This window comes from Achromobacter mucicolens (assembly GCF_902859725.1).
Taxonomy (GTDB): Bacteria; Pseudomonadota; Gammaproteobacteria; order Burkholderiales; family Burkholderiaceae_B; genus Achromobacter; species Achromobacter mucicolens.
Genome location: NZ_CADIJP010000015.1, coordinates 1 through 115,343, shown reverse-complemented (window position 1 = coordinate 115,343; position 115,343 = coordinate 1). Strand labels below are relative to the sequence as shown.

The 115,343-nt window shown below is 67.0% G+C and carries 95 protein-coding genes, 1 tRNA gene, 1 pseudogene and 1 riboswitch (1 of these 98 running past the window's edge); of the genes and pseudogenes, 50 read left to right on the top strand and 47 right to left on the bottom strand.

Annotated features, from left to right (window positions below; genetic code table 11):
* The 6 genes and pseudogenes from HV786_RS19360 to HV786_RS19335 all read right to left on the bottom strand — a co-directional run.
* Nucleotides 1–1,375, bottom strand: partial view of a multidrug efflux RND transporter permease subunit gene (locus tag HV786_RS19360; RefSeq protein ID WP_175211592.1) — the start only. Its footprint begins 1,739 nt before the window's first position; only the first 1,375 of its 3,114 coding nucleotides appear in the window; it begins with the start codon at nt 1,373–1,375; its stop codon lies off the left edge, out of view.
* Nucleotides 1,372–4,470 (bottom strand): MdtB/MuxB family multidrug efflux RND transporter permease subunit, encoded by a 3,099-nt coding sequence (locus tag HV786_RS19355; RefSeq protein WP_175211590.1) that lies wholly within the window; start codon nt 4,468–4,470, stop codon nt 1,372–1,374. Before HV786_RS19355 ends, HV786_RS19360 begins: the two co-directional genes overlap by 4 nt.
* Nucleotides 4,471–4,482: 12 nt before the next feature.
* Nucleotides 4,483–5,748 (bottom strand): MdtA/MuxA family multidrug efflux RND transporter periplasmic adaptor subunit, encoded by a 1,266-nt coding sequence (locus HV786_RS19350; protein ID WP_128829850.1) that lies wholly within the window; start codon nt 5,746–5,748, stop codon nt 4,483–4,485.
* A 133-nt stretch (nt 5,749–5,881) separates the two neighbouring features.
* Nucleotides 5,882–6,634 carry a cell division protein ZapD gene (gene zapD / locus HV786_RS19345; RefSeq protein ID WP_128829849.1) on the bottom strand — a complete coding sequence of 251 codons (753 nt, stop codon included), beginning with the start codon at nt 6,632–6,634 and terminating at the stop codon, nt 5,882–5,884.
* A 46-nt stretch (nt 6,635–6,680) separates the two neighbouring features.
* A pseudogene (gene coaE / locus HV786_RS19340) lies at nt 6,681–7,323 on the bottom strand (dephospho-CoA kinase); the annotation flags it as partial.
* A 10-nt stretch (nt 7,324–7,333) separates the two neighbouring features.
* Entirely contained in the window at nt 7,334–8,185 is an 852-nt protein-coding gene (locus tag HV786_RS19335; protein WP_056327498.1) for a prepilin peptidase, read from the bottom strand.
* A gap of 203 nt (nt 8,186–8,388) precedes the next feature.
* Between HV786_RS19335 and HV786_RS19330 the strand changes: the two genes are divergently transcribed.
* The gene (locus HV786_RS19330) at nt 8,389–9,171 is read left to right on the top strand and encodes a copper resistance protein NlpE N-terminal domain-containing protein (RefSeq protein WP_175211586.1); all 783 of its coding nucleotides are present in this window, start codon (nt 8,389–8,391) and stop codon (nt 9,169–9,171) included.
* Nucleotides 9,172–9,343: 172 nt separating this feature from the next.
* Here HV786_RS19330 and HV786_RS27490 read toward each other — a convergent pair whose 3' ends face one another.
* The 4 genes from HV786_RS27490 to HV786_RS19310 form a co-directional block, all read right to left on the bottom strand.
* The gene (locus HV786_RS27490; protein WP_175211584.1) at nt 9,344–9,706 is read right to left on the bottom strand and encodes a response regulator transcription factor; all 363 of its coding nucleotides are present in this window, start codon (nt 9,704–9,706) and stop codon (nt 9,344–9,346) included.
* A gap of 137 nt (nt 9,707–9,843) precedes the next feature.
* Entirely contained in the window at nt 9,844–10,698 is an 855-nt protein-coding gene (panC, locus tag HV786_RS19320) for a pantoate--beta-alanine ligase (protein WP_056327503.1), read from the bottom strand.
* Nucleotides 10,699–10,732: 34 nt separating this feature from the next.
* The gene (locus HV786_RS19315; protein WP_056327505.1) at nt 10,733–11,623 is read right to left on the bottom strand and encodes a segregation and condensation protein A; all 891 of its coding nucleotides are present in this window, start codon (nt 11,621–11,623) and stop codon (nt 10,733–10,735) included.
* Between the two features lie 16 nt (nt 11,624–11,639).
* Nucleotides 11,640–11,828, bottom strand: a complete 189-nt coding sequence (locus tag HV786_RS19310) for a DUF3460 family protein (RefSeq protein WP_063956905.1) — start codon at nt 11,826–11,828, stop codon at nt 11,640–11,642.
* 98 nt (nt 11,829–11,926) lie between these two features.
* On the opposite strand from HV786_RS19310, the gene HV786_RS19305 reads away from it, so the two are divergent.
* Both HV786_RS19305 and glpK read left to right on the top strand, forming a co-directional pair.
* On the top strand, nt 11,927–13,381 hold the full coding sequence (locus HV786_RS19305) for a DHA2 family efflux MFS transporter permease subunit (RefSeq protein WP_128829848.1): 1,455 nt from the start codon (nt 11,927–11,929) through the stop codon (nt 13,379–13,381).
* Nucleotides 13,368–14,894, top strand: a complete 1,527-nt coding sequence (glpK, locus tag HV786_RS19300; RefSeq protein ID WP_128829847.1) for a glycerol kinase GlpK — start codon at nt 13,368–13,370, stop codon at nt 14,892–14,894. Before HV786_RS19305 ends, glpK begins: the two co-directional genes overlap by 14 nt.
* Before the next feature lie 534 nt (nt 14,895–15,428).
* Here the strand turns inward: glpK and HV786_RS19295 are convergent.
* Entirely contained in the window at nt 15,429–19,043 is a 3,615-nt protein-coding gene (locus HV786_RS19295; protein WP_128829846.1) for an indolepyruvate ferredoxin oxidoreductase family protein, read from the bottom strand.
* Between the two features lie 227 nt (nt 19,044–19,270).
* Here HV786_RS19295 and mutY point away from each other — a divergent pair, with 227 nt between their 5' ends.
* Nucleotides 19,271–20,353, top strand: a complete 1,083-nt coding sequence (gene mutY / locus HV786_RS19290) for an A/G-specific adenine glycosylase (protein ID WP_175211582.1) — start codon at nt 19,271–19,273, stop codon at nt 20,351–20,353.
* A gap of 37 nt (nt 20,354–20,390) precedes the next feature.
* Here the strand turns inward: mutY and HV786_RS19285 are convergent, their stop codons facing one another.
* Nucleotides 20,391–21,215 (bottom strand): helix-turn-helix transcriptional regulator, encoded by an 825-nt coding sequence (locus HV786_RS19285; RefSeq protein ID WP_128829844.1) that lies wholly within the window; start codon nt 21,213–21,215, stop codon nt 20,391–20,393.
* Between the two features lie 90 nt (nt 21,216–21,305).
* On the opposite strand from HV786_RS19285, the gene HV786_RS19280 reads away from it, so the two are divergent.
* Nucleotides 21,306–22,076, top strand: a complete 771-nt coding sequence (locus HV786_RS19280; RefSeq protein WP_128829843.1) for a class I SAM-dependent methyltransferase — start codon at nt 21,306–21,308, stop codon at nt 22,074–22,076.
* A 37-nt stretch (nt 22,077–22,113) separates the two neighbouring features.
* Here HV786_RS19280 and HV786_RS19275 read toward each other — a convergent pair whose 3' ends face one another.
* The 4 genes from HV786_RS19275 to HV786_RS19260 are packed head-to-tail and all read right to left on the bottom strand — an operon-like array spanning nt 22,114 to nt 26,675.
* Nucleotides 22,114–23,664 (bottom strand): mannitol dehydrogenase family protein, encoded by a 1,551-nt coding sequence (locus HV786_RS19275; protein WP_175211580.1) that lies wholly within the window; start codon nt 23,662–23,664, stop codon nt 22,114–22,116.
* Nucleotides 23,652–24,863: a D-mannonate dehydratase ManD gene (manD, locus tag HV786_RS19270; RefSeq protein WP_128827060.1), complete on the bottom strand. Its 1,212-nt coding sequence runs from the start codon at nt 24,861–24,863 to the stop codon at nt 23,652–23,654. The genes HV786_RS19275 and manD overlap by 13 nt, the downstream gene beginning before the upstream one ends.
* A gap of 52 nt (nt 24,864–24,915) precedes the next feature.
* Nucleotides 24,916–25,953: an L-idonate 5-dehydrogenase gene (locus tag HV786_RS19265; protein ID WP_128827061.1), complete on the bottom strand. Its 1,038-nt coding sequence runs from the start codon at nt 25,951–25,953 to the stop codon at nt 24,916–24,918.
* Nucleotides 25,953–26,675, bottom strand: coding sequence for a FadR/GntR family transcriptional regulator (locus HV786_RS19260; RefSeq protein ID WP_175211578.1), 723 nt, complete (start codon nt 26,673–26,675; stop codon nt 25,953–25,955). The genes HV786_RS19265 and HV786_RS19260 overlap by 1 nt, the downstream gene beginning before the upstream one ends.
* A 151-nt stretch (nt 26,676–26,826) precedes the next feature.
* On the opposite strand from HV786_RS19260, the gene iaaH reads away from it, so the two are divergent.
* Entirely contained in the window at nt 26,827–28,281 is a 1,455-nt protein-coding gene (iaaH, locus tag HV786_RS19255; RefSeq protein WP_175211576.1) for an indoleacetamide hydrolase, read from the top strand.
* A gap of 43 nt (nt 28,282–28,324) precedes the next feature.
* Here the strand turns inward: iaaH and metH are convergent, their stop codons facing one another.
* Nucleotides 28,325–32,098, bottom strand: a complete 3,774-nt coding sequence (gene metH, locus HV786_RS19250; RefSeq protein WP_128827063.1) for a methionine synthase — start codon at nt 32,096–32,098, stop codon at nt 28,325–28,327.
* A gap of 455 nt (nt 32,099–32,553) precedes the next feature.
* Here metH and HV786_RS19245 point away from each other — a divergent pair, with 455 nt between their 5' ends.
* The 7 genes from HV786_RS19245 (at nt 32,554) to HV786_RS19215 (ending at nt 41,056) form a co-directional block, all read left to right on the top strand.
* Nucleotides 32,554–34,599 (top strand): TonB-dependent receptor, encoded by a 2,046-nt coding sequence (locus HV786_RS19245; RefSeq protein ID WP_128827064.1) that lies wholly within the window; start codon nt 32,554–32,556, stop codon nt 34,597–34,599.
* 193 nt (nt 34,600–34,792) lie between these two features.
* Nucleotides 34,793–35,665 (top strand): helical backbone metal receptor, encoded by an 873-nt coding sequence (locus tag HV786_RS19240; RefSeq protein ID WP_254599495.1) that lies wholly within the window; start codon nt 34,793–34,795, stop codon nt 35,663–35,665.
* A 139-nt stretch (nt 35,666–35,804) separates the two neighbouring features.
* Nucleotides 35,805–36,608, top strand: coding sequence for a thiazole synthase (locus tag HV786_RS19235; RefSeq protein WP_062840242.1), 804 nt, complete (start codon nt 35,805–35,807; stop codon nt 36,606–36,608).
* A complete protein-coding gene (thiD, locus tag HV786_RS19230) occupies nt 36,605–37,447 on the top strand; it encodes a bifunctional hydroxymethylpyrimidine kinase/phosphomethylpyrimidine kinase (RefSeq protein WP_128827065.1) in 843 nt (280 codons plus the stop codon). The genes HV786_RS19235 and thiD overlap by 4 nt, the downstream gene beginning before the upstream one ends.
* 157 nt (nt 37,448–37,604) lie before the next feature.
* Nucleotides 37,605–38,285, top strand: a complete 681-nt coding sequence (locus HV786_RS19225; protein WP_056327622.1) for a protein-L-isoaspartate O-methyltransferase family protein — start codon at nt 37,605–37,607, stop codon at nt 38,283–38,285.
* 80 nt (nt 38,286–38,365) lie between these two features.
* A complete protein-coding gene (locus HV786_RS19220; protein ID WP_128827066.1) occupies nt 38,366–39,697 on the top strand; it encodes a TolC family outer membrane protein in 1,332 nt (443 codons plus the stop codon).
* Nucleotides 39,698–40,081: 384 nt separating this feature from the next.
* The gene (locus HV786_RS19215; protein ID WP_128827067.1) at nt 40,082–41,056 is read left to right on the top strand and encodes an IS110 family RNA-guided transposase; all 975 of its coding nucleotides are present in this window, start codon (nt 40,082–40,084) and stop codon (nt 41,054–41,056) included.
* Between the two features lie 520 nt (nt 41,057–41,576).
* Here the strand turns inward: HV786_RS19215 and HV786_RS19210 are convergent.
* The 6 genes from HV786_RS19210 to ubiE form a co-directional block, all read right to left on the bottom strand.
* A complete protein-coding gene (locus HV786_RS19210; protein WP_128827068.1) occupies nt 41,577–42,065 on the bottom strand; it encodes an adenylyltransferase/cytidyltransferase family protein in 489 nt (162 codons plus the stop codon).
* Between the two features lie 19 nt (nt 42,066–42,084).
* A complete protein-coding gene (locus tag HV786_RS19205; protein ID WP_056327535.1) occupies nt 42,085–42,963 on the bottom strand; it encodes a ferritin-like domain-containing protein in 879 nt (292 codons plus the stop codon).
* Nucleotides 42,964–43,145: 182 nt separating this feature from the next.
* Complete coding sequence (gene ubiB / locus HV786_RS19200; RefSeq protein WP_128827069.1) at nt 43,146–44,699, bottom strand: ubiquinone biosynthesis regulatory protein kinase UbiB; 1,554 nt, start codon at nt 44,697–44,699, stop codon at nt 43,146–43,148.
* 3 nt (nt 44,700–44,702) lie between these two features.
* On the bottom strand, nt 44,703–45,341 hold the full coding sequence (locus HV786_RS19195; protein ID WP_128827070.1) for a ubiquinone biosynthesis accessory factor UbiJ: 639 nt from the start codon (nt 45,339–45,341) through the stop codon (nt 44,703–44,705).
* A 179-nt stretch (nt 45,342–45,520) separates the two neighbouring features.
* Nucleotides 45,521–46,531 (bottom strand): Tim44 domain-containing protein, encoded by a 1,011-nt coding sequence (locus HV786_RS19190; RefSeq protein WP_175211572.1) that lies wholly within the window; start codon nt 46,529–46,531, stop codon nt 45,521–45,523.
* A 177-nt stretch (nt 46,532–46,708) separates the two neighbouring features.
* Nucleotides 46,709–47,485: a bifunctional demethylmenaquinone methyltransferase/2-methoxy-6-polyprenyl-1,4-benzoquinol methylase UbiE gene (ubiE, locus tag HV786_RS19185; RefSeq protein ID WP_063953528.1), complete on the bottom strand. Its 777-nt coding sequence runs from the start codon at nt 47,483–47,485 to the stop codon at nt 46,709–46,711.
* A gap of 161 nt (nt 47,486–47,646) precedes the next feature.
* On the opposite strand from ubiE, the gene phoB reads away from it, so the two are divergent.
* From phoB to serA, 9 genes are all read left to right on the top strand, one after another.
* Nucleotides 47,647–48,345, top strand: coding sequence for a phosphate regulon transcriptional regulator PhoB (phoB, locus tag HV786_RS19180; RefSeq protein ID WP_006227196.1), 699 nt, complete (start codon nt 47,647–47,649; stop codon nt 48,343–48,345).
* 12 nt (nt 48,346–48,357) lie between these two features.
* On the top strand, nt 48,358–49,665 hold the full coding sequence (gene phoR / locus HV786_RS19175; RefSeq protein WP_128827134.1) for a phosphate regulon sensor histidine kinase PhoR: 1,308 nt from the start codon (nt 48,358–48,360) through the stop codon (nt 49,663–49,665).
* A gap of 52 nt (nt 49,666–49,717) precedes the next feature.
* Nucleotides 49,718–50,437 (top strand): heavy metal response regulator transcription factor, encoded by a 720-nt coding sequence (locus HV786_RS19170; protein ID WP_128827071.1) that lies wholly within the window; start codon nt 49,718–49,720, stop codon nt 50,435–50,437.
* Nucleotides 50,434–51,825 carry a heavy metal sensor histidine kinase gene (locus HV786_RS19165; protein WP_175211570.1) on the top strand — a complete coding sequence of 464 codons (1,392 nt, stop codon included), beginning with the start codon at nt 50,434–50,436 and terminating at the stop codon, nt 51,823–51,825. The genes HV786_RS19170 and HV786_RS19165 overlap by 4 nt, the downstream gene beginning before the upstream one ends.
* Nucleotides 51,826–51,898: 73 nt before the next feature.
* Nucleotides 51,899–52,384, top strand: coding sequence for a cupredoxin domain-containing protein (locus HV786_RS19160; RefSeq protein WP_420809646.1), 486 nt, complete (start codon nt 51,899–51,901; stop codon nt 52,382–52,384).
* 1 nt (nt 52,385) lies between these two features.
* Entirely contained in the window at nt 52,386–54,119 is a 1,734-nt protein-coding gene (locus tag HV786_RS19155; RefSeq protein ID WP_175211568.1) for a copper resistance system multicopper oxidase, read from the top strand.
* A gap of 3 nt (nt 54,120–54,122) precedes the next feature.
* Nucleotides 54,123–55,067, top strand: coding sequence for a copper resistance protein B (locus HV786_RS19150; protein ID WP_128827072.1), 945 nt, complete (start codon nt 54,123–54,125; stop codon nt 55,065–55,067).
* Between the two features lie 42 nt (nt 55,068–55,109).
* Entirely contained in the window at nt 55,110–55,568 is a 459-nt protein-coding gene (locus HV786_RS19145) for a DUF411 domain-containing protein (protein ID WP_128827073.1), read from the top strand.
* A gap of 108 nt (nt 55,569–55,676) precedes the next feature.
* On the top strand, nt 55,677–56,876 hold the full coding sequence (gene serA, locus HV786_RS19140; RefSeq protein ID WP_062840253.1) for a phosphoglycerate dehydrogenase: 1,200 nt from the start codon (nt 55,677–55,679) through the stop codon (nt 56,874–56,876).
* A 97-nt stretch (nt 56,877–56,973) separates the two neighbouring features.
* On the opposite strand, the gene HV786_RS19135 is transcribed toward serA, so the two are convergent.
* Entirely contained in the window at nt 56,974–57,849 is an 876-nt protein-coding gene (locus HV786_RS19135; RefSeq protein ID WP_128827135.1) for a LysR family transcriptional regulator, read from the bottom strand.
* A gap of 145 nt (nt 57,850–57,994) precedes the next feature.
* On the opposite strand from HV786_RS19135, the gene HV786_RS19130 reads away from it, so the two are divergent.
* Genes HV786_RS19130 through HV786_RS19115 form a run of 4 tightly spaced genes read left to right on the top strand, consistent with a single transcriptional unit; the run spans nt 57,995 to nt 60,954 of the window.
* Entirely contained in the window at nt 57,995–58,426 is a 432-nt protein-coding gene (locus HV786_RS19130) for a VOC family protein (RefSeq protein WP_056327555.1), read from the top strand.
* 24 nt (nt 58,427–58,450) lie between these two features.
* Nucleotides 58,451–59,185, top strand: a complete 735-nt coding sequence (gene pxpB / locus HV786_RS19125; RefSeq protein WP_128827074.1) for a 5-oxoprolinase subunit PxpB — start codon at nt 58,451–58,453, stop codon at nt 59,183–59,185.
* Nucleotides 59,182–60,174: a 5-oxoprolinase subunit C family protein gene (locus tag HV786_RS19120; protein ID WP_175211566.1), complete on the top strand. Its 993-nt coding sequence runs from the start codon at nt 59,182–59,184 to the stop codon at nt 60,172–60,174. Before pxpB ends, HV786_RS19120 begins: the two co-directional genes overlap by 4 nt.
* Nucleotides 60,175–60,186: 12 nt before the next feature.
* A complete protein-coding gene (locus tag HV786_RS19115) occupies nt 60,187–60,954 on the top strand; it encodes a LamB/YcsF family protein (RefSeq protein WP_128827075.1) in 768 nt (255 codons plus the stop codon).
* 22 nt (nt 60,955–60,976) lie between these two features.
* On the opposite strand, the gene HV786_RS19110 is transcribed toward HV786_RS19115, so the two are convergent.
* A complete protein-coding gene (locus tag HV786_RS19110) occupies nt 60,977–61,648 on the bottom strand; it encodes a GntR family transcriptional regulator (protein ID WP_056327559.1) in 672 nt (223 codons plus the stop codon).
* A 152-nt stretch (nt 61,649–61,800) separates the two neighbouring features.
* Nucleotides 61,801–62,439 (bottom strand): trimeric intracellular cation channel family protein, encoded by a 639-nt coding sequence (locus HV786_RS19105; RefSeq protein ID WP_056327560.1) that lies wholly within the window; start codon nt 62,437–62,439, stop codon nt 61,801–61,803.
* A 223-nt stretch (nt 62,440–62,662) separates the two neighbouring features.
* Here HV786_RS19105 and HV786_RS19100 point away from each other — a divergent pair, with 223 nt between their 5' ends.
* A complete protein-coding gene (locus HV786_RS19100; RefSeq protein ID WP_056327561.1) occupies nt 62,663–63,526 on the top strand; it encodes a universal stress protein in 864 nt (287 codons plus the stop codon).
* A 64-nt stretch (nt 63,527–63,590) separates the two neighbouring features.
* Here the strand turns inward: HV786_RS19100 and HV786_RS19095 are convergent, their stop codons facing one another.
* The 4 genes from HV786_RS19095 to HV786_RS19080 all read right to left on the bottom strand — a co-directional run bounded on the left by HV786_RS19095 (nt 63,591) and on the right by HV786_RS19080 (nt 67,751).
* Entirely contained in the window at nt 63,591–64,898 is a 1,308-nt protein-coding gene (locus HV786_RS19095) for a muropeptide transporter (protein WP_252869942.1), read from the bottom strand.
* Nucleotides 64,899–64,945: 47 nt separating this feature from the next.
* Nucleotides 64,946–65,560: a methionine biosynthesis protein MetW gene (gene metW, locus HV786_RS19090; protein ID WP_056327562.1), complete on the bottom strand. Its 615-nt coding sequence runs from the start codon at nt 65,558–65,560 to the stop codon at nt 64,946–64,948.
* Complete coding sequence (gene metX / locus HV786_RS19085) at nt 65,557–66,813, bottom strand: homoserine O-succinyltransferase MetX (RefSeq protein ID WP_172802147.1); 1,257 nt, start codon at nt 66,811–66,813, stop codon at nt 65,557–65,559. Before metX ends, metW begins: the two co-directional genes overlap by 4 nt.
* Nucleotides 66,803–66,884, bottom strand: a riboswitch (SAM riboswitch). (Overlaps the previous gene by 11 nt.)
* Before the next feature lie 111 nt (nt 66,885–66,995).
* A complete protein-coding gene (locus HV786_RS19080; RefSeq protein WP_128827076.1) occupies nt 66,996–67,751 on the bottom strand; it encodes a GntR family transcriptional regulator in 756 nt (251 codons plus the stop codon).
* 182 nt (nt 67,752–67,933) lie between these two features.
* Here HV786_RS19080 and HV786_RS19075 point away from each other — a divergent pair, with 182 nt between their 5' ends.
* The 5 genes from HV786_RS19075 to HV786_RS19055 all read left to right on the top strand — a co-directional run bounded on the left by HV786_RS19075 (nt 67,934) and on the right by HV786_RS19055 (nt 72,604).
* Nucleotides 67,934–68,215, top strand: a complete 282-nt coding sequence (locus HV786_RS19075) for a UxaA family hydrolase (RefSeq protein WP_056327564.1) — start codon at nt 67,934–67,936, stop codon at nt 68,213–68,215.
* 28 nt (nt 68,216–68,243) lie between these two features.
* Nucleotides 68,244–69,419, top strand: a complete 1,176-nt coding sequence (locus HV786_RS19070; protein WP_063953514.1) for a UxaA family hydrolase — start codon at nt 68,244–68,246, stop codon at nt 69,417–69,419.
* Between the two features lie 155 nt (nt 69,420–69,574).
* Complete coding sequence (locus tag HV786_RS19065) at nt 69,575–70,588, top strand: Bug family tripartite tricarboxylate transporter substrate binding protein (protein ID WP_056327566.1); 1,014 nt, start codon at nt 69,575–69,577, stop codon at nt 70,586–70,588.
* A 38-nt stretch (nt 70,589–70,626) separates the two neighbouring features.
* Nucleotides 70,627–71,562: a hydroxyacid dehydrogenase gene (locus tag HV786_RS19060; protein WP_175211564.1), complete on the top strand. Its 936-nt coding sequence runs from the start codon at nt 70,627–70,629 to the stop codon at nt 71,560–71,562.
* A gap of 34 nt (nt 71,563–71,596) precedes the next feature.
* Nucleotides 71,597–72,604 (top strand): Ldh family oxidoreductase, encoded by a 1,008-nt coding sequence (locus HV786_RS19055; protein ID WP_175211562.1) that lies wholly within the window; start codon nt 71,597–71,599, stop codon nt 72,602–72,604.
* A gap of 30 nt (nt 72,605–72,634) precedes the next feature.
* Here the strand turns inward: HV786_RS19055 and HV786_RS19050 are convergent, their stop codons facing one another.
* Entirely contained in the window at nt 72,635–73,531 is an 897-nt protein-coding gene (locus HV786_RS19050) for an AEC family transporter (RefSeq protein WP_175211560.1), read from the bottom strand.
* Between the two features lie 195 nt (nt 73,532–73,726).
* Between HV786_RS19050 and HV786_RS19045 the strand changes: the two genes are divergently transcribed.
* Complete coding sequence (locus HV786_RS19045) at nt 73,727–73,930, top strand: helix-turn-helix domain-containing protein (protein ID WP_056327570.1); 204 nt, start codon at nt 73,727–73,729, stop codon at nt 73,928–73,930.
* On the opposite strand, the gene HV786_RS19040 is transcribed toward HV786_RS19045, so the two are convergent.
* Nucleotides 73,920–74,459: a hypothetical protein gene (locus tag HV786_RS19040; protein ID WP_128827078.1), complete on the bottom strand. Its 540-nt coding sequence runs from the start codon at nt 74,457–74,459 to the stop codon at nt 73,920–73,922. The two genes, HV786_RS19045 and HV786_RS19040, sit on opposite strands and share 11 nt — an antisense overlap.
* Nucleotides 74,460–74,504: 45 nt before the next feature.
* Between HV786_RS19040 and HV786_RS19035 the strand changes: the two genes are divergently transcribed.
* The 3 genes from HV786_RS19035 (at nt 74,505) to HV786_RS19025 (ending at nt 77,665) form a co-directional block, all read left to right on the top strand.
* Nucleotides 74,505–75,455 (top strand): alpha/beta hydrolase, encoded by a 951-nt coding sequence (locus HV786_RS19035; protein ID WP_175211558.1) that lies wholly within the window; start codon nt 74,505–74,507, stop codon nt 75,453–75,455.
* Between the two features lie 32 nt (nt 75,456–75,487).
* The gene (gshA, locus tag HV786_RS19030) at nt 75,488–77,059 is read left to right on the top strand and encodes a glutamate--cysteine ligase (protein ID WP_128827079.1); all 1,572 of its coding nucleotides are present in this window, start codon (nt 75,488–75,490) and stop codon (nt 77,057–77,059) included.
* A gap of 84 nt (nt 77,060–77,143) precedes the next feature.
* On the top strand, nt 77,144–77,665 hold the full coding sequence (locus HV786_RS19025; RefSeq protein WP_128827080.1) for a lipocalin family protein: 522 nt from the start codon (nt 77,144–77,146) through the stop codon (nt 77,663–77,665).
* 39 nt (nt 77,666–77,704) lie between these two features.
* Here the strand turns inward: HV786_RS19025 and HV786_RS19020 are convergent, their stop codons facing one another.
* From HV786_RS19020 to HV786_RS18995, 6 genes are all read right to left on the bottom strand, one after another.
* Nucleotides 77,705–78,649: a M14 family metallopeptidase gene (locus HV786_RS19020; RefSeq protein WP_128827081.1), complete on the bottom strand. Its 945-nt coding sequence runs from the start codon at nt 78,647–78,649 to the stop codon at nt 77,705–77,707.
* 54 nt (nt 78,650–78,703) lie between these two features.
* Entirely contained in the window at nt 78,704–79,696 is a 993-nt protein-coding gene (locus HV786_RS19015; protein WP_175211556.1) for a Bug family tripartite tricarboxylate transporter substrate binding protein, read from the bottom strand.
* Nucleotides 79,697–79,834: 138 nt separating this feature from the next.
* Entirely contained in the window at nt 79,835–80,749 is a 915-nt protein-coding gene (locus tag HV786_RS19010) for a LysR family transcriptional regulator (RefSeq protein WP_056327576.1), read from the bottom strand.
* A gap of 27 nt (nt 80,750–80,776) precedes the next feature.
* Nucleotides 80,777–81,532 carry a GntR family transcriptional regulator gene (locus tag HV786_RS19005; protein ID WP_175211554.1) on the bottom strand — a complete coding sequence of 252 codons (756 nt, stop codon included), beginning with the start codon at nt 81,530–81,532 and terminating at the stop codon, nt 80,777–80,779.
* Between the two features lie 11 nt (nt 81,533–81,543).
* The gene (locus tag HV786_RS19000) at nt 81,544–82,455 is read right to left on the bottom strand and encodes a fumarylacetoacetate hydrolase family protein (RefSeq protein WP_062840266.1); all 912 of its coding nucleotides are present in this window, start codon (nt 82,453–82,455) and stop codon (nt 81,544–81,546) included.
* Nucleotides 82,456–82,521: 66 nt separating this feature from the next.
* The gene (locus tag HV786_RS18995) at nt 82,522–83,646 is read right to left on the bottom strand and encodes a cupin domain-containing protein (protein ID WP_128827082.1); all 1,125 of its coding nucleotides are present in this window, start codon (nt 83,644–83,646) and stop codon (nt 82,522–82,524) included.
* A 227-nt stretch (nt 83,647–83,873) separates the two neighbouring features.
* Between HV786_RS18995 and HV786_RS18990 the strand changes: the two genes are divergently transcribed.
* Nucleotides 83,874–84,119: a hypothetical protein gene (locus HV786_RS18990; RefSeq protein ID WP_128827083.1), complete on the top strand. Its 246-nt coding sequence runs from the start codon at nt 83,874–83,876 to the stop codon at nt 84,117–84,119.
* 115 nt (nt 84,120–84,234) lie between these two features.
* Here the strand turns inward: HV786_RS18990 and HV786_RS27485 are convergent, their stop codons facing one another.
* From HV786_RS27485 to HV786_RS18970, 4 genes are all read right to left on the bottom strand, one after another.
* On the bottom strand, nt 84,235–87,618 hold the full coding sequence (locus HV786_RS27485; protein ID WP_175211552.1) for an autotransporter outer membrane beta-barrel domain-containing protein: 3,384 nt from the start codon (nt 87,616–87,618) through the stop codon (nt 84,235–84,237).
* A gap of 500 nt (nt 87,619–88,118) precedes the next feature.
* Complete coding sequence (locus tag HV786_RS27480) at nt 88,119–91,424, bottom strand: autotransporter outer membrane beta-barrel domain-containing protein (RefSeq protein WP_175211550.1); 3,306 nt, start codon at nt 91,422–91,424, stop codon at nt 88,119–88,121.
* 441 nt (nt 91,425–91,865) lie between these two features.
* The gene (locus tag HV786_RS27475; RefSeq protein WP_175211548.1) at nt 91,866–95,012 is read right to left on the bottom strand and encodes an autotransporter outer membrane beta-barrel domain-containing protein; all 3,147 of its coding nucleotides are present in this window, start codon (nt 95,010–95,012) and stop codon (nt 91,866–91,868) included.
* A 501-nt stretch (nt 95,013–95,513) separates the two neighbouring features.
* Nucleotides 95,514–95,588, bottom strand: a tRNA-Arg gene (locus HV786_RS18970).
* Between the two features lie 232 nt (nt 95,589–95,820).
* On the opposite strand from HV786_RS18970, the gene HV786_RS18965 reads away from it, so the two are divergent.
* Complete coding sequence (locus tag HV786_RS18965) at nt 95,821–96,720, top strand: c-type cytochrome (protein ID WP_175211546.1); 900 nt, start codon at nt 95,821–95,823, stop codon at nt 96,718–96,720.
* Between the two features lie 165 nt (nt 96,721–96,885).
* Here the strand turns inward: HV786_RS18965 and HV786_RS18960 are convergent, their stop codons facing one another.
* From HV786_RS18960 to HV786_RS18945, 4 genes are all read right to left on the bottom strand, one after another.
* The gene (locus HV786_RS18960) at nt 96,886–98,409 is read right to left on the bottom strand and encodes a 3-hydroxyacyl-CoA dehydrogenase (RefSeq protein WP_128827085.1); all 1,524 of its coding nucleotides are present in this window, start codon (nt 98,407–98,409) and stop codon (nt 96,886–96,888) included.
* Between the two features lie 89 nt (nt 98,410–98,498).
* A complete protein-coding gene (locus HV786_RS18955) occupies nt 98,499–99,728 on the bottom strand; it encodes a CaiB/BaiF CoA transferase family protein (RefSeq protein ID WP_056327589.1) in 1,230 nt (409 codons plus the stop codon).
* Between the two features lie 177 nt (nt 99,729–99,905).
* Nucleotides 99,906–101,054: an acyl-CoA dehydrogenase family protein gene (locus tag HV786_RS18950; RefSeq protein ID WP_128827086.1), complete on the bottom strand. Its 1,149-nt coding sequence runs from the start codon at nt 101,052–101,054 to the stop codon at nt 99,906–99,908.
* A gap of 52 nt (nt 101,055–101,106) precedes the next feature.
* The gene (locus HV786_RS18945) at nt 101,107–101,730 is read right to left on the bottom strand and encodes a TetR/AcrR family transcriptional regulator (protein ID WP_128827087.1); all 624 of its coding nucleotides are present in this window, start codon (nt 101,728–101,730) and stop codon (nt 101,107–101,109) included.
* A 155-nt stretch (nt 101,731–101,885) separates the two neighbouring features.
* On the opposite strand from HV786_RS18945, the gene HV786_RS18940 reads away from it, so the two are divergent.
* Complete coding sequence (locus tag HV786_RS18940) at nt 101,886–102,857, top strand: NAD(P)H-dependent flavin oxidoreductase (protein ID WP_128827088.1); 972 nt, start codon at nt 101,886–101,888, stop codon at nt 102,855–102,857.
* Nucleotides 102,854–103,591 (top strand): enoyl-CoA hydratase-related protein, encoded by a 738-nt coding sequence (locus tag HV786_RS18935; protein WP_056327592.1) that lies wholly within the window; start codon nt 102,854–102,856, stop codon nt 103,589–103,591. The genes HV786_RS18940 and HV786_RS18935 overlap by 4 nt, the downstream gene beginning before the upstream one ends.
* Nucleotide 103,592: 1 nt before the next feature.
* Here the strand turns inward: HV786_RS18935 and HV786_RS18930 are convergent, their stop codons facing one another.
* Nucleotides 103,593–104,426 carry an enoyl-CoA hydratase/isomerase family protein gene (locus HV786_RS18930; RefSeq protein WP_056327593.1) on the bottom strand — a complete coding sequence of 278 codons (834 nt, stop codon included), beginning with the start codon at nt 104,424–104,426 and terminating at the stop codon, nt 103,593–103,595.
* Between the two features lie 117 nt (nt 104,427–104,543).
* On the opposite strand from HV786_RS18930, the gene HV786_RS18925 reads away from it, so the two are divergent.
* The 10 genes from HV786_RS18925 (at nt 104,544) to HV786_RS18880 (ending at nt 114,921) form a co-directional block, all read left to right on the top strand.
* Nucleotides 104,544–105,392: an NAD(P)H-hydrate dehydratase gene (locus tag HV786_RS18925; RefSeq protein ID WP_128827089.1), complete on the top strand. Its 849-nt coding sequence runs from the start codon at nt 104,544–104,546 to the stop codon at nt 105,390–105,392.
* A 121-nt stretch (nt 105,393–105,513) separates the two neighbouring features.
* Nucleotides 105,514–105,747: a hypothetical protein gene (locus HV786_RS18920; RefSeq protein WP_008161006.1), complete on the top strand. Its 234-nt coding sequence runs from the start codon at nt 105,514–105,516 to the stop codon at nt 105,745–105,747.
* 372 nt (nt 105,748–106,119) lie between these two features.
* Nucleotides 106,120–107,733, top strand: coding sequence for an ABC transporter substrate-binding protein (locus HV786_RS18915; RefSeq protein WP_056327595.1), 1,614 nt, complete (start codon nt 106,120–106,122; stop codon nt 107,731–107,733).
* A 135-nt stretch (nt 107,734–107,868) separates the two neighbouring features.
* Entirely contained in the window at nt 107,869–108,858 is a 990-nt protein-coding gene (locus HV786_RS18910) for a M14 family metallopeptidase (RefSeq protein WP_175211544.1), read from the top strand.
* 101 nt (nt 108,859–108,959) lie between these two features.
* Nucleotides 108,960–109,937, top strand: a complete 978-nt coding sequence (locus HV786_RS18905) for an ABC transporter permease (protein WP_062839574.1) — start codon at nt 108,960–108,962, stop codon at nt 109,935–109,937.
* Nucleotides 109,938–109,943: 6 nt separating this feature from the next.
* On the top strand, nt 109,944–110,864 hold the full coding sequence (locus HV786_RS18900; protein ID WP_063955397.1) for an ABC transporter permease: 921 nt from the start codon (nt 109,944–109,946) through the stop codon (nt 110,862–110,864).
* A complete protein-coding gene (locus HV786_RS18895; protein ID WP_056327599.1) occupies nt 110,861–111,838 on the top strand; it encodes an ABC transporter ATP-binding protein in 978 nt (325 codons plus the stop codon). Before HV786_RS18900 ends, HV786_RS18895 begins: the two co-directional genes overlap by 4 nt.
* Before the next feature lie 3 nt (nt 111,839–111,841).
* Nucleotides 111,842–112,852, top strand: coding sequence for an ABC transporter ATP-binding protein (locus tag HV786_RS18890; protein WP_128827092.1), 1,011 nt, complete (start codon nt 111,842–111,844; stop codon nt 112,850–112,852).
* Complete coding sequence (locus HV786_RS18885) at nt 112,852–113,757, top strand: hydrolase (RefSeq protein ID WP_056327601.1); 906 nt, start codon at nt 112,852–112,854, stop codon at nt 113,755–113,757. The genes HV786_RS18890 and HV786_RS18885 overlap by 1 nt, the downstream gene beginning before the upstream one ends.
* A 33-nt stretch (nt 113,758–113,790) precedes the next feature.
* Nucleotides 113,791–114,921 carry a M20 family metallopeptidase gene (locus HV786_RS18880; RefSeq protein WP_062839577.1) on the top strand — a complete coding sequence of 377 codons (1,131 nt, stop codon included), beginning with the start codon at nt 113,791–113,793 and terminating at the stop codon, nt 114,919–114,921.
* The last annotated feature ends 422 nt before the right edge of the window (nt 114,922–115,343 follow it).

Genomic DNA, 115,343 nt, shown 5'->3' with positions numbered 1-115,343 from the left:
GACGCCCGACCACGCCGCCCATCAGCAGGATCGGGATGAACACCGCCACCAGCGACAGGCTCATCGACAGCACCGTGAAGCCGACTTCGCGCGAGCCGCGCAGCGCGGCGCGCATCGGCGACATGCCGCGTTCGACGTGACGCATGATGTTCTCGAGCACCACGATCGCGTCGTCCACGACGAAGCCTGTCGCGACGATCAACGCCATCAGCGAAATGGTGTTCAGCGTGTAGCCGCACAGGTACATGATGCAGAACGTGCCGATCAGCGACACCGGCACCGCCACGCTGGGAATGATCGCCGCCCGCCAGCGCCGCAGGAACAGCAGCACCACCAGCACCACCAGGCCCACCGCGATGATGAGCGTCAGCTCGGCCTCATGCAGCGACGCCCGGATGCTGGGCGTGCGGTCCTGCGCAACCCTCATGTTGACGTCGGCGGGCATCAGCGCCTGCAACACGGGAAGCTGGGCGCGCACGGCGTCCACGGCTTCGATGATGTTGGCGTCGGCCTGCCGGCGCACGATCATCAGGATGGCGTTGCGGTCGTTGTAGAAGCCGGTCTGATAAAGGTCTTCGACGGAGTCCTCCACGCGGGCCACGTCGGACACACGCACCGGCCGGCCATCGCGCCAGGCCACGATCAGCGGCCGGTATTCTTCGGCGCGGCTGAGCTGGTCGCTGACCATGATCTGCCAGTGGTAGCGGTCGTTTTCCAGCACGCCCTTGGGCCGGTTGGCGTTGGCGTTGGCCAACGTGGCGCGCAGTTCGTCCAGCGACACGCCCTGATTGGCCAGCGCCCCGGGCAGCACGGTCACGCGCACGGCCGGCAGCGAGCTGCCGCCCACCGTGACCTCGCCCACCCCGTCCACCTGCGACAGTTTCTGCGCCACGATGGTGGACGCCAGATCGTAGAGCTGGCCCTGGCTGAGCGTATCGGAAGTCAGCGCCAGCGTCAGGATGGGCGCGTCCGACGGATTGGACTTGTGATACGTGGGATTGCTGCGCAGCCCGGTGGGCAGCAATGAACGCGCCGCGTTGATGGCGGCCTGCACGTCGCGCGCGGCGCCGTTGATGTCGCGCGACAGGTCGAACTGCAACGTGATGCGGGTAGAGCCCTGCGAGCTGCGCGAGGTCATTTCGGTGACTCCCGCGATGCTGCCCAGCGACCGCTCCAGCGGCGTGGCGACGCTGGAGGCCATGGTCTCGGGGCTGGCGCCGGGCAGGCTGGCCGACACCGAAATGGTGGGAATGTCCACCTGCGGCAGCGGCGCCACCGGCAAGAGGAAGAACGCAAGCATGCCGGCCAGCACGACCGCCAGGCTCAGCAGCGTGGTCGCCACCGGCCGGACGATGAAGGGCGCCGACAGGATCATCGGGCGGCTCCGGCCGATTGCGCGCCCGCCCCGCGCCAGCGGCGCGACATGCGGTCGAACATCAGGTAGATGACGGGCGTGGTGAACAGCGTCAGCACCTGCGACAGCAGCAGGCCCCCGACCATGACCAGACCCAGCGGCTGGCGCAGTTCAGCGCCCGTGCCGGTCGACAGCATCAGCGGCAAGGCGCCGAACAGCGCCGCCAGCGTGGTCATCAGGATGGGCCGAAAGCGCAGCAGCGCGGCCTCGTGGATGGCCTCGCGCGGCGCCAGCCCGCGCTTGCGTTCGGCGTCCAGCGCGAAGTCGATCATCATGATCGCGTTCTTCTTGACGATGCCGATCAGCAGGATGATCCCGATGATGCCGATCATGTCCAGCTCGGTGCCGCTGATGAGCAGCGCCAGCAGCGCCCCCACGCCCGCCGACGGCAGCGTGGACAGGATGGTGATGGGATGGATGTAGCTTTCGTACAGGACGCCGAGCACGATGTACATCGTGACCACGGCCGCCAGGATCAGCCACAACGTGCTGGACAGCGAATTCTGGAACGCCAGCGCCGCGCCCTGGAAGCGGGTCTCGACGCCGGCGGGCATGCCGATCTCGGCTTCGGCCGCCTTGATGTTCTCGACCGCGTCGGACAGCGAGGCGCCCGGGGCCAGGTTGAACGACACCGTCACCATCGGGAACTGGTCGAGCCGGTTCACAGCCAGCACCGTCCTGCCTTCGCTGATGTGCGCGACCGACGACAGCGGCACCTGCGCGCCCGAGGACGTGGGTACGTGAATCTGCCCGAGCGCGCTGGGCGACATCTGGAACTGCGGCAGCACCTCGAGCACCACGCGGTACTGGTTGGACTGCGTGAAGATCGTGGAGATCAGCCGCTGGCCAAAGGCGTTGTACAGCGCCTCGTCGATGATGGCGGCGGTGATGCCCAGGCGCGAGGCCGCGTCGCGGTCGATTTCCACCCAGGTCTGCAGGCCATCGTCCTGCAGGTCGTCGGCCACGTCCATCAGGCCGGGCACGGCGCGCAGGCGGTCGACCAGCTTGGGCGTCCATTCGCTCAGCACCTTCAGGTCGGGATTGGACAGCGTCATCTGATACTGCGTGCGGCTGACGCGGTCTTCGATGGTCAGGTCCTGCACCGGCTGCATGTAGACGGTCAGGCCGTCCTGCTTGTTCAGGTTTTCCTGCAGGCGCGCCATCACCGCGCGCAGATCGCCGGTGCGCTCGGCCTGGGGTTTGAGCGAAATCTGCATGCGGCCGGCGCTGAGCGTGGCGTTGCTGCCATCCACGCCGATGAAGGACGACACGGCGGCCACGTCGGGATCCTGCAGCACCAGGCGGGCGGCGGCCTGCTGGCGCTCGGACATGGCGGCAAACGAAATGGACTGCGGCGCCTGCGTGATGGCCTGGATGAGGCCGGTGTCCTGCTGCGGGAAGAACCCCTTGGGCACCACCATGTACAGCAGCACGGTCAGCGCAAAAGTGGCTACCGCCACCACCAGCGTCAGTGTCTGGTGGCGCAGCACCACCTGCAGCATGCGGTCGTACGCGGCGATGACGCGGTCGATGAATGCGCCCGTGGCCCGATGAAAGCGCCCATGCTTCGTTTCGGATTCCGAGCGCAAGAGGCGCGCGCACATCATGGGCGTGAGCGTCAGCGACACCAACAGCGAAATCAGGATGGCCACCGCCAGCGTGATCGCGAATTCCCGGAACAGCCGGCCCACGACTTCGGTCATGAAGAGCAGCGGGATCAGCACGGCGATCAGCGACAGGGTCAGCGAGATCAGCGTGAAGCCGATCTGCGACGCGCCTTTCAGCGCGGCCTGCATCGGCTTTTCACCTTCCTCGATGTGGCGGGCGATGTTCTCGATCATCACGATCGCGTCGTCCACCACGAAGCCCGTGGCGATAGTCAGCGCCATCAGCGTCAGGTTGTTGATGGAGAACCCGGACAGATACATGATGCCGAACGTGCCCACCAGCGACAGGGGCACGACGACGCTGGGAATCAGCGTGGCCGTCAGGCTGCGCAGGAACACGAACGTGACCATGACCACCAGCCCCACGGCCAGCAGCATTTCAAACTGCACGTCGGCGACCGAGTCGCGGATGGTCTGCGTGCGGTCCGACACCACCGTCACGTCCAGCGTGGCGGGCAGCGCGGCGCGCAGTTGCGGCATCAGCGCCTGGATGCGGTCGACCACGTCGATCACGTTGGCGCCGGGCTGGCGCTGGATGTTCAGCAGGATGGCGGGCTTGTCGCCGGCCCAGGCGGCCTGGCGCGTGTCTTCGGCCCCTTCGACCGCGCGCGCCACGTCGGCCAGCCGCAGCGGCGCGCCGTTCTTGTACGCGATGATCAGGCTGTTGTAGTCGGTGGGCGACTTGAGCTGGTCGTTGGCGTTGATGGTGGTGGAGCGCTGCGGGCCGTCCAGGTTGCCCTTTGGCTGATTGACGTTGGCCCCGACGATCGCGGTGCGCAGGTCGGACAGCGACAGGCCATTGGCCGCCAGCGCCTGCGGATTCACCTGGACGCGCACCGCGGGCCGCTGCCCGCCCGCCACGCTGACCAGGCCCACGCCGGGGATCTGCGACAGCTTCTGCGCCACGCGCGTATCGACCAGGTCGCGCACCTGCGGCAGCGGCATGGTGGGAGACGTGATCGCCAGCGTCAGCACGGCCGCGTCCGCGGGATTGACCTTGTTGTAGGTGGGCGGTACCGGCAGGTCGGACGGCAGCAGGTTCGAGGCGGCATTGATGGCCGCCTGCACCTGCTGCTCGGCCACGTCCAGCGGCAGCGTCAGATTGAATTGCAGCGTGATGACCGAGGCGCCGCCCGAACTGGTGGACGACATCTGGTTCAGCCCGGGCATCTGGCCGAACTGCCGCTCCAGCGGCGAGGTGACCAGCGAGGTCATGACGTCGGGGCTGGCCCCGGGGTACAGCGTCACGACCTGGATCGTGGGGTAGTCGACCTCGGGCAGCGCCGAGACGGGCAGGAAACGGTAGGCGATGAGGCCCGCGATCAGGATGGCCACCATCGACAGGGTGGTGGCCACGGGGCGCAGGATGAATAGGCGCGACGGGCTCACGGCGTTCTCTGCTTACTTGGCCGCGGGCGTGGTGCCGGCCGGCGCGCCCGCGCCGAGCGACTTGTCGCGGGCAGCGGGAATGACTTCGGCGCCACCCACGATTTCCACCTTGGCGCCGGCGCGCAGGCGGTCGGTGCCTTCGGTGACGACCCGATCCCCGGGGTTGAGACCTTCGTTGACGGCGACCATGCCGGCGTTGATGGCGCCCAGCTTCACCGGGCGCACCGCGATCGTGTTGTCGTCCTGCACCAGGAAGACGAACGCGCCGGCCGAACCCTGCTGGACCGCGGCCGTCGGAATGGCCGTCACGTCCTTGCGGGTCAGCACGTGCAGCCGCACGTTGACGAACTGGTTGGGGAAAAGCGCATCGTCGGTGTTGTCGAAGCGGGCCTTGAGCTTGAGCGTGCCCGTCGCCACGTCGATCTGGTTGTCCAGCGTCTCGAGCGTGCCCGAGGCGATGCGGCGGGTGTCGGCGCGGTCATAGGCGTCGACGGTCAGCGTCTTGCCGGCCGCCAATTCGGCGCGCACTTCCGGCAGTTGCGTTTCGGGCAGGGTGAAGACGACGGATATGGGCTGGGTCTGGGTGATGACGACCAGCCCGTTGGTGTCAGAGCTGGACACCAGATTGCCGCGGTCGACCTGGCGCAGGCCCAGGCGGCCGCTGATCGGCGCGGTGATGCGCGCGTAATCCAGTTGCAGCTTGGCATTGTCGACATTGGCCTGGTCGCTCTTGACCGTGCCTTCGTACTGGCGCACCAGCGCGGCCTGCGTGTCGACCTGCTGGCGGGCGATGGAGTCCTGCTTGAAAAGGGCCTGGTAGCGTTGCAGGTCGCGGCGGGCGTTTTCCAGCTGCGCGAGGTTCTGCATCTGCGTGCCGCGCGCCTGGTCAAGCGCGACCTGGAACGCGCGCGGGTCCACCTGGGCGAGCAGGTCGCCTGCCTTGACCTGCTGGCCTTCCTGGAAGGCGACGTCGACGAGTTCGCCGCTGACGCGGCTTCGGACAGTGACGGTGTTGTAAGCGGTGACGGTGCCCAGCGAGCGCAGGAAGATGTCGATGTCCTGCTGCGCGGCGGTGGCGATACGGACCGGGACGGGCATGTTGGCCATGGCGGCCGCGGGCGGCCTGCCGCCCGTTCGAGCCCCCGGGCCCGCCTGCTTGGCCGACGGCCGCAGCACCACCCAGGCGATCGCCGCGACGGCAAGCAGCAGCAAGACCAGACCGACGACGCGGCGGCGGCTCCAGCGGGAGGGTGGGGATACGGGACGGCTATCGGACATGGACTCGGTTCCGGCACACTCGGAAGGAAAGCCGTATTGTCTACTAGACCGTCCCGGTTTCGGCCCTGGTCGCCGTCAGCCTGAAACTACCCGCAACAGGAATCCGGGCCGCGAAACCGTACGTAACTTGCGCCTAGGAACTGCACAAGGTCATCTGGAACGCCACGTCGCGGGCCACCTGCTGAGGCTTGAACTCCCCGTCCTGCGTGGAAAAACGTATCCAGATCATGTACTTATTAGCGCTGATCTCGGGAAAGACGCCCTGGGCGGGATCCACCCAGACGCGCAGAAGCTGAAACTGCTTGCCGCCCAGCATCTGCTGATAGGCGCCCTGCTCGGCCACGATGTCGGTCTTGCGGCCGGACTCGCGCAACAGGCGCAGCGCCAGCGTCAGACCGTCGTAGAGGGGAATGAAGGGCGACACCCAGGCCTGCAGGTCCGCGCAGCGCGCGGCTTCGGGCTTGTTCTGCCAGGCATAGTAGGACGGCATGTCGACCTGCGTGGCGCTGCCGGGCATCGACAAGCGGCCGCGCAGGCTGGTCAGCCATTCGTTCTCGCGCAGCGACTGGCCGGTCTTGCCGGGTGCAGCCAGCGCACTGGCCACCTTTTCCATTTCGCGCAGCATGCTTTCCAGCGCGTCCTGAGCAACGCCAGGATGGTCGCGCAGTCCGACCAGCGCCAGGCGCTGGCGTTCAAGGTCCTGGAGAATCGCCCCCTTTACGTCGGTGCGTTCGCAGGCATCGAGCAGATCGAACAATGACGTGACGGCAACCTGATGCTGTCGTGAGTCGCCCTCGCGAGCAAAGAAGAAGAGCCTGTCGAACAGGTATTCCAGCCGCAGATAAGCACGGATGCGCTCATTGAAGGGGTATTCGTAAACGATCACGCTTTTTTACAGGCCCTATCAGTGGTTGGCCGGCGGGCCAAGAATTTTCAGGGGTGCCGGCAGCCGCTGGCTTACCGGCCCGTGGTGGTCGCCAGCGCCAGCCAGCGGTCATGCAGGGTCAACGCCCGCGCGCGCAATTGATCCGGCGTGGTCGTTGCGTCGTTGAGTATGACGTCGTCCGCGACCTCCAACCGGCGTGCCCGCGCAGCCTGTGCCGCCATGATACGCCTGATGTCCTGCTCCGTCAGCCCGCTGCGCTGCTGCACGCGGGCCACCTGCGTCTCGGGGTCGCAGTCCACCACGCAGATACGATCCACGCGATCGCGCCAACGGTCCAGGGACTCGACCAATAGGGGCACCACAAAGACCAGATACGATCCTTGGGCGGTCGCCGCCTGACGTTCCGTTTCGCGGCCGATGACCGGATGCAGCACGGCCTCCAGCCGCAGGCGGACCTGCGGATCGGCGAATGCCTGCGCGCGCATCCATGCGCGGTCCAGCGCGCCGTCGGGCGTCAAGGCCTCGCGGCCGAATTCGCGTTCGATCGCCGGCATGGCGGCGGCGCCCGCGGCGGTCAGCGCGCGCGCGATCTCGTCGGTGTCGACCAGGGCCGCGCCCCACTCGGCCAGCATGTCCGCCACGCGGGACTTGCCCGAACCGATGCCGCCCGTCAGACCAATCTTGAACATGCGCCTTTCCTCATGTGCTCATGAATTGCAATACGCCATGCTCGCCGCCCAACAGCAACATGACCAGCCCGGCCAGCGCCAGATAGGGTCCGAAGGGCAAGGGCTGGCCGCGGCGGGCGCGGCCGGTCAGCGTCAATGCGCCGCCAATCAGCACGCCCACCAGCGATGCGCTCAAGAGCAGCATCGGCAAGGCCTCGATGCCGAACCACGCGCCCAGCGCGGCCAGCAGCTTGAAGTCGCCCTGCCCCATGCCTTCGCGCCCGGTCAGCAGGCGGAACACATGAAAGATAACCCACAGGAACAGGTATCCCGCCACCGCCCCGACCACCGCCATCTGCACGCTGGCGAACGCATCGAAGAGGTTCACCAGCAGACCCGCCCACACCAGCGGCTGGGTCAGCACATCGGGCAGCAGCGTCGTTTCGAAATCGATCCAGGCCAGCGCCACCAGCGTGGCCGACAGGCCCATGGCGGCAAGCGCGATGGGCGTCGCGCCAAAGCGCAGCGCGCAGCCGGCAAAGAGCGCGCAGGTCAGCAGTTCGATAACCGGATAGCGCCAGCCGATGGGCGCATGGCAGGCGGCGCACCGGCCGCGCAGCAACAGCCAGCCGAGCAGGGGAATTCGCGCCATGCGGTCCAGGGGCGCCTCGCAGGCGGGGCAATGCGAAGCCGGCGACCACAGGCCATAGTGGCCCGGCGGCCGCGGCTTGCCGGCCGCGTCCATGCACTGCGCCTGCCACTCGCGCTCCATCATGCGCGGCAGCCGATGGGTCAGCACCGTCAGCCAGTTGCCCACGAACAAGCCGGCCAGCGCCGCCGCGCCAATGAAGACGCCCAGCGGCAGATCAAGGATTTGCCACATCGCCGTCACCGCCCTGCGTGGCCCGGACACGGCTGCCCATCCGACAGGCCGGCGATGGCGCAAGGGATGAGGGGCCGCGCGCGGCCATGTCGTAATTTGTGCATAAAGTGCGGCAGATGCCCGGGAACGGCTAAGGGGAACGTATCGAATCTTCGCATAAGTGCGTAAAATCGGAGACAGACTCAATTCACGGATAAGCTGCCATGGCCGCGCGCGTCGATATCGTTTCCCGCTCCCCCAAACTCGGCGTCATGGGGCTGCTGTTAGCGGGCGCCGTGATAGGCGCTACCGGCTGCGCCAAGCAGAAGGCCGAAGGCTACTACGACCTGCCGGCGGAAAGCACCGTGACCGACGCGCAGTATCAGGGCTCGGGCGCCGGCTACCGCAACATCATCCGTGCCCCGTCGCAAGTGCAGATCGAGCTCAAGCCCGACGCGCGCCGCCAGCAGAACCAGAACCAGCAGGCCGTTGCCGCGGGCCAGACCACCGAAGACGGCCAGCCCGTGCCCGAAGGCGCCGAAGGCGGCTCGGGCGGATCGGGCGGATCGGCGCCTGCCCCCGCCGCGGCGCCTGCCGCCGCGCCCAGCGGCATCACCCACAGCCTGGTGCCGCAGCCTCAGACCTACATGGGCACGCTGCCGTGTTTCTCGCCCGCCATGCAATGCACGGCCCAGCGCGTGACGCTGACGCTGGCCCCCAATGGCCGTTGGCGCGGCCGCACCGCCTACCTGGACAACGATCCCAAGAAGGGTCCGCCCGTGTCCGAGCAAGGCTGCTGGGACGCCACCGACGAACGTCCGCCGCGCGTCATCCTGATGGACGGCCAGGGCAACGTCCGGGTGGAATTCCTGGTTGCGGCCAACAATGTGCTGCGCGTGCGCTCGATTGGCGGCCAGACCCCCAACCTGAACTACAACCTGACCCGCCAACCGGATCTGGACCCCATCGACGAGCTGGCAAGCGCCGCCGCACCCAAGTGCCCCTGATCGCAAGGCTGTCCGCCTGCGGCGCCTGAACGCCGCCGGACACCATGCCGCCGCCCCCTTTCCGGGCCTGACGAACGCCCTGTTCGTCAGGCCCGAATTCATTGGGCGACGGCATTGGGGCAGCGCGGCAAGCGCCGCAGGCCCGACAGGCGCGACAGGCGTGGCGGCAACGTCAGGGAGGCACCGGTTTTGATGGGCATGCGCCGTAGGCGCCGGCGGGTTCGTGCAGCACCTGGGCCGGCGCGCTGGCACCGCCCGGAGGCGGCATCGGGTTGGGGCGCCACTGCGCGCCCGGGACGGGCGAGGCGCCTGACCGCCCATGCGCACACAACCGGCACGCAAGCTGCATGGCGTTGCGGGCGCCCAGTTTGGCGAAGATGCGGGCGCGATGGGCCTCGACCGTGCGCAGGGAGATGCCCAGGTCGATGGCGATGACCTTGTTGGCCCGGCCGGCCGCCACGTAATCGACGATCTGGCGTTCGCGGGCGGTCAGGGAGGACAGGACGCCGTCGAGTTCGGGGTGAGGAAAAGACATGGGGCAGCTCGCTTGCAATGTAGGATTGCAAACAGTCTGCCCCGGTGTCACAGCCGGCGTAAGCTGACAATTCTGATAGGGGGGTGACCAAAACACCCCGCATCATGCGCCCGCGGCTAGCCCGCCTTCTGCCTGCCTCAGGCGGTGTAGTCCAGTTCCAGGTTGTCGATCAGCCGCGTGGCGCCCAGCTTGGCGGCAGCCAGCACCACGACGGGTTCGCCGGCTTGCAGGTCCGCGGCCTCGGGTCGCTTCAAATCGCGCTGGCGCCGCAGGGCCACGTAATCCACCTTCCAGCCGCGCTGCGTCAGACGCTGAACGGCGTCGTTCTCCAGGGCGGCGGCGTCGCGCTCACCCCGGGCCAGGCGCCGGCCGATCTCTTGCAGTTCGGCGTACAGCGCCGGCGCTTCGGCACGTTCGGCCTCGCTCAGGTAGCGGTTGCGCGAGGACAGCGCCAGCCCGTCGTCCGCGCGCACGGTTTCATGCGCCAGCACTTCGACGGGCAGCTGGAATTGGCGGCACATGTTGCGCACCACCATCAGCTGCTGGTAGTCCTTCTTGCCGAACACGGCCACGCGCGGCTGCACGCACGAGAACAGCTTGAGCACGACCGTGCTGACCCCGGCGAAAAACCCCGGACGGAACTCGCCCTCCAGGATGTCGCCCAGGTCGTCGGGCGGCTGGATGCGGAAATTCTGCGGTTCGGGGTACATCTCGCGCTCGTTCGGCGCGAACAGCACGTAGACGTCGCGCGCCGCTTCAAGCTTTTCGATGTCGGCGGCCAGGGTGCGCGGATATTGATCGAAGTCCTCGTTCGGGCCGAATTGCAGGCGGTTCACGAAGATGCTGGCCACGACGGGATCACCGTGCTGGCGCGCCAGCTTCATGAGCGCGAGGTGGCCTTCGTGCAGGTTGCCCATGGTGGGCACGAACGATACGCGGTTCTGTCCGCGCAGGTGATCGCGCAATTCCTGGATGGTGTGTACGACTTTCAAGGGAAATCTCCGGGGGAGTGGCGCCCGGTCAGGATCAGGCCGCGACCGCTGCCACGCTGGTGTACGCCAGGCGCACGTAGATGGGAGCATAAGGCTCCGCCTGCGTGATCTCCAGCAGCGATTCGCGCGCCAGCTCGAGCATGGCGATGAAATGCACGACAACGACCGCGGCGGGCGCGCCCTCGCGGACGCGCTCCATGAACAGGTCGCCGAATTCCATGAAACGCACGTCGTTCAGGCGGCGCAGGATGTGCGTCATGTGATCGCGCACCGACAACTGCTCGCGCGTGATGTGGTGGTGCTGGTTCAGCTTGGCCCGCTTCATGATGTCGGCCCACGCCGCGCGCAAGTCGTCCACGCTGACGTCCGGCAGCGCGCGCTCGACGCTCAGGTCGGCCACGGCCTGGCTGCTGACGAAATCGCGGCCCAGTTGCGGCAGCTTGTCCAGCTTCTGGGCGGCCAGCTTCATCTGCTCGTATTCGAGCAGGCGGCGCACCAACTCGGCGCGGGGATCCTCGGGCTCTTCGCCGGTGTCGGTCTTTTTGACCGGCAGCAGCATGCGCGACTTGATCTCGATGAGCATGGCCGCCATCAAGAGATATTCGGCGGCCAGTTCGAGGTTGGTGATGCGGATCTGATCCACGTACGACAGATACTGCCGCGTGACATCCGCCATGGGGATGTCCAGAACGTTGAAGTTCTGCTTGCGGATCAGGTAAAGCAACAGGTCCAGCGGCCCTTCGAAGGCTTCAAGAAAGACTTCCAGCGCATCGGGCGGAATGTACAGATCCGTCGGCATCTGGAACAGCGGCTCGCCGTACAGACGCGCAAACGCCACGCTATCGATGGTGTCGGGCGTGCTGTCGACGGACGGTTCCACTAGCTTGGCCAGGGCGTCGCCCGGCACCGAGGGGTTCTGGACCATGTGTGCCGCAAAAGTATCAGTCGGCCTGATACACGTACGGCTTTTGCGCCACGCGGGCCGCGCGGAAGCCTTCAAGCAGTTCCTGGTCCTGCGGCTTGTCCCAGAGACGGGCGCGTCCCTCGCGCTGGCGCTCTTCCGTGCCAGGGTGGGATTTCTTGTAGTCCTTCAGGAACTGGGTGATCTCGGATTCGTAGTTGGTCGCCATGGCACCAATTTCATTAGGTTGCAGATGTCGCGAGTTTACTTCACGGCGGCCGGATCCCCGGCGTTACAATCGTCAGGCTCTCATTGCAGCCTTCCGACATGTCCGCAGAATCCGCAGCCGCAGCCAATCCCGCTCCGCCCTCAACCCCGGACGCGGTGCGCGCGGCGCGCATGATCCCCTTCATCGTGGGGTGCGCGCTCTTCATGCAGATGCTGGACGCCACCGTCGTGGCGACCGCCCTGCCCGCCATGGCCCGGGCCCTGGGGTCCACCCCCGTGCGGCTCAACGTGGCCATCACCTCCTACCTGCTGGCCGTCGCCGTCTTCGTGCCCATCAGCGGCTGGGCGGCCGACCGCTACGGCGCCCGGCGCGTCTTCATCACCGCGATCGGCCTGTTCACGCTCAGTTCCGTCGCCTGCGCCCTGTCGCAGGATCTGCAACAGCTCGTGCTGGCGCGGATCGTGCAGGGCATGGCGGGCGCCATGATGGTGCCCGTGGGGCGGATCATCCTCTTGCGCACCGTGCCCAAGCAGGATCTGCTCAAGGCCATGTCCTTCCTGTCCATTCCGGCGCTGCTGGGGCCGGTGATCGGACCGCCGCTGGGCGGGTTCATGGTCACGTACATGTCGTGGCACTGGATCTTCCTGATCAACATCCCGATCGGCATCCTGGGCATCTTCCTGGTCCTGCGTTTTGTCGCGGAAATCCGCGAAACCGGCACGCCCCGCCTGGACTGGGTCGGCTTCCTGCTCAGCTCGGTGTGCCTGGCCACGCTGGTCAGCGGCTTCGAGGCCATCGGCCGCGACGTCATGCCGCTGCCCATCCTGCTCAGCCTCATCGGGGTGGGCATCGTCTGCGGCCTGCTGTACGGCGTGCATGCGCGGCGCACCGAACATCCCATCATCGACCTGTCTTTGATGCGGATTCCCACCTTCGCCATCTCCACGCTGGGCGGCAACCTGTGCCGCTTCGCCGTCGGCGCCACGCCTTTCCTCCTGGCCATGCTGCTGCAGGTGGGCTTTGGGCTGTCGCCGTTCTCGGCCGGCCTCATCACCTTCGCCAGCGCCGCCGGCGCGCTGCTGATGAAATTCGTCGCCACGCCCATCGTGCAGCGCTTCGGCTTTCGTCGCGTGCTGACCCTGAACGCCATCCTGACCGGCGGCTTCATCATCGTCTGCGGCGCCTTCAACCCGGCCACGCCCGTCTGGCTGATGATCGCCATCCTGCTGGTGGGCGGCTTCTTCCGGTCGTTGCAGTTCACCGGGGTAAATACGCTAACCTATGCCGACATCCCGCCCTCCAAGATGAGCCGCGCCAGCAGCTTCTCGGCCATGGCGCAGCAACTGGGCATCACGCTGGGCGTCGGGGTGGCCGCGGTCACGCTGAACATCAGCATGTCGCTGCGCGGCGCCGAAACGCTGGCCATCAGCGACGTGGTCGCCGGCTTCGTCGTCATCGGCCTGCTGTGCATGGCATCGACCTTCTCCTTTAGACGCCTCGACCCGCTGGCCGGGGCACACCTGAACGGCGTGAAAAACAGTGACGACGAATGAATTTGTCCTAGCCCTGGACCAGGGCACGACCAGCTCCCGAGCCATCGTCTTTGACCGCGAAGGCGTCGTGCGCGGCGTTGGCCAACGCGAATTCCGCCAGCACTATCCACGCCCGGGCTGGGTCGAGCACGATGCCAACGAGATCTGGCACAGCCAGCTCGACGTCGCCCGCGAAGCCCTGCGCAACGCCGGCGCGGCCGCCGCCGACATCGCCGCCATCGGCATCACCAACCAGCGCGAAACCACCCTCATCTGGGAACGCGCCACCGGCCGTCCGCTTGCCCGCGCCATCGTCTGGCAAGACCGCCGCACCGCGCCCCTGTGCGACAAGCTCCGCCAGGACGGTCATGGCGACTTCCTGCAGGCGCGCACCGGCCTGGTCGTCGACGCCTACTTCTCCGGCACCAAGCTAGCCTGGCTGCTGGACCACGTGCCCGGGGCGCGCAGCATGGCCGAACGCGGCGAACTGGCTTTCGGCACTGTCGACACCTGGCTCATCTGGCAACTGACCGGCGGCGCCGTCCACAGCACAGACCCCAGCAACGCCTCGCGCACCATGCTGTTCGATCTGCACACGCAGGACTGGAACGACGACATCCTGGCGCTGCTCAACATCCCGCGCAGCGTGCTGCCCCAGATCGCGCCCAGCAGCGCCATCGTCGGCGACGCCCTGCCCGAATGGCTGGGCGGCTCCGTGCCCATCGCCGGCGTCGCGGGCGACCAGCAGGCCGCCACCTTCGGCCAGGCCTGCTTCACACCCGGCATGGCCAAGAACACCTACGGCACCGGCTGCTTCATGCTCATGAACGTCGGCGACAAACCCGTCGAATCGCGCAACAACCTCTTGTCCACCGTCGGCTGGGGCCTGCCCCAACCCGGCCATGACAAATGGAAGCCCACCTACATGCTCGAAGGCGGCGTCTTCGTGGCCGGCGCAGCCGTCCAATGGCTGCGCGACGGCCTGGGCATCATCCAGCGCTCCGAAGACATCGAATCCCTGGCCGCCAGCGTCTCCGACACCGACGACGTCTTCATGGTCCCCGCCTTCGCCGGCCTGGGCGCCCCCCACTGGGACCCCTACGCCCGCGGCACCCTGGTCGGCCTGACCCGCGGCACCACCCGAGCCCACATCGCCCGCGCCACGCTGGAATCCATCGCCCTGCAAAGCGCGGAACTACTCACCTGCATGAACGCCGACAGCGGCATCGCCCTGACGGAACTGCGCGTCGACGGCGGCGCTGCACGCAACGACCTGCTGATGCAGATGCAGGCTGACATCCTGGGCGTTCCGGTCGTGCGTCCGCGCGTTCCGGAGTCCACTGCGTTGGGCGCGGCAGGCCTTGCTGGTTTGGCTGTTGGTTTCTGGTCGAGCCAGGATGAATTTGCATCGAAGTGGCAGGCCGAACGCACGTTCAGCCCGGCGTGGCCGGAATCTGTCCGGGAAGCGCGGATGAAGCGGTGGCGGCAGGCGGTGGAATTGTCTAAAGGCTGGTCGGCTGGGGCGGGCAAGTAAGGGCGCATTGGAGAACCGGTGTCAGACACCCAGCGACACCGCGGCAAGTTGGGCCGTCATTTCAAGGGTGTCAGACACCTACGCAGAGACACCTACGCAGACACCTACGCTGCGGCAAGAACTCAAAAACCAAGCCGCCACACGCGAAGCGTCATCGCCACGACGCAAGACACCGCGTAAGTCACCGGAGGCCGCCCGCGCGGCCGAACGGTGACGGGCAGCGCAAACTGCTTCAAAACCACGCTGCCGTCGAAAAGCACCTCAAGAACTCCGCCCGACCCAGCGCCCACCAAGCTCTGGCCACTCGAGCCCGGTGCGGCGTCGGCCTGGGGTGCGCGGGGCGTGTAGATGCGCCCGAGGGAATCTGAAGGAAGCGCCGAAGGCGCTGACGAAGATGACAACGGGGCAGTCCGGAGCGAAGGCTCCGGACCGCAATCGTAGCCCCGCGCGCCCCAGGCCGACGCCGCGCCGGGCGTCTAAAGAACCTTTCCCACCGCCGGCAGCCATCAGCCGTCAGCCAGCAACCATCACGATTCAAGCCGCCCGAACCCCAATCGCCACCACCCTCGCGGTAAACCCCTTCAACAACTCCTCCCGCGTCGCCTCAGCCCGCGCCATCGACGCCTCCTTCACATGCCCGTACCCGCGAATCTCCTCGGGCACGCTAGCCAGCGCCACCGCCTTATCCAGATTCCCGCGATTCAACTTCCCCAAGATCGCCGTCATCGTCTCCCGATACTCCTGGATCAACGCCCGCTCCGCCCGCCGCTCCTTCGTATACCCGAACGGATCGAACCGCGACCCCCGCAGGAACCGCATCCGCGCCAGCACGCCAAACACCTTCAGCATCCCCGGCCCGTAAGCCCGCTTCATCAGATGCCCGTCCTTGTCCCGCCGCGCAAACACCGGAGGCGCCAGGTGAAAGCGCAGCTTCCAATCCCCCTCGAACTGCTCACCCACCCGCTTCACAAACTCCCCGTCCGAGTACAGCCGCGCGACTTCGTACTCGTCCTTGTAGGCCATCAGCTTGAAGTAATAGCGCGCCACCGCCAGTGCCAATCGGTTCGTGCCCGTCGCCTCCCGCTCCGCCAGCGTCACCTTGTTCACCAGATCCGTGTACTGCTTTGCATACGCCGCGTCCTGGTACTGCGTCAGGAACGCCTCGCGCACCGCCACCATCCGCGCCAGTTCGCCCGCCGGCTGCTTCAAGTCCGCCACTGGCGTCGGCGCTCGCGGCCGCGTGATCTCGATGATGTCATCCGGCTGCGCGGGCGACACGCCGCCGTTGGCCATCAGACGCGCCACCGCCGCCGGCTCGTGCGCCGCGCGGCGCCCCCATGCGAATGCCGCAAGATTGTTCGCCACCTGCTGGCCGTTCAGTTCGATCGCCCGCAACAGCGCCTCGCGCGACAGCGGTATCCAGCCCTTCTGAAATGCGTAGCCCATCATCAGCGGATTTGAGTAGATCGCATCGCCCAACAGCACCACCGCCATCGCGGCTGCGTCCACCGCGGCCAGGTTGTCCTTGCCGCACGCGCTTTGCAGATCCGAAGTCAGGCTCGCGCCCGGCAGCGTCCACGAAGGGTTCGACACGAACGCCGCCGTCGGCGCCGTATCGCTATTGAGCAACACATGCGTGCGGCCTGGCGTCACCCGGGCCATCGCCTCCGGACTCGTCGCCACCACCAGATCGCCCGCCAGCAGCAGGTCTGCCTCGCCCATCGCCACCCGCGTATTCAGCAGATGGTCCGGCGACCCCGCCAGCACCACGTGGGAAAACACCGCGCCGCCCTTCTGCGCCAGCCCCGCCATGTCCAGCACCGAACAGCCCTTGCCCTCCAGGTGCGCCGCCATGCCCAGCAACTGGCCGATCGTCACCACGCCCGTGCCGCCCACCCCCGCGATGAACACGCCGTAAGGCACGTCCAGGCCGTGCGGGCGCGGCAGGGGCACACCCTCGTCCGGCGCGCCGCCCGATTGCGCCAGCGCCTGCGGCCTTCTCAGCTTGCCGCCTTCCACCGTCACCAGGCTTGGGCAAAAGCCCTTCAGACAGGAAAAGTCCTTGTTGCAGCTTGACTGATTGATCTTGCGCTTGCGCCCGAACTCGGTCTCCAGCGGCTCCACCGACAGACAGTTCGACTTCGCCGAGCAGTCGCCACACCCCTCGCACACCCGGTCATTGATGACCGCGCGGCGCGCCGGATCCGGATAGGCATTGCGCTTGCGGCGGCGGCGCTTTTCCGTGGCGCAGGTCTGGTCGTAGATCAGTACCGACACGCCCGGATGCTCGCGCAGCTCGCGCATCACCGCGTCCAGTTCGTCGCGATGTCGCACCGGCACACCCGGCGCCAGGTCCGACACCTCCACGTACTTGCCGGGGTCGTCCGTCACCACCACGATCTTCTCGATGCCCTCGGCCGCCACTTGGCGCGTGATCATCGGCACGCTGATCGGGCCGTCCACCGGCTGCCCGCCCGTCATCGCGACCGCGTCGTTGAAGAGGATCTTGTACGTGATTGGCGCCTTGGCCGCCACCGCTGCCCGAATCGCCAGCAGCCCCGAATGGAAGTAGGTGCCATCGCCCAGGTTCGCAAACACGTGCTTTTCCTCGGTAAAGGGCGCCTGCCCCAGCCACGGCACGCCCTCGCCGCCCATCTGCGTGAAAACGTCCGTGCCGCGGTCCATCCATCGCACCATGTAGTGGCAACCGATGCCCGCCATGCCGCGAGACCCCTCCGGCAGGCGCGTCGACGTGTTGTGCGGACAGCCCGAACAGAACCAGGGCTTGCGCTCCTCGACCACGCGCGGACGCGCCAGCGCCGCTTCGCGCGCACGGATGAATTCCACCCGCGCCTCGATGCCCGCGCGCACGTCGTCCGGCAACGCGAAACGCAATAGGCGCGCCGCGATCGCCTTGGCAACCATCGCGGGCGAAAACTCGTAATGCGCCGGCAGCAGCCAGTTGCCCTGCGGCACCGACCATTCGCCGCCGTCCTTGTCGTCGAACTTGCCCACCACCCGCGGAATCTTCTTGCCGCTGCCAATCCAGCTGAACAGCTCCTCCTTCAGCTGATACTCCAGCACCTGACGCTTTTCCTCGACGACCAGGATCTCGTCCAGTCCTTCCGCGAACCGCTGTGTGCCCGCGGACTCCAGCGGCCACACCATGCCCACCTTGAACAGCCGCACGCCAATACGCCGGCACACGTCTTCGGACAGCCCCAGGTCCGACAGCGCCTGGCGCGTGTCCAGATAGGCCTTGCCCGAGGTCATGATGCCAAAGCGCGCCGCCTGCTGCGGCACCTCCCAGAGCTCCCGGTTCAACCCGTTGGCGCGCGCATAGGCCAGCGCCGCGTACAGTTTGTAGTCCAAGAGCCGCGCTTCCTGCTGCAACGGCGTGTCCGGCAGCCGGATGTTCAGGCCGTCCGGCGGCAGCTGGAAATCCTCGGGCAGCACGATGCGCACCCGGTGCGGATCCACGTCCACCGACGCCGATACCTCCACGATGTCGGTGATGCACTTCATGCCGACCCACACCCCCGCGTACCGGCTCATCGCCCAGCCGTGCAGGCCGTAGTCCAGCACCTCCTGCACGCTGGACGGGAACAGCACTGGGATCATGCAAGCCTTCAGGATGTGGTCGCTCTGATGCGGCAGGGTCGACGACTTGGCGGGGTGGTCATCGCCCGCCACCACCAGCACGCCGCCGTGGCGCGCCGTGCCCGCCGCGTTGGCATGCTTGAAGACGTCGCCGCAGCGGTCCACCCCCGGCCCCTTGCCGTACCACATGCCGAACACGCCGTCGTACTTTGCGCCGGGAAAAAGGTTCACCTGCTGCGTGCCCCACACCGCCGTCGCGGCCAGGTCCTCATTGATGCCCGGCTGGAACTCGACGTGGTGCGCCTTCAGATGCGCGGCGGCCTTCCACATGTTCTGGTCGACGCCGCCCAGCGGCGAGCCCCGGTACCCCGACACGAATCCCGCCGTATTCAACCCTGCTTGCGCATCGCGCACGCGCTGCATCATGGGCAGACGCACCAGCGCGTGGATGCCACTCATCCAGGCGCGGCCGGACTGCAGGGTGTATTTGTCGTCGAGCTGAACAGATTCGAGCGCCGCGCGGACGGCGGGCGTGAGGGGGGCATTCATGTCTACTCCAACATCGGATGCCCCAACAAGCGGCGCGCAGCTCCACAGAACGCACGCGGGCCAGCAAGGGCCGTGAAAGTGAAGTCCTGATGCGTTCACGCCTTCTGCGGGCCGAATCGCGCTTGCCGCGCCGGCCGGCCAAAAAAATAGGGCCAGCTGACGCTAGTCCTTTCGGTTGTACCCCCTGGCCCACGGGCGGGCAATAGGGCGATGCGATAATTGCCGGCATGGACTTCGCCCCTCGCATCGTCGCCTGGCAGCGCCAGCACGGCCGCCACGATCTCCCCTGGCAGAACACCCGGGATCCCTACCGGATCTGGCTATCCGAAATCATGCTGCAGCAGACCCAGGTAGCCACCGTCATCCCCTACTACGAGCGCTTTCTGCAACGCTTTCCGGACGTCGCGGCGCTGGCCGCCGCGTCTCAGGAAGACGTGATGCCGTACTGGGCCGGCCTGGGCTATTACGCCCGCGCCCGCAACCTGCACCGCTGCGCGCAAGAAATCGTGCGCGACTGGGACGGCCGCTTTCCGCCCACCGCCGAGGCCATCGCCACGCTGCCGGGTATCGGCCGGTCGACCGCCGCGGCCATTGCCGCGTTTTCGAACGGCGAGCGTTCGCCCATCATGGACGGCAACGTCAAGCGCGTGTTCACACGCCACTTCGGCATCGCGGGCGACCCGGCCAAGCGCGAGGTCGAGCAGCGTCTCTGGACGCTGGCGCATGCGCAGGTGGACGCCGCGCCCGGGCTGGACATGGCGGCGTACACGCAGGGGCTGATGGACCTGGGCGCCACGCTCTGCACACGCGGCAAGCCCGCCTGCGACAGATGCCCCGTGGCAGAGACCTGCGTCGCCCGCCGCGAGGGGCGTCAGGCAGAGCTGCCCACGCCCAAGGTGCGCAAGGCGATTCCCGAGCGCGAGACCTGTATGTTGGTGCTGCGGCACAAGGGCGCTTTCCTGCTGCAGCAGCGTCCCGAACCCGGTATCTGGGGCGGGCTGTGGAGCCTGCCCGAATTCGACGCGGCAGGCGACCCCGACAGCGCATCACGCGCTTTGGGGCTGGAGCCGGAGCAGCGCTTCGAACTTGCCGCTTTCGCCCACACGTTCACGCATTACCGCCTGCACATCCGTCCGTGGCTCGTGCCCGTGCGCGCGGTCGCCCTGCGCGAACCGGCGCTCCCGGAGCGCTGGGTGCCGGCGGACAAGCTGGGGACGATGGCGCTGCCCGCGCCGGTCAAGAAGCTGCTGCAAGGGCTGGTGGATGCCGGGATGCAGGACAGCCTGTTTGACGAGGAAAACGCGGCCTAGAGACCGGGCGGGTTGGCCGGTGTGGGCTTGACCGGAATCAGACACCCGCCCCGCTCAGCAGCATCACCAGTTTCAGATCCGGGTGCGTCGCCAGGCGGAAGGTGATCTGCTGATACGCCAGCTTGCCGCGGCGCGGGTGCTGGAATTCGCGCAGGCCGCCTTCGCGTTCGACCACCGCGTGGCGGGTCCACCAGTGTGAGAAGACCACGCTTTGCCGGCTCAGGCTGTCCAGCAGCGCCAGCACAGCCGGTTCGTCCAGGTGCGCGCCCGCGTCGGCGCGAAATTCGGCCACCACGCGGCGGGCGCGCTGGTCCCAGTCGACCACCAGCTCGCGCGCGGCGGAGTCCAGGAAGATGTATCGCAGCAGGTTCGGGGCGGGGTCGCGTTCGGGCCAGTGGTCGAACAGGTCGACCAGCGGCGCATTGCACGCCAGCACGTTCCAGGCGCGGTCCAGCACATACGCCGGCGCATTGATCGCGTTCACGCATTCCTGCAGCGGGCCCGGCGCGCCGCCGGCGTCGTCGCGGGCGTGCTGCGGGTCGGCGCAATCGGCCAGGTCAAAGAGATAGGCGCGTTCCGCCCGCGCCAGTTGCAGCACGCCGGCGATGCGCGACCACACCGACGGCGACACCGACACCTCGCGCCCCTGCTCGATCCACGTGTACCAGGTGACGCTGATGCCGCAAAGCTGCGCCACCTCTTCGCGCCGCAACCCCGGCGTTCGCCGCCGGGATCCCTCGGGCAGGCCGGCCATCTGCGGCGTGATGCGCGACCGGGCGCTGCGCACGAACTCGCCCAGCGCATGGCGGCGCAGATGAGAGCCTTCGTGGCCGGGCGTGACGGGCTGGGGGGAAGTATTCATACCAGGATGAGCAATGGGCTTGTACGTGTATACGGGCCCGCCTATCTTAGCGCCTGCACCCTTTTCGCGTTCCCGACACAAGGACCCCTCATGACCGCCAGCACCCACGACGCCGCCGTCGACCGCCAATTCAGCCCCCGCGCCGCCGCCTACCTGACCAGCGCCGTGCACGCGCAAGGCGAAGACCTGGTTCAGATGGCCGCCATTGCCGGCCAGCACCCCGCCGCGCGCGTCTTGGATCTGGGCTGTGGCGGCGGCCACGTGAGCTTTCACGTGGCCCCGCAAGTCGCGCAAGTGACCGCCTACGACCTGTCGCAGCAGATGCTGGACGTCGTCGCCGCCGAAGCCGTCAAACGTGGCCTGGCCAATCTGGTCACCCGTCAGGGCAAGGCCGAGTACCTGCCCTTTGGCGACGGCGAGTTCGACCTGGTGATGTCGCGCTATTCCACCCACCACTGGCAGGACGCCGGGCGCGGCCTGCGCGAGGCCTTCCGCGTGCTCAAGCCGGGCGGCATCGCCGTGTTCGCCGACGTGGTGTCGCCGGGCGAGCCGCTGCTGGACACCTGGCTGCAAACCATCGAGGTGCTGCGCGACACCTCGCACGTGCGCGACTACTCGGTGGCCGAATGGACCCGCATGCTTACCGAGGCCGGCTTCACGCTGCAGGAACTGGCGCCGCGCCGCCTGCCGCTGGAATTCCAGTCGTGGGTGACGCGCATGCGCACGCCCGACACGCTGGTCGCAGCGCTGCGCCACATGTTCGGCCTCGCGCCGGACGTCGTGCGCGCGCACTTCGACGTGCGCGACGATGCCTCGTTCACCAGCGACACGGCGACGATCGTGGTGCGCAAGCCGGGCTGAACGGCAAGCCTGAGTCGGCCCGCAGGCGCCGGCGCCGTCAACCCGCCGACGCGCGATGCATCGCGGACAAGGCGCCCGCGACACCCAGGCTGCGCAGCAACTGCGCAGCCGCGCCTACCGCCCTCACGAATCGCGGTTCCTGTCCCAGGTCTCCGAACACCGGTTCAAAGCCGGTCATCACGTCCGCCCAGGCCAGCATCGCCGCCGGCCCCTCGCCCGCCTGCCGCGCCGCCTGCTCGGCCAGCTCACGCCGCTGCGCCAGCGCTTGGGCCATCGGATCCTGGATCTCGTAGACGCGCCCCGCCTCATCCGCCCCGCGCAGGAACTGCAGCCATCCCGCCACCGCCAGCGCCAACCCGGGGATCGGCGCATCTACCGCCAGCCGGTCGCGCACGGTGCCGAGCAGCCGCTGCGGCAATTTCTGCGAACCGTCCATCGCGATCTGCCGCGTCTGGTGCCTGAGCGCCGGATTGGCAAACCGATGCAGCAGCCCTTCCCCGTACGCTGCCAGATCCAGCCCCGGCAGCGGCGGCAGCGTCGGCTCGATCTCCTGGCCCATCAGCGCGCGCAGAAAGCGCCGCATGCCCGGCTGCGCCATCGCCTCGTCCACGGTGGCCCACCCCGCCATCACCGACAGATACGCCAACGCCGAATGCGCACCGTTGACCATGCGCAGCTTCAGCGTTTCGAACGGCGCCGCGTCCGCCACGAAGCGCGCGCCGCCCGCGGTCCAGTCCGGCCGGCCTGCCACAAACCGGTCTTCGACGACCCATTCCAGATAAGGCTCGGCCACTACCGGCCAGGCGTCTCGCACGCCCAGCGCCGCAGCGATCTCCTGGCGGTCCGCGTCCGTCGTGCGCGGCACGATGCGGTCGACCATCGAGCACGGAAACGTGCACGCCGACGCGATCCACTCGGCCAACCCGGCGTCCAGGCGCGCCGCAAACGTAAGCACCAGCGCGCGCAGCAGGTGGCCATTGGCGGGCAGGTTATCCAGCGACATCACCGTGACCGGTGCCAGGCCCGCGGCGCGGCGCCGTTGCAGGCCGTGCGCAAGGAACCCGATGACGCCGCGCGGCGATGCAGGGTGCGCAAGGTCGTGAACGATGTCGGGATGGTCCGGATTCAAACGGCCGCTGGCCGGATCGTGGCAATAGCCCTTCTCGGTGACCGTGATGCTGACGATGCGTGTGCCGGGCGCCGCAATGCGGTCCAGCACGGCTTGCGGATCCTCGGGCGCGACCAGCGTCTCGCGCAGGCAGCCGATCACGCCAAGGCGTTGCCGGGGCGCACCGCTGGCGCCGGCATCGCGCAGCGCCAGCGCATAAAGGCCGTCCTGCGGCGCCAATGCGTCGCGCGTATCGGTCTGGCGCAGCGACACGCCGCAGATGCCCCAATCCGTACTCGCGCCCGCGCGCAGCGCGGCGTCGTTCACGGCAGCCAGATGCGCCCGCGCAAAGGCGCCCAGGCCCAAATGCACGATGCCGATGCCAAGCGCGGCCCGGTCAAAACCGGGACGCGCCACGTGCGCGGGCAAGCCGTCCAGCGTCCCCGCGTTCAGCCGGCCGCCTGCCCCTACCAGTTCCATAGCGTGCCGTCGTGCTGCAACCGGTTCACGGGCAGGTACGCGCGCTGATAGGGGTACCGCGCCGCCAGCTTCTCGTCGATATCGACGCCGTGGCCCGGGGCCTCGCCCGGATACAGCATGCCCTGCTCGAACGTGTAGGCGTGCGGGAAGACGGCATCCGTTTCGTCGGTATGCCGCATGTACTCCTGGATGCCGAAATTCGGCACCCACAGATCAAAGTGCAACGCCGCGCCCATGCAGACCGGCGACAGGTCCGTGGCGCCGTGGCAGCCGGTGCGCACCTGGTAGAGCGAGGCCATGTCGGCAATGCGGCGCAGATGCGTGATGCCGCCCGCGTGGACGACCGTGGTGCGGATATAGTCGATAAGCTGGTTCTGCACCAGATCCTTGCAGTCCCAGATCGTGTTGAAAACTTCGCCCACCGCCAGCGGCGTGGTGGTGTGCTGGCGGATCAGCCGGAACGCCTCCTGGTTTTCAGCGGGCGTGGCGTCTTCCATCCAGAACAGGCTGTAAGGTTCCAGCGACTTGCCCAGGCGCGCGGCCTCGATGGGGGTCAGCCGGTGATGCACGTCGTGCAGCAGATGGTGCTCGAAACCCAGCTTCTCGCGGATGCGTTCGAACAGCTGCGGCGCGTGGCGCAGATACTTTTCGGTGGACCAGTCATGCTCGCTGGGCAGGTCCGCGTCGGCGGGCTCGTAGAACAACGTGCCCCGGCCCACGCCGTACACCTTCTCCAACCCCGGCACGCCGCTCTGCGCGCGGATGGCGCGATAACCCATGTCGGCGTAGCGCAGCACTTCGTCCACGGTGTGCTCGATGTCCGAACCGTTGGCGTGGCCGTAGACCATCACGCCGCTGCGGCTCTTGCCGCCCAGAAGCTGGTACAGCGGCATGCCGGCAGCCTTGGCCTTCAGGTCCCACAGCGCCGTGTCCACGCCCGCGATGGCGGTCATGGTGACCGGCCCGCGCCGCCAATACGCGCCCTTGTACAGGTACTGCCAGATGTCCTCGATCTGATGCGCGTCGCGCCCGATCAGGCACGGGATGACATGCTCGGTCAGGTAGGCCGCCACCGCCAGCTCGCGCCCGTTCAGCGTCGCGTCGCCGATGCCGGTCAGGCCCTGGTCGGTTTCGATCTTCAGGGTCACGAAGTTGCGGCCCGGACAACAGACAATCACGCGTGCATTCGTAATCTTCATCGTGGCTTCCGGCTACAGGAGAGAGGGACGGCCGCGCGGGGCGGCCGCGGGATCAGAACATCACCATCACTTTCATCGCCTGGTTGCGGTCGCCCGCCAGCGCGAAGGCGTCGTGCACGCGCGCAACCGGCACGGCCGCCGTCAGCAGCGGCGACACATCGATCAGGCCGCGCGCCAGGCAATCCACGGCCATCGCGTATTCGTTCACAAATCGGAAGCTGCCGACGCACGTCAGGCTCTTGACCATGATCTGGTTCAAGGGGCACGCCTCGCTGCTGCCGGACAGCGTGCCCACCGTGACGACAACGCCGCGCGGACGCGCCGCGCGCAGGCAGCTTGCCAGTCCCGCGTAGCTGCCCGACGCCTCGAAGCACACGTCCACCGATCCCTTGCCCGCCGCCAGCGCGTCCAGCGCGCCCGGGTCCGTGGCAGCGTTGATGGTTTGCGACGCGCCCACGCGCGCGCACGCTGCCAGCGTCTGGTCCACGATGTCCACCACGATGACCCGGCTGGCGCCTGCCAGCCGCGCCGCCATCAGAATCAGCGCGCCGATGGGGCCCGCCCCCACCACCATGGCCGTCTTGCCCAGCAGCGAACCCGCGCTGCGCACCGCGTGCAACGCCACTGCCAGCGGTTCGCCAAACGCGGCCAGTTCGAAGGACAGCGAATCCGGCACCGGCACGCATTGCCCCTCTTGCACCACCACCTCTTCGCGCATCGCGCCCTGCATGTGCGGATAGCGGCTGGCGCTGCCGAAGAAATGCACGGCCTCGCAATGATTGGAATCGCCCTGCCGGCAATAGCGGCACACGCCGCACGTGCGTGCCGGATCCAGGGCGACGCGGTCGCCCGGCTTGACGGCCGTCACGTCCGCACCCACCTCCAGCACCTGCCCGGACGCCTCGTGCCCCGGCGTCAGCGGTTCACAGATGACAAAATCCCCCACCCGGCCGTGCCGGAAGTAATGCAGGTCCGACCCGCAGATGCCGACGGCCTTGACGCCGACACGCACCTGCGACGGCCCCAAGGGCTGCGAATCGGAGGTGTCCAGGCGCAGGTCTTGCGCCCCGTGGATCATGCAATTGAGCATCAGCGCCACCCTTGTGCAAATTCGCCAATCACCCGTTCCAGGTGATCGTGCATCGCCTGCCGCGCCTGCCGCGCGTCGCGGGCCACCAGCGCGCCGAAGATGCGCTGGTGATCGGCCTGGGACGCCTGGCGCAACGCCTGCGTATGGAAATGCTGTTCCATCTTTTCCCAGACCGGGCCGCGCGCCTGGTCCCACATCGAAGTCACCGTCGCCAGCAGCACGCTGTTGCCCGTGGATTGGGCGATGCCCAGGTGAAAGCGGCGGTCGGCCTCGGCGTTGGCGTCCTTGTCCGTCATCCGGTCGCGCATGGCCGTCAGCGCCTCGAAAATGCGGTCCAGGTCCCCGTCAGTACGGGTGGTGGCCGCCAGCGCGGCGATCTCGGATTCGATCAGGCAGCGCGCGCGCAGCAGTTCGAAGGGGCCGGCGCCCGCCTCCGGCATCGTGGGCGGCCGGCTCGCATCCGGCTCGCAGACGTAGATGCCCGAACCGCCCCGCACCTCCACCACGCCCTGCAGTTCCAACGCAATGATGGCCTCGCGCACGGACGTGCGGCTGACGTCAAAGCGCTCGGCCAGCGCGCGTTCAGCCGGCAGCCGCTGGCCGGCGGCAAATTCGCCCTGCGCCACCAGCGCATGGATCTGCGCGGCCAGCCGCAGGTAACCGCGGTCGGGCGCGGAGCGGCTGGAGGCAACCTCGGGTTTGGCTAGCGAGTACAACGGCATGGCGTCCTGAATTGGTCTGACCAAATCGTATTTGGTCCACCAATTTTCGCCATCGTGGTTTTCCACTACGCGCGGCGCGGCAGACCTCTCGACAGCCCCCGCGCCACCCCTGTATAGATACGGATCGACCGACAGCCAAGGAATAAGCGCCATGCCCAGCCCGACCGACCAGCCCTTGCCCGCCGACCTGGCGGACCTGACCGTCACCGAGGCGGCAACCCGCATCCGCGAGGGCCGCCTCACCAGCGTTGCGCTGACCGAGGCCTGCCTGGACCGCATCGACGCCCGCCAGGACCTGAACGCATTCATCACCGTCGACCGCGACGGCGCCCTGGCGCAGGCGCGCGCCTACGATGCGGCGCCCGGCAACGGCCCGCTGGGCGGCGTGCCCATCGCCATCAAGGACAACATCCACGTCGCCGGGCTGCCGAACACGGCCGGCACGCCCGCGCTCAAGGACTTCCGTCCCGCCGAGGACGCGCCCGTCGTGCAGCGGTTGCGCGAAGCCGGCGCCGTCATCCTGGGCAAGACCAACATGCATGAACTGGCGTTCGGGGTGTCCGGCTACAACACCGCCTTTCCGGGACCGGATGGCGAGGGCACGCGCAACGCCTATGACGCGCGCCTGATCGCCGGCGGCTCGTCGTCGGGCAGCGGTGCGGCGGTGGGCGCGCGGCTGGCGCCAGCCGCGCTGGGCACCGATACCGGCGCCTCGGTGCGCCTGCCCGCCTCAGTGAATGGATCGGCAGGCTTTCGTCCCTCCGTGGGCCGCTACGACGGCGCGGGCATCACGCCCATTTCGCACACGCGTGACACGCCCGGGCCCATCGCCAACGGCATGGCCGACATCGTCGTGCTGGATGCGGTGCTCACGGGCCAGACCGAGCCGCTGACACCCCTGCCCCCCGCAAACATCCGCCTGGGGTTGGCCGGCTATTTCTGGGCCGACCTGGACCCCGAAGTCCGGACGGTGGCCGAAGCCGCATTGGACCGGCTGCGCGGGGCCGGCGTGACGCTGGTGGATTTGGAGATGCCGGACCTTCCGGCTGCCAACGCCGCGGTGGGCATGCCACTATGCCTGTTTGAGCAGAAGCCCGACCTGACGGCCTATCTGGCGCGGTATCACGTGGGCGTGAGCTTTGACGAGGTGGTCGCGCAGATTTCCAGCCCGGATGTGAAAGGCATCTTTGACAACCTGATCGTGCCGGGCGTGCTGCCCACGCCGGACGGCCAGGTGCTGCCACTGCAACCGCTCTACGAACATGCCATCGCAAGCGGCCGGCGCGAACTCATCGACGTCTATCGCCGCGCTTTCAAGGAACACGCGCTGGACGGCCTGCTGTTTCCGACCGTGCCCGTCCCGCCGCCCGCGGCCACGCCCGAGGCCAGCGGCTTCGAAACCTTCGCGCGCCTGGCGCGCAACGTGGATCCGGGCAGCAACGCGGGCCTGCCCGGCCTGAGCGTGCCGGCCGGGCTGTCGGCGCAGGGTCTGCCGGTGGGATTGGAGATCGATGGCCTGCCGGGCGAGGACCGCAAGGTGCTCGCGATCGGCGTGGCCGTCGAAAAGATTCTGGGGCGCATCGCGGCGCCCCAGTTCCAGCCTTAGCCCCAGCCAGCTCCCGCCTCGGACTCAGCGGTAGACCGGCGCGTCAGCCCAGGTTGGGCGCCAGCGTGCGCTTCAGGTCTTCGATGCTGCGGCCGCTGCGGCGGGCGTAGTCCAGAAGCTGGTCTTCGCCAATAACGCCCACGTTGAAGTATTGCGACTGCGGGTGGCTGAAGTAAAAGCCCGACACGCTGGAGGCCGGGTACATCGCATAGCTGTCCGTCAGCATCATGCCGATGTCCTCGCCGTCCAGCACGCGGAACATATCCGTCTTGACCACGTGTTCCGGGCAGGCGGGATAGCCCGGCGCGGGACGGATGCCCACGTACTTCTCGGCAATCATGTCCTCGTTGGACAGGGCCTCGTCGGGCGCGTAGCCCCACAGGTCCTGGCGCACGCGCGCGTGCAGGCATTCGGCAAAGGCTTCGGCCAGGCGGTCGGCCAGCGACTTGAGCATGATGCTGGAGTAGTCGTCCAGCGCCTTCTCGAATTCCGCTTCCTTCTTCTCGATGCCCAGACCGGCCGTGACGGCGAACATACCGATGTAGTCGAGCTTGCCGCTGGACTTGGGCGCAATGAAGTCCGACAGCGACTTGTTGCTGACCCCTTCGCGCTTGGCGCCTTGCTGGCGCAGGTTTCGGTACGTGAACAGCACCTCGCTGCGGGTCTCGTCCTTGTAGACCTCGATGTCTTCATCGTTGACGCTGTTGGCCGGATAGAAGCCCACGACGCCGTTGGCGGTCAGCCAGCGGCCCTCGACGATGCGCTTCATCATGGCCTGGCCGTCGGCAAAGACCTTGCGCGCCTGCTCGCCCACCACCTTGTCCTGCAGGATGGCGGGGTACGGGCCGAACAGGCTCCACGTCTGGAAGAACGGGCCCCAGTCCACGTACTTCGCGATTTCGGCGAGGTCGTAGCTCTTGAAGGTGCGCCGGCCGATGAACTTGGGGCGCGGCGGCGTGTAGTTGTCCCAGTCGATGGCCGGACGCGAGGCGCGCGCCTCGGCCAGCGGCAGGATCGGCGTCGCCTTGCGGTTGGCGTGGCGGCGGCGCACGTCTTCGTATTCCTCGGCCAACTCCGTCAGATAGGCTTCCGACTGGTCCGACATCAGGTTGGTGGCCACGCCCACCGACCGGCTGGCGTCCGGCACATAGATGACCGGGCCTTCGTAGTTCGGGGCAATCTTGACGGCGGTGTGCACGCGGCTGGTGGTGGCGCCGCCGATCATCAGCGGCACCTTGCGGCTGCGGAAGTATTCGTCGCGCTGCATCTCGGACGCCACGTACGCCATCTCTTCCAGGCTGGGCGTGATCAGGCCGGACAGGCCGACGATGTCGGCGTTCTCTTCCTTGGCTTTTTCAAGGATCTGCGCGCAGGGCACCATCACGCCCATGTTCACGACCTCGAAGTTGTTGCACTGCAGGACCACCGACACGATGTTCTTGCCGATGTCGTGCACGTCGCCCTTGACGGTGGCGATGACGATCTTGCCCTTGGCGCGCACGTCGCCGCCCGCAGCCGCGATCTGGCGCTTTTCTTCCTCGATGAACGGAATCAGGTGCGCCACCGCCTGCTTCATCACGCGCGCGGATTTCACGACCTGCGGCAGGAACATCTTGCCTTCGCCGAACAGGTCGCCGACGACGTTCATGCCGTCCATCAGCGGGCCTTCGATCACTTCGATGGGGCGGCCGCCGCGCGCGGCGATCTTCTGGCGCACCTCTTCGGTGTCTTCCACGATGAAGGCGGTGATGCCGTGCACCAGCGCGTGCGACAGGCGCTGCTCGACCTCGGCATTGCGCCAGGCCAGGTCTTCTTCCTTCTTGGCGCCCGAACCCTTCACGGTGTCGGCAAACTGCACCAGGCGTTCGGTGGGCGTGCGCTCGTCGGCGGGGTCGGTCTTGCCCACGGGCTCGGGGCGGTCCAAAACCACGTCTTCCACCAGGTCGCGCAGCGTGGCGTCCAGATCGGCGTACACGCCCAACTGGCCGGCGTTGACGATGCCCATCGTCATGCCTTCCTTGACCGCGTAGTACAGGAACACAGTGTGGATGGCCTCGCGCATCGGCTCATTGCCGCGGAACGAGAAGCTGACGTTGGACACGCCGCCCGAGATCCGGGCATGCGGCAGGTTCTCGCGGATCCAGCGCGTGCCTTCGATGAAGTCCACGGCGTAGTGGTTGTGCTCGTCGATGCCGGTGGCGACCGCGAAAACGTTCGGGTCAAAGATGATGTCTTCCGGCGGAAAGCCTTCTTCCTCGACCAGGATCTTGTAGGCGCGGCCGCAGATTTCCTTGCGGCGCTCCAGCGTGTCGGCCTGGCCAAGTTCATCGAACGCCATCACCACCACGGCGGCGCCGTAGCGGCGGCACAGTCGCGCATGGTGGCGGAAGGGCTCCAGCCCTTCCTTCATGGAGATCGAGTTCACCACGGCCTTGCCCTGCACGCACTTCAGGCCGGTCTCGATGACTTCCCACTTCGAGCTGTCGATCATGACCGGCACGCGCGCAATGTCAGGCTCGGAGGCGATCAGGTTCAGGAAGCGGTGCATGCAGGCCACCGAATCCAGCATGGCCTCGTCCATGTTGATGTCGATGATCTGCGCGCCGTTCTCGACCTGCTGGCGGGCCACGGCCAGCGCCTCGTCGTATTTCTCTTCGCGGATCAGGCGGGCGAACATCTTGCTGCCCGTCACGTTGGTGCGTTCGCCCACGTTGACGAACAGCGTGTCCTCGTCGATGTTCAAGGGTTCCAGGCCTGACAGTCGGGTCTTGACCGGCACCTCGGGCACGACCCGCGGCGTCAGCGCCGTGACCTTGTCGGCGATCGCGCGGATGTGATCCGGCGTGGTGCCGCAACAGCCGCCCGACATGTTCACCAGGCCCGCGCGCGCAAATTCCTCCAGCAGCGCCGAGGTGTCGGCGGGCGTCTCGTCAAAGCCGGTCTCGGCCATGGGGTTGGGCAGGCCGGCGTTGGGATACACGCAGACGTAGGTGTCGCAGATCTTGGACAGTTCGGCCACGTAGGGGCGCATCAGCGCCGCGCCCAGCGCGCAGTTCAGGCCGATGGTGACGGGACGCGCGTGACGCACCGAGTTCCAGAAGGCCTCGACCGTCTGGCCCGACAGGATGCGGCCGGACGCGTCGGTCACCGTGCCGGAGATCATCACCGGCAGGCGGATGCCGCGTTCCTCGAAGACTTCCTCGGTGGCGAAGATGGCCGCCTTGGCGTTCAGCGTGTCGAAGATGGTTTCGATCAGGACGATGTCGATGCCGCCATCGAGCAGGCCATTGAGCTGCTCGATGTACGCGACGCGCAGCTCGTCGAACGTGACGTTGCGCGCGCCCGGATCGTTCACGTCCGGCGAGATGGATGCCGTCTTGGGCTGCGGCCCCAGCGCGCCGGCCACGAAGCGCGGCTTGTCCGGCGTGCTGAACGCGTCACAGGCCTCGCGCGCCAGCTGCGCCGACACCAGGTTCAGCTCGTAGGCCAATTCCGGCAGGTCGTAATCGCCTTGCGCGATCGTGGTGGCGCCGAAGGTGTTGGTCTCGATGACGTCGGCGCCCGCTTCCAGGTACTGCCGGTGGATTTCCGAGATGACGTCGGGGCGCACCAGCGACAGCAGCTCGTTGTTGCCCTTGACGTCCTTGCCGTGATCGGCAAAGCGCTCGCCGCGAAAATCCGCTTCGCCCAGCTTGTAGCGCTGGATCATGGTGCCCATGGCGCCGTCCAGGATCAGGATGCGCTTGCCCAGCAGGCGGGCAAAGTCGCCGCCGCGGGTATAGGCTTCGGGGGGGTACGGCAGGCGGGGATACGACACGATCAGGTCCAAATTGAGTTGGCCACGGCAGCGCGGTTGTGGCTAAAAAGCGAAAAACGCTGAAAAAACAAGCCCTGATCGTAACAAAATGGGCCTTCCCGCGCCTCGCGGTGATACAGTTTCGGCCCCGAACCGGTGCTTTCGGCGCAACAGGGTGGGCAAGGACGCAACACTTGCCCGCCGCGTGCGAAAGGTAAACGGGAAACAGGAAGACGCCGCCAACGGGCGCCGCGCCGCCCACAAGGCCGCCGCAGCTGCCCCCGCCAAGTCCAGCCTGTGCTGCCCCCGCAACGGTCCCCATGCGCGCATCCGCGCCCATGGCAGCCCGATACCGGCCTGTTCGCTCGCCAGGATGCCTGTTCCCCGCCCCGCGGCCTTTCGGCCCGCCCGGCGCGCGGGCATTCTCCCCATCGTGAATGGCCTGCGGGGTCGCGGGTCGCTTCGAGGTTATGTAGATGAAAGCCCGCTCCATCCGGCGCTACGCCGGCGCCTTGCTCTGTACCGCTCCGGCCATTGCCGCCGCCCAGCAGACCGCTTCCCCCGCCCCCGAACTGGACAGCATCACCGTCACCGCGCAACGCGTGCCCACCGACGGCCGCACGCTGCCGGTGTCGATCTCGGTCATCACCGCCGAGGACATCGCGGCCAGCAGCGCCCGCACCATGCAGGACCTGCTGTCCACGCAGTCCGGCATCAACCTGATCAACACCACCAGCTCCAGCGACAACGCCATCGTGGACCTGCGCGGCTTCGGCATCACCGGCGCAAGCAACACGCTGATCCTGATCGACGGCGTCAAGCAGAACACCAACGACCTGTCGGCGCCCAGCCTGGGCGTGGTGCCGCTGGACCAGGTCGACCGCATCGAAATCGTGCGCGGCAGCGGCTCCGTGCAATACGGCGGCGGCACGACCGGCGGCGTGATCAACATCATCACCAAGTCCGATTTCACGAAGGAACCGGTGACCGCCCGCGCCACCGCCACCTTCGGCAGCTACGGCCTGCGCCAGTACGACGCCGCCGTCTCGATGAACAACGAGAAGGTGGGCGTGGACGCCTACATGCAGTCGCTGCACAGCGACGGCTACCGCGACAACAGCGGCGAGCGCCGCGAGGGCGGCGGCGGCGGCATCACGTTCCGCCACGACGACGGCTCGATCCGCCTGTACGGCCGCACCACCACGCAGAAGCTGGAACTGCCCGGCCCGCGCACCATCAACCCGTTCACCGGCGTGAACGAGTTCCAGGACGATCCGCGTGGCGCCAAGAACGACGTCGACTACGTCAAGACCACCACCACCACGTTCGGCCTGCAGCTCGAACAGGCCATCGGCGCCGGTGTCCTGTACTCGGACCTGTCGACCCGCGAAAAGAAGCTCAGCGGCCTGACCTATGACGGTTTCGGCGACACGCTGCGCGACCAGAAGCTCGAAGAGAACATCGCCAGCGTGCGCTACCGCCTGCCGATCAACGGCGGCCACAGCGTCGTCTTCGGCGCGGACGCGCAGGAAGCCAAGACCACCGCCGACCAGAATGCCTACTACGACTTCGAGCCCTCGAAGTGGCAATCGCGCCAGCACCAGTACGGCCTCTTTGCCGAAGGCCAGATCCGCGCCACCGACAGCACCTACATCACGGCGGGCGTGCGCCGCCAGTACGCATCCGACGACCTGGAAGTGATTTCGGGTTCCGGCACGGCGTCCGACCGCAGCAACCACCTGACCGCCTGGCAGTTGGGCGTGCGCCAGGATCTGGCCAGCGGCTTCGGCGTGTATGGCAAGATCGGCCGCAGCTTCCGCCTGCCGAACGCCGACGAACTGCTGTCGGTCCAGTCGCCGCTGGCGCCGCAGACCTCCACCGACAAGGAAATCGGCGTCACGTGGCAGTCGGCATCCAGCAGCGCGCGCCTGTCGTACTTCCGCTATGACCTGACCAACGAGATCCAGTACAACCCGCTGGCCGATGGTCTGTGGGGCCCGGGCACCGGCGCCAACACCAACCTGGATCCGACCCGCCGCCAAGGCGTCGAACTGGAAGGCCACACCGCCCTGTCCAGCAGCGTGAGCCTGGACGCCAACGTGACGTGGATGCAGGCGCAGTTCCGCTCCGGCACCTACGCCGGCGTGGACCTGGCCGGCAAGACCGTGCCGCTCGCCCCGAAGTGGCTGGCCAACGCCGCCGTCACCTGGCGCCCCACCGACGCATTCCTGTGGAACGTGTCGGCGCAATACGTGGGCAAGTCGCGCATGGACAACGACCAGGCCAACCAGTTCGACAAGCAGCTAGATGCGTACGTGCTCTTTAACACCAAGCTCGCGTACAAGTTCACCCGCAACATCGAAGGCGCCGTGGGCGTGAACAACATCTTCGACCGCCAGTACGCCACGTACGGCATCCGTGGCGGCAACGCTTCGTTCGAAATGCTGGGTCCCGTCGCCAACTACAGCCTGTACCCCGCTCCCGGCCGCAACTTCTACGCGTCGCTCACGCTACGCTACTGATTGCCGCCTGGCGGACAGGGCCTGCCGGCATGCGCCTTTCCGCCAGGCTCAGATCCCGCGCAGGCCCTGTCCCGCGTTTATGCCCACCCGACGGAGCCGCCGCATGACCTCGACCCGCGTCCTGACGACCGCCGGACTGGCGCAGAAGTTGGTACAGAAACTTGCGCCGAAGCGGGGTGCGAAGCCGGCCTGGATGTTGGCGCTGGTGTTGTCGCCAACGTTGGCGCTGTCTGCGCTGCCCGCCCTCGGCGCGCCAGCCATCCAGGTGCAGGACGACCGAGGCCGCGCCGTCGCGCTGCAGGCGCCCGCCCGGCGCGCCGTCACGCTGGCGCCCCATGCCACCGAACTCGTCTACGCCGCGGGCGCCGGCGGATTCATCGCGGGCACGGTGCTGGGCAGCGACTACCCGCCCGCCGCCCGCGCGCTGCCCATCATCGGCGACGGCACGCAGCCCGATGCCGAGCGCGTGGCCGCCGCCCGGCCGGACCTCCTGATCGCCTGGCAACCGTCTGCCGCCGAACCGCTGGCGCGCGTGATGGACAAGCTTGGCGTGCCCGTGTTCTACAGCGATCCGCTGACGCTGGACGCCATCCCCGGCGCGGTCGAGCGCATGGGCAGGCTGTTCGGCACCGAGCCCGTGGCGAACGCCGCTGCCGCGGACATGCGCGCGCGGCTGGCGGCCCTGCAGGCCCGCTATGCCGGCCGGCGCCCGGTGCGGGTCTTCGTGCAGGCGGGCCTGGACCCGATCTACACCCTGAACAACACCAGCATCGTCAGCGATGCGCTGCGGCTGTGCGGCGGCGTCAACGTCTTCGGCCAGGCGCCCATCGTGGCGCCGCAGGTCACGCTGGAAGGCGTGCTGGCGGCCCGGCCCGAGGCCGTGCTGGCCGGCATCTCGCGCCCCGAGGACACGCAGGCAAACCTGGCCGCCTGGCAGGCGATGGGCCTGCCGGCCGCGCGCCAGGGCCACGTCTACGGCGTCGACGCCGACGCGCTGTACCGGCCCGGCCCGCGGCTGATCGACGCGGCCGAGGCCCTCTGCGCCGACCTGGACCGGGTGCGCTGACGCGCGCGATCCGCAATTAGTGGAACGCGCCGGCCAGCGTCCCCGCCCTGCCATCCTGCGTCCTGCTTTATCATTCGGCATCAGTCAGCCAGTCCCCGCGGGCCTCGCATCGTGCGCGCCCGCCCTTTGAAGCACCGCCATGACCACACAAGACACGCTCACCATCGCCGGCCGCGCCTATTCGTCGCGCCTGCTCGTCGGAACCGGCAAGTACAAGGACTTCGAACAGACCCGCGCGGCGCTGGACGCCAGCGGCACGGAAATCGTCACCGTCGCCATCCGCCGCACCAACATCGGCCAGAACGCCGGTGAACCGAACCTGCTGGACTACGTCCCCACCTCCAAGTTCACGCTGCTGCCCAACACCGCCGGCTGCTACACCGCCGACGACGCCGTGCGCACGCTGCGCCTGGCGCGCGAACTGCTGGACGGCCACGACCTCGTGAAGCTCGAAGTGCTGGGCGACCCGCACACCCTGTTCCCCAACATGCCCGAAACGCTCAAGGCCACCAAGACGCTGGTCGACGAGGGCTTCAAGGTCATGGTCTATTGCACGGACGATCCCATCCAGTGCCGCATGCTGGAAGACATGGGCGCCGTGGCCGTCATGCCGCTCGCCTCGCTGATCGGCTCGGGCATGGGCATCCTGAATCCCTGGAACCTGCGCCTCATCATCGACCAGGCCCGCGTGCCGGTCGTGGTCGACGCCGGCGTGGGCACCGCGTCCGACGCCGCCATCGCCATGGAACTGGGCTGCGACGCCGTGCTGATGAACACCGCCATCGCCGCCGCGCGCGACCCCGTCCTGATGGCCAGCGCCATGAAAAAGGGCGTGGAAAGCGGCCGCGAAGCCTTCCTGGCCGGCCGCATGCCCAAAAAGCTGTACAGCGGCGCGCCCAGCTCGCCCACCGAAGGCCTGATCACCGGCGGTCCCGCCAAATGAACGCGCGCCAGCCGGCCGCCAGCGGCCGTCCCATCCCCAACGCGCTGACCATCGCGGGCGTCGACCCGTCCGGCGGCGCCGGCATCCTGGCCGACGTCAAGGCCATGAGCGCGCTGGGCGCGTATGGCTGCGCCATCATCGCCGCGCTCACCGCGCAGAACACGCAGGGCGTCACGGGCATCTCGCCGGTGCCGCCCGCCTTCGTCGGCCTGCAGATCGACACCCTGTTCAGCGACGTGCGCATCGACGCGGTCAAGATCGGCATGCTGGGCCAGCGCCCGGTCATCGAGGTCGTGGCGGAAAAGCTCGCCAAATGGACGCCGGCGCACATCGTGCTGGATCCGGTCATGGTCGCCAAGAGCGGCGACCTGCTGCTGGAGAACGACGCTGTCGGCGCCATGCGCGAAGCCATGCTGCCCCTGACCACCCTGCTCACGCCCAACCTTCCAGAGGCCGGCGTGCTGCTCGAAGAGCGCCCCGTCGAGACCGTCAAGGAAATGCGGCGCGTGGCCGAGCGCCTGCGCAACAAGCTGGCGCATTCGGGCGAGCGCTGGGTGCTGGTCAAGGGCGGCCACCTGCCCGGCAGCGAAACCATCGATCTGCTGCACGACGGCGACCGCATGATCGAACTGCCCGGCCATCGCATCGACACCGCCAACACCCACGGCACCGGCTGCACGCTGTCGGCCGCGCTGGCGGCGCTGCTGCCCCAAATCGGGGACGTACCAGAGTCGGCCAAGCGCGCCAAGGCCTATCTGACTGAGGCCATCCGCCACGCCGAGCGCCTGTCGGTCGGCTCGGGCCACGGTCCGGTCCACCACTTCCACGGCTGGTGGTAGGCACGCCTGCCCCGCGCAAAGACGGCGCCCCGCAGGGCGCCGTCTGCTTTTCCGGGGTACGGGCTGCGCCTGAAACATCTGCCGCCCGGGCACGCCGTCACAGGACGCTACGAATCGGTACAATGGTCCGTTGATTCCTCTGTTTTTTCTGACCGTCATGAACGCTTCGACCCTGCCCGACGTAGAACAAGCCCGCTTCAACATGGTGGAACAGCAGATCCGCCCGTGGGACGTCCTGGACGCCAACGTGCTGCAAGCGCTGTTCGATGTGCGCCGCGAACAATTCGTTCCGCCGGCCCTGCGCGGCCTGGCGTTTTCCGACCTGGAGCTGCCGCTCGAGATCAACGCGGTCAACACCCGCGAGAACATGCTCGCCCCCAAGGTCGAAGCACGCCTCGCCCAAGAACTGCTGCTGACCAAGTCCGACTGCGTGCTGGAAATCGGCACCGGCTCCGGCTACCAGGCCGCCCTCTTGGGCTACCTGGCGCAACAGGTCACTTCCGTCGAAATCGACAGCCGCCTGGTGACCTTCGCGCAGCAGAACCTGCAGATGAACAACGTCACCAACGTCAAGGTCGAAACCGGCGACGCCCGCAATGGCTGGGGCTCCACCGAATACGACGCCATCCTGGTCACCGGTTCCGTGCCGGTCGTGCCGGACGCGCTGAAGTACCAGTTGCGCGTGGGCGGCCGCCTTGTCGTGGTCGTGGGCCAGGCGCCCATCATGACCGCCTGTCGCATCACCCGCACCACCGCCGCCAGCTTCGAAACCGTCAAACTCTTCGAAACGGTCATCAAGCCGTTGCGCGGCGTCACGGTGTCGCAGTTCAAGTTCTAATCCCGCAACCCCGCCGCCTGCCGCCCGGCCCCCTTGGGGCCGGCGTCACGTCCGGCGGCCCGGCGTATCGTTGAAAAATCATGCGCGTCCGATCACTGACGGCTTTACTGGTTTTCACCTGCGCCGCAAGTGCCGGCCCGCTGACTGCGTCCGCCCAGAACCTCGTCCAGGTCTGGCAGGCCGCGCTGGGCAATGACCCCACCTATGCCGCAGCCCGCGCCAACTACCGCGCCGGCCTTGAAAAAGAACCCCAGGCCCGCGCCCTGCTGCTGCCCCTGATCACCGCCGAAGCCGGCGGCGCCTACCAGGAAACCCGCAGCACCCGCGGCCTGTCCTACGCCTACAGCGGCGGTCGCGGCGTCTGGGACCTGGCGCTCACCCAGCCGCTCTTTGACTGGGGCCGCTGGCAGAACTTCGAACAGTCCAAGCTCATCGTCGCCGACGTCGAAGTCCAGCTGCAGCAGGCCTACCAGGACCTGCTGCTACGCGTCGCCGACGCCTACTTCAACGTCCTGTACGCCCAGGACACCCTGACCGCCACCGAGGCCGAAAAAGCTGCCGTCGCCGGCCAACTGGAATCGGCCAAGCGCAACTTCGAACTCGGCAACGCCACCATCACCGACACGTACGAAGCGCAATCGCGCTACGACCTCGTCGTCGCCCAGGAGCTGCGCCTGCAGAACGACCTGGAAGTGCGCCGCGACGAACTGGCCAAGATCATCGGCACGCAGCCCGGCGCCCTGTCCGAACTGCCCTACGGCGTGCAACTGCCCGCCCCCCAGCCCGCCCGCATCGCCGACTGGAGCAACCAGGCCGCAACCTCCAGCCTCGAAGTCCTGCGCGCGCAACTCCTGACCCGCATCGCCGGCCGCGAAATCCAGATCGCCAAGAGCGGCCACTACCCCACCCTGAACCTGCGCGCCACCAGCGGCAGCGCCAGCGACGCCGTCATGCGCAACGCCGCCCCCGGCAAACCCATCGACAACACCATCGGCGTGGTCCTGTCCATCCCGCTGTACTCCGGCGGCGGCGTGTCCTCGCAAGTCACGGAAAAGGTCGAACTGGAACAAAAAGCCCGCTACGACTACGAAACCGCCCGCCGCCAAGCCGTCCAAGCCACCCGCCAGTACTACACCGGCGTCACCAGCGGCCTGGCCCGCATCCAGGCCCTGGAAGCCGGCGAAAAATCCAGCCGCTCCGCCGTCGAAGCCAACCGCACCGGCTACGAGGTCGGCGTCCGCATCAACCTGGACGTCCTGAACGCCCAGCAACAGCTCTACGCCACCCAACGCGACCTGGCCCTCGCCCGCTACAGCACGGTGCTCTCCGGCCTGCGCCTGAAGGCCACCAGCGGCATCCTGGCGGAATCGGACCTGGAAGCCATCAACCGCCTGCTGCGCACGCCGCGCTGAGCGAGCAAGTGGCAGCACGGGCGAACACCCGCGCCCCGGGGTCACGCCAAGATCGCGCCACCGGTGTCTGACTGAGCTAACCCGCGCCACCGATGGCGCCACCGGTGTCTGACACCCTTGAAGCACTGTCTCCAACCCAAGATCATCTCCGCGGGTGTCAGACACCTTGTATCTTGGCCACTGTAGTGATTAGCTATCGCTACAAGCGGACCGATGAGCGTGTTCAGACACCTAGAGCCTGGACTTTGTGGTTCAGATTACGCCTCGGTTCCGCACCTCTGAGCCGGCTGGACACTGGACGGTAGCCTAGGGCTTTGGACCCTGTATGTACAAGGCAAGTGGGCGCAGCGGGCTTCTTTGGTATTGGCAAGGGAGCTTAGGTTTATGTTTTTTCTCGGAATTGACGTTTCTAAGGCGAAGCTGGATTGCGCGTTGCTTGGCAGCGATGCCAACAAACGCAAGACCAAGGTCGTACCCAACTCGATAGCGGGCGTGCAGACGCTGCTGCAGTGGTGCGCCAAGCAGGGAGCCGAGCCGGCGCAGTTGCATGCCGTGCTCGAGCCCACAGGGCAATATCACGAGCAGGCCGCCACGGCCCTGCATGACGCTTCGGTCAGTGTCTCGTTGGTCAACCCTGCCCAGGTGCGCGACTTCGCCGGGGCGCTGGCGGTGCGCTCCAAAACCGATGGGATCGATAGCTACGTGCTGGCCCGCTACGGTCAGGCGCTCAAGCCTGGGCTGTGGCGCCCCGCACCGCTGCATGTCCGTCAACTACGGGCCTTGTTGGCTCGGCGCGACGCGCTGGCCAAGGATCTGCAGCGCGAACTCAATCGCCAGGAGAAGACGCAGTTCAGTGATCCACCCGTGCTGGTCGAGGGATCCATCGCCAAAACGATCGCGTTCCTGCGCGAAGAGATCAAACGCCTGGATCATGCGATCAATGACCACATCGACCGCCACCCGGACCTGAAGGAGGATCGGGAACTGCTGACCAGCATCCCTGGCATCGGGGATCGAGCGGGGAACTCGATCCTGTCGATCATGCATAACCGGCACATCGAGTCAGCCGAGGGCTTGGCCTCCTACCTGGGGGTGGTACCGGTGCAACGCCAGTCCGGCACCAGTCTGAACAGCCGGCCGCGGCTATCTAAAACGGGTCCCAGCACGGTACGTGCCACCCTCTACATGGCCGCTATCGTCAGCAAGCGCTTCAACCCACACGTTGGTGCGCTTTATGCGCGACTCTTAGCAGCTAGAAAGAGCAAAATGGCCGCGCTAGGCGCGGCCATGAGAAAGCTGGTGCATCTATGCTTCGGCGTGCTTAAAACTCGGACACCCTATCGGCCCGACTACGCCTGAACGCTTGACGGTCAAGACGGTATCTAATCACCAACCCCCCCACCAGCGCGCAAGCGCACACCGCCACGACGCCCCACCGCCCCGATGCCGATTGCCGCCGCCCGGGCGGCAGCAATTCGGCGGCCCCGCAGATCTTCTGCCCTGACCACAGGTCTTACAGCGCCACATACCAAAGACCCTCGCAGCACGGCGTCGCGGTCACCGTGGGTGCGAGCGCCGTCGATGCGCCCGAGGGAATCTGAAGGGAAGGCCGAAGGCCTGGACGAAGATGACGAAGGGGAAGTCCGGAGCGAAGGCTCCGGACCGCAATCGTGGGCGATCGTGCCCACGGTGACCGCGGCGCCGGGCGACCTACGAAGATCGGCAGCACCACCTACGAAGATCGGCATCACCGACCTAAAAAGCCCGGCATCACCGGTCTACGAAGCCCGCAGCACCAACCTACCAAGCCCAAAGCACAAAAGAAAAGGCGGCCACCCAGGCCGCCTCACATTCATCCAGCACCTCAAATTCAAAGCCTTCAACCGCCCTGAATCTTCTTCACCAGCGCCGTCGTAGACCGCTCGAACTCAAAGGGAATCGCAACCGCACGCCCCCCCCAAGTCTTCACCAACGCCGTCTCCGGCAACGTCTCCATGTCGTAATCGCCACCCTTGACGATCAGATCCGGTCTCAGCTCCCCGATCAACGCCTCAGGCGTATCCTCGGAAAACGACGTCACCGCCGACACAAACCCCAACGCCGCCAGCAACGCCGCCCGATCTTCCATGCGATTGAGCGGGCGTTCCGCACCCTTGCCAAGCCGCCGCACCGACTCATCGGTATTCACGGCGACAATCAGCGTTGCGCCCAACTGCGCCGCCTGGTCCAGATACGTCGCATGCCCCCGATGCAGGATGTCGAACACCCCGTTCGTGAACACCAGCGGCCGCGGAAAGCGGCCAGCGGCGACGGCGGCGACGAGTTCGTCGCGGGACAGGACCTTGGATTCGAAACGGGCGGCAGGCATGCGGCGATTATAGGAGGGATCAGCTGCCCGCCAGGATGATCTCTTTGTCCTTCGGAACGATCAGCGCCGTCATTTCCTTGCGATAGCGGTTCAGATCCTTCACCGTCTCAAAGCTGCGATCCATCAGCTTGGACAGGATGTGCAAGATGCGGCTGGCCACCTTCTGTTCCCACACGCCGTCAAAGCGGATCTGCGTGTCCAGCCAGTGTTCCAGCCAGCCCGGCTCCGGCAGGCGCGACTGCACCGTGTCGTTCGGGAACAGATCCTTGTTCACGTGCAGATTCGTCGGATGCAGCGCCTGCTGCGTGCGTCCCGCCGAAGCCATCAGCACCCCGATCTTCGAAAACGCCAGACGGGCTTGCTCGCTCGTTTCCTGCCCGCGGTCGTGCAGCGCACGGCGCATGTATTGCAGGTAGGCGCCCGCGTGACGGGCCTCGTCCTGCGCCACCGTCTTGTAGATCGCCTTGATGACCGGCTCCGTGTGCCAGTCGGCCGCGCGGCGGTACCAGTGGTTCAGGCGGATCTCGCCGCAGAAATGCAGCATCAGCGTTTCGAGTTCCGGGGCCTGATCGAATTCAAAGCGCACGTTGTGCAGCTCTTCTTCGGTGGGCACCAGATCCGGCCGGAAGCGGCGCAGATACTCGATCAGCACCAGGGAATGCTTTTGTTCTTCAAAGAACCAGACCGACATGAACGCGCAGAAATCACTGTCGCCGCGGTTGTCGCGCAGGAACATCTCGGTGGCCGGCAGCGCCGCCCACTCCGTGATGGCGTTCATCTTGATCGTGTGGGCCTGCTCGTCCGAGAGCTTGCTGCGGTCGAAATCGCCCCAGGGAATATCGTGCGCCATGTTCCAGCGCACAGCTTCCATGGTCTTGAAGAGTTCAGGATAAAGCATGTTCTGCCCTTGTATTCGTCCCGCTAGTGGGGCTATGAAAATTGATGAATGGCGCGCGCGTTCTTATAGGCGTCGGCGCTGCATGCCACTTCTCGCAGCGCTATTTTTCGCCGTCTCCCGCGAAGCTATGATGACCGTTTCATGAATGAAACATGACAGTAAGGTCTAGATCATCGCGCCGCCTATCGGGTCAGCGCCCATATCGCGACCCCCACCGCCAGCGCCAGCACGCCAACCAGCGCTGCAACCAGCCGGTTGTTCTGCTCTTGTGCGCGACGTAGCTGCATCATCTCGGCCAGCATCGCCGACGAGACATTGGGGCGGCTCAGATGGTCATGGACCAGCCTGGGCAGGGCGGGCAGCATCTGCGACCACTGCGCTGCCTCTTTTTCCAGGCTTTGCCGCAGACCCTTGAATCCGACACGCTGGCGCATCCAGCGTTCCAGATAGGGCTTGGCGGTCTTCCAGAGATCGAGGTTGGGATCGAGCTGACGCCCCAGTCCCTCGACGTTCAGCAGGGTCTTCTGCAACAGGACCAGCTGCGGCTGGATCTCGACGTTGAAACGGCGCGAGGTCTGGAAGAGCCGCAGCAGCACCTGCCCCAGCGAGATCTCCGACAACGGCCGGTCAAAATAGGGTTCGCAGACGGCGCGCACCGCGCCTTCCAGTTCTTCCTCGCGCGTATCGGGCGGCACCCAGCCCGATTCGATGTGCAGTTGCGCCACGCGGCGGTAGTCGCGGTGAAAGAACGCCAGGAAATTCTGCGCCAGGTAATTCTTGTCGAACTCGGACAGCGAGCCCACGATGCCGAAGTCCAGCGCGATGTAGCTGCCCAGCGTATCCGGGCGGTCCGACACGTAGATGTTGCCCGGGTGCATGTCGGCGTGGAAAAAGCCGTCGGTAAAGACCTGCGTGAAGAAGATCTCGACGCCCGTGCGCGCCAGCGTCGGAATGTCGATGCCGGCCTCGCGCATGCGCTCGACCTGGCCCACCGGCATGCCGTACATGCGCTGCATCGTGAACACGGTGGAAGCCGTGTATTCCCAGATCACCTCGGGCACGATCAGCATGTCGCCACGCCCCGATTCCGGACCGAAGTTGCGGCGCAGCTGGCTGCAATTGGAGGCCTCGCGCACCAGGTCCAGCTCGTCGTGCAGGTACTTGTCGAATTCGGCCACGACCTCGCGCGGCTTCAGGCGGCGGCCGTCCGGGCCCAGGCGCTCGATGATGCGCGCCACCACCTTCAGCAGCGACATGTCTTTTTCGATGATGCTGAGCATGCCCGGACGCAGCACCTTCACGGCGACTTCACGGCCGTCGTGCAGCACCGCGAAGTGCACCTGCGCGATCGACGCCGACGCCACCGGGTCCACATCGAACTGCGCAAACAGCTTTTCAGGCGGCGCGCCCAGCGCCGCCTCGATGCAGGCCGCTGCCTGCGCCGACGGGAACGGCGGAACGCGGTCTTGCAGCAGCGCCAGTTCGTTGGCGATGTCGGCGGGGATCAGGTCACGGCGGGTGGACAGCACCTGCCCGAACTTCACGAAGATCGGGCCCAGCGATTCCAGGGCGAGTCGCAGCCGTTGCCCGCGCGGCGAACGCGGGCGCGTACCCAGGCGCATGACGCGCAGCAGGCAGGTGGCCAGCGGATGATTCAGGCTGGACAGCACAAGCTCATCCAGGCCGTAGCGCAGCGAGACGACGATGATGCGAAACAGGCGCAGCAAGGGGAACATGGATCAGGCGCCCCGCTTTGCGCCGGCCGTGGCCAGGCGGGTTTGCAGCGCAGCCGCGGAACGCGCCAGCGCGTCGGCGCGGGTGTTCAGGTCGGCCAGGTCCAGGCGCCATTGCTCAAGGGCCGGACGGCCCGCCAGCACACCGCTTTCCTCGGACAGGTATTCGGACACGTTTTCGGCCAGGCGCTTGCCCGCCGTGCGCGCGCCATCCGACACCGCACGCGCGCCGCCCACGATGCGCAGCGCGGCGATGTCGCCCACCACGCGGGCCAACGCATCCTCCGGATCCCAGCGCAACTGCTTGGACAAGTCGGCAACCACCTGGGCCAGCGCCGCGTCGCCTGAAATGTGCGTGGCCTCGGCAAAATCCGGCTTTTCCTGCCCGGCGCCCAGGCGCGGCAGCGGCAGCTTCTCGGGCGACACCGTCAGCGTCACGTCGGGCACCACGGCCGGATCAGCCTGATCGGCCAGCCCTTCGCTATCGATGGACAGGCCCAGCGTGAAGCCGCCCATGGCAAACCGGACGGTCTTGCCGGCATGCCGAGCCAGGCGTTCGCGCGCCCAGTCCTCGCGCCGCAGCAAGGCATTGAGGGCGCTGATGGCCAGACGCTTCGGTGTGGGCAGGAACGAAAAAGGCAGCATGGCGGTTGCAAGGACCCCGGGAGGGCTTGCCGAAGTTGATGGGTAAATCGGGAGTGTAACGGGTTAGATGGGAGCCTGTTTTGCGTAGGCACATTGAAAAACCGGCCCTTTGGGGGCCGGTTCAGGCGGACGCCTTACGGCGCCCGCGGCAGATGGCCGGTCGAGCCGGACCGCCAGGCTTAGCTGGCGTGTTCCACCGGGATCTGCTGGATGCCGGCTAGCAACCAGCCGCCATTGGCCGGCTTGAACAGGTTCCAGACTTCCTCGAAGCGGAAAGCTTCGGCGCCCGGCGCCTCGCGCAGCATGCCCGAGAAGCGCACGCTGGCCAGGTGGCCGTCGGAGACGGTCTCGATGCCCAGCATTTCGGCGTTCAGCAGGACCACTTCGGTCTTGTTGGGCGCCGCGCCGCGCTCCGCCAGCTGGGGCTTGAGCTCGGTGATCAGGTCATCGGTCAGGAATTCGCGCAGACCGTCGGTGCTGCCGCTGTCCCAGACCGCCTGGATGCGAACGAACTGTTCCTTGGCTTGCTTCAGGAAGTTCGGCGTGTCGAAATCGCCCGGCACGAACCAGTTGTTGTCGTCGCCCGCCTTGGGCAGGACGGCCGGCGGCTCGACCGGCGCGGCTGCCACCGGAGCGGCAGCGGCGGCAGGCGCGGCGGCGCCCGGCTTCAGCGATTCACGCCACATGGGCTGCTGTTGCTGGCCCGAGGCGTTGTTGGCCCCGCCGAACGCACCCTGCGTGGCAGTACGCGGACCGGCGCCGCGCAGGCGGCGGATGATGAACATGACGGCGAAGACCACGGCGGCGATCAGCAGCGCGGACGACAGGAACTCCAGGAATGCGCCGGACAGGCCCATGCTGGAGAGCAGCGCCGCGATACCAAGGCCGGCGGCGATGCCGGCGATGGGACCCAGCCAACGCGAGGCGCCGCTCTTGGCGGCGGCGCCTGCCGCGCCGGCCGTGGCAGCGCCGGCGGCTGCCGGTGCGGCGGTGGCGCCCGCGGTGTTGTTGGCGGCAGCCGGCGGCGTGGTGGCCTGGCGCTGCGTCGTGACGTTGGAGGACTGACGGCCGACACTGGAGCCGCCGCCCGCGCGGCGAGCTTCGGCGTCAAACGACGCCGTCACCAGGGCCGCGCCCGAAACGGCGATGAGCGCCGCGGCGACAAAGCGCGAAAGACTGAATTTAGACATGAGTTTGCTCCCTCGTACTCGCGCCCCCGCTGCCCCGAGCAACGGGAGGGCCCCGCAATGCGCGGGGCCATCTGCGCGACTTTTCTTACAGTAATCTGAATGGCGTAAGAATAACGGACAAGCTGCCGCCCCACAAGTTCCCTGCGGGGTGGCGGAATCCGCCTTGGACGCCGGGTGTCAGCCCAGGCGCACGCCTTCGTGCAACGCGGCGATGCCGGCCGTCAGGTTGAAGTACTGCACCCGCTCCAGGCCGGCGGTGCGCAGCATGTCGGCCAGGGTTTCCTGGTCCGGGTGCATGCGGATGGATTCGGCCAGGTAACGATAGCTGGCCTCGTCCTTGGCGATCTTCTTGCCCAGCCACGGCAGCACGTTGAAGGAATACCAGTCGTATGCCGGGGACAGAGGCTTGGCGATGCGCGAGAACTCCAGGACGAGCAGCTTGCCGCCCGGCTTGAGCACACGGGTCATTTCGGCCAGCGCGCGATCCTTGTGGGTCATGTTGCGCAGGCCGAAGGCCACGCTGACGCGGTCGAAGTAACCGGTGGGGAACGGCAGGCGCTCGGCGTCGCACACGGCGGTGGGCACCAGCAGGCCGGCATCGGTCAGCCGGTCTCGGCCCACGCGCAGCATGGAATCATTGATGTCGGTCAGCCAGACCTCGCCCGTGGGGCCGGCGCGCTTGGCGAAAGCCCGCGCCAGGTCGCCCGTGCCGCCGGCAATGTCCAGCACCTTCATGCCGGGGCGGATGGCCGCGCGGCCGATCGTGAACGCCTTCCAGACGCGGTGCAGGCCCGCCGACATGAAATCGTTCATGACGTCGTAGCGCTGGGCGACCGAATGGAACACTTCGGCAACCTTGCGGGCCTTTTCGCTTTCGGGGACCGATTGGAAGCCGAAGTGCGTGGAGGTCGAGCCGGCGCCGGCGGATTGTTGCGATTCGGAGGGGTTTTGCATGGTGTATTCCCGATATATCGTTCAATGGTAGCCTATCGGGCGCGCGCCTGCGGCGGGCGAGCCCGCCAGATGGCGCGCCGCGGTCACATACCTGAAATATTGCGGCCATACTATCGCAATGTTCGCGCCGCGCCGGCGCTCCGAAGTGTGCCCAATTCGATATGTCCAGCACCATCCTCGTCGTCGAAGACGAACCCGCCATCCAGGAATTGATCGCCGTCAACCTGTCCTTCGCCGGCCACAAGGTGCTGCGCGCCTTCGACGCCGACCAGGCCCAGACGCTGATCCGTGCCGAGCTTCCCGACCTGATCCTGCTGGACTGGATGCTGCCCGGCACCTCTGGCCTGGCCATGGCGCGCAAGCTGCGCAACGACGAGCGCACCCGCGCCGTCCCGGTCATCATGCTGACCGCCAAGGGCTCCGAGCAGGACAAGGTCGACGGCCTGGAAGCCGGCGCTGACGACTACATCACCAAGCCCTTCTCGCCGAAGGAGCTGATGGCCCGCATCAAGGCCGTGCTGCGCCGCCGCGCCCCCCAGCTCACGGACGACGTCATCGACGTCGGCGGCCTGAAGCTGGATCCGGTGACGCATCGCCTGTCGGGCAACAGCCAGTCCCTGCAGATCGGCCCCACCGAATTCCGCCTGCTCCACTTCTTCATGACGCACCCCGAGCGCGTGTTCTCCCGTTCGCAGCTCCTGGACCAGGTGTGGGGCGACCACGTCTTTGTCGAAGAGCGCACGGTCGACGTGCACATCCGCCGCCTGCGCAAGGCCCTGGAACCCAGCGGCCATGACGCGCACGTCGAAACGGTCCGCGGCAGCGGCTATCGGTTTACGGCACAGCTCCCGACGCGGTAAAACGTGCGCACGATGATCTGGCTGCGCACCCTTATTCTGGTCGTCCTGTGGGCGGCATTTGCCTTGTTGGCGCAATGGCTCATTGGAGACCCCGCGGGCTGGATCGTGTTTTCGGTGTCGCTGACCGCCATGCTGCTCTGGCGCAGCTGGCGCCTGTCGCTGGTGTCCAAATGGGCCAATCACCCGGATTCCGCCCCGCCGGCCTCCGTGGGCCCCTGGGACGACATTCTTGCCCCGCTCTATCGTTACACCCGCGCCCGCGCGCGCGAGCTGGCTGAAACCCGCGACACCATGCAAGGGATGCTGGCGGCTGCCCAGGCCCTGCCCGACGGCGCCGTCACGCTGAACGAGGATTTCCAGATCGACTGGTGCAACCGGATGGCGCGCCAGCATCTGGGCCTGCGCCTGCCGGCCGACCGCGGCCACAACCTGCTGAACCTGCTGCGGGCCCCGGAATTCGTGGAATACGCGCATCGTCCGTCCTGGCCCGAGCCCATTCTGGTCCGGCTGGGTCAGCAAGGCCAGGAACGGCTGATGATGATGCAGCTCACGGCCTATGCCAGCAATCAGCGCCTGCTCATCACCCGCGACGTCACCCAGATCGAACGCCTGGAAACCACGCGCCGCGACTTCGTCGCCAACGTGTCGCACGAATTGCGCACGCCGCTGACGGTGCTGGCGGGTTTTCTGGAAACGCTGCGCGACATGCCCGACGAGGCGCTGCCCAAAGAGCAGCGTGAACAATACATCGACATGATGTACGAGCAGGCCCACCGCATGCAGGCCATCGTGGAAGACCTGCTGACGCTGTCCACATTGGAATCGTCGCCGGGCAGCGATCCGCGCGCCGTCAACATGGGCGCGCTGCTGCAAAAGGCGCGCCAGCAGATCGAGGCCTTGTCAGGCGGCCGGCACCAGCTGGTCTGGCACATCGATGAAACCCTGGACGTGCTGGGCGCTGAAAACGAACTGACCTCGGCGCTTTCCAACCTGCTGACCAACGCCGTGCGCTACACGCCGGACGGCGGCACCATCACCGTCCGCTGGGAGCGCGACCCCGAAGGCGGCGCATGCTACAGCGTAAAGGACACCGGCATCGGCATTCCGGCGCGCCACCTGCCGCGCCTGACCGAACGCTTTTACCGCGTGGACCGGGGCCGCTCGCGCGCCGTCGGCGGCACCGGCCTGGGGCTGGCGATCACCAAGCACATCGCCATGCGGCACGACGCCGAACTGCTGATCACCAGCGAACCCGGCAAGGGCAGCGTCTTCTCGCTGCGCTTTCCCGCCGACCGCATCGCCATCGCCGAAACGGCGTGATTCCGCCCGCCTGCCCGCCTGACGGCGGCGCGCGGGTGGTAAATTTTTGGCCATGCGCATCCTGGTCATCGAAGACGAACCCAAACTGGCCGACTACCTGAAGAAGGGACTGTCGGAGCAAAGCCACGTCGTGGACGTGGCGCGCGACGGCGTGGACGGCCGCCACCTCGCGCTCGAAGGCGCATACGACCTCATCGTGCTGGACGTGATGCTGCCCGGCGTGGACGGCTTCGAGATCCTGGCCTCGGTGCGCGCGCACAAGGACACCCCCATCCTGATGCTGACGGCCCGCGACGCGGTGGAAGACCGGGTCCGCGGCCTTGAGGGCGGCGCCGACGACTACCTGGTCAAACCCTTCGCGTTCTCGGAACTCCTGGCGCGGGTGCATGCGCTGCTGCGCCGCGGCCGCTCGCAGGAGCCCACGCTACTGCGGCTGGCGGACCTGGAGCTGGATCTGGCGCGCAGGCGCGCCCAGCGCGGCGGCCAGCGGCTGGACCTGACCGCCAAGGAATTCAGCCTGCTGGCGCTTCTGTTGCGCCGCCAGGGGCAGGTGCTGTCGCGCACCACCCTGGCCGAACAGGTCTGGGACATGAACTTCGACAGCGACACCAACGTCATCGACGTCGCGGTGCGGCGCCTGCGCGGCAAGCTGGACGATCCCTACGCCACGAAACTGCTGCATACCGTGCGCGGCATGGGATACGTGCTGGAATCGCGTCCCGCGGGGGACCGCCCGGCGGGGGGCCGCCCTGCTGACGGCCACACCGGATGAGCCGCCCCCGCGTGCGCTCCATGCAGGCGCGGCTGACGCTGCTGCTGGGCGCCATCGCGCTATTTGTTTCCAGCGTGGCGGGCGCCACCCTTTTCTGGGCGCTCAAGCGCGAAGTCGAGCGCCAGGAGATCACCGAGGTCAGCGGCAAGCTCGAGCTCATCGACCACTTGATCGACATGCAGAACAGCGCGAGCGGCCTGCACGATCTGGCGGCCACCTTCGACGAGATGCGCGCGGGCCAGGGGCAGCTGGGCATCTGGATCGTGGACGCGCAGGGCCAGGCCGTCTATGGCGGCGCCGCGCCCGAAACGCTGGAAACCACGGATGGCCGGCAGGTCCTCTTGCAGACGCCGGATGGCGGGCGCATGCGCGGCCTGCGCGTTGCCATGAACGATCGCATCCTGCCCGGCGCGCAGCTGACCGTGGCGGTCAGCACGCGCACCAGCGCGCAATTCCTCTATGCCTACGGCACGGCGCTGGCGCTGATCTGCGCGTTGTGGGTGGGCGCGACGGTCGTCCTGGCCGCGTGGGCCGTGCGGCGCAGCATGGCGCCCGCGCGGCGGCTGTCCGGGCAGGCCGCGGCCATCCAGCCCGACAACCTGGCGCGCCGCCTGCCGCTGCAAGACACCGACCGCGAACTGCATGAACTGGTGCGGTCCTTCAACCGCACACTGGACCGGCTGCAGGCCGCCTACCAGCAGATGGAGGGCTTTAACGCCGATGTGGCGCACGAACTGCGCACGCCGCTGGCGACCCTCATCAACGGCACGCAGGTCATGCTGTCGTCGCCGCGCGATGCGGCCGAGCTGCGAGACGCGCTGGAATCCAACCTGGAAGAACTGGAAGACCTGAAGACGCTGGTCAACGACATGCTGTTCCTGGCGCGCGCCGACCGCGGCGAGCGCGCCGCGGACCTGGCGCCCATGTCACTGGCCGCCGAAGCCCGGCGCGTCGCCGAATATTACGAGGCCACGCTGGAAGAACACGCCGTGCGCCTGCGCTGCGTGGGCGACGCCACCGTGGCCGCCAACCGGGGGCTGGCGCGCCGCGCGCTGGCCAACCTGATCTCCAACGCCATCAAGGCGACGCCCCCAGGTGGCGAGATCGTGCTGACGTGCACCCCCACCGCGCGCGGGGCGCGGGTCACGGTCCACAACCCCGGCACGCCTATCCCGCCAGCGGACCTGCCCCGGATCTTTGACCGCTTTTTCCGCTCCGGCCAGACGCGCGCGCCACGCAGCGAAGGCCACGGCCTGGGCCTGGCCATCGTTCGCGCCATTGCCCGCATGCATGGCGGCGACGTGGATGCGGCGTCCGGCGCCGCCGGCACCGTGGTCGGCATCACCTTCAACAACCCGGGGCCGGCCGCGAACATTACAAAAACGTAATCTGCGCGACAGGATCGGGTCACCCCGGTCTTCCTACAGTGTCATCACGCCCATTCCCATTGCAAGGATTCCCGTGAAAGGCACCCAGTTACGCACTTGCGCCGCCGCCTTGGCGCTGATGATGTCCGGCGCCGCGTTCGCCGCAGGCGACCATGCGCACGGCGGCCACGCGCCGTCCGCGGCGGCCGCGCCCATCGGCGCGCCGGGCGATCCCGCCCGCGTCACGCGCACCATTGACGTCGACATGACCGACGCCATGCGCTTCACGCCCGCCAGCATCGACGTCAAGGCCGGCGAAACCGTGCGGCTGAACGTGCGCAATTCCGGGAAGATCCGGCACGAACTCGTGCTGGGCACCGACGCCGACCTGAAAGCGCATTACGCCATGATGATGAAGGACCCCGGCATGCGTCACGATGAACCCAACGCGGTGTCGCTGGACGCCGGCAAAAGCGGCCAGATCGTCTGGCGCTTCGGCAAGGCCGGCACGGTGTCCTTCGGCTGCCTGGAGCCGGGCCATTACGGCGCCGGCATGAAGGGCGCCGTCTCGGTGCTGTGACATGACGGCGCACACGCTCACGACCCGCCGCCGCTTCGTGCAGGGCCTGGCCGCCGGCGGCGCGCTGGCCGCCCTGGGCGGCTGGCGCCATGCATCGGCCCAGTCCGGCGCAGCCGCGGCCGCCGAACTGCGCGGCACCGAGTTTCACCTGGAGATCGGCGAGACGCCCGTGAACTTCACGGGCGCCGCGCGCGTGGCCACCACGGTCAACGGCCGCCTGCCCGCGCCGCTGCTGCGCTGGCGCGAGGGCGATACGGTGACGCTGCACGTCACCAACCGGTTGCGCGAGCAGACCTCCATCCATTGGCACGGCATCCTGCTGCCCACCGGCATGGATGGCGTGCCCGGCCTGAGCTTTGCCGGCATCGACCCCGGCCAAACGTTCACGTACCGCTTCGACGTTCGCCAAAGCGGCACCTACTGGTATCACAGCCACTCGGGATTCCAGGAACAGACGGGCTTGTATGGCGCCATCGTCATCGACCCGCGCCACCGCGATCCCATCGCCTCCGACCGCGACTACACGGTGCTGCTGTCGGACTGGACGGACGAAGACCCGATGCGCGTGTTCGACAAGCTGAAGGTGATGCCGGATTACTACAACCGCATCCAGCCCAGCATGCAAAGCCTGGCGGACAACGCCGGGGACAACGGATGGCGCGCGGCGCTTGCGGATCGGCTGATGTGGGAACGCATGCGCATGAATCCGACGGATCTGGCCGACGTGTCCGGCGCAACCTACACCTACCTCACCAACGGCGCCACGCCCGCTGCCAACTGGACGGGCCTTTTCAAGCCGGGCGAGCGGGTGCGGCTGCGGTTCATCAACGGCTCGGCCATGACGTACTTCGACGTCCGGATACCGGGCCTGACGATGACGGTCGTGGCCGCCGACGGCCAGGATGTCCGGCCCGTGGATGTCGAGGAATTTCGCATTGGCGTCGCTGAAACGTATGACGTGATCGTCACGCCCGCGCAGGACCGCGCCTATACGATCTTCTCGCAAGCCATGGATAGATCGGGCTATGCGCGTGCCACGCTCGCGCCCCGCGCCGGCATGCAGGCAAGCGTGCCCGAGATGGACCGTGTGCAGGTGCTGGGCATGATGGACATGGGCATGGCCCACGACATGAGCGGGTCGCAGCCGATGCCGGCCGGACACGCCGGGCACGGCGCGGGCACGGGCGCGGACCCGGGCCAGGGCGGCATGGTCGAGGTCAGGCACCCCTATCCCGCCGAGCGCGGCGTGGGCAATTCCATGCTGCCTGACGTGGTGTCGACGCGCCTGGACGATCCCGGCCCCGGACTGCGCGACAACGGCCGCCGCGTGCTGACGTATGCGGACTTGCGGTCGGTGCGGGAGCCCGACGACAACCGCGCACCCTCGCGCGAGATCGAGCTGCACCTGACGGGCAACATGGAGCGCTACATGTGGTCGTTCAACGGCGTGAAGTTCTCGGACGCGCGGCCCATCGTGCTGCGCCACGGCGAGCGCGTGCGCTTCGTGCTGGTCAACGACACGATGATGACGCATCCCATCCATCTGCACGGCCTGTGGAGCGACCTGGAGTCCCCGGATGGCGCGTTCCAGGTCCGCAAGCACACGATCTCGTTGAACCCGGCGCAGCGCATCAGCTATCGCGTCAGCGCCGACACGCGTGGGAACTGGGCCTACCACTGCCATCTGCTGTATCACATGGAGGCCGGCATGTTCAGGGCGGTCGTGGTGGAGTAAACGATGAAGCCGATCAGTTTCCAGAAACACGCGCCGGCCCTTTGCGCCATCGTATTTGCACTGGCGCCCTCCCTGGCCGCGGCTCAAGCGGCGCAAATGGATCATGCCGGCATGACCGGGATGGACCACGGCTCGATGGACCACGGCCAGGCGCCGTCACCGGAAAGCCCGGAAAGCCACCAGGGAATGGACCATGCAGAAGTGAACCATGACGCGCCCGCCGCTGGCGCCCCGCCCGTCGGCAGCCTGCCCGCAAGCGATGGCGAAGGCCCGCGCGGCTACGACAGCTACGGCATCCATCCGCACATGATGGACAACGCGCCCACGTGGCAGGTGCTGTTCGACAAATTCGGCGCATCGCGCAATCGGGACGGGCAAAACGCGCTCGAGTGGGATGGCCGCTTCTGGTTCGGCACTGCCACGGACCGCCTGCTCATCAAGAGCGAGGGCGAGCGCGAAAGCGGCGGCGGATCGGACGGCAAGGTCGAGGCCTTCTGGAGCCACGCCATCTCGCCCTTCTGGGATCTGCAACTGGGTGCGCGCCGGGACATCGGCGCAGGCCCCAAGCGCAACTGGGCCGCGGTCGGCTTCGAGGGCTTGCTGCCCTACAACATCGAACTGACGGCCACCGCCTATGCAGGCCCGTCAGGCCGCAGCGCCCTGGCGCTGAAGGCCGAGTACGATCTGCTGCTGACCCAGCGCCTGATATTCACGCCCGAACTGCAAGCCAGCGTCTACGGCAAGAACGACCCGCAACGCGGCATCGGCTCCGGTCTGTCGCAGGGATCCCTGTCCCTGCGCCTGCGTTACGAGGTCACGCGCGAATTCGCCCCCTACGTTGGCGTATCCTTTGAACGGAAGTTCGGCCAGACGGCGAGCTATGCCTCGGACGCCGGCGAAAGCCGATCGCAGGCAGCCGTCATCGCGGGCGTGCGGTTCTGGTTCTGACCGGCCCGCGCCTGAACATCCCTCTTTATTCCCCGGAGCATCATGAACGTTTCCCGTCTTACGCACCGCCTCGTCCTTGCCGCGGCCCTCAGCATCCCCGCGATTGCCGCCGCGCAGGCGCCCGTGAAAGTCGAGGTCTGGAAGACGCCCACCTGCGGTTGCTGCGAGGATTGGGTCAAGCACATGCGCGACAACGGCTTTGCCGTGACCACGCATGACGTCGAGGACACCGGGCCCATCCGCCGCAACGCCGGCATGTCCAACTACGGTTCCTGCCACACCGCGATGGTCGATGGCTATGCGGTCGAAGGCCACGTGCCCGCCAGCGACGTGCGCCGCCTGTTGCTGGAAAAGCCCGACGCCGCGGGTCTGGCCGCCCCCGGCATGCCACTGGGATCACCCGGCATGGACGGGCCGGAATACGGCGGACGCAAGACGCCGCACGACGTGGTGCTGGTCGACAAACGTGGCGGCGCCCAGGTTTTTCAGGCCTATCGCTAAACCTGGCATGAAACAATTCATCCACAACGCTTCAATGGCTACTCCTTGCACCGCAGCAAAAATGGTCCACAATAAATAAAAGCGTTTCTCACCCACCCCTTGGCAGTCATGGCACAAATCGTCCTGTTCGAGAACATCCACCCGAGCGCCCGCGCCGTCTTCGAGGCCGCCGGCTACACCGATATCGTCACGCATGCCGCGGCCCTGCCGCCGGCGCAATTGCACGACGCCCTGCGCGGCGTGCAAGTGGCGGGGATCCGTTCTCGCACGCACCTGGATGCCGCCCTGCTGTCCGGCAACCCCGACCTGCGCGTGGTGGGATGCTTTTGCATCGGCACCAACCAGGTCGACCTGGACACCGCCATGCAGCGCGGCATTCCGGTCTTCAATGCGCCGTTCTCGAACACGCGCTCGGTGGCCGAACTGGTATTGGGCGAGGCCATCCTGCTGCTGCGCCGGATACCCGAAAAGAATGCCCGCGTCCATCTGGGCCACTGGGATAAAAGCGCCGCGGGCGCTTTTGAGACCCGCGGCAAGACGCTAGGCATCGTCGGCTACGGCAACATCGGCTCGCAGATCAGCACCCTGGCCGAAAGCCTGGGCATGCGCGTCATCTATCACGACGTGGAAGCCAAGCTGCCGCTGGGCAACGCCCGGCCGGCCGGCACGCTGAACGAACTGCTGGAGCAGGCCGACGTGGTGACATTGCACGTGCCCGGCGGCAAGTCCACCGAAAACATCATGAACGCCGAGACCATCGGCCGCATGCGCCGTGGCGCGATCCTGATCAACGCTTCGCGCGGCACCGTGGTGGATATCGCCGCGCTGCACGCGGCGCTGAAATCCGGTCATCTGGCCGGCGCCGCGCTGGACGTGTTCCCCACCGAGCCCAAGAGCGCGGACGAGCCGCTGGCCAGCCCGCTGATCGGCATGCCCAACGTCATCCTGACGCCGCACATCGGCGGCAGCACGCAGGAGTCCCAGGAGAACATCGGCCGCGAAGTCGCCGAAAAACTCGTGCGCTTCCTGCAGGCCGGCACCACCAAGGGCGCCGTCAACTTCCCCGAACTGCCTTTCCTGGAGCAGGCCGGCGGCACGCGCATCCTGCACGTGCACCGCAACGCGCCGGGCGCGCTGGGCACGCTGGACAACCTGATGGCGCAGCACGGCCTGAACATCGTCAGCCAGACCTTGCAGACACGCGGCCAGATCGGCTACGTGATCACCGACGTGGAAGGCCAGGTCGACGACATCGTCATGACCGCCTTGCGCGATCACCCCATCACGGTCCGCTGCGACCGGCTGTAAAGCAGCAAGCGCCAAGCAGCAAGGGCCCCTTCGGGGGCTTTTTTATTGCCCGGCAGTTGCCTGGAACGGTGTCAGACACCGGCCCAATCCACTTGGATCACGCCCCATCCGGCTCAGCCGCCGCGCGGTGCAGGCACTGCGCGATCTTCTCGCGCACGCTGCCCGCGTCGAACGGCAGCCGGCCGATGATGCCGATTTCGCGATGAAACGCGTGTTCGCCCAGCGGCAGCAGCCGCAGACCCGTCATGTCCAGCCGCCGCAGACGCGGCAGCAGCGCCACGCCAAGGCCATGCCGCACCATGCCCGCGATCGCCTCGATCTCGTCGAGCTCCACAGCCTCGTTCACGGTGATGCGGTGTTTTTTCAGGAACACGTCGACCACGCGGCCGCCGAATGAGGCGCGGTCGTAGCGGATGAAGGGCTGGGTCGCCAGTAGCTCCCGCCACGGGGCGACCGGCATGGATTCGGGCATGGCCAGCATGACGGGCTCGGTCATCAGCGGCTGCCAGCCCAGTTCGGGCGGCAGGGCGAAGGGCGGGCGGATCAGCACGGCCAGGTCCACTTCGCCGGCGTCCACCTGGCCCAGCAGCGACAGCGAGACGCCGGGCACGATGCGCACGCGCACATCGGGATAGACAGCGCGGAACTCGCCCACGGCATGGACCAGCAGATCCTGCTGCACGGAGGCGATAGCCCCGATGCGGAGCAGCCCGCTGACGTGCGCGGCGCCAGCCGAGGCCGCCATGCGCTCGGCCATGGCGACCAGCTCCTCGGCCTGGGGCAGCATGTCCCGCCCGTGGGCGTTGAGCGCCGCCGCGCGCGGACCTCGGTCGAACAGCTCGACGCCCAGGTATTCCTCCAGCCGCCGGATCTGGGCGCTGACCGCGGACTGCGTCAGGCCAAGCTGGACCCCGGCCCCGGTAAAGGTTCCGTCCCGCGCCACGGCGATGAAGGTCTTGAATTCCTTGAGCACAATCAATTTTTTCGATGCTAAGACTCGAAAAATATCGTTTTGCTATAAAAAAAACAATACCTAAACTATGCCCTGGTGATAACGCCGACACATTGCGGCGTTCGCTGAACTGAATAACCCTCTTTTGCCTGACCCGGAGCCTTGCATGTCCGCTCAAACCAACCTGCCGCCGTTCCACCTGGCCTTCCCCGTGCGGGACCTGGCCGAAGCCCGCGCCTTCTATGGCGAAAAGCTGGGCTGTCCGGAGGGCCGCAGCTCGTCCGAATGGATCGACTTCAATTTCTACGGCCACCAGATCGTGGCGCACCTGGCGCCCAGCGAATGCGGCCACAAGGCAACCAGCGCGGTCGATTCGCACAATGTGCCCGTGCGCCATTTCGGCGCCGTGCTTTCCATGGAACAATGGGAAGCCATGGCCAAGCGACTGACCGACGCCGGCACCGAGTTCGTCATCGAGCCCTATATCCGTTTCAAGGGCGAAGTTGGCGAGCAGGCCACCATGTTCTTCCTGGATCCGTCGGGCAATGCGCTTGAATTCAAGGCGTTCAAGAACATGGATTCGTTGTTCGCCAAGTAACCCGTCACTACAGGTTTCGTGCCGTTGAACGTCAATTCCAATTCGCTTTCTCCGGCCGAAACCCGCTGGCGCATCCTGCCCCAGGGTGACCGCTGCCTGATCGTCTCCTTCGGCGAGCGCATCGATGCCGCCATTGGCCGGACCTGTCTGGCGGCGGCCCGCAAGCTGCGCGACGCGCGGCTGCCGGGCGTCACCGACGTGGTGCCCTCCTTCGTCGCCGTGGCCGTGCACTACCGGCCGGGCGGACATGGCGAAGGGCCCACGTACGCGGCGCTCTCCGAGCACATCCAGGCCCTGCTTGCCGACGGCATCCCAACCGCCGACGCGGGGGGACGCGAGGTCGACATCCCCGTCTGCTATGGCGGCGAACACGGCCCCGACCTGGAAGAGGTCGCGCGCGCCGCGCGCATCAAACCCGAAGACGTCATCCGGTTGCACAGCGAACCGCGCAGCATGGTGTTCATGCTGGGGTTTGCGCCGGGCCACGCCTATCTCGGCGTGCACGACGAAAAACTGAACATTCCCCGCCGGCCGTCGCCGCGCACCGCCGTGCCCGCCGGCGCGGTGGCCATCGCCAACCGGCAAACCGTGATCTACCCGAACCGGCTGCCGGGCGGCTGGAACATCATCGGCGCCACGCCGCTGGTAATGTTCGACCCCGCGCGCGAACCCGCGGCTCTCTTGCAGCCGGGCGACACGGTGCGGTTCGTGCCGATTACGCCCGACGAATTCGACCGCATCCGGGGGAGCCGGCCATGAGCGTGACCGTGATCAAGCCCGGCATGCTGTCCAGCTTCCAGGACCACGGGCGCGAAGGCTACCAGCATCAGGGCATTCCGGCGGCCGGCGCCATGGACGAGCGAGCCCATCGGCTGGCCAATGCCCTGGCGGGCAACGAAGGCGACCCGGCCACGCTGGAGATCACGCTGACCGGCCCCACGTTGCGCTTTGACGCGCCGGCCTGCTTTGCGCTGGCCGGCGCCGACCTGGGCGCCACGCTGAACGGCCAGGACATTGCCCAGTTGCGCCCGCTGATCGCGCGGCCCGGCGACGTGCTGGCCTTCGGGGCGCGGCCCGCAACGGGCGTGCGCGCGTATCTGGCCGTGCATGGCGGTTTTGCGCTGACGCCCGTCATGGGCAGCGAGACCACGTATCTGCGCAGCGGTTTCGGCGGTTTTCAGGGGCGCGCACTGGCAAAGGGCGACGTCGTTCCCCTGCGCCGCCCGCTGGCGCCGGACTGCGATACCGCCGCCTTGCAGAAGGCGCTGTGGCAGGTGCGCGTGTACCTGCCCGCGGCGCTGGGCAACAAGCAGCGCGAATTCATCCGCTTCCTGCCCGGCGTGCACTGGCCCGAATTCTCGCAATCCAGCCGCCGCGCCTTTTTGGAATCCGAATTTCGCATCAGTCCGCAGTCCGACCGCATGGGCTACCGCCTGCTTGGCCGGCCATTGACCATGAATCAGCCGCGGCAGATGCTGTCGGAGGCCGCCTGCTTTGGCACCGTGCAGGTGCCCTCGGGCGGCGAAGCCATCATTCTCATGGCCGACCGGCAGACCACCGGCGGCTATCCCAAGATCGCGCAGATTGCCACCGTGGACCTGCCCGCGCTGGCGCAGTCCGCGCCCGGTCAGGTGCTGCGTTTCCAGCGGATCGAGCTGGACGAAGCGCAGCGCCTGGACGGCGAACGCGAACGCGCGTTTGCGCAATTGCACGACGCGCTTGCGCCGCTGCGCGCGCTGCTGAACTAGAAGGAAACCGCCATGACCACCCGCATCGACCTGAACTGCGACATGGGCGAAAGCTATGGCGCCTGGACCATGGGCAACGACGCGGCCGTGCTGCAGTACGTCAGCTCGGCCAACATTGCCTGTGGTTTCCATGGCGGCGACCCGGCCACCATGCGCAAGACGGTGGCCGCCGCGCTGGCCCAGGGCGTTGCCCTGGGGGCCCATCCCAGCCTGCAGGACCTGGCCGGTTTCGGCCGCCGCGTCATCCAGATCAGCCCGGACGAGGCCTACGACATCGTCGTCTATCAGATCGGCGCGCTGGCGGGTGTCGCGGCCTCGCAAGGCGCCCGCCTGCATCACGTGAAGGCGCACGGCGCGCTCTACAACATGGCGGCCAAGGATGAGCCGCTGGCAAAGGCGATCTGCCAGGCGGTCAAGGATGTGGACGCGTCGCTGATCCTGTACGGACTGGCCGGCAGCAAGCTGATCGACGCAGCCCGCGCCATCGGCCTGGCGTGCGCCAGCGAAGTCTTCGCGGACCGCTCCTATCAGGACGATGGCTCGCTGACGCCGCGCACACGCGCGGGCGCCATGATCGAGGACGTGGACGTCGCGGTCGCACAGGTCGTGCGCATGGCGCGCGAAGGTCTGGTGCGGTCGGTCGACGGCAAGGATGTGCCGGTGCAGGCCGACACCCTGTGCATCCACGGCGACCAGCCCAATGCGCTGGTCTTTGCCGACGGCATCCGGCGCGCCTTGACGCAGGCCGGCATCGAGGTGCGCACGCCGCCTCGCGCCTGAAGGCGCGCGCGCAGGCCTCTTCCTAAGCGGCGTCCAGCGACGCCTCGCGGTAAGCGCCCAGGATCTCCGGCAGCACTTCCACCACGTATTTGCGGGTCAGTCCGGCCGCACGATCAAAATCCCGGCTGCCGAGCGCCTGGATGATGCCTTCCGTGTAGGACGGGATCGTGTTGGCTTCGAGCGATTGCCGGGCCAGCATGTAGCCCAGCGGTTCGATCTGTTCGTACAGTTTGCTGAGCATGCTGGTCAACGGCGCGTTGCCGGTGTAGCGAGCCGCGGCCAGATAAAAGTCGCGGGAGGCCGAGATGAATCCGCGCGCATCCTGACGGCCCATCGCGGCGACGATGGCCTCGTGCAACGTGCCAAGTTCGGCCACCAGCGGCCCGACATCGGGCATCTCGGCGACCTGCCGGATGCAATACGCCTCCAGCTCCGCACGCAGCATGTACAGATGGCGGATCTGGGTTTCGGTATAGAGCGTGACCCGGAAGCCCTTGCGCTGGATATGCGTGACCAGGCCGCTCAGCTCCAGCAGACGCAGCGCCTCCCGGATGGGGCTGCGGCTGGTGCCGAAGCGCTGCTCCAGTTCCTGTTCCCGTAACGGCTGTCCGGGCCGGATAGTGCCGTTCACTATCAACTCACGAATCTGTTCCTGTAGGAAATACGGAATCGTGGCGGGCGCTTTGACGTCCAATCGGCTCCCCTTTTACTGCGACTACGCATGACATGAGACCGTGACAAGATACTCGAAATCTCTTGAAACACAAGTAGAAATAATGTTTCACACTCAAAAGGCGGCCCTGTCCCCTGCCCGCAAGAGACGGCGTTGTCTGAGGATGCAGGGGATCAGTGCCAGTCGTCGCGGTAGACGAACTTGGGCATTTGCCAGTTGAAGCGCAGGGCCATGAGGCGCATGGTCAGGCCCGCCGCCAGCGCGATGGGCACCGACGCATTGGCCGACAGCCCGAGCGCCATCGAGCCCAGATAGAGCGCGCCGGTCACCAGCGACACGCTGGCGTACAGCTCCTTGCGGAACAGCAGCGGGACCTCGTTGCAGAGCACATCGCGCAACACCCCGCCGGCGCACCCGGTGATCATGCCGCTGATCAGCACCACGGTGATCGGCAGTTGCATCATCTGCGCGACCTGGCAGCCAATCACCGTGAAAGCCACCAGCCCCAGCGCATCGGCCAAGAGGAACACGCTGCGCAGCCGGCGCATGACCGGCGCGATCAGCGCGGTCAGGATCGCCGCGCCGCCCGTCATCCACAGGTATTCGGGATGCACGACCCACGTCAGCGGATAGTGCCCGAGCAGCACGTCGCGCAACGAGCCCCCGCCCAGCGCCGTCACGCACGCGATGATGCAGACGCCCATCCAGTCCATGTCGCGCCGCCCCGCCGAAAGGGCCGCCGTCATGGCTTCGGCGACGATGGCGACCAGGTACAGCGTGTGCAGCAGGGCGGGCGAAAGATCGGTGAACATGGGTTGGGCGGTAGCTTTGGCAGGCCTCATTGTATTGAGCCTTGCCGGCGCGCGCGCCATTGCCTGCGCGCGCATCATCCCGTACCCTCAGAGCTGTGTTGATCGCGATCAAGCCCCATCTCGTTTCGCGGCGAGACAATGGAGACGTGCCCGACCGGGCGCTATTGGGCCAGGCAGCGCGGACGCGGGAGCCGCCTCTCTGGCCATAACCGGGAGATTAGGTATGACACAGCAAGTTGGCCCCATCCTTCTGGCCACCGACCTCAGTGCGCGCGGCGACCGAGCCCTCGACCGCGCGTTGCAGTTGACCAAGGAACTGAACACCAAGCTGATCATGCTGCATGTCATGGAATCCCATGCCACGCCGCTCACCACGCCGGTCTGGCGCCGCCTGTCGCCCGACCACAAGGCCCTCGTCGAACGTGAACTGGCCGAAGACGTGGCCGCCGCCAACGTGCCCGCCGAAGTCGTCGTCACCAAGGGCGAGCCCGTCGCCAGCATCATGGAAACCGCCGACGCCTTCGGCTGCTCGCTGATCGTGGCCGGCATTGCCCGCCAGGAAACGCTGGGCCGGCTGCTGCTGGGCACCACGGTCGAAAAGCTGGCCCGCCAGGCACGCCAACCGGTGCTGGTCGTCAAGAACCGTCCGCGCCGTCCCTATCGCGACGTGCTGGTCGCCACCGATTTCTCGGACGGCTCGCGCCAGGCGCTGCGCGCCGCGCTGCAACTGGTGCCCAATGCCGACATCACCTTGTTCAACGCCTACGAAGTGCCCTTCCAGGGCGTGACCAAGCCTGACGACGCGGTCGTGGACAACCTCTACCGAACCGCCGAACAGTGCGCCGAGCGCTTCATCGCCGAAACGCCCGAACTGCCCAAGGGCCGCCCGACCAAGGTGGTGCTGGAAGCCGGCCAGCCCGAAACCGTGCTGGCCGATTACTCGTTCAACCATCGCTCAGATCTGGTCGTCACGGGCACCCATGGCCGCACCGGCATCCTGCGAACCGCCATCGGCAGCGTGGCTGAACGGTTGCTGGAATCCCTGCCCAGCGACGTGCTGATCGTGCGGCTGAGCGGCGAAGAGTAATCCCGGCCAAGCAAAAGGCGGCGCTTACGCGCCGCCTTTTTTTGGTCTGCCTTCAACTTACGCGCTACGCGTCGCCCTGCTTTTCCATGGTGTCGATCGTGCCGCGCAGGATCTTCAGCAGCACCAGCCCCGGAATGGCGATCACCACCGTCAGCAGGAAGAACCCCGGCCACCCCAGGTGATTGACCAGCGGCGGCGTCAGCGGTCCGGCCAGATAGGTGCGCCCCACGGCTGACAACGCCGAGAGCAGCGCGAATTGCGTGGCCGAGAACCGCTGGCGGCACAGGGCCATCAACAGGCCCACGAAAGACGCCGTGCCCAGCCCGCCGCACAGGTTTTCAATGCCCACGCCGGTGGCCATCAGCCACAGGTTCTTAGGACTGATCGCGATCAGCCAGTACGCCAGGTTCGACACCGCCTGCAAGAGTCCAAAGGCCATCAGCGACCGGTACAGCCCCCACCGCGCCATCAGCGACCCGCCCGCCAGCGCGCCGATGATCGTCGCCGCCAGCCCCAGCACCTTGTTCACCGTACCCACTTCGGTGGGCGTGAAGCCCGCGCCGCGGATGAGGAAGGTGGTGGACAACGCGCCGGCGAACGCGTCGCCCAGCTTGTACAGCACGATCAGCAGCAGCACCGCCAGCGCGCCGCGGCGCGTGAAGAATTCATGCAGGGGTTCGGCGACCGCCTCGCGCAGGCTGCGGGGCGCGCGCGCGACGTGTTCGGGTTCGGGCGCCCACAGCGTGGCAAGCGCGCACAGCAGCATCAGCCCGCCCATCACCATGTAGGTGTTGCCCCACCCGATCCATTGGTCCGCCATGATGAGCGCCAGGCCGCCCGACACGATCATGGCCAGCCGGTAGCCCATGACCTTGATGGCCGCGCCCGCCCCGCGTTCCTCCTTGCGCAGCACGTCCGTGCAATAGGCATCGAAGGCAATGTCCTGCGTGGCGGAAAGAAAGGCGACCAGCACGGCCAAGAGCGCCAGCGGCATCAGCGCCGACGACGGCGACAGCGCGCCCATCGCCAGGATCGCCGCCGCCAGCAGCACCTGCGTGACCAGCATCCAGCCGCGTCGCCGGCCCAGCAGCGGCGGCGCGAAACGGTCGACCAGCGGCGCCCAGAGAAATTTGATGGTGTAGGCCGTGCCTACCAGGGTGAGGAAACCGATTTCCTGCAGCGGCACGCCTTCGACGGTGGCCCAGGCCTGCAATGTGCCGCTGGTCAGGGCCAGCGGCAACCCGCTGGCAAAGCCCAGGACCAGCAAGGGGGCAACGCGCGGGCTGGTGTAGACGTTGGATACAGCGGTGATGACGGTCTCCTGAGACTTGGCCGGCGGCGTCGCAGGTGCTGGCCGCGGGCGTGCCGGCATTTTAGGGCCTGTTGCCCCGCGCCGTCAGGAGGATGCGTGTCGGAATGTCAGGGGGATGCGAAGCGGTACACCGCAAGCGTGCTGCGCCAGCTTGGGAACGCCTTCACTTCCTTGCCTTCGTTGAACGTGGCGCGCTCCAGGATGCGCAGGCCCACTTCACCGGCCAGCTGTTCGAAGTCGCGCAGCGTGCACAGGTGGATGTTGGGCGTGTTGTACCACTGGTAGGGCATCTGCCCCGTCACGGGCATGCGGCCGCGCAGGATGGCCCAGCCATGCGGCCAGTAGCCGAAGTTGGGAAACGACACCACGCCGTAACGCGCCACCCGCGCCATTTCGCGCAGGATGTGTTCGGTGCGGTGCATGGACTGCAACGTCTGCGACAGGACGACGGTGTCGAACTGCTTGTCGTCAAAGAGCGCCAGGCCGTCTTCCAGGTTCTGCTGGATGACCTCGACGCCGCGGCGCACGCAGGCGATCACGCAGGTGTCGTCGAGCTCGACGCCGGCGCCCTTGACCTGGCGATGATCGCGCAGATGCGCCAGGAGGGCGCCGTCGCCACAGCCCAGGTCCAGGACGCGGCTGCCCGGTTCGATCCAGCTGGCGATGCGCGCCAGGTCGGGCCGCAGCGCGCCGTGGGCATAGCGAGGGGTCACGGGAGTCATTCGGAAGATCCTTCGGTCAACTGGGCCTCCAGGCCCAGCTCGCGTGCGATGCGTTCGTAGTAGCCGCGCACGACCGCGTGGTAGCGCGCGTCTTCCAGCAGGAAGGCGTCGTGGCCATGCGGCGCGTCGATCTCGGCGTACGTGACGGGGCTGGCGTTCTTGAGCAGCGCGCGCACGATCTCGCGCGACCGTTCCGGCGGAAAGCGCCAATCGGTCGAGAACGACACCAGCAGGAAGTTGGACTTGGCGGGCGCCAGCGCGCGGGCCAGGTCGCCGCCCGTGGTGCGCGCCGGATCGAAGTAGTCCAGCGCGCGCGTGATCAGCAGATAGGTGTTGGCGTCGAAATAACGCGTGAACTTTTCGCCCTGGTAGCGCAGGTACGACTCCACCTCGAATTCGACGTCGTAGCCGTAGCGGTAGGCGCCGTTTTCGGCGGGCGCGCGTTGGGCGCGGCCGAATTTCTCGGCCATGTCGTCGTCGGACAGGTACGTGATGTGGCCAATCATGCGCGCGACCGACAGGCCGCGGCGCGGCACGGTGTCCTGCGCGTAGTAGTCGCCGCCGTGGAAATCCGGGTCGGTGATGATGGCGCGCCGGGCCACTTCGTTAAAGCCGATGTTCTGCGCCGACAGGCGCGGCGTGCTGGCGATGACGATGCAGTTGGCCACGCGCTCGGGCAAGGTGATCGACCAGCTCAGGGCCTGCATGCCGCCCAGCGATCCGCCCATCACGGCCGCGAAGCGCTCGATGCCGAAGTGGTCCGCCACCCGCGCCTGCGCCCGCACCCAGTCTTCGACCGTCAGCACCGGGAACGCGGCGCCCCAGGGCTTGCCGGTCTCGGGATTGATGCTGGCCGGCCCGGTCGAGCCGAAGCACGAGCCCAGGTTGTTGACCCCGATCACGAAGAAGATATTGGTGTCCACCGGCTTGCCGGGTCCCACCATGTTGTCCCACCAGCCCAGGTCGCTGGGATTGTCGGCGGCCTGCCCCGCCACGTGGTGCGAGGCATTGAGCGCGTGGCAGATGAGCACGGCATTGGTGCGCTGCGCATTGAGCGTGCCGTAGGTTTCGACCGCCAGCTCGTACGACGCAAGCGACTGGCCGCTCAGCAAGGGCAGCGGCTCATCGAAACGGATGAAGGTGGGGGAGACGAGGCCGACCGAACCGGGATCAACGGTATCGGACGTCGTGACGGTTGCGGGAACGAACCCGCTGGCCGAATCACCGGCCAAATTCTGGGCAGGAGTGGTCATACGGACCTCTTTAGCTGGATTTATTGGAAGGCGCCCGCAAGCGGATCAGGCAAATCGGCGCCGAAAATTGGATAGTGCGGCAGGAATTCTAGCACTGCTTGGCGCACGGGCAGCAAGACCCACGGGCCGCGAGAGTTGCGCATTGCCCCCACGCGCAAGACGGCAATCCCCCCGCGGCTGGCTCAGGCGCCGGCCTCCCAGGGTTCCTGTCCCAGGTACTCGTAGCGTTCGGTGTTCACGCGCGACACGCGCCATTCCACGGGCTGGCGGTTATAGGAAAACGCGATGCGGCGGATCTCCAAGAGCGCGCTGCCTTCGGCCACGCCCAGGCAGCGCGCGTGCGTGCGCTCGGCCAGGCAGGTCCGCAGCCGCTCGTCGGTGGCGATGACGTTGACGCCGAACAGGTCCTGGTACAACGCGTAGAGCGTGCTGGGGCGCTCGCGCAGGTGCGCTTCAAGCAGCCCCGGAAAGCGCGATTCGGGCAGGCACACGTCGTCGGCCATCACCACGTCGCCATTGAGCGACAGCACATTCAGGAATTCGAAAACGTACGCGCCTGCGGGCAGCGCCAGCTTTTCGCGCGCCACCGCAGAGGCCTTTACGCGGCGAAAGCGCAGCAGTTCCGTGGTGGGATAGGACTTGCTGCCGTCCTGGCCGACGATGCGGAAAAACTTGAAGAAGTGATGGTTGCGCGTATGCACCGCAACGTAGGTGCCGCGCCCCTGATGCCGCACCAGGATGTTCTCGGCGGCCAGCTCGTCGATGGCCTTGCGCAGCGTGCCGATCGACACGCCGAACCGCTCGGCCAGATGCTTTTCCGGCGGGATCGCCTCGCCCTGCTTCCACTCGCCTTGCGCCAGCGCGGCAAGCACGGCCTGCTTGACCTGTTCGTACAAGGGACTGCCCAAAGGCACAGTCGGTGACAGGCTGGTGTTCATGGGTGCATCGCAAAAATCAAGGACCTCCAGTGTAGCGGCGCAACGGCCGCCCGCTCAAGTCATCTAATTCATATAGATGATTTAGTTGACTTTGAAAAAAGCCGGGCCTAAGATTTCCTGGCCGTTGTGATCCGCGCCGCAAGCAGCACCCGGGCGGCGCCCTGACCCCAGAGAGGAAGACAATGATTCACGCCGTATTGCACGATGCGAAGGACACGGTGGCGGTCGCCGTGGTGGAGGGCCTGACCGCCGGAACGGAGCTGAACGCCTGGATCATGGATGAGGACAAGATCATCCATGTGCGCGCGTCGCAGGACATTCCCATCGGCCACAAGGTCGCGATGAAGGACATGGCCGTGGGCGACACCGTCTTCAAGTACGGCGTCGACATCGGCCGCGTGGTGGCGCCCATCAAGGCCGGCCAGCACGCCCACGTGCACAACATCAAGACCAAGCGCTGGTAAGCGCCCGTCCATCGCACAGGAACCCACCATGTCCATCATCACTGCCCAGACCACCTTCCAAGGCTATCGCCGCGACAATGGCCGCGTCGGCGTGCGCAACCACGTCATCGTCCTGCCCGTGGACGACATCTCCAACGCCGCGGCCGAGGCCGTCGCCAACAATATCAAGGGCACCCTTGCCCTGCCTCATCCTTACGGCCGGCTGCAGTTCGGCGAGGACCTTGAACTGCACTTTCGCACGCTGATCGGCACCGGCTGTAACCCCAACGTGGCCGCCGTGGTCGTGATCGGCATCGAGGAAGGCTGGACCAAGCGCGTCGTCGACGGCATTGCCGCCACCGGCAAGCCGGTCATGGGATTTTCCATCGAACTGCACGGCGACCACGACACCATCATGCGCGCGTCCCGCTGCGCCAAGGAATACGTGCATTACGCCACCGCGCTCACGCGCAGCGAATGCCCCATCTCCGATCTGTGGGTCTCCACCAAGTGCGGCGAGTCCGACACCACGTCCGGCTGCGGCGCCAATCCCACGGTGGGCAATGCGTTCGACAAGCTCTATGAACTGGGCTCCACGCTGGTCTTTGGCGAAACCTCGGAACTGACCGGCGGCGAGCACATCGTCGCCGAGCGCTGCGCGAGCGATGCCGTGCGCGAACGCTTCATGTTCATGTTCGACCGGTACCAGGCCATGATCGACCGCTGGAAGACCAGCGACCTGTCCGAATCCCAGCCCACCAAGGGCAACATCGCCGGGGGCCTGACCACCATCGAGGAAAAGGCGCTGGGCAACATCCAGAAGATCGGCAAGAAATGCCGCGTTGACGGCGTCATCGACAAGGCAGAAATCCCCGACGGCCCCGGCTTGTGGTTCATGGACTCGTCCTCGGCCGCGGCGGAAATGGTCACGCTGTGCGCCGCCTCCGGCTACGCCGTGCACTTCTTCCCCACCGGCCAGGGCAACGTCATCGGCAACCCGATCCTGCCGGTCATCAAGATCTGCGCCAATCCGCGCACGGTGCGAACGATGTCCGAACACATCGACGTGGACACCAGCGGCCTCTTGCAGCGCGAGATCGACCTGAACCAGGCCGGCGACAAGCTGCTGGAGTGCATGCTGGCCACCGCCAATGGCCGGTGGACCGCGGCCGAGGCCCTGGGCCACCGCGAATTCGTCCTCACGCGGATCTTCGAAAGCGCCTAACGCGCATGCGGCCGGCGCGCCAAGGAGAACGCGCCGGCCGTCCCTCGCGGCATCATCGCAACATCAACGACAAGAACCTGCAGACCCGGGCGCAGTCCGCGGCAGCAAAGGCGTACGCATTCCTACCCGGGCGTTATCCCCAAGGAGGAAGACAGATGAGTAGCGAACCGCATTACCCCCTGCAAGATGCGCAGCGCCGTCGCCTGCTGGGCGCCCTGGGCGCCGCCGGCCTCTGTGCGCTGGCCCCGTGGGAACGGGCGCTGGCGCAGAAAGGCGCATGGCCCGAGCGTCCCATCAACTACGTGGTGCCTTTTCCGCCGGGCGGCCTGACCGACGTGGCCGCGCGCCAGGTGGGCAAGGCGCTGGCGGATGCCGAACGCTGGAACGTGGTGATCGAGAACAAGCCGGGCGGCAGCGCCAACATCGGCGCGGCGCATGTGTCGCACGCCGCGCCCGATGGCTACACGTGGCTGGCCATCACCCTGTCGCACGCGGCCAACGCCACGCTGTTCGCAGGCAAGGCCGGCTACGACCTGACCCGCGACCTGACGCCGCTCGCCGGGCTGGCGTCCTCGCCCATCATGGTGGTCGTCAACGCCAAGAGCAACATCAAGTCCATGGACGACCTGGCGCGCGCAGCCAAGGCCAAGGCCCTGTCGGCCGGTTCCAGCGGCAACGGCACGCCGCCGCACCTGACGCTGGCGCTGTATCAGAAGCTCACGGGCGTGCCGCTGATGCACGTGCCCTACAAGGGCGGCGCGCCATCGCTCACGGACCTGATCGGCGGTCACCTGGATGTGGTGTTCTCGAACTATCCCGAGTCGCTGGCGCATGTGAAGAACGGGTCGCTGCGCGCCCTGGCGATCACCACGCGCGAACGCAGCAAGGACCTGCCCGATCTGCCCACCACGGCCGAAGCCGGCCTGCCGGACCTGATCGTCGAGAACTTCACCGGCGTGCTCGCGCCCGCTGGCACCCCGCCGGAACTGGTCCAGCGGATCGGCGACGCCATCGTCAAGCAGGTCTCGCAGCCCGCCATGCAGCAGGCCCTGCTGCAATTGGGTTTCGTGCCGCAGCCGCGCGGCCCCAAGGAGTTCGGCGCGTACCTGAAGTCCGAGGTCGACCGCTGGGCCAAGATCATCCGCGACGCCAACATCCAGGTCGCTTGATGCGGCCGCCCTGCCCACCACAAAGAGGAGTCCGGCAGATGCGAGTATTGATTTCGGAGTTCATGGACGCACCCGCCGTCGATGCCTTGCGGCAGCGGTTCGACGTGCGCTACGCCCCCGAGCTGGTGGAGCAGCGCGCCGCGCTGCTTGAAGCCGCCGCGGATGCCGACGCCCTCATCGTGCGCAACCGCAGCCAGGTGAACGCCGAACTGCTGGCGGCGGCGCCGCGCCTGATTGCGGTGGGCAGGCTGGGCGTGGGGCTGGACAACATCGATCTGGCGGGTTGCGAGGCGCGCGGCATCAAGGTCATACCGGCGACGGGCGCCAACGCCCGCGCCGTGGCCGAATACGTCATCGGCACCATGCTGTCGCTGTTGCGCGGCGCCTATGCGTCCACGGCGGATGTCGCGGCCGGCGCCTGGCCGCGCACCGCGCTGTCGCAGGGGCTGGAGGCGCACGGCCGCACGCTGGGCGTGGTGGGATTCGGGGGCATCGGCCGGCTGGCCGCCCAGCTTGCGCGCGGGCTGGGCATGCGCATCGTGGGCAGCGACGCGGCCCTGCCGTCCGCGCATCCCGCGTGGCAGGAAGCCGGCGCCGAGCCGCTGGCCCTGGACGAGCTGCTGGGCCAGGCGGACGTGGTGACGCTGCATGTGCCGCTCACGCCCGAGACCCGTCACCTGCTGGACGCGGCGCGCATCGAGCGTATGCGCCCCGGCGCCATTCTCATCAACACGTCGCGCGGCGGGATCGTGGACGAAGCCGCGCTGGCGGCCGCGCTGCGCGCCGGGCGGCTGCGCGGCGCCGCGCTGGACGTCTTCGAGCAGGAACCCCTGCCCGCGGGCAGCCCGCTGGCCGACGCGCCGAACCTGATCCTCACGCCGCACATCGCCGGACTCACGCAAGAGGCCAACACGCGCGTTTCCGACATGGTGGCCGCCGGTGTGACAATGGCGCTTGACGCCCGCGCACGCTGACGAGGCGCGGCGCGCCTCACACGACAGGAAGGATATGGCTCACATCTATCTGGACGAACTTCAACACCTGGCCGCGGCGGGTCTTGCCGCCGCCGGCGCCAACCCGGTCATGGCGGACAGCACCGCCCGCGCGCTGGTCTTCGCGGAAAGCCAGGGGCTCAGCTCCCACGGCCTGTCGCGCGTGCCGTTCTACGCCGGCCACCTGCGCACCGGCCGCGCCATCGGCTCGGCCGTGCCGCGCATCCTGAACGAACGCGGCGGCACGGCGCTGATCGATGCCGGCTCGGGCCTGGCCTTCCCCGCTTGCGGCATGGCAGTCGAGCAGGCCACCGTGCGCGCCCGCGACCATGGCGTGGCGTTCGTCGGCGTGGCCAACAGCCATCATTTCGGCGAGGCCGCTTACCACCTGGAAGCCCTGGCCGACGCCGGCATGGTGGGGCTGGCGCTCAGCAATTCGCCCGCCGCCATGCCCGCGTGGGGCGGCAAGCGCCCGCTGTTCGGCACCAACCCCATCGCGGCGATCTTCCCGCGCCGGGGCGGCGCGCGGCTGGTCATCGACCTGTCGCTGTCGCAGGTGGCGCGCGGCAAGCTCATGATCGCGGCGCGCGACAACCAGCCGATCCCGCTGGGCTGGGCGCTGGACGCGGACGGCCAACCGACCACCGATCCGAAGGCGGGCCTTGCCGGCAGCATGCTGCCCGCGGGCGGCGTCAAGGGCGCGATGCTGGCCCTCATCGTGGAACTCATGGCCTGCGCGCTGACCGGCGCGCGCTTCGGCTACGAGAACGAGTCGTTCTTCGTGGACGAAGGCGGCCCGGCGCGGCTGGGACAGGCGTTCATGGCGATCGACCCCAATGCGTTGGCGGGCAACGACGTATACCTGGAACGCGTGGAAACGCTGGTCGATGCGATGCTTGAAGACGAGGACGTGCGCCTGCCGGGCGAGCGCCGCCGCAAGCTGCGCGACGAGGCCGTCAAGCACGGACTGGATTTGCCCGACGCGCTGATGACGCAATTGCGCACGCTGGCCGGCGTGGGCTGACCCGTCGCCGGGGCGCCCTGATGCCCGTGCTTAATGCCCGTGGGTAAACCACAGCATCAGCGGCGCCAGCAGCAGAAACACCACGGTGGACACCAGCACCGCGCCCGCCGCGGTGTCGCCCAGCGGCGTGTAGCGCCGCGCGTACATGTAGCTGACCACCGCGCACGGCATGGCCATCTGCAGCGTCAGCGCGCCGGCCAGCACCGGCTCCAGGTTCAGCGCCCACACCACCGCCAGCCCCGTCGCCAGCCCCACCACCAGCCGGATCGCGGCGACCTTGGCGCCGTCGCGCACGCCGTTCGACGGAATGAGCGCCAGCGCATGGCCCAGGCTCAACAGCATCAGCGGCACGGTCACCGCGCCCAGCATGCGCGCCGTCTCGATGATCCACGCGGGCACCGGAATGTTTAGCAGGCGCAGCGCCACGGCCACCACGGAGGCCAGCAGGATCGGACTCTTCCAGCTTCCCTTGGTGTTCACGCCCGGCAGCATGCGCACCGCGATCGTGTGCATCACAAAGGAATTCACGGCAAAGAACGCCACCGCGACCGACAGCCCCGCATCGCCGAAGGCCAGTTGCGAAATGGGCAGCCCCAGGTTGCCGGCATTGGGCAGGAACGCCGTGGGCAGCAGGCTCAGCACGGGCAGCTTCCAGGCCTTGAGCAGCGCCGCGCTGATCAGCGCGCACAGCAGCAGGGCGATCAGCGTTGCGGCGGCCACGTCGGCCAGCGCCCGGTCGTCCAGATGGGTGGTGACGAAGGTATGAAACACCAGCGCGGGCGTGGTGACGGACGTCACCAGCGTGGTGATGAAGTTGCCGCCGAAGGGAAGATCGCGCTTGCCCCAGAAAAGCCCGATTCCCACGCAGGAAAGCAGGGGCAGCATCAGCACAATGGCTGACAGGTAGAACTGCGCGATGGCCAACATGGACTATTCCGTCAGAGATAAAAAGATTGATGCGTCACGGCATCATTGCTTGCCGCTGCTGGGGTGGCCGCAGCAGCATGGGCGCATTGTTCACAAAAGGGCCACCCCGTCCTCGCCGCCATGTCCGCCACACCGATGCGCAGTCTTGCCCACTCATCGCGTTGCGCCGATCGCAGCCCAGTCCGAAGCGCCGCCTTGCATCTGTCCGACAGGCAGGCCGCCTGCCTGAAATGGTCGGCCGCGGGCAAGACAAGCTGGGAAACCTCCCGCATATTGGGCGTCAGCGAAAGCACGGTGAATTTCCACCTGCGCAACGCGTGCAACCGGCTTGGCGTGCGGGGCCGGCGCGCTGCCGTGGTGGCGGCGCTGCGGCTGGGGCTGCTCGAGTTCAAGGCTTGATGACGACGGACCGCAGGAATTCGCGCGCACGCTCGGCGGGCAGGCTTTCCTCGGTGCCGGCGGCCACGGCCTCGATCAGCATGGTGTCGGTCACCCACACCTTGGCCTGCAGCCATCCGGGCTTGCCCACCGCCTTGCCGCGCACCTCGATCGTCTCGCCGTACGGCGGCCATTCCGAGGGCGGCGGGGCCTGCATGTTGGTGTAGAGCGATCGCATCAGGGCCATGCCCAGCGCCTGCCGGGCGGCGGGGCTGGCCGCGATCTCCGGCGGCAGGGGCGCCGATCCCACGGCGAACACGGCTTCGCCAACGGTCGCGCTGGCCAGCGTGAACTGCAAGGCGTGCGTGTCGAGCTTCAGATCGCGCGTTTCGGTCGAGACCCGGGCAGGAAACGCCGCGCGGACATGGCCATCGGCCACATCCATCTCGCGCCAGTTGTAACTGGGCGAGCAAGCCGTCAACGCCAGCGCCAGCGCCAAAAAAACGCCCGCTTTCTTGAACATGAAACGAAACAGCGATGAAATCGTCATTACCCGAGAACCCACAGGGTCCAGTCATTTCGAGGAATTCAGAAATTGTCGCCGATTTCCATGGCCCCCGCGCCCGACGGCACCCCGCTCGCCAATTATTCCTGGCCCGCCGCCCCCAACGTGCCGCCCCCGATCGCCGGGTTGGAGCACGCCGGGGCCCGCCCCGGGTTGGCCCGCCCCGGGATGGCCCGCCCCAGCATCTACCTGCTGCACGGTTTGAGCGAGCACGCCGGGCGCTACGACCGGCTGGCGCGCTGGCTGACCGCCCGCGGCTGGGACGTGGGCGCGCACGACCACCGCGGGCATGGCCGATCGGGCGGACATGCCGCCACCCTGCGCGACCAGGAAGACCTGGTCACCGATGCCGTCGACCGGCTGCGCGCCTGGACACAGCTCTGCGGGCGCCCGCCCATCCTGCTGGGCCACAGCCTGGGCGCCCTGGTCGCCGTGCGCATCGCGCAGCGCCGCCTGGCCGACCTGGACGGACTGGTGCTCAGTTCGCCGCCCTTTGCCGTCAACGTGCCGCTGTGGGTGCGCCGCACCCTCACATGGATGTCCCTGCACGCCCCCGACCTGCGCGTGCCGCACGGCCTGGCGCCCGCCCGCATCTCGCACGACCGGGCCGTGGTGAAGGCCTACCGCGCCGATCCCCTGGTGCGGCGCCGCATGACCGGCCGCCTGGCGCGCTTTGTCGACGAAGCCGGCCAGCAAGCCCTGCGCGAGGCCAGTCTGCTGCCCTGCCGCACCCTGCTGATGGTGGCGGGCGACGATGCCATCGTGGCGGCCGAAGGCAGCCGCCAATTTGCCCAGCGGGCGCCCGCCGAACTCCTTACCCTGCGCTGGTACGACACGGCCTGGCACGAGATCTTCAACGAAGCCGCCCCCATTGCCGATCCGGTCTATGCTGACCTGGACGAATGGCTGGCGCGCACCGCCCAGACATTGTCCCTGTCCCCAGTACTGGTTCCCGAAGCACAGGAGGCCAGCACCCCGTAAAATCCGGCGACAGCCCCCAACGAGAACAATCCGTGACCGATACTGCCGCCAACCGCCTCGCCCGCCTAGAGGCCAACCGCTCGCTGCTGACCCAGACCCTGCGGGGCATCGAGAAAGAAGGCCTGCGCGTGGACGAACAGGGCATCCTGGCCCGCACGCCGCACCCCGCCGGGCTGGGCTCGGCGCTGACCAACGAACACGTCACCACCGATTATTCCGAATCGCTGCTCGAACTCATCACGGGCACGCACCAGGACGTGGACGCGTTGCTGGCCGAGCTTGCCGATACGCACCGCCACGTCTACGGCGTGCTGGACCACGAGCTGATCTGGAACCAGTCCATGCCGGCCACGCTGCCGCCGGAGCCTGACATCCCCATCGCCTGGTACGGCACGTCCAACACCGGCATGCTCAAGCACGTGTACCGCCGTGGTCTTGCCGAACGCTACGGCAAGACGATGCAGTGCATCGCCGGCGTGCACTACAACTTCTCGCTGCCCGAAGACCTGTGGTCCGTGCTGGACACGCAGCCCGGCTCCGCGCAGGACCGCCGCTCGCGCGGCTACATCGGCCTGATCCGCAACTTCACGCGCTATTCGTGGCTGCTGATGTACCTGTTCGGCTCGGCCCCGGCGCTGGCCAGCGATTTCCTGCAAGGCCAGGACCATCAGCTGGAAAAGCTGGGCGACCACACGCTGTACCTGCCCTACGCCACCAGCCTGCGCATGAGCGACCTGGGTTACCAGAACAAGGCGCAGTCGCAGCTCAAGCTCTGCTACAACGACCTGGACACCTTCCTTGGCCGCCTGTACGGCGCCGTGACGCAGCCCTGGCCCGAATACCAAAAGATCGGCACGCATCGCAACGGTGAATGGATCCAGCTCAACACCAACGTGCTGCAGATCGAAAACGAGTACTACTCCAGCATCCGTCCCAAGCGCTCCACCGGCCGCTGCGAGCGCCCCATCACCGCGCTGGCCGAGCGCGGCGTGCAATACGTCGAAGTGCGCTGCCTGGACATCGACCCGTATTCGCCGGTGGGCATCGACGCGGCCACCGCGCGCTTCGTCGACGCCTTTCTCCTGTTCTGCACCGCCTCCGACAGCCCCTTCTTCCCTGCCAATGGCTACTGTCAGCGCAGCGCCGACAACTTCTCGGTGGTCGTCAAGGAAGGCCGCAAGCCCGGCCTCATGCTGGACCGCGAAGGCCAGTCGATCGGCCTTGCGCAATGGGGCCACGAGCTGCTCGACCAGATCGCGCCGTACGCCGCGCTGTACGACAGCGCGCTGGGCGGCACCGCGTATGCCGACGCGCTGGCCGCGCAACGCGCCAAGCTCGATCAGCCGGACACCACGCCGTCCGCGCGCCTGCTGGCCGACCTGAAGGACAGCGGTCTTTCGTTCCACGATTACTCGCTGGCGCTGAGCCGCAAGCAGGCCGATGCCCTGCGCGCCGAACCGCTGCCGGCCGACGTGGCCGCGGCCTACGAGCAAGCCGCGGCGCAGTCCTCCGCCGAACAGCTAAGGCTGGAGCAGTCGGACACTGAAGATTTCGACACCTACGTCGCGCGCTATCACGCCGCGCTGAAAGCGCCGCGCAAATAAGGCGTATCGTTAGGGCTCGGGTTGCGCCGCGCGCCATACGGCGGCCGGCGCCAGCCTTACCAGTCACATCAGGAGGTTTTCTTCATGCGCCGCACCGCAACATTCCTGCTGGCCCTGGCGGCCAGTGTGGCGGGCATTGCCCACGCCGCGCCGCCCCCCATGCAGACCGTGGAATCCGTAGACCTGAAACGCTACGTCGGGATGTGGTACGAAATTGCCAACTTCCCCATGTTCTTCCAGCGCAATTGCGTGGGAGACACCACGGCGGAATACACCGCGCATCCGGACGGCACGATCGGCGTGAACAACCGCTGCCGCACCAAGGACGGGGATATCGATTCGGCCTCGGGCACGGCCACTGTGGTCGAAGGCAGCAACAACGCCAAGCTCGAAGTCTCGTTCTTCAAGCCGTTCAAGGGCGACTATTGGGTGATCGGCCTGGATCCGGAGTACCGCTGGGCTGTCGTCGGCACGCCCGACCGCAAGTACCTGTGGATCCTGTCGCGCTCGCCGCAACTGCCCAAGGAAGAACTGGACAAGGCGTTGGCCGCCGCCACGGCGCAAGGCTACCAGCTCGACGAGCTGCGCTACACGCCGCAGAAGTAAAGCCCCAGGAAGTAAAGACCGCGGAAGTATGCGGTCCGCTCAGCCCGCGTAATCGCGGGCCAGCCTGACCACCGTCACGCCGGGCTTCAACTGCCGCAGCGACGGCATGATCAGCGTGCAGTTGTCGTAGGGCGTGACAATCGGCTGCTCGTCAGCCCAGCCGATAGGCGATCCGGCCTTCTCGAACGTTTCCAGTCCCGACCAGGGGCCCGCAAAACGCACGTTCATGGACGGCGCCACCACGGCGTCCGTCACCTCCAGCACGCGCTGCTGCGCCGGGTCCGGCAGCAGCCAGCCTTCGGGCAGGTCGGACCGATCCGCCACGCCCGACTCCACCAGCATCCGCGCCACCATGTCGCGCGCCACATCGCGCGAAGACAGGTCGCCATGAAAGCCGCATTCGATCAGCAGCGCGCAGGCGTCTTCCCGGGCCGGATCGCCGAAGTGCTCGAAGTCGCGCATGCGCACGCCGTCCTTGTGGCCAGCATCCACGATCACGTGCTGCGGCGCCTTCAGGCGGCGGGCCAGCGCGATATTGCGCGGCAACACCCCCGTCAACAGCAGCGGCGCTCCCGGCTCGTGCATCGAATGCAGATCCAGCAGCCAGTCGGCGCGCCGCACCCACGGACGCAGCGCCGCGCCGCGCTGGCGGTCGGGCGTGGTGGGATTGTCCAGGCGCTCGGCGCTCCAGACGCGGTTCATGTCTTCCTGCACGAATCGCGAGGCATCGTGATTCGCCGCATCAAAGCGGTCGAACGCATCCAGATTGCAGAAGGCCAGCGTCAGGCTGCCGCGGCGCGGCCGCAGGCCCGACGCCAGCAGGTCCTTCAGCGCCCAGGCGCCGCACAGCTCGTTGCCATGCACCAGCGCGCTCACCATGAGCGCCCGTCCCGGAACGCCCGAATCAAAGTGCCACACGCCGGGCGTGTCGGTATTGCCTGCGCGCTCGGCGGCGATGTCGGGAACGGGAAGCTTGAATTGCATGGTGATATCCGTGTGCTGCGAGGGTCTTTCGATGTCGTGATGTGCCGTGCGGCGTTATTGCGCCTCGATCTTGGCGGCCTTGACCAGCGCGGCGTACTTCTTGGTTTCTTCCGCCTGGAAGGCCACCGGATCCACGCCCGGCTTGGCGACTTCGCCGCCCGCGTCCTGCATCTTGGCGCGGAAGGTGTCGGACTTCAGCGATTCATCCAGGGCAGCGCGCAGCTTGGTCACGACCGGCTCGGGCAGGCCTGCCGGGCCGTACAGCGCAAACCACAGGTTGATGTCGACGGACTCGAAACCCTTGGTGGCGGCCAGCGGCGCGATCTCGGGCGCTGCGGGCGAACGCTTGTTCTCGGTCAGGCCCAGCGCGACGATGTTGCCGCTGCGGACCTGCGGCAGGCCCGAGGACAGCACCAGCATGCCGAAATCCAGCTGGCCGCTCATCAGGTCCGTGACCAGCGGCGACACGCCGCGGTAAGGCACGTGTTCGGCGCGGGTGGCGGTGGCCTGGTTGATCATCTCGCCCGCCAGGTGCAGCGTCGTGCCCACGCCCGAAGAACCGTAATTGAACGTGCCGGGCGCGGCGCCCTTGAGCTTTTCCAGGTATTCGGCGGCGGTCTTCACGCCGGAGTTCTTGCTGGCGGCCAGCAGCATCGGCTGCGAGGCCACGATGCCCAGCGCCGTGAAGTCCTTGGCGCTGTCGTACTTGACCGCGGTGTTGATCATGCGGGCGATCACCATTTCGTTGGTGGAGCCCAAAAAGATGGTGTAGCCGTCCGGCGCGGCGCGGGCCACGCGCTGCGCGCCGATGGTGCCGCCGGCGCCGCCGACGTTCTCGACCACGACCGTCTGGCCCAGGCGCTTGCCCAGTTCTTCGCCCAGCAGGCGCGCGGTCAGGTCCAGGCTGCCGCCTGCGGGATAACCGACGATCAGCGAAATGCTGCGGGCCGGATAGTCGGCCGCGCTGGCGGCGGGTGCCGCGGCAAGGGCCGAGGCGGCGCACAACGAGACTAGCGCTGCGCGCAGCGGATGCAAGATGGACTTCATGAATTTCTCCCTGGGGTGCTGTGGGTGGACGGCGGAGCCGCCTCTTTTGAGTTTCGGGGGCTATTTTCAAGCGCGGCCCAGGGACATACCGTGCCAAAGCGGCACATCGTTGTGCTAATCCGGTTTGAGGCCCAGCAATCAGGCCTTGCGGCTGGCCGTCGCTTCCCAGGCGGCTTCGGCCAGGTCGGTCAGCCGGGCGCGTGGGCGGTACAGGCGGACCTCGAAGGCGATCTCGTCGCTACGCCCGCCCAGCTCGGCCAATGCGCCGCGGCGGCAATCCGCCGCCACCATGGACCAGGGCAGCCACGCCACTCCCACGCCCTTGGCGACGGCGCCATGCGCCGCGTCCAGCGAATCGCTGCGCACGAAGGGCGTCAGCGCGTACGGCGTGGCCTCCAGCCGGTCTCCCACGATGCGCTCCATCGCCAGACCGCCGGTATAGGTGATCAGCGGCACGGGCGCGCCGCCCACCTGCAGCTGATAGCGCGGCCGGCCGCGGGCGTCCATCTGGCTGACCGGCACCAGCTTGTCGGTCGCCAGCGTCATGTAGCGGTAGCGCGACGGGCTGAGCGGCACGGACAGCGCCGGGTGCTCGTAGCAGCACAGGAGGTCCACCTTGCCCTGCTCCAGCCTGACCACCAGGTCCTGTGCCTTGCCGGTGGACAGCTCCACCTGCGTGCCGTCGGTCAGCACACGGGGCGCGCGGTGCCGCAGCCGGGCAATCCAGTCGGCCACCAGCGTGCGCGCCAGGCTACGCCCCGTGGCGATCCGCAGCACGGCCTCGCCGCCCGCGCCGGAACTGCGGATGCGATGGCGGACCAGTCCCATCTGCTCGACCACCTGCGTGGCGGTTTTCAGCAGCGTCTCGCCTTCGGGCGTCAGCGTCACCGGCAGTCGCTGGCGTTCCACCAGCGGGGTGCCAGCCCACGCCTCCAGGGCGCGGATGCGCCGGCCGAAGGCGGGATGCGTGACGTGGCGCAGTTCCGCGGCGCGCACGAAGCTGCCGGTCTGCGCCAGCGCGATCAGGTCTTCCAGGAGTTTCAGGTCTGCCATGGACGACAAGCTTACGGCATCACGACGCTAGGCCGCGGCTTGTCCCTCGGGCAGGGTAAGGATGCGCTCGATGACCTGTGCCGTCTCGCGGTAGTGCGCGGCCAGCAGCGCGGCCGCGCGGCCGGCATCGCGCGCCACCGCGGCATCTAGCAGCGCGCGGTGCTCGTCGTCGACGTCGCGTTCATGGCCGTACGCCACGGCCTGGGCGCGCGCCGGCCGGCGATAGCGTTCCGTCTGCGCGTATAGCTGCGCGGACAGGTCCAGCAGCCAGGGCGAGCGGCAGGCGCCGATGAGCGCCTGATGAAACTCCTGATGCCGGGCCTCCAGCGCGTCCTCGCGATCCGGGTCCAGGCCGGGCGCGGCGTCCGCCCGCCGGGCCGCCAGCGACAGCGCATGAAACGCCCCCACCAGCCGTGCCTCCCAGGCGTCGTCGGCGTTGGCCAGCGACCGCCGCAGCGCATCGCAATCGATCAGGATGCGGGTTTCGCAAGCATCGCGCATTTCTTCCACGGACAGCGGCGCGATCCGAAAGCCGCGCGACGTGGTGGTAAGCACCATGCGCTCGCTGCGCAACCGGTTCAGCGCCTCGCGGATCGGCGAAAAACTGCCGCCGTAGCGCTGGCGCAGCAGTTCCAGCCGCAGCGACTGGCCCGGCGCAAACGCGCCGCGCATGATGTCGCGGCGCAACTGCCGGTAGATGTGTTCGGACAGCGTGATGTCTTCGACCCCGGCGCCGCCGTCGGCGGCCGCATCCTCGCGCGGGGCCTTGATTCTGGGTTTCAAGCGTCGTGCTCCTAGACGGCCACCACCGGATGGCGCAGCGTGCCGATGCCTTCCACGCAGGCCACGACCACGTCGCCCGGCCACAGGAATTCCTGCGGCTTGCGCCCGGCCCCCACGCCCTCCGGCGTGCCGGTGGCGATGATGTCGCCCGGCTCCAACGTGATGCCGGCGCTGATGTCGGAAATCAAGAACGGCACCTTGAACAGCATGTGGCGCGTGTTCGATCCTTGCTTCTTTTCGCCATTGACCGTCAGCCACAAATCCAGCACCTGCGGATCGGGGATTTCGTCGGCGGTGACGATGCACGGGCCGAACGGCGCGTACGTGTCCTGTCCCTTGGAATAGATCCACTGCCCTGCCCGGCGGCAATCGCGCGCGCTCATGTCCAGCATCACGCTGTAGCCAAACACGTAAGACAGCGCGTCGGCCTCGGCCACGCGCGACGCGCGCCGCCCGATGATGACGGCCAGTTCCACTTCCCAGTCCAGTTGCTGCGTGATCCTGGCGTTGTGCTCGATGGCATCGCCCGGCCCAATCACCGTGGTGGGCGGCTTGGAAAAGATCACCGGCTGCTTGGGCAGGTCGGCCGACGTGTCCAGCGTGCGGCTGGATTCGGCCACATGCTCCACATAGTTCAGCCCGATGCCGAAGATGTTCTTGCGCGGACGCGGGATGGGCGCCAGCAGCTTCACGTTCTCCTGCGGCAGGGCCGTGCCCACCGGCCAGTTGCCGCGAAACGTGTCCAACAGGCGCGTCGCCTGCGCGACCGCCACCGGCCCCAGGTCGATGAATTCCAGCATGTCGCCGGGCAGGTCCACCCCGCCTTCCTGGCCCAGCAGGAACAGGTCGACGACATAGCCCTCGACAAGCGCGCCCAGGCGGGCGGCGGCGGTGGGATGAGCGCGAAAGGTCACGAGGCGCATCGGGAACTCCAGAAGGTCAAAGGGTGGTGGAACCGGCCGGTGCGGCGCGGCGTTATGCGTTCAAAACTAGATCAGCTGTTGATGACCGCCGTTGTCCTGCACCGCTTCCTCGCGGTACAGCGCAAGCGCGCGCATGACGGGCAGGTCGTTGAAACAGAAAAGGCACGCGTCATCGTTGAACGACAGGTTCGCGTGTTCGTGAACGGCCCAGGAGGGCACGCAGAAGATGTCTCGTTCGGTCCAGTCGTAACGCTTGCCGTCGATCACGGAAAACCCGCTGCCCTTGGCCACCTGGTAGATAAAGCTGCCGGTGTGCCGGTGCGCCTGGGTGTGTTCGCCCGGGCGCAGCAACTGCATGCTGGCGCCGATGGTGGGCATGACCGCGCCGCCCGTTGCCGGATTCACGTACTCCAGCAGGATGCCATCGTACGGACTGCCCGGCGCGGTGCGCGCATAGCGGCGCAGAGCCTCATACGTAGGCTCCCATTCGTACTTGAAGAGCGGGGAATAGGGCTTGGTCCACCCGGACACCTGCGGCCGCAGCGCCACGCCGCCCCACGCGCCGCTGGTGTCGTCCACCGGGTGCGTCACCGTCTGATTCAGGTCGGGATGCACGGCATAGAAACCAGCTTCCAGCGCATTGACCAGCGGAATGTCCAGGCCGTCCTGCCAGATGCAGGTCGTGCCGTCCTCGGCCACGCCATGCTCGTGCCACGTGCCGTTGGGCGTCAGCACGAAATCGTTCGCGCCCAGCGTCATCTTGTGGCCGTCCACCACCGTGTACGCGCCTTGTCCTTCCATGATGAAGCGCAGCGCCGAATGCGTGTGCGCGTGTGCGCTGGCCAGCTCGCCCGGCTTCATCACCTGCAATCCGGAATACAGCCAGCCCACCGCTGCGGCAACGTCCTGCCGGCCCGGGTTGTTCAGGTAGATCACGCGCCGGCCCGCCTCTTCGGGGGACACCAGCTCGGCGGAGCGCAACACATGGCCGCGCAGGTCCCGGTACCGCCAGACCACGGGCACCGACGCCGACCGCGGCGCCCACGGCTCGATCTTGTTCGCCACCGTCCACAGCGCGCCCGTCTCAAGCCGCGCCAGTTCCTGGTAGTAGGCCACCCGCTCCGGCGAGTCGGCCACATTGGCGCGGCCCGCGGTGTCCTCGCGGTAAGCGTCGTAGCGGTTCGCTTCCATGTCGTGCCCCTGGTTTTATAAAACGCCGAGGATTTTCGAAAATACTAAGCGTGCCATGAAGGGCGGGCAATGGGCAGGCGCTAGGGGTTTTCCTGCAATGTTGGCAAGGCCGGCACGCAGCCCCGTGAAAATATATGGACGACCTGCGCAAAAATACTGTACAAAAACACAGTGCGACGTGATACATTTCGCTCGCCCGAAAAACTGTCGTCCAGGGGAGAATTCCTGTGTCAGAAGCTGCTCATCTCGTTCAGTACATCGTCGTTCCCTATCGCGCCGCCGCCAATGGCGTCGCCCCCGGGGAAATCCGTCCGGCCAGCAGCGAATTCGGAGCCATCCGCATCGCGAATTCCATGGCTTCCAAATTTGCAGGCGTTGCCGCCTACGAAGTGATGATCGACAAGGAAACCGGCGACATGGAATCGCCGCGCATCCTGATGCAGATCGGCACCGTGCCTGCACTGGACGACTAGCCAACGCAAATCGCCCGCCCCGCGTGCATGCGGGGCGGGCGATTCAATGGCTTGGGGCGCCTTGCCAGCGCGCCTCTGTGGGTTCGGTCATCCGCAGAATCCTGATCTGCGAGCGCTAGAACAGATACTTGATCCCCATCGAGCCACCGACCGCGCGCAACCCCGACGCACCGCCCAATCCCTGCTCGGCGTTCAGCTGCACATTGACGAAGGTGTTCTTGCCCGCCCGCCGGTCGTAACCCGCCGACAGCCCCACGCGCGATCCGTCCAGTTTGTTCTCAAACGCAATGTCGCCTTGCGTCAGCGTCTGGTATTCGCTGGACGATTCCCCCAGCGTGTGCCGGTAACTCAGCATCAGCCAGCCGTGGTTCCGCGTGTCGTCCTGCCCGCCCCAGGCCTTCGACAGCTTCAGGCTCACGCGTGTATGCAGCGCATGCGATGCCGGCAATGCCACTTGGCCAATGTCATCATCACCGTCGCGCAGCTTGACGTGCTGAACCATCACCTGCGCCTGCGGCTCGAGTCGAAGCCCGCTGGACGCATCGCCAATATCAAACGCCTTGCCGGCTTCGGCCGAGAGCGCCGCGCCCCACCCCGACGTCTGCATCGACATGCCATCCGCGCCGCTCGATTGGGTTTTCACGCCGTACCGGCTTATCTGCGTGACGAAGTCGGCATACCCGCCATTGCCATCCATGATCGTGTAATACGCGCCCAGGCCATACATCGTCTGGTCGCTGCGGCCGGCATTGATGGTCGAACGCGTGGAGGCCCGGTAATGATCCACGTCGGCGCGCGAAACCAATGCGGTGCCGAACACGCCCAGGCTGTCGCGCCGGATGCCCTTGCTGGTCACCAACAGGTCCGTGCCCACCTGCAGGCCACCCAGCGTCGTGCGGCTTACCACTTGCGACTGCAGGATGCCGCGCGAAGCGCCATCGCGGTCTTCCCAGCCCCCCAGCGTTCTGGCCCAGACGTAGGGGTAGACCTTACGGGCCAGTGTTTCAGTCGCGCCCATGCGTTCGTTGAAGGTGCCCACCGCCAATTCGGACTGCCGCAGGGCTTGGCCGCCCAGCTGCGAATAAAGCGAGACCTCGGGGCGGACCTCGCTGATCAAGTACCAGTTGTTGGCAAGTTCCGGCGAGCCATCCTGCGCGCCATGCGTCAGCACATAGTGAAACGCGCCGGCCCGCGGGGCTTGTCCGGGCGTTTGCTGGAACGCATTGTCCGTGCTGGCGCCGGCCCTGACGACCAGAAAGCCGTTGCCGCTGAAGGGATCGCCAAACCCACTGTCGTTGTTGATCGTCAGGTTGGTCAACCCCGTGGCCCCGGCGTTCAAGGTCAGGTAATCCGCTGCGCCGGTGGCGGTGGCATGCATGTGCAACTGCACTTCACCGCCCCCGCCCACCAGATTGTTGGCGGTGAACGTGCGGCCGATTTCATCGTGGGTCCAGTCCACGGGCGGCGCAAACGCGACGCTGCCCTCAAGCCGAAGTTCGTTGACGGTGCTGAGGTTGTTGGCTTGCGCGGGGTTGGAAGCGGGGTTGGAATCATCGGTCAGGACGTTCCATTTGCTGGTCGCGTCGATGGAAAGATTCGGTCCATCCACCCAGCCGTCGAGCCGTGCGCCGTTGGCCAGTCCGAGGCCGGCATCGCCCGCCCCAACGACCCGGGCAACCGCAAGATCGGCCTGACCCAAGGTCGTGCCATTGATGACCAGCGTGCCATTGTCCACCCGCGTCATGCCGCTATAGGAGAGCGGCCCGGTCAGCGTGGTCGTGCCGCCCAATTGATGCAGCTCCCCCGTGCCCGATATGGCATTGGAGAACCAACCGTCGCGTTGAGATATCGCCAGGACGGCGTTGTTCTCGATCGCGCTCGCGCCCAGGGATCCGCCGTCGTAAAGCCCGCCAATGCCAAGGTGCAGCACGCCCTCTTCAATCACGACGGGACCGGAAAATGCATGGTTGTCTTCGCTGATGAACAGGGTGCCAGCGCCCGTCTTGGTGAGCGTGCCCGAACCCGTGATATTCCCCCTCATATGCAGATCCGGCTGCACCCCGGCAGGCAGATCGGGACCTGCCGTACGGATCGCGCCGTCTCCCGCGAAATGCACGTCGCGATACATCTGCATGTGGCTATCCACTTGCAGCCCGCCGCCGTTGAAGGTGAGCAGGCCTTGCGGGTTGCCCAGGCTTTTATCGTGATCAATCGCGAGCCACCCGCCCGAAAGGGTCCAGGACGTCTGAACCGCCGGGTCGGTCCAGTCTGTCAGCTTCCACGTCCCGGCAGAAGTTTTCTCGAAGGCATTGAAGCCCAGATACTGCGCCGACCCGGTCGCGCTGTTTCCGATCAAACGGACATCAAAGGCGTTGCTCTCGACGTCCAAACGGGAGTCCCAGCCGCCATCCAGGACAAGCGTATTCTTGCCGCCGGATTCCGTGGCATCGACCAGGCCAATGATCTGGCTGTCCGGGTTGTCCCAGCCGCCCTGCCCTTTGAGCACAAGGGTGGAATCGCGGGCGGTCGCGGCATATTTGATGGCGGTGTCCTGGTTCTCCGGCCCGTGCGATATCGTTCCCGTATTGATGATCACGGAGTTGGCGCCCGTGACGTAGACGCCGTGACCGCTCCTGCCGCCGGCGCCGCCCGCCGGGCCGCCCTCGTTGTAGCTGCCAGGCCCGCCGTTGCCGCCCGATCCCCCCGCCGCGCCGCCACCACCGCCGCCGCCGCCGTAACCGTCCAGAACGGCATCTATTTCCTCCCGACTCAACCCCAGCGCCAGCGCTTCGGCCGCTTCAGGGTTGGCGATGCCGCCGTCCACCCCGGGCTCGCCGCCGGCAATGCCGCCCTCGCCGCCCACGCCCGGAACCTGGCTTTCGCGTAACGCCTGGCCCGGCGTTCCTCCATGGGTGTATGTGCCACCGCCTCCGCCGCCGCCCCCTGCAAACTCGCTGGCGCCTGGGCTCTGAAGATTGCCGCCGCCGGGCGAACCATTGACGCCCCCGTGGCCGCCATCTCCCCCAAAACCCGCTCCAATCCCCCCGCCAAAGGTGACGTCCGCGCCGCCGCCGCCCCCGCCGCCCGCGCCGCCGCCCGCGCCCCCCCTTCCGTCACCACCGCGGCCGCCATTACTGGACACGGTCATATGAAACGCGCCGCCGCCACCGCCCCCGCCGCCGCCGCCCTTGCCGCCACTGATCGAGTAGCCGTCGTTATGCAAGACCACGCCGTCGCCCGAGATCACGATGCCGTGCCCGCCATTGCCGCCCGTGCCTCCCGCGCCGCCCACGACGCCGCCGCGTCCACCGCCTCCGCCGCCGCCACCGCCGCCGCCCGGCGCCCCTTCGATGTCGTCATAGGTCGTATAGGACGTCGTGATATCCAGGGCGGTAATACCATCCCCGCCGTCCCCGCCCCTGCCGCCATTGGGAGCCCCGCCCACGCCGCCCGTCCCCGCCTCACCGATGATCAAGGCGTGTGCGGTGGGATGGGACACGCCCAGAGAGATCAAAGACAGGCCAAAACAAAGCTTGAGCGCGATACCGCGCGCTTTGTCGATTCGATTTCGAGTCGAATCCGCATGTCGCAACGCCAAGCAAGAATCCGTGTGCATCGTTGGTTCATCCTGGGTGTGGATTCACGCGCGGCTTCACGAATTCGATTGCGCCTGGCGCGTAGGGCCGTGCCAGGCAAAATCATCTGCTTGAGGTTTCAAGAACGTGGAACACCGGGCTTGCCGGCTGCGCGCTGAATAATCCGATTAATCACATCGCGCGACGTGGACTGCGGGTTTTTGATCGCTTGCTGGAACCCTCTCGTCGGCGCGATCAGTGTTCCGTATGCGCATCGGATTCGCCGAGAGTACGTTTACTCAGTTGGCGCGCACACATCCAAAATCATCCACGGTCCTCGTAGAATCCGACTGATCCTGGAGCGGCCGACGCCGGCACGTCGGCCGCTCCAGGATGGATCGTGCAAGAAGCGGATCCGCTAACGCTAGAACAGGTGCTTGATCCCCAACGATCCTCCCACCGCGCGCAGGCCCGACGCCCCGCCCAATCCCTGCTCGGCGTTCAACTGCACATTGACGAACGTGTTCTTGCCAGCCCGCCGGTCGTAACCCGCCGACAGCCCCACGCGCGATCCGTCCAACTTGTTTTCAAAGGCAATGTCGCCTTGCGTGAGCGTCTGGTATTCGCTGGACGACTCCCCCAGCGTGTGCCGGTAACTCAGCATCAGCCAGCCGTGGTTCCGCGCGTCGTCCTGCTCGCCCCAGGCTTTTGACAGTTTCAGGCTCACGCGCGAATGCAGTGCACGCGATGCCGGCAACGCCACTTGTCCAATGTCGTCATCGCCGTCGCGCAGCTTGACGTGCTGGACCATCACCTGCGCTTGCGGTTCGAGTCGAAGCCCGCTGGACGCATCGCCAATGTCGAACGCCTTGCCGGCTTCGGCCGACAGCGCCGCGCCCCAGCCCGACGTCTGCATCGACATGCCGTCGGCGCCGCTCGATTGGGTCTTCACGCCATAGCGGCTGATCTGCGTGACGACGTCGACGTACCCGCCCTTGCCATCCATGATCGTGTAATACGCGCCCAAGCCATACATCGTCTGGTCGCTGCGGCCGGCATTGATGGTCGAACGCGTGGAGGCCCGGTAATGATCCACGTCGGCGCGCGAAACCAATGCGGTGCCGAACACGCCCAGACTGTTGCGGCGGATGCCCTTGTTGGTCACAAAGAGGTCCGTGCCCACCTGCAGGCCGCCCAACGTCGTGCGGCTTCCCACTTGCGACTGCAGAATGCCGCGCGAAGCGCCATCGCGGTTCTCCCATCCGCCCAGCGTTCTGGCCCACGCATACGGGTACACCTTGCGGGACAGCGTTTCGGTCGCGCCCATGCGCTCGTTGAAGGTGCCCACCGCCAGCTCGGACTGCCGCAGCGCTTGCCCGCCCAGCTGCGAGTAAATGGAGACCTCGGGGCGGACCTCGCTGATCAAGTACCAGTTGTTGGCAAGTGCCGGCGAGCCATCCTGCGCGCCATGCGACAGCACATAGCGGAACGCCCCGCCCCGCGGAGCCTGGCCTGGCGTCAGCTGAAACGCGTTGTCCGTGCCGGCGCCCGCCTTGACCACCAGAAAGCCGTTTCCGTGGAGCGGATCGCCGAAGCCGCTGTCGGTATTGAGCGTCAGATTCGTCAGCCCCGTCGCCCCCGCGTTCAAGGTCAGGTAATCCACGGTGCCGGCCGAGGTTGGAATCATGTGCATCTGCACTTCACCGCCGCCGCCCGCCAGATTGTTGGCGGTGAACGTGCGGCCGATGGCCTCGTGGGTCCACTCGGCGGGCGGCGCAAACGCGACGCTGCCTTCAAGCCGAAGCGCGTTGACGGTGCTGAGGTTGTTGGCTTGCGCGGGGTTGGAAGCGGGGTTGGAAGCATCGGTCAGGATGTTCCATTTGCTGGTCGCGTCGATCGAAAGATTCGGTCCATCCACCCAGCCGTCGAGCCGTGCGCCGTTGGCCAGCCCGAGGTTCGCACCGCCCGCCCCAACGACCCGGGCAACCGCGAGATCGGCCTGACCCAAGGACGTGCCATCGATGACCAGCGTGCCGTTGTCCACCCGCGTGATGCCGGTGTAGGTGAGCGGCCCGGTCAGCGTCGTCGTGCCCGAACCGGCCTGCCACAGCTCGCCAGTACCCGATATGGCATTGGACAGGATGACCGCGTCGGCGCGGTCTATCGCCAGGGCGGCGTTGTTCTCGATCGCGCCCGTCCCCAACGATCCGACGGCCTGGCCCGCGCCCAGTTGCAGCACGCCGTCGTCGATCAGCGTTGCGCCGGCGAAGGCATTGTCGCTGTCGATGATCCACGTGCCCGCACCGGTCTTGGTCAGCATGCCCGATCCGGTGATCGCGCCCTGCATCACAGAGACCGTCCCGTGCACCGTGCGGATCGCGCCGTCACCGACGAACTGCATCTCGCGCTGCGAGGAGACGTTGGCGTCCAGCTGCAATCCGCCGCCGCTGAAAGTGAGGGCCCCGGTCGCGTCGCCCAGGCTGGCGTCATCGGCAACCGCGAGCCACCCGCCCGACAGCGTCCAGGGCATGAGCGCCAGGCTTGGCGTACCCGTCAGCGTCCAGGTTCCTGCCGAGGTCTTTTCGAAGGCATTGAAGCCCAGGTATTGGGCCTGCGCGCCGCTCCCGATCAGACTGACATCAAAGGCCTGCGCCGCGCCGCCATCCAACGTCAGCGTATTCTTGCCGCCGGACTCCGTGGCGTCGATCAGACCGATGATTTCGCTGCCGGCTTGCAAAACCAGCGTGGAATCGCGCGCGGTGGCTGCATACTTGATGGCGATGTTCTGGTTCGCCGGCCCCTGCGAGATCGTGCCCGAATTGATGATCACGGAGTTGGCGCCGGTGACGTGAACACCATGACCGCTATTGCCGCCAGCGCCACCAGAAGGCCCGCCGGCGAATCCAGACCCTCGCCCGCCGTTGCCGCCAGATCCACCGGCCGCGCCGCCGCCTCCGCCGCCCCCACCCCATCCTTCCAATGCCGTTCCTGGATTTGCTCGGCCACCGTCGACGCCGGACTCACCGCCAGCCATACCGCCTGATCCGCCTACACCCGGACTTTGGCTCTGGAACAACCCCTGGCCCGCCGACCCACCGTTGGTGTAGGTGCCGCCACCACCGCCTCCGCCACCGGCATACAAAGAAGTCCCCGGGACGTCGCCGCCACCTGGCGTGCCATTTTCACCCCCATTGCCGCCGTTTCCGCCGTAACCCGTTCCATCGATCCCGCCAGGATTGATATCCGCACCGCCTCCGCCGCCACCGCCCGCCCCGCCGCCTTCTCCTCCGGAGCCATCACCACCGCGACCGCCGTTGCTGACCGCATCCTCACTGTAGCTACCGCCACCCCCGCCCCCGCCGCCACCGCCCTTGCCGCCGCTGATCGAATAGCCGTCGTTATGCAGGACCACGCCGTCGCCAGAGATCACGATGCCGTGCCCACCGTTCCCGCCCGCGCCACCCCCGCCGCCGTCAAAGTTTCCCGGCCCGCCGCCCCCGCCACCGCCGCCTCCGCCGCCCGGCGCGCCTTCAATGTCGTCATAGGTCGTATACGACGTGGTGAGATCCAAGGCGGCAAAACCATCCCCGCCATCGCCGCCGTTGCCCCCATTGGCAGCCCCGCCTACGCCGCCCACCCCCGCCTCGCCGACGATCAAGGCACGCGCCTCGGGATGCGGGGACATGCCGAGAGAGATCAAAGACAGGCCAAAACAGAGCTTCAGCGCCATACCGCGCGCCTTGTCGATTCGATTCGAGATCGAGTCCGCATGTCGCAACGCCAAGCAAGAATCCGTGTGCATCGTTGGTTCATCCTGGGTGTGGATTCACGCGCGGCTTCACGAGTTCGATTGCACCTGGAGCACAGGGGACGCTCCAGGCAGAATCGTGATCTTGATCTCGCAGGAACGTGGAACACCGGGGTCGCCGGTCGCGCGTTTGAGTAATCCGGTTAATCACATCGAGCGACGGCTGCGAGCTGAAAAGCGTTAAAGCCCGTGTCGTCGGTGTGTCAGATTCTCTTCATGCGTCCCGGCTTTACCCAGAGTAGGATTACTCGGAAAGCGCGACAGTCTTCACAAGAATCAGTTGCCGTGGAATATCAGACGATCGCTATGGCGCATGTTCCAAGACCGTGCCAGCGATCCGGCGGGTCTCTTCATGCAAGGTCGCTAGAACAGATACTTCACCCCCACCGAGCCGGCCACAGCCCGCAACCCTGACGTGCTGCCCAGGCCCTGTTCGGCATGCACCTGCACATTGACGAAGGTGTTCCTGCCCGCGCGCCGGTCATAGCCCGCCGCCAGGCCGACGCGCGATCCATCCAGATCGTTGTCGAATGCGATGTCGCCCTGCGTCGCGGAGGGATACGAACTGGAGGACTTTCCCCGCGTGTGCAGATAGCTCAGCATCAGCCAGCCGTGGCTTTGCGTCTGGGGCTGCTCGCCCCAGACTTTCGATAGCTTCAGACTCACACGCGAATGCAGCGCGTGCAGTCCCGGCAGTGCAACGCGGCCCACGCTGTCTTCAGCATCGCGCAACTTGACGTGCTGGACCATCACCTGGGCTTGCGGTTCAACGCGCAGACCGCTGCCATCGCGAACATCGAAGGCCTTTCCGGCTTCGGCGGAGACCGCGGCGCCCCATCCGGATGTCTGCAGGGACGTGCCCAGCGCACCGCGCGATTGCGTCTTCACGCCGTACCGGCTGACCTGTGCGACGAAATCGGCGTAACCGCCCTTGCCGTCCATCAGCGTGTAATAAGCGCCCAGGCCATGCATCGTCTGATCGCTGCGGCCGGCATCCGCCGTCGATCGCGTGGATGCCTGATAGTGCGCCACGTCGTTACGGGAAATCATTGCCGTTGCAAACACGCCCACGCTCTGGCGGCCAACGCCTTTGCTGGCCACGAACAAATCCGTTCCCACCTGCAGCCCGCCCACCCGCGAATCCACGGCGACGTTAGCTTGCCGGATCCCCAGGGGCGCGCCCTTCCGGCGCTCCAGGACGCCTAGCGACCGTGCCCAGGCATAGGGGTAGACCGTTCGCGCCAGCGTTTCGGTGGATCCCATTCGTTCGTTGAACGACCCTACCGCCACCTCGGACTGCCGCAAGGCCTGATTGCCCAACTGCGAGTAGATGGACACCTCGGGGCGGATATCGCTGAACAAATACCAGTTGTTGGCCAGATCCGCTGCGCCGCTTCTCGCGCCTTGCACCAGGCCGTAATTGAACGCGCCCACCTGCGTGGGTTGTTCGGGGGTTTGTTGAAACGCCTGGTCGGTGCTGGCGCCGGCCTTGACCACCAGCCACCCGTCGCCGGCCAACGGATCGCCGAATCCGCCAGGCGTGATGATATTCAGGTAGGTCAATCCCGTGGCGCCCTGGGTCAGCGTCAGGTGATCCGCGGCGCCGGTCGGGTTCACGTGCAGCTGCACCTCGCCGCCGGCGCCCACCAGGTTGTTGGCGGTGAGCGTGCGGCCGGCATGATTGTTAGCCGCATCGGAGGGCGGCGAAAAGGCGATGCTGCCTGCAAGCTGAAGTTCGTTGACCCTGCTGAGGTTGTTGCCCTGCGCGGCAGGCGTGGCATCGGCCAGAACGTTCCATCGGCTCGTCGCATCGATGACGAGGTTCGGCCCGTCCATCTGGCCGTCGAGCCTGGCGCCGTTCGCAAGGCTCAATGTCGCACTGCTGGCGCCGGCGACACTGGCGGCCGCGTGACCGGCCTGACCCAGCGCAGTGCCATGGATGACCAGCGTGCCTTCGTCGACGCGCGTAACGCCGGTATGGGTGAGCGGCCCCGCCGCCGTGGCGTTGGCCGTTTCGGTATTGCTACCCAAGATGATCCATGTGCCGGCTCCTGTCTTGGTGAGGCTGCCCGCGCCGCTGATCGTGCCCTGCATCACGGACACCGTGCCGGCGGCCGTGTGGACCGCGCCATCGCCGCGCAACTGGAAATCGCGCTGCGACGACATGCTGGCGTTCAGTTGCAATCCGCCGCCGTCGAAGACGAGGCCGCCAGCCAAGTCCCCCAGCGCGGCGTCATCCGTGATCGCAAGCCATCCGCCGCGAAGCGTCCAGGGCGTGAGCGCCATGGCGGGCGACCCCGTCAGCGCCCACATGCCGTCAGACGTCTTCTCGAATGCGTTGAAACCCAGATACTGACCCTGCGCGCCATCGCCGATCTGGCCGACGTCAAAGGCCAGCGCGGCCCCGCCATCCAGGACCAGCGTGTTCCTGCCGGCCGATTCGGTGGCGTCGACGAGGCCTTGAATCACGCTGCCCTCACGGAGCATCAGGGTCGCGTTGCTGGCGGACCCTGCATACTTGATGGCGGTGTCCCGGTTGACCGGCCCCGGCATGATGGCGCCCGAGTTGATGATGACGGAATTGGCTCCCGTGACGTAGACGGCGTGATTGCTGCTGCCGGCGCCACCGCCGCCGTTCGTATCGAAGCGCGTGTACTGACCGCCGTCGCCACCCGCGCCGCCCGGCGCACCTCCGCCCCCGCCGCCGGGCGCAAACCCTTCGTACGGCTTGGCATCATCTCCGTTGACGCCGGACGCCCCGCCGGCAATACCACCCGGTCCGCCCACGCCCTCACTCAGCACCGGCCACACGTCCTGACCTGCAGCCCCACCGTTGACGGATGAACCGCCGCCACCGCCACCGCCGCCCGCCCAGGAGACACCGATGGGCCCACCGCCCCCCACAAGGCCATCTTCTCCGCCGTGGCCGCCGTCTCCTCCGAAGCCCGTCCGGATATACGCCCCGCCTCCCCCGCCCCCGCCGGCGGCGCCGCCTGCGCCCGTCGAGCCGTCGCCACCGCGGCCACCGTCGGCCTCCACGGAGAGGTGGAAGGTGGAGCCGCCCCCGCCGCCGCCGCCACCGCCCTTGCCGCCGCGGATCGACCAGCCGTCGTTGTGCAACACCACCGCGTCGCCTGAGATGACGATGCCGACCCCGCCGTTCCCGCCGGCGCCGCCAGCGCCGCCCATGGAATTGCCGTGCCCGCCACCTCCGCCACCCCCACCGCCACCGCCGGCCCCGCCTTCGACGTCGCCGGCCGTGGTGTACGACGTCGTGAGGTCCAAGGCGGCCTGGCCATGTCCACCGTCGCCGCCGCGCCCTCCATTGGATGCGCCTCCCTGGCCGCCAGCCCCCGACACGCCAACGATCCCGCCAGCGGCAACGGCAGGGTGCGACACGTCGACGGAAAGCAGCAGCAGGCCAAAGCAGAGCCTGTACGCGGTTATTCGGGCCTTGAGAAACAGCGTTGACTCGGCACGTTGCAGCGCCGCGCGGGAATCCACGTCCATCGATCGATCATCCTGGGTGTCGGATTCACGCGCGGCTTATTTCCGTTTCGCCTGGAGGGCAGGTGACGCTGCGCGCGCCATTGACCGCTTGCGCGTGAATATCCGTTTGTTCACGTTGAACGACGGTGCCGGGCCGCAGATAGTTGGAGCCCGCTTCGTCTGTGTGATCGATTGTGTTCAGACGCGGCGGATTCACCCAGAGCACTATTACTCCGACGGTGCGACCGCTTTCTCAAACATCAACGGACGCATGAAATCCGACAGATCGCCATTGCGTTCGAATGGGTACCGTGCCAACCATCCGGACAGGTGAATGTCGGCGCAGGACTGGTCGCGGGCAAGGGCGCTTAGGCATAAAGAAGGTGCGTAAACGGATGCACATGGCCGAATGCACATAACCGCATGCTCATCACCGAATGCACATCAGAATGCACATAACCGAACGGCGCAAAAACAAAAGGCCCCTTTGAGGGGCCTGGAAAACGCACAGCTTGTCTGGATTGGCGCGCCCGACAGGAATCGAACCTGTATCAAGAGCTTCGGAAACTCTCATTCTATCCATTGAACTACGGGCGCAGCGCAAGGAGGCGGTATTGTACCCAGTTTTGCGCGATCTGCATGAACTGGATCAAATCTTCCGGCAAACTCATCGAAAACCCGTCCTGACACATTGGACGATCGTCCCTGACACCGTTATATAATCCAGCGTTTGCTTGCAGGCGGGCATGGGTTGCCGCCGACTTGTGCAGTACTGATTTTCTGTTGCCGCCGCCAAGGCGCCCCCGGTACCCGTTAGCAGGATTTGGTCATGAGCAACGAGCAGGAACACATAGAAGAGCACTCCTCCCCCATCAAGACCCCGAAGCAACTGATCGTCACGGTCGTCCTGGCTTTCGTGGTTCCCATCGCCATCATCATCCTTCTGGTGAACATGGTGGTCACAGGCACCAAGACCGGCGCCGGGTCGGACGCCCTGTCCGGCGAAGCGGTCGCCCGGCGGATCGCCCCCGTGGCAGGTTTCGAACTGGTTGATGCCAACGCGCCCAAGGTCTTCAAGACCGGCGAGCAGGTCTTTGCTGCTGTCTGTACGGCCTGTCACACCGCTGGCGTGGCGGGCGCTCCCAAGATGGGCGACAACGCCGCGTGGGCGCCGTTCATCAAGGCAGGCTACGACGAGATGCTGAAGGTCGCGCTGCACGGCAAGGGCGGCATGCCCGCCAAGGGCGGCAACCCGGCCCTGTCCGACTACGAAGTCGCGCGCGCCGTGGTGTACATGGCCAACAAGTCCGGCGCCTCGCTGGAAGAACCCGCAGCCCCCGCTGAAGAAGGCGCCAAGAAGGAAGGCGAGGCCGCAGCCGCGCCCGCCGCCCAAGCCGCTGCACCGGCAGCCGCAGCGCCGGCAGCCGCAGCACCTGCCGCTGCCGCACCTGCTGCCCCGGCCCCCGCCCAACAGGCTGCCGCCGTCAATCCGGCCGGCGAAAAGCTCTACAAGACGGCCTGTTTCGCGTGCCACGCCACGGGCGTCGCCAATGCGCCCAAGTTCGGCGACAAGGCCGCCTGGGAGCCCTACATCAAGACCGGCATGGACGCCATGGTGAAGGTCGCCATGACGGGCAAGGGCGCAATGCCTCCCAAGGGCGGGGCCGCCAACGCCTCCGAAGAAGACATCCGCGCCGCCGTTCAATACATGGTCGACGCCGCCAAGTAATACCCGCCGGCAAGCCAGGCAACAAAAAGCCCCTTGAATCATCAAGGGGCTTTTTTCATGGCCGCAACGTCTTCATACGTTGAAAAGGTGTCTGACACCCGTTGAGACACCGCCGCACATTGACGACCATCTCGCCTGGGTGTCAGACACCTTGCCGCGCAGCGATCAGTCTGCCGTCGACTTCAGCAGCGACATGCCCAGCTGCACGCGGCGTTGCAACCACAGGCTCGGCCGGTAACGGGTGTCGCCCGTGACGCGCTGCATGCTCTTCAAGATTTCCAGGATGCGGTCGGCGCCCAGCTTGTCGCCCAGGGCCAGCGGGCCCACGGGATAGCCCAGGCCCAGCGTCACGGCCAGGTCGATGTCTTCCGGCGTGGCGATCTTTTGCTGCGCGATGTCGCAGGCGATGTTCACGATGTGCGCCACGATGCGCTGTGCGATAAAGCCCGGCGAATCCTCGATCACCGTGACGGGCACGCCGTCCGCAGCCAGCAGCGCATGCGCGGCGTCGCGCCACTTGGCTTCGGTGGCCGGCGACACCATGATCGTGCGGCGCTTGGCGCCGTCGAACGCATACAGCGTGTCCAGGCCGACGGTGCGGCCCGCGTTCAGGCCTTGCGCGGAGACGGTGGTGGACACGTCTTCACCGAAGGGCGTGACCAGAATCAGCGCATCGGCGTCGGGCGTGGATCCCGTGACCAGCGTGCCGCCCAGCTTTTCCACCAGCGCGGACGCGCGGGCGTAGCCTTCGCCATGCTTGGGGCTGACCCAGACCTTCAGGCCCTCGGGCAGCGCGGGCGCGGCCGCTTCGGCCGGCACCTGCTTCTGGCCGTCGGCGTAGACGTAGAAGCCCTCGCCGGCCTTGCGGCCGATCAGGCCACCGGCCAGGCGCACCGTCGTGATGGGCGACGGGCGGAAGCGCGGCTCGTCGAAGAACTGGCGGTAGATGGATTCCATCACCGGATGCGAGACGTCAAGCGCGGTCAGGTCCAGCAGCTCGAACGGGCCCATGCGAAAACCCGCCTGCTCGCGCATGACCGCATCGACCTGGGCAAAGGTGGCCACCGCCTCCTGCGCCACACGCAGGCCTTCGGTATTCATGCCGCGGCCAGCATGGTTGACGATGAAGCCGGGCATGTCCTTGGCGCGCACGGGGGTGTGCCCCATGCGGCGGGCCAGGTCGGCCAGGGCGTCGCCGACTTCCGGCGCGCTACGCAAGCCGTCGATGACCTCGACCACCTTCATCAGGGCGACCGGATTGAAGAAGTGATAGCCCGCCACGCGCTGCGGCCGCTTGCAGGCGGCCGCAATCGCCGTGATGGACAGCGACGAGGTGTTGGACGCCAGGATGCAGTCGTCGGACACCACGCCTTCCAGTGCCGCGAACAGATCGCGCTTGACGTCCAGGCGCTCGACGATGGCCTCGACCACGAGCTGGCAGTTCGCCATGTCGGTCAGCGCGGTGGCCGATTCGACGCGTTCGAGTGCGGCTTGCGCGTCGGCGGCGGTCAGCTTGCCCTTCTGGGCCAGCTTCTCCCAGGTCTGGCGCAAGGACTCACGCGCGGCCGCGATGGCGTCCGCGCTGGTGTCGTACAGGCGCACACGCAAGCCGGCCTGCGCCGCGATCTGCGCGATGCCGCGCCCCATGGCCCCGGCGCCCACGACGCCGATGGTTTGAATGTCCGTCATCAACTATCTCCTGCCTGTATTGGAATGGATCGTGCGCCTGGCGCGGCGCGGCATGCGCAAAAGGCGGCCAGGCCGCCTTCTCGCGCGCGTCAGGCGCGGCTCTGGGCCAGCGCCTGGATTTCTTCGGCCGACAGTCCCAGCTTTTCGGACAGGACCTGCTCGGTGTGCTCGCCCAGCATGGGCGGGGCGCGGCGGTACTCGACCGGGCTGCCCGAGAACTTCAACGGGCTGGCCGCCACGGGCACGGTGCCTGCGGCCGGATGGGGCAGCTCGCGTTTCATGTTGCGGGCCAGCACGTGCGGGTCTTCGTAGACCTGGTCCAGCGTGTTGATGGGACCGGCCGGCACGCCCACGCCCTCCAGCGCGGCGAGCCAGTGGTCGCGCTCGCCAGTAGCCATGCGCTCGGCCAGCAGCGGCACCAGTTCCTCGCGGTTTTTCACGCGCTGCGGGTTGGTGGCAAAACGCGGGTCGGCCGACAGCTCGGGCAGGCCGATGGCGCCGCAATAGTTGCGGAACTGGCTGTCGTTGCCCACCGCCACGATGAGGTGGCCGTCGCTGGCCGCGAACACCTGGTAGGGCACCAGGTTCTGGTGCGCGTTGCCGGCGCGGCGCGGCGCCACGCCGGAGGTCATGAAGTTCAGGTTCTGGTTGGCCAGCATGGCGACCTGGCAGTCCAGCAGCGCCATGTCGATGTGTTGGCCCAGGCCGCTGCGGGCCCGTTCGTGCAGCGCCGCCAGGATGCCCACGGTGGAATACATGCCGGTCATCAGGTCGGCCACGGCCACGCCTGCCTTCTGCGGACCGCCGCCAGGCAGATCGTCGCGCTCGCCGGTGATGCTCATCAGGCCGCCCATGCCCTGGATCATGAAGTCATAGCCCGGACGGCTGGCGTAGGGGCCAGTCTGGCCGAAGCCCGTGATCGAGCAGTAGATCAGGCGCGGATTCAGCTCCTTCAGGCTCTCGTAGTCCAGGCCGTATTTGGAAAGCCCGCCGACCTTGAAGTTTTCCACCAGGATGTCGCTCTGCAAGGCCAGTTCGCGCACGAGTTCGGCGCCACGCGGCGAGGCGATGTCCAGCGCCACCGACATCTTGTTGCGGTTGGCCGACAGGTAATACGCGGCCTCGGTGGTGTCGTGGCCCGCTTCGTCCTTCAGGTAAGGAGGGCCCCAGGCGCGCGTGTCGTCGCCCGAGCCGGGACGTTCGATCTTGATGACCTCTGCGCCAAGGTCAGCGAGGTTCTGGGTGCACCAGGGACCCGCCAGCACGCGGGTCAGATCCAGCACACGTATGCCGGTTAGGGGAGCGGGACGTTGCGACATCGGTAATCTTTTCGCTAGAAGGGAAATGAGAACTTCCCGCCCGCGCCGGGGCGCAAGGCGGACTGGGATTCCGTCATGCCAGAAGGCGGCCCGCCTGGGGCCGCCTTCCGATCAACATTCGTCAGACTGGATATTAGCCTCTCGAACGCGTTGGCCGGACCGCTGGCGGCGGAAAGATCAGGAATGGGCCTTGATGGTCTCGCGCGCAATGACCAGCTGCTGGATCTGCGACGTGCCTTCAAAGATGCGGAACAGGCGCACGTCGCGGTAGAAGCGCTCCACCGCGTACTCGGACATGTAGCCCGCGCCGCCGTGGATCTGGACCGCGCGATCGGCCACGCGGCCCACCATTTCCGTGGAGAAGAGCTTGCAGCAGGCGGCCTGCATGGTGGTGTTCTCGCCGCGGTCGCGCATGCGGGCGGCGTCCAGCACCATGCAGCGGGCCGCGTAGAGTTCTGCCTGGCTGTCGGCGATCATCGCCTGGATGAGCTGGAATTCGGCGATGGGCTGGCCGAACTGCTTGCGCTCGGTGGCGTACTTCACGGCGTCGCGCAGCAGGCGGTCGGCAATGCCCACGCACAACGCGGATATGTGCAGGCGCCCCTTGTCCAGCACGCGCATGGAGGTCCGGAAGCCATTGCCTTCCTCGCCGCCAAGCAAGGCGCTGGCCGGCACGCGGCAGTTGTCGAACACGACGTCGCTGGTCAGCGCGCCGGCCTGGCCCATCTTCTTGTCCGGCTTGCCGATGATGAGGCCCGGCGTGCCGGCCTCGACCAGGAAGCACGAGATGGAGTTGGCCCGGCGCTCGGGCGCCGTACGGGCCATGACCGAAAACAGGCCGGCGATGGGCGCATTGGTGATGTAGCGCTTGGTGCCGTTCAGCACGTAGAAGTCGCCGTCACGCTCGGCGGACACGCGCAGCGACATGGCGTCGGAGCCCGCATCGGGCTCGGTCAGGGCAAACGATCCGATCAGCTCGCCGCTGGCCAGCTTGGGCAGGTATCGGGCGCGCTGCTCGTCGGTGCCGGCCAGCACGATGGCCTGCGAGCCGATGCCGATGTTGGTTCCGGCCAGCGACCGGAACGCGGGCGAAGTCTGGCCCAGTTCGAACACGACGCGGACCTCTTCTTCCATCGTCAGGCCCAGTCCGTCGAAGTCCGGCGAGATGGACAGGCCGAACAGGCCCAGGTCACGCATTTCGTTGACGATGTCCGGCGGCACTTCGCCGCTGGCGGCCAGTTCGTCCTCGGCGGGAATCAGCCGTTCGTGCACGAAGCGGCGGACGGCGTCGATCAACAGGTTCAGGGTTTCGGTGTCCAGGGCCATGAGGAAAGTCTCTTAGAGCGATTGCAGGTCGGGGGTCGGTAGGGCGGCGCGTTCAGGGACGCATGCCGCCCACCAGCAGATCGAAATAGCCGTCGGCGATGGATTCGGCGCTGTCGCCCTGCCCGGGCTTGTACCAGCGCACCATCCAGTTCAGCATCGACAGCACGGCACGGCCAGTGGCCGCCACGTCCAGCGCGCGGAACGCGCCGTCGGCCACGCCTTGCGCGATCACGTCGCGCAACAGCTTTTCGTAGCTGTCTCGCAGGCGGGCGGCGTCTTCGCGTTCGGACAGCGCCATGCCCGAGTAGCCGATCAGCATGGTCACGAATTGGGCGTGGTGCTGCTCGAAATAACGGGCATGCCCCACCATGAACGCGCGCAGGCGGGCCACGCCGCCCACGGCGCCGGCCACATCGCGGCCGACGGTCTGCGTCAGGCCTTCCAGCACCTCAAGGATGATGGCGTCGTAGATGTCCTGCTTGGTGGGGTAATAGTGATAGATGGCCGCCTTGGACACGCCGATGGCGGCGGCCAGGTCGGAAATGGAGCTGCCGTCGTAGCCGCTGCGGGCAAACAGCTTGGCGGCTTCCTCCAGGATGCGTTCGCGCGGGGCGGCCAGCGTGGGCGGCCTGCCGGCGCGGGCGCGTTTCTGTACGGGTGGGGCGGTAAGCGCCATGTCGGCCTTTGACAGGGGCCGCGCGGGGCCGAAAAGGTTCTGGCGAACCTCCATTGACAGCCCTTCCGCGCATGCCGTTAAATAAAGATTAATTAATTACCGGACGGTCGGTAGGTAATTAATATACTCCAAAACCAACAACGAGACGACGCCCCATGCCCCATTCCCTCGTGACTGATTTGTATGGCCAGATGTCCCTGCCGGTCATCAGCGCCCCGATGTTCATCGTCTCCAACCCCAAGCTGGTCATCGCCCAGTGCACGAGCGGCATCGTGGGGTCGTTTCCCGCGCTGAACGCGCGGCCGCAGACGCTCTTGACCGACTGGCTCGACGAAGTCCAGGCGGGGCTGGCGTCGCACCGCGAAGCCCACCCCGGCGACCGCGTCGCGCCGTTTGCCGTCAACCAGATCATCCACCAGTCCAACGACCGGCTGGAGGCGGACCTGGCCGTATGCGCGAGCCACCGCGTGCCGCTCATCATCACCAGCCTGCGCGCCCCGGGCGACCTGGTGAAGGGCGTTCACGATTGGGGCGGCAAGGTTTTCCATGACGTCACCACCATCCGCCACGCCGAAAAGGCGCTGGAAGCGGGAGTGGACGGCCTGATCCTGGTGTGCGCGGGCGCGGGCGGCCACGCCGGCACGCTGAGCCCCTTCGCGCTGATCTCCGAGGTTCGCCGCTTTTACGACGGTCCGCTGATCCTGTCGGGCGCCATCACCTCGGGCGCGCATGTGCTCGCCGCGCAGGCCATGGGCGCGGATTTCGCCTACATGGGCACGCGCTTCATCGCCAGCGAAGAAGCCAACGCCAGCGACGGCTACAAGGCCGCCATCGTCGAGGCCAGCGCGTCGGACATCCTGTACACGCCGTTCTTCACGGGCATCCCGGGCAACTACCTGAAGGCCAGCATTGCCGCCGCCGGCCTGGACCCTGCCAACCTGCCCGCGCCCGATAGCGGCGCGTCCAATTTCGGCTCGACGCGCGTCAAGCCCTGGAAGGACATCTGGGGCGCCGGCCAGGGCGTGGGCGGCATCGCCAGCGTCGAACCGACGCGCAAGATCGTCGACACGCTGCGGCGCGAGTACGCCGAGGCGAAAGCCCGCCTGGCCGCGGCCCCGCACGCATGAGCGCCGGCCTGAAGGTCCAACGCGACGGCGCCGTCCTGACGTTGACGATCGACCGGCAGGACCGCCGCAACGCGCTCGACACCGCCACCTACGCGGCGCTGACGGAGCAGATTTCGCTGGCCAGCGCCGACGTGACGCTGTCCGCGGTCATCCTGACCGGCGCGGGCGATCACTTCACGGCGGGTAACGACTTGCGCGACTTCCAGGCCGAGCGCGGCGCGGGCGACAGCGCGGGACTGACCTTCCTGCGCGCGCTGACCACGGCCGACGTACCGGTCATCGCCGCCGTCGAGGGCTACGCCATCGGCATCGGCGTGACGCTGCTGCAACATTGCGACTTTGTCCACATCGGCGAAGGCGCCACCCTGCGCATGCCGTTCGTCGCCCTAGGCCTGTGCCCGGAAGGCGCATCCAGCCTGCTGATGCCGCGCCTGGCCGGCCGCCGGGCAGCGCAATGGCTGATGCAGGGCAAGGCCTTCACCGCCGACGACGCGGTGCAGGCCGGGCTGGCCACGTCGGCCACGCCCAAAGGCCAGGCGCTGGCCGAGGCCCAGGCCACCGCCGCGGATCTGGCGCGCCAGCCGCCCGCCGCGCTACGGCTCACCAAGGCGATGATGAAGCGGGCGGACCGGCAGGCCATCCAGGAGACGCTGGACTACGAAGCCCAGCAGTTTCGCGCGCGCCTGCAGACCGAAGAAGCGCAGGCGGCATTCGCGAAGTTCTTCAAGAAGTAGGTCAGAACGGCGAATCGGGCCGGAAATTCGGCGCCCGGCGCTCGCGCAGGGAATTGATGCCCTCGCGCACGTCCGGGCCGCCAAAGCCCATGAATTCCAGCGCCAGCGAGGTGTCGAAGGTCGGCCCCGCCATCCGCAGCCAGTTGTTCAGCGAATACTTGGTCCAGCGGATCGCCGTCTGCGACCCGGCCGCCAGCTTGTTGGCCACCTCGAACGCCTTGCCGATCAGCTCGGCCTCGTCCACGCAGAGCGACACCAGACCGATGCGCTCGGCTTCCTCGCCCGACACCGTCTCGCACAGCATCAGGTAATACTTGGCCTTGGCCATGCCGCATAGCAGCGGCCAGACAATGGCGGCGTGGTCGCCCGCCGTCACCCCCAGGCGAGTGTGACCGTCGATGATGCGGGCGTCGCGCGCCGCGATGGAGATGTCGGCCAACAGCCCGGCCACCAGACCCGCCCCCACCGCCGCGCCGTGCATGGCGGACACGATCGGCTTGCTGCAATTGATGATGTTGTAGACCAGATCGCGCGCCTCGCGCCAGACGCGGGTGCGCACGTGGAAGTCGTCGGCCATCTGCTGCACCAGCTCCAGGTCGCCGCCGCCGGAGAACCCCTTGCCTTCGCCGCGGATCACCACTACCCGCGTGTCCGGATCGGTGTCGATGTCGCGCCAGATGTCGGCCAGTTCGCGGTGCATACGGTCGTCGGCCGTGGACAACTTGCCCGGCACGCCGCCCTTGGTCCCCATGATCAATTCCAGCACGCCGCCGGGGTGGCGGCGCAGCTTCAGGGATTCGTAGGCCGAATAGTGTTCCAGCGTAATGTCGGTCATTGTCTGCTCCGGGTCGTCTCTTGGTTGTTCGCGCCCCGCCCCTGGCGGCCGCGTTTTTGCGCACTATAGTGGATACGCCCGACCCGCCATCACGATTTCCCCCCGGAGCCTCACCCCATGAACACCCCCGCCATCCCGATCGACCGCGCCGCCCTGCCTGCCCTGTTCGCCCCCCGCGCGCAGGATACGCACAAGGGCAGCTTCGGCACCGTGGGGGTGGTGGGCGGTGGCGCCGGGATGACGGGCGCAGCGCTGCTTGCCGCCCGCGCCGCCTTGAAGACCGGCGCCGGCAAGGTGCTCGTCGGTTTTGTCCAGGACGCGCTTCCCTTGCCCTGCGACCTCGTGCAACCCGAACTGATGCTGCGCGACTTCCGCTCGCTGCTGGAAGAAGACTGGGGCGTCACCGCCTGGGTCGCTGGCTGCGGAATCGGCACGAGCCAACTGGCCGCAAATGCGTTGTCGGAGTTGTTCGTCCTGCGGCGCGAGGCCCCGCTGGTGCTGGACGCCGACGGCCTGAACCTGCTGGCCCGGGGCGACATCCACCCTAATTGGGGCGCCGGCCCCGTCGTGCTGACCCCCCACCCCGCCGAAGCCGCCCGCCTGTTGGGCATCGGCACGCCCGGGATCCAGCGCGATCGCCCCGCCGCCGCCCGCCAATTGGCGCAGCGCTTCCAGGCCTGGATCGTCCTCAAGGGCGCCGGCACCGTCATATGCGCCCCCGACGGCGCCCTCCACGTCAACACCAGCGGCAACCCTGGCCTGGCCACCGCCGGAACTGGGGACGTATTGGCCGGAATGCTGGGTTCCCTGATCGCCCAAAAACTGCCGTTGGACCAGGCGGTGCAAGGCGCTGTCTGGCTGCACGGCGCCGCCGCCGACGCGCTGGTTGCCCAGGGTGTCGGCCCCATCGGCCTGACGGCCGGAGAGCTCGCGGACGCGGCCCGCGCCCTGCGTAACGGGCGCTAAGTCCATGTCCCACAAACATTTTTACAACATACTAGGGTTTTCCCTTAAAATGACATTGCTATTTGCCTAGGGTTATCCCTATAATGGTTTACCCCATGACGAAACGGACTGGAGCCAAACCATGAGCGAACTGACCCTGAACAACACTGCCCGCCTGACCGACGCGCTGGAGCGTGACCTGCTCCGCGGCGCTCTCGAAAACCAACCGAATTCTCACCCGCTGACCAGCCTGAAAAAGGCTGGCCAATCCGTAGCAGCCGCTGTTGCCGCCGTCTTTGCCTTCATCGACGAAGTGAACGAATCGATGAACAAGGCTCGCGCCGCCAGCTCGCGCTTCTCCGGATCGCAGTGGTAATAACAGCCGCGCCAGGCTGATTCGCGACAGATCTCCCGCGAATCAGCCTGGCGCGCTGACGTTGCAGCGCCCGCCGGGTAAGCCCCGGCGCCCGCCGCAACGCATTGGCGCTGATCCCTCACCGGCGCCATCGCGCCGCGGGCGGCCCCTAGGGCCCCGCGACGCCCTCTTTACCTCCCCCCTCTCGGCGTTTTCCCTAGCGCCTCGATCGCCGCTGCGCATTGACAGCGCGCGAACCCCCTACCGATAATCGGCCCCTTGCCGTCGTGCCCTGGCGACAATTTCCCCGCACGCCCCCGGCCGACGCAGTCGTCCCCAGGCACGCGAGGCCGCCCGCACGATCCGGTTCGTTCCCCATCCGGAGTTGTCACCATGAAGTTGCGCACTACCCTGGCCCTTGTGGCCGCCGCCATCCCCCTGGCAGCCGCCCAAGCCCAGACGCTGAAGATCGGCCTGTCGGCCGAACCCACCTCGGCGGACCCCCACTATCACAAGATGACGCAGAACGACGCGTTCTCCGCGCACGTCTACAACTCGCTGGTGGGCCGCAGCGCCGACATGAAGCTGATTCCCCAGCTTGCGACTTCCTGGAAGAACCTGGACGACCTGACCTGGGAATTCAAGCTGCGCGACGACGTCAAGTTCTCCAACGGCAAGCCGTTCACCTCCGAAGACGTGCTGTTCACGATCTGCCGGACGCTGAACAACGAAACCAACGTGTCGCAGTCCTACATGGACATGACCAAGCGCATCACCGACGTCCAGACGCCGGACGCGCACACCGTCATCATCAAGACGGGTGAACCGTTCCCCCTGATGCCGGCCGAACTGGCCCGCTCGCTGCCGATCATCTGGAACGGCATCGTCGAGCACGGCAAGCTCACGTACGACCCCAAGAAGGGTTGCGGCGTGACGGGCGCCTGGCCCACGGTGGTCGACTTCAACAACGGCAAGGACGCCATCGGCACCGGCCCCTACATGCTGAAGTCCTACGTCAAGGGCACCGGCATCGAGCTCGTGCGCAACGAAAACTACTGGGGCGAGAAGCCGCACTGGAAGGAAGTGAAGTTCGTGCCGGTGCCGTCGGCCGGCCCGCGCCTGACCGGCCTTCTATCCGGCGACTTCGACATGATCGAAAACCCGGCCGCGCGTGACCTGCCGCGCCTGAAGGACAATCCGAAGTTCGGCTTCGTGGCCACGCCGTCCACCCGCCTGGTGTTCTTCCAGCCGGACGTGGGCCGCAACCCGAGCCCGTTCGTCAAGAGCGCCGACGGCAAGAACCCGCTGCAGGACCTGCGCGTGCGTAAGGCCATCAACATGGCCATCGACCGCAAAACCATCACCGCCCGCATCATGGACGGCATGGCCACCCCCGCCTTCCAGTACATGCCCGACGGCATGTTCGGCGCGCTGCCCAAGGCCCCGGAAATCAAGTACGACCCGGAAGGCGCCAAGAAGCTGCTGGCCGAAGCCGGCTATCCGAACGGCTTTGAACTGACGCTGTCGTCCACCAATGACCGTTACGTCAATGACGGCCAGATTGCCCAGGCCGTGGCCCAGTACCTGTCGCGCGTCGGCATCAAGACCAACGTGGACGCGATGACCGCCTCCATCTACTTCCCCAAGCGCGCCAAGCGCGAGTTCAGCTTCTCGATGGGCGGCTGGCCGGCGGAAACGGGTGAGGCCTCGGCGCTGTTCCAGCTGTGGGTAGCCACGCTGGATTCGCCCGTCAGCCTGGGCACCAGCAACTACGGCGGCTTCTCGAATGCGGACTTCGACAAGGTCTACAAGCAGGCCATCGTGACGGTCGATCCCGCCAAGCGTGAAAAGCTGCTGCAGGAATCCACCCAGATCGCCCTGGACAACGTGCCGCTGATCCCGCTGCACTTCGAGAGCAGCATCTGGGCGTACCGCAAGGGCATTTCGTACGAAGGCCGCCGCGACCAGTACACCCTGGCCACGTCGGTCAAGCCCGACGCGAAGTGAGCAGGCAGGGCTGAGTAAAGAAGAAACGGCTGCCTCGTGCAGCCGTTTTGCCTTGGGGCGGCGCAGTTGCCGCACCCGGGCCCGCAGCCCCCCGCCTCATCCCCTATACAATCGTCTGGCTTCATCGGAACTGCCATGCCCACGTCTTTGCCCACGTCTTCGTCCGCGCCCCTGTCTCCCCTGCGTCCTTTCCTGCTGGCCTGTCCGGACCTGTCGGCCGAGCGCGTGGGCAACACCGACACGCCCGGCGTCTGGCATTTCGATTCCGGCGCGCCCGGCAAGCGCGTACTGCTGAGCGCGCTGATCCACGGCAACGAGCTCTGTGGCGCCTGGGCGCTGAAGGACCTGCTTGCCGCCGGCCTGCGCCCGCGCCGCGGCACGCTGACGCTGGCGTTCTGCAATCTGGCCGCGTTCGACCGGTTCGACGCTCGCAACTACGCCCCCGCGCGCTTCGTGGACGAAGACATGAACCGCGTCTGGAGCGACGACAAGCTTTCCGTACCGACCTCGCAGGAGCGCCGCCGCGCCGCGGCCCTGCGCCCGTGGGTGGAACAGGCCGACTGGCTGCTGGACTTTCACTCGATGAGCAATTCCGACGTGCCGCTGCAGCTGACGGGCCTGGAACAGCGCAACATCGATCTGGCCCTCGCCCTGGGCAATCCCGCCACCATCATTGCCGACGCGGGCCACGCCGCCGGCGTGCGCATGCGCGATTTCGGCCGATTCGGCGAAGCCGGCGACAACGGCACGCGGTCCCTTTTGATCGAATGCGGCTTTCACGGCGCCCCCGAGGCGCGCGGCGTGGCCGCCGATCAGATGGCGCGCTTTCTGGTGCAGGCCGGCACGGTCGACCGAGGCGACATCCCCGCCGCCTGGTTCGCCCCCGGCGCGCCGCTGCAGCGCGCGCTGCGCGTCACGCACGCCATCGCCGCCAAGAGCGCCGACTTCCGTTTCGCCGAGCCCTGGAAGGGGCTGGAAACGCTGCCCCGCGCCGGCACCGTCATCGGCTGGTCGGAAGGCGAGCCCGTCACCACGCCCTACGACAACTGCGTGCTCATCATGCCGTCCACCGCCAACCTGCGGCCCGGCGTGACCGTCGTGCGCCTGGCGCAGCCGATCACCTAGCGTGCAGGCTGGCCTGACTTGAATATCCGGGCCCTGTCCGCCAGGCCCGCCCGATAACCCCGGCTTTTCCCCAACCCCGAGCCCACCAAGGAAATCATCACGTGGCCTTGTTCATCCTACGCAGACTGATACAGAGTCTGTTCGTGCTGCTGGCCGTTTCGGTCGTGGTCTTCTTCGCGGTGTATGCCGTGGGCGACCCGATCGAGCTGCTGGTCAGCCCCGAAGCCAGCCAAGCCGCGCGCGAGGCGATGATCGCCCGCCTGGGCCTGGACCTGCCCGTGTGGCAGCAGTACACCGGGTTCCTGTGGCGCGCGCTGCATGGCGACCTGGGCACCTCCTTCGTGCACGGCATTCCCGCGATCGAACTGATCGTTCAGCGCATTCCGGCCACGTTCGAACTGGTGTTCGTCGCGATCATGCTGACCTGTGTGATCGGCATTCCGCTGGGCCTGGTCGCAGGCCTGTACCGCGACGAGTACGTGGGCCGCGGCATCATGGCCTCGTCGGTGCTGGGCTTTTCGCTGCCGAACTTCTGGCAGGGCATGATGCTGATCCTGCTGTTCGCCGTCTGGCTGGGATGGCTGCCCGCCACTGGCCGCGGCGACACGGTCGACGTGCTGGGCGTGCGCCTGTCCATCCTGACCGCCGACGGCTGGTCGCACCTGATCATGCCGGCGATCAACCTGGCGCTGGCCAACATCGCGCTGGTGCTGCGCATGACCGCCTCGGGCGTCGTCGAGGCCCGCAGCCAGGACTACGTGAAATTCGCGCGCGCCAAGGGCGTCAAGCCGGGCCGCATCGTGCGCCGCCACATCCTGCGCAACATCCTGATCCCCGTGGTCACGGTGATCGGCATGGAATTCGGCACGCTCATCGCCTACTCCACCATCACCGAAACCGTGTTCGCGTGGCCCGGCATGGGCAAGCTGCTGATCGACAGCGTCTACCAGCTCGACCGTCCCGTGGTCGTTGCCTACGTGATGCTGGTCACGCTGATCTTCGTCGTCATCAACCTGGTTGTGGACATCCTGTACGCGGCGCTCGACCCGCGCGTGCAGCTCGTGGCCCCCGCTCAATAATCCGCCATGGCTAATACTCCGAATCCTGGCCGCACCCGCACCGTCCAGCCCCTGGCCGAGACGCCGCGGCGCGCCGCCATCCTGAAAAAACTGCACGCGCGCCCGACAGTGCGCGGCTCCGTCATCGCGCTGGCCGTCCTGGTGATCCTGGTGGTCTTCGCGCCGTTCTTCGCGCCGCAGAACCCTTACGATCTTGCCAACCTGTCGCTCATGGACGGCCGGCTTGCGCCGCGCCAGGCGCTGATGGATGGCAGCATCGCCTGGCTGGGCACCGACGACCAGGGCCGCGACATGCTCAGCGCCATCCTGTATGGCCTGCGCATCAGCCTGATGGTGGGCCTGTCCGCCGTCGTGCTGGCCACCGCCATCGGCGGCGCGATCGGCCTGGTTGCCGCCTACGTGGGCGGCTGGGTCGACACCGTGCTGATGCGCATCGTCGACTTCATCCTGGGCTTTCCGACCATTCTGGTGGCGCTGGTGCTGCTGGTGGTGCTGGGCCGCGGGGTCGACAAGGTGATTCTTGCGCTGGTCCTTGTGCAATGGGGACACTACGCGCGCATCATGCGCAGCCGCGCCCTGCAGGAACGCCGCAAGGAATACGTCGAGGCGGCCGCCAACCTGGGCTTTCCGGCCTGGCGCATCATGCTGTATCACCTGTTGCCCAACTGCCTGGGGCCGGTGATGGTGTTCGCCACCATCCAGATCGCCACCGCGATCGCGCTGGAAGCGACGCTGTCGTTCCTGGGCGTAGGCGTGCCGATCACCGAACCGTCGCTGGGCCTGTTGATCTCCAACGGCTTCCAGTACCTGCTGTCGGGCGACTACTGGATCAGCCTGTTCCCGGGCATTGCGCTCCTGGTGCTGATCCTTTCCATCAACATCGTGGGCGACCGCCTGCGTGAAGCCCTGGACCCGCGTCGAGCATGAGCGACATTCTTCTTGATGTGCGCGGCCTGCGCACTGCATTCCATACCGAGGCCGGCGCGTGGCTGGCGGTCGACGGTGTCGACCTGACCGTGCGCCGTGGCGAGATCGTGGGCCTGGTGGGCGAATCCGGTTCCGGCAAGTCCGTGACGGGCTTTTCGCTGCTGGGGCTTATCGACCCGCCGGGCGAAGTCGTCGACGGCGAGGTGAAGTTCAAGGGCACGGACCTGCGCAAGCTGTCCGAAGAGCAGATGCGCCAGTTGCGCGGCAACCGCATCGCCATGATCTTCCAGGACCCGCTGATGACGCTGAACCCGGTGCTGCGCATCGGCGAGCAGATGATGGAGGCGATCCTGACGCACGAGGACGTGCCGCGTGCCCAGGCCGAGGAGCGCTGCCGCGAGGCGCTGGCCATGGTCGGCATCCCCTCGCCGGAAAAGCGCCTGAAGAGCTACCCGCACGAGTTCTCGGGCGGCATGCGCCAGCGCGTGGCGATTGCCATCGCGATGCTGAACAAACCCGACCTCATCATCTGCGACGAGCCCACCACGGCGCTGGACGTGACCATCCAGGGCCAGATCCTCTACCGCATGCAGCAGATCTGCCGCGAGCACAACACGGCGCTGATCTGGATCACCCACGATCTGGGCGTGGTGGCCGAGCTGGCCGACCGCGTGGCCGTGATGTATGCCGGCCGCATCGTCGAAAGCGGCCCGGTCGAGCAGGTGCTGGATGCGCCGCGTCACCCCTACACCCGCGGCCTGTTGGACTCGATGCCCGGCGCCACGCAACCGGGCGCGCGCCTGCATCAGATCAATGGCATGGCGCCCAGCCTTGCCGCCCGTCCGGCGGGCTGTGCGTTCCGGCCGCGCTGCACCCACGCGGTCACGCGCTGCACCGAGCAAGCCCCCTCCGTCACCACCGAAGGTTCGCGCAGCTATCGCTGTTACGTGCCGATCGCCCGCGAGGCACAGTAAGCAATGAGCCAAGCCGATACCCCCGTCATCGAGCTCAAGAACGTCCACAAGCGCTTCGAGCAGCGGCCTGACCTGGCCCAACGCATTCTCGCCCTGACCGGCCGCCCCATCGACCGCCGCACCGTGTACGCGGTCAACGGCGTGGACCTGTCCATCAAGCGCGGCGAAGTCGTGGGCCTGGTGGGCGAGTCCGGTTGCGGCAAGTCCACGCTGGGCCGCGTCGTGGCCGGCCTGCACCGCCAGACCGAAGGCGAGCTGCTGTACCAGGGCATGGACGCAAACCGTCTGCGCGGCGCCGACAAGCTGGCGTACACGCTGGGCGTGCAGATGATCTTCCAGGACCCGCAGGCGTCGCTGAACCCGCGCCAGCGGCTGCGGCAGATCCTGGGCGAATCGCTGAAGGTGCACAAGCTGGCGCCTCCCAACGAGATTCCCGGCCGCATCGACCAGGCGCTGACCGAAGTGGGCCTTGCCACGGAATACCGCGACCGCTTCCCGCATCAGATCTCGGGCGGCCAGCGCCAGCGCATCGGCATCGCCCGCGCGCTGATGGTGGCGCCCAAGTTCCTGGTCTGCGACGAGCCCGTTGCCGCCTTGGACGTGTCGATCCAGGCGCAGGTGATCAACCTGTTCATGGACCTGCGCGAGCAGCACGGTTTCACGTACCTGTTCATCAGTCACGATCTGGGCGTGGTCAAGCACATCTCGGACCGCGTCGCGATCATGTACCTGGGCAAGATCGTCGAGATCTCGACGTCGGCCGAGATCTTCGCCCGCGCCAATCACCCCTACACGCAGGCGTTGATGGCCGAAGTGCCGGACGTGGCGCGCCGCGGCCGCAAGTTCACGCCGATCAAGGGCGAGATTCCGTCGCCGCTGAACCCGCCTTCCGGCTGCACGTTCAATCCCCGTTGTCCCCACGCGATGCCGCGCTGCCGCGAAGTCGCGCCGGCCCTGAAAGAAATCTCGGCGGGCCACTGGTCGGCCTGCCACCTGAACGAAGCGAGCGCCTGATGAAACCTTCCGACATGTCCAATGTGGACCGCATCGCCATCGAAATGGGCCATGCGGGCCGCAACGCCATCCTGTACGTGGATGAGGACCGCAACTACGACCGTCCATTCAAGCTGCAGACCTACCGCCCCTACGGCTACACGCCGGACCGCCCGGTGGTGATCGTGCAGCACGGCGTGCTGCGCAACGGCGACGAATACCGCGACTTCTGGGTCGAAGCCGCCGACAAGCACAAGCTGCTGATCGTGGCGCTGACGTTCTCGAACGAGATCTGGCCGGGCGTTGAAAGCTACAACAACGGCCGCGTGTTTTCCGCGGGCGGCAATCCGCGCCACATCGATGGCTGGACGTATGCGCTGGTGGGCAACGTCATCCGGGACATGATTGCCGGCGAGATCACCGACGGGCAGAACGTCTACCTGTTTGGCCACAGCGCGGGCGGCCAATTCGTCCACCGCCTGATGAGCAGCCAGCCGCATGCGCCCTTCAAGGCGGTCACGGCGGGCAATCCCGGCTGGTACACGCTGCCGACGTTCGACTATCCCTATCCCGAGGGCATGGACGGCGTGGGTCTGACCGAGGACCACCTGGTCAAGCTGCTGGCCTACCCGATGACCATCCTGGCAGGCGACAAGGACATCGAGACCAACGACCCGAACCTGCCGTCCGAACCCGCCGCCATGCGCCAAGGCCCGCATCGCTTCGCGCGCGCGCAGAACTACTTCGAATTCGGCCGCAAGGAAGCCGAGCGCCGCGGCGTGCCGTTCGGCTGGAAGCTGCAGGTGGTGCCCGGCATCGGCCACGACGGCCGCGCGATGTCGGCCGTCTGCGCGAGCCTCTGGTTCGACGGCAAGATGCCCGACGACGCCGAACTCGCCCGCCTGGCCGGCCAGCAGGTCGCCTGAACCCTTTTCCCATCGCTGAAACCCGATATCGCCATGTCCAACACCCAGAGCACTGAACAGATCGTCGCCGGCATCCAGAGCTGGCTGCAATGCGAGTCGCCGTCGAACTTCCCCGAAGGCATTGCCGCGATGGCGCGCATCATCGCCGACTACGCGGCCGCGGCCGGCCTGACAGTGGAGCTGTCGTCGCTGGGCCCCACGACGGGGCCGCTGCTGTACGCGACCAACCGCGCCCCCGGCGACACGCGTCCGGGCATCCTGATCCTGGCGCACATGGACACAGTGCATCCGGTGGGCACGCTGCTGGAAAACCCCGTGCGCATCGACGGCGACCGTCTCTACGGCCCGGGCAGCTATGACATGAAGGCGGGCATCTACCTGGCGCTGACGGCCCTGGCCGGCGTGGCGCGCCCTGGCGCAACGCAACTGCCGGTGGACTTCCTGGTGGTTCCCGACGAAGAAACCGGCAGCCACGCCTCGCGCCCGCACATCGAGCGCTTCGCCGCGAACGCGAAGTACGCGCTGGTCTGCGAACCCGCCCGCCCCAACGGCGGCAAGTGCGTGACGGCGCGCAAGGGCACGGGCATGCTGAACCTGAACGTCAAGGGCCGTCCCGCCCACGCAGGCATGCAGCATGAGAAGGGCCGCAGCGCGATCCGCGAAATGGCCCACCAGGTGCTGGCGCTGGAAGCCATGACCGACTACGACCGCGGCATCACGGTCAGCGTGGGCACGATCGCCGGCGGCACGGTCACCAACACGGTGCCAGCCCTGTGCCGCTGCGTCGTCGACTTCCGCGTGCCCGACATGGGCGCCGCCGAAGACGTGCTGCGCCGCATGCGCGAACTGTGCGCGGTGGGCCCGGACGTTGAACTGGACATCGACGTCGAACTGAACCGGCCCCCGATGGTCAAGACGGAAGAAGCCGCTGCATTGCTGGCATTGGTGCAAGGTTTCGCGGACCGCGCGGGCTTCCTGCTTGAAGACGCGCCGATGACGGGTGGCGGCAGCGACGCCAACTTCACGTCGGCAATGGGTATTCCGACGCTGGACGGTCTCGGCGCGGATGGAGATGGGGCGCATACGCTGAACGAGTATGTGCTGGTGTCTACGTTGGAGCAGCGGTTGAAGTTTTGGGAATTGCTGCTGCGGGATTTGGCTTGAAGGTTTGTTTGTCGGGTTTTTGTTTGCGCGGTGAGTTGAGTTCTTTTGACGCCCGGCGCGGCGTGGGCCTGGGGCGGGCGGGGCTCCGATTGCGGTCCGGAGCCTTCGCTCCGGACTGCCCCGTGCTCAACCTCGTCCGCCTTCGGCTCCCTTCGGTTTCCGCCGGGCGCATCTAAACGCCCCGCCCACCCCAGGCCCACGCCACACCGGGCTCTGCGGTTGAATCTTTACGGGCGGCGGGGCGAGTCGGGTTTTTAACGTTCTTGCACGCAGTCGTTTGGAAGAGAAGCGTCTTGCGGGGCCCGCCCCCGGGCGGCTGTCGTGGTCAAGTTTTAGTGGACACTTAGGTCGGTTGTTTTCGCGGCCGGCGGGCCTCATAGGTGGCCGGAGCCAGATACCCTAACGTAGAGTGCAACCGCCGG

Bases quoted from the DNA above. Each gene is read 5' to 3' on its own strand.
- HV786_RS19240 (WP_254599495.1), top strand. From the start codon at position 34,793: ATGTTGGCGCTGGTGTTGTCGCCAACGTTGGCGCTGTCTGCGCTGCCC.
- HV786_RS18945 (WP_128827087.1), bottom strand. From the start codon at position 101,730: ATGGCGCTTACCGCCCCACCCGTACAGAAACGCGCCCGCGCCGGCAGG.
- HV786_RS18890 (WP_128827092.1), top strand. From the start codon at position 111,842: ATGAGCCAAGCCGATACCCCCGTCATCGAGCTCAAGAACGTCCACAAG.
- phoB (WP_006227196.1), top strand. From the start codon at position 47,647: ATGTCCAGCACCATCCTCGTCGTCGAAGACGAACCCGCCATCCAGGAA.
- HV786_RS19285 (WP_128829844.1), bottom strand. From the start codon at position 21,215: ATGAATACTTCCCCCCAGCCCGTCACGCCCGGCCACGAAGGCTCTCAT.
- HV786_RS18920 (WP_008161006.1), top strand. From the start codon at position 105,514: ATGAGCGAACTGACCCTGAACAACACTGCCCGCCTGACCGACGCGCTG.
- HV786_RS18950 (WP_128827086.1), bottom strand. From the start codon at position 101,054: ATGGCCCTGGACACCGAAACCCTGAACCTGTTGATCGACGCCGTCCGC.
- HV786_RS18940 (WP_128827088.1), top strand. From the start codon at position 101,886: ATGCCCCATTCCCTCGTGACTGATTTGTATGGCCAGATGTCCCTGCCG.
- HV786_RS19305 (WP_128829848.1), top strand. From the start codon at position 11,927: ATGTCCGCAGAATCCGCAGCCGCAGCCAATCCCGCTCCGCCCTCAACC.
- HV786_RS18960 (WP_128827085.1), bottom strand. From the start codon at position 98,409: ATGACGGACATTCAAACCATCGGCGTCGTGGGCGCCGGGGCCATGGGG.
- HV786_RS18995 (WP_128827082.1), bottom strand. From the start codon at position 83,646: ATGGAAGCGAACCGCTACGACGCTTACCGCGAGGACACCGCGGGCCGC.
- HV786_RS19075 (WP_056327564.1), top strand. From the start codon at position 67,934: ATGATTCACGCCGTATTGCACGATGCGAAGGACACGGTGGCGGTCGCC.
- HV786_RS19105 (WP_056327560.1), bottom strand. From the start codon at position 62,439: ATGTTCACCGATCTTTCGCCCGCCCTGCTGCACACGCTGTACCTGGTC.
- HV786_RS19210 (WP_128827068.1), bottom strand. From the start codon at position 42,065: ATGCCTGCCGCCCGTTTCGAATCCAAGGTCCTGTCCCGCGACGAACTC.
- HV786_RS19215 (WP_128827067.1), top strand. From the start codon at position 40,082: ATGTTTTTTCTCGGAATTGACGTTTCTAAGGCGAAGCTGGATTGCGCG.
- HV786_RS19010 (WP_056327576.1), bottom strand. From the start codon at position 80,749: ATGGCAGACCTGAAACTCCTGGAAGACCTGATCGCGCTGGCGCAGACC.
- HV786_RS19245 (WP_128827064.1), top strand. From the start codon at position 32,554: ATGAAAGCCCGCTCCATCCGGCGCTACGCCGGCGCCTTGCTCTGTACC.
- ubiB (WP_128827069.1), bottom strand. From the start codon at position 44,699: ATGTTCCCCTTGCTGCGCCTGTTTCGCATCATCGTCGTCTCGCTGCGC.
- ubiE (WP_063953528.1), bottom strand. From the start codon at position 47,485: ATGCAAAACCCCTCCGAATCGCAACAATCCGCCGGCGCCGGCTCGACC.
- HV786_RS18885 (WP_056327601.1), top strand. From the start codon at position 112,852: ATGAAACCTTCCGACATGTCCAATGTGGACCGCATCGCCATCGAAATG.
- HV786_RS19115 (WP_128827075.1), top strand. From the start codon at position 60,187: ATGACCACCCGCATCGACCTGAACTGCGACATGGGCGAAAGCTATGGC.
- HV786_RS18925 (WP_128827089.1), top strand. From the start codon at position 104,544: ATGAACACCCCCGCCATCCCGATCGACCGCGCCGCCCTGCCTGCCCTG.
- HV786_RS19070 (WP_063953514.1), top strand. From the start codon at position 68,244: ATGTCCATCATCACTGCCCAGACCACCTTCCAAGGCTATCGCCGCGAC.
- HV786_RS19260 (WP_175211578.1), bottom strand. From the start codon at position 26,675: ATGCCGTTGTACTCGCTAGCCAAACCCGAGGTTGCCTCCAGCCGCTCC.
- HV786_RS19170 (WP_128827071.1), top strand. From the start codon at position 49,718: ATGCGCATCCTGGTCATCGAAGACGAACCCAAACTGGCCGACTACCTG.
- HV786_RS19145 (WP_128827073.1), top strand. From the start codon at position 55,110: ATGAACGTTTCCCGTCTTACGCACCGCCTCGTCCTTGCCGCGGCCCTC.
- HV786_RS19335 (WP_056327498.1), bottom strand. From the start codon at position 8,185: ATGTGGCAAATCCTTGATCTGCCGCTGGGCGTCTTCATTGGCGCGGCG.
- HV786_RS19295 (WP_128829846.1), bottom strand. From the start codon at position 19,043: ATGAATGCCCCCCTCACGCCCGCCGTCCGCGCGGCGCTCGAATCTGTT.
- HV786_RS19130 (WP_056327555.1), top strand. From the start codon at position 57,995: ATGTCCGCTCAAACCAACCTGCCGCCGTTCCACCTGGCCTTCCCCGTG.
- HV786_RS19280 (WP_128829843.1), top strand. From the start codon at position 21,306: ATGACCGCCAGCACCCACGACGCCGCCGTCGACCGCCAATTCAGCCCC.
- HV786_RS27480 (WP_175211550.1), bottom strand. From the start codon at position 91,424: ATGGCGCTGAAGCTCTGTTTTGGCCTGTCTTTGATCTCTCTCGGCATG.
- HV786_RS27475 (WP_175211548.1), bottom strand. From the start codon at position 95,012: ATGGACGTGGATTCCCGCGCGGCGCTGCAACGTGCCGAGTCAACGCTG.
- HV786_RS18935 (WP_056327592.1), top strand. From the start codon at position 102,854: ATGAGCGCCGGCCTGAAGGTCCAACGCGACGGCGCCGTCCTGACGTTG.
- thiD (WP_128827065.1), top strand. From the start codon at position 36,605: ATGAACGCGCGCCAGCCGGCCGCCAGCGGCCGTCCCATCCCCAACGCG.
- HV786_RS27490 (WP_175211584.1), bottom strand. From the start codon at position 9,706: ATGTCTTTTCCTCACCCCGAACTCGACGGCGTCCTGTCCTCCCTGACC.
- HV786_RS19225 (WP_056327622.1), top strand. From the start codon at position 37,605: ATGAACGCTTCGACCCTGCCCGACGTAGAACAAGCCCGCTTCAACATG.
- HV786_RS19235 (WP_062840242.1), top strand. From the start codon at position 35,805: ATGACCACACAAGACACGCTCACCATCGCCGGCCGCGCCTATTCGTCG.
- HV786_RS19040 (WP_128827078.1), bottom strand. From the start codon at position 74,459: ATGACGATTTCATCGCTGTTTCGTTTCATGTTCAAGAAAGCGGGCGTT.
- HV786_RS19220 (WP_128827066.1), top strand. From the start codon at position 38,366: ATGCGCGTCCGATCACTGACGGCTTTACTGGTTTTCACCTGCGCCGCA.
- HV786_RS19190 (WP_175211572.1), bottom strand. From the start codon at position 46,531: ATGTCTAAATTCAGTCTTTCGCGCTTTGTCGCCGCGGCGCTCATCGCC.
- HV786_RS19330 (WP_175211586.1), top strand. From the start codon at position 8,389: ATGGCCGCGCGCGTCGATATCGTTTCCCGCTCCCCCAAACTCGGCGTC.
- mutY (WP_175211582.1), top strand. From the start codon at position 19,271: ATGGACTTCGCCCCTCGCATCGTCGCCTGGCAGCGCCAGCACGGCCGC.
- HV786_RS19015 (WP_175211556.1), bottom strand. From the start codon at position 79,696: ATGAAGTCCATCTTGCATCCGCTGCGCGCAGCGCTAGTCTCGTTGTGC.
- metW (WP_056327562.1), bottom strand. From the start codon at position 65,560: ATGACTCCCGTGACCCCTCGCTATGCCCACGGCGCGCTGCGGCCCGAC.
- HV786_RS19080 (WP_128827076.1), bottom strand. From the start codon at position 67,751: ATGAACACCAGCCTGTCACCGACTGTGCCTTTGGGCAGTCCCTTGTAC.
- HV786_RS19020 (WP_128827081.1), bottom strand. From the start codon at position 78,649: ATGCAATTCAAGCTTCCCGTTCCCGACATCGCCGCCGAGCGCGCAGGC.
- HV786_RS19275 (WP_175211580.1), bottom strand. From the start codon at position 23,664: ATGGAACTGGTAGGGGCAGGCGGCCGGCTGAACGCGGGGACGCTGGAC.
- HV786_RS19000 (WP_062840266.1), bottom strand. From the start codon at position 82,455: ATGCGCCTCGTGACCTTTCGCGCTCATCCCACCGCCGCCGCCCGCCTG.
- HV786_RS19050 (WP_175211560.1), bottom strand. From the start codon at position 73,531: ATGTTGGCCATCGCGCAGTTCTACCTGTCAGCCATTGTGCTGATGCTG.
- HV786_RS18930 (WP_056327593.1), bottom strand. From the start codon at position 104,426: ATGACCGACATTACGCTGGAACACTATTCGGCCTACGAATCCCTGAAG.
- HV786_RS19350 (WP_128829850.1), bottom strand. From the start codon at position 5,748: ATGTCCGATAGCCGTCCCGTATCCCCACCCTCCCGCTGGAGCCGCCGC.
- HV786_RS18915 (WP_056327595.1), top strand. From the start codon at position 106,120: ATGAAGTTGCGCACTACCCTGGCCCTTGTGGCCGCCGCCATCCCCCTG.
- HV786_RS19100 (WP_056327561.1), top strand. From the start codon at position 62,663: ATGACACAGCAAGTTGGCCCCATCCTTCTGGCCACCGACCTCAGTGCG.
- HV786_RS19120 (WP_175211566.1), top strand. From the start codon at position 59,182: ATGAGCGTGACCGTGATCAAGCCCGGCATGCTGTCCAGCTTCCAGGAC.
- HV786_RS19025 (WP_128827080.1), top strand. From the start codon at position 77,144: ATGCGCCGCACCGCAACATTCCTGCTGGCCCTGGCGGCCAGTGTGGCG.
- HV786_RS19165 (WP_175211570.1), top strand. From the start codon at position 50,434: ATGAGCCGCCCCCGCGTGCGCTCCATGCAGGCGCGGCTGACGCTGCTG.
- iaaH (WP_175211576.1), top strand. From the start codon at position 26,827: ATGCCCAGCCCGACCGACCAGCCCTTGCCCGCCGACCTGGCGGACCTG.
- metX (WP_172802147.1), bottom strand. From the start codon at position 66,813: ATGACCACTCCTGCCCAGAATTTGGCCGGTGATTCGGCCAGCGGGTTC.
- manD (WP_128827060.1), bottom strand. From the start codon at position 24,863: ATGAAGATTACGAATGCACGCGTGATTGTCTGTTGTCCGGGCCGCAAC.
- HV786_RS18910 (WP_175211544.1), top strand. From the start codon at position 107,869: ATGCCCACGTCTTTGCCCACGTCTTCGTCCGCGCCCCTGTCTCCCCTG.
- HV786_RS18955 (WP_056327589.1), bottom strand. From the start codon at position 99,728: ATGTCGCAACGTCCCGCTCCCCTAACCGGCATACGTGTGCTGGATCTG.
- HV786_RS18895 (WP_056327599.1), top strand. From the start codon at position 110,861: ATGAGCGACATTCTTCTTGATGTGCGCGGCCTGCGCACTGCATTCCAT.
- serA (WP_062840253.1), top strand. From the start codon at position 55,677: ATGGCACAAATCGTCCTGTTCGAGAACATCCACCCGAGCGCCCGCGCC.
- phoR (WP_128827134.1), top strand. From the start codon at position 48,358: ATGATCTGGCTGCGCACCCTTATTCTGGTCGTCCTGTGGGCGGCATTT.
- HV786_RS18965 (WP_175211546.1), top strand. From the start codon at position 95,821: ATGAGCAACGAGCAGGAACACATAGAAGAGCACTCCTCCCCCATCAAG.
- HV786_RS19310 (WP_063956905.1), bottom strand. From the start codon at position 11,828: ATGGCGACCAACTACGAATCCGAGATCACCCAGTTCCTGAAGGACTAC.
- HV786_RS18900 (WP_063955397.1), top strand. From the start codon at position 109,944: ATGGCTAATACTCCGAATCCTGGCCGCACCCGCACCGTCCAGCCCCTG.
- HV786_RS19150 (WP_128827072.1), top strand. From the start codon at position 54,123: ATGAAGCCGATCAGTTTCCAGAAACACGCGCCGGCCCTTTGCGCCATC.
- HV786_RS19055 (WP_175211562.1), top strand. From the start codon at position 71,597: ATGGCTCACATCTATCTGGACGAACTTCAACACCTGGCCGCGGCGGGT.
- HV786_RS19065 (WP_056327566.1), top strand. From the start codon at position 69,575: ATGAGTAGCGAACCGCATTACCCCCTGCAAGATGCGCAGCGCCGTCGC.
- HV786_RS19155 (WP_175211568.1), top strand. From the start codon at position 52,386: ATGACGGCGCACACGCTCACGACCCGCCGCCGCTTCGTGCAGGGCCTG.
- HV786_RS18880 (WP_062839577.1), top strand. From the start codon at position 113,791: ATGTCCAACACCCAGAGCACTGAACAGATCGTCGCCGGCATCCAGAGC.
- HV786_RS19060 (WP_175211564.1), top strand. From the start codon at position 70,627: ATGCGAGTATTGATTTCGGAGTTCATGGACGCACCCGCCGTCGATGCC.
- HV786_RS19095 (WP_252869942.1), bottom strand. From the start codon at position 64,898: ATGCCGGCACGCCCGCGGCCAGCACCTGCGACGCCGCCGGCCAAGTCT.
- HV786_RS19315 (WP_056327505.1), bottom strand. From the start codon at position 11,623: ATGGTCCAGAACCCCTCGGTGCCGGGCGACGCCCTGGCCAAGCTAGTG.
- HV786_RS19265 (WP_128827061.1), bottom strand. From the start codon at position 25,953: ATGCTCAATTGCATGATCCACGGGGCGCAAGACCTGCGCCTGGACACC.
- HV786_RS19205 (WP_056327535.1), bottom strand. From the start codon at position 42,963: ATGCTTTATCCTGAACTCTTCAAGACCATGGAAGCTGTGCGCTGGAAC.
- HV786_RS19195 (WP_128827070.1), bottom strand. From the start codon at position 45,341: ATGCTGCCTTTTTCGTTCCTGCCCACACCGAAGCGTCTGGCCATCAGC.